At 65.9% G+C, this 84,217-nt stretch carries 90 protein-coding genes and 4 pseudogenes; 56 read left to right on the top strand and 38 right to left on the bottom strand.

Features of this window, described 5'->3' with window-relative positions; translation table 11 throughout:
* The first annotated feature begins 156 nt into the window (after positions 1 to 156).
* A complete protein-coding gene (locus BJF87_RS10010) occupies positions 157 to 1,119 on the top strand; it encodes an IS3 family transposase (RefSeq protein ID WP_158037485.1) in 963 nt (320 codons plus the stop codon).
* 786 nt (positions 1,120 to 1,905) lie between these two features.
* Here BJF87_RS10010 and BJF87_RS10000 read toward each other — a convergent pair.
* The 7 genes and pseudogenes from BJF87_RS10000 to BJF87_RS09970 all read right to left on the bottom strand — a co-directional run bounded on the left by BJF87_RS10000 (position 1,906) and on the right by BJF87_RS09970 (position 5,151).
* Positions 1,906 to 2,340 carry an ATP-binding protein gene (locus tag BJF87_RS10000; protein ID WP_075863061.1) on the bottom strand — a complete coding sequence of 145 codons (435 nt, stop codon included), beginning with the start codon at positions 2,338 to 2,340 and terminating at the stop codon, positions 1,906 to 1,908.
* Between the two features lie 10 nt (positions 2,341 to 2,350).
* Positions 2,351 to 2,794, bottom strand: a complete 444-nt coding sequence (locus BJF87_RS09995; RefSeq protein ID WP_262338935.1) for an STAS domain-containing protein — start codon at positions 2,792 to 2,794, stop codon at positions 2,351 to 2,353.
* A 636-nt stretch (positions 2,795 to 3,430) separates the two neighbouring features.
* Entirely contained in the window at positions 3,431 to 3,742 is a 312-nt protein-coding gene (locus BJF87_RS26395) for a hypothetical protein (protein WP_084813173.1), read from the bottom strand.
* 183 nt (positions 3,743 to 3,925) lie between these two features.
* Positions 3,926 to 4,207 (bottom strand): annotated as a pseudogene (locus BJF87_RS09985) (transposase); the annotation flags it as partial.
* Positions 4,208 to 4,267: 60 nt separating this feature from the next.
* Positions 4,268 to 4,546, bottom strand: a complete 279-nt coding sequence (locus tag BJF87_RS09980) for a hypothetical protein (RefSeq protein ID WP_007240633.1) — start codon at positions 4,544 to 4,546, stop codon at positions 4,268 to 4,270.
* 42 nt (positions 4,547 to 4,588) lie between these two features.
* The gene (locus tag BJF87_RS09975; protein WP_005203789.1) at positions 4,589 to 4,879 is read right to left on the bottom strand and encodes a type II toxin-antitoxin system RelE/ParE family toxin; all 291 of its coding nucleotides are present in this window, start codon (positions 4,877 to 4,879) and stop codon (positions 4,589 to 4,591) included.
* Positions 4,876 to 5,151 (bottom strand): type II toxin-antitoxin system Phd/YefM family antitoxin, encoded by a 276-nt coding sequence (locus BJF87_RS09970; RefSeq protein WP_075863059.1) that lies wholly within the window; start codon positions 5,149 to 5,151, stop codon positions 4,876 to 4,878. The genes BJF87_RS09975 and BJF87_RS09970 overlap by 4 nt, the downstream gene beginning before the upstream one ends.
* 134 nt (positions 5,152 to 5,285) lie before the next feature.
* On the opposite strand from BJF87_RS09970, the gene BJF87_RS26260 reads away from it, so the two are divergent.
* Positions 5,286 to 5,846 carry a hypothetical protein gene (locus tag BJF87_RS26260; protein WP_187346484.1) on the top strand — a complete coding sequence of 187 codons (561 nt, stop codon included), beginning with the start codon at positions 5,286 to 5,288 and terminating at the stop codon, positions 5,844 to 5,846.
* Between the two features lie 180 nt (positions 5,847 to 6,026).
* Here the strand turns inward: BJF87_RS26260 and BJF87_RS09960 are convergent, their stop codons facing one another.
* Positions 6,027 to 6,560, bottom strand: a complete 534-nt coding sequence (locus BJF87_RS09960) for a hypothetical protein (RefSeq protein ID WP_254661162.1) — start codon at positions 6,558 to 6,560, stop codon at positions 6,027 to 6,029.
* Positions 6,561 to 6,896: 336 nt separating this feature from the next.
* Here BJF87_RS09960 and BJF87_RS09955 point away from each other — a divergent pair, with 336 nt between their 5' ends.
* The 10 genes and pseudogenes from BJF87_RS09955 to BJF87_RS09915 all read left to right on the top strand — a co-directional run bounded on the left by BJF87_RS09955 (position 6,897) and on the right by BJF87_RS09915 (position 13,685).
* Positions 6,897 to 7,946 (top strand): hypothetical protein, encoded by a 1,050-nt coding sequence (locus BJF87_RS09955; RefSeq protein WP_065629399.1) that lies wholly within the window; start codon positions 6,897 to 6,899, stop codon positions 7,944 to 7,946.
* A gap of 215 nt (positions 7,947 to 8,161) precedes the next feature.
* Positions 8,162 to 8,590, top strand: a complete 429-nt coding sequence (locus BJF87_RS25725) for a hypothetical protein (RefSeq protein WP_075863058.1) — start codon at positions 8,162 to 8,164, stop codon at positions 8,588 to 8,590.
* Entirely contained in the window at positions 8,587 to 9,165 is a 579-nt protein-coding gene (locus tag BJF87_RS25720; RefSeq protein WP_139104531.1) for a hypothetical protein, read from the top strand. The genes BJF87_RS25725 and BJF87_RS25720 overlap by 4 nt, the downstream gene beginning before the upstream one ends.
* A gap of 400 nt (positions 9,166 to 9,565) precedes the next feature.
* Positions 9,566 to 10,000, top strand: a complete 435-nt coding sequence (locus BJF87_RS26660; RefSeq protein ID WP_262338934.1) for a hypothetical protein — start codon at positions 9,566 to 9,568, stop codon at positions 9,998 to 10,000.
* Between the two features lie 10 nt (positions 10,001 to 10,010).
* Entirely contained in the window at positions 10,011 to 10,568 is a 558-nt protein-coding gene (locus tag BJF87_RS09940; RefSeq protein ID WP_075863057.1) for a type 1 glutamine amidotransferase domain-containing protein, read from the top strand.
* Positions 10,569 to 10,576: 8 nt separating this feature from the next.
* Entirely contained in the window at positions 10,577 to 10,879 is a 303-nt protein-coding gene (locus BJF87_RS09935) for a putative quinol monooxygenase (protein WP_075863056.1), read from the top strand.
* Between the two features lie 141 nt (positions 10,880 to 11,020).
* Positions 11,021 to 12,151 (top strand): FAD-binding oxidoreductase, encoded by a 1,131-nt coding sequence (locus tag BJF87_RS09930; protein ID WP_173674802.1) that lies wholly within the window; start codon positions 11,021 to 11,023, stop codon positions 12,149 to 12,151.
* Positions 12,152 to 12,328: 177 nt separating this feature from the next.
* Positions 12,329 to 12,400, top strand: a pseudogene (locus tag BJF87_RS09925) (excalibur calcium-binding domain-containing protein); the annotation flags it as partial.
* Between the two features lie 127 nt (positions 12,401 to 12,527).
* Positions 12,528 to 12,734, top strand: coding sequence for a hypothetical protein (locus tag BJF87_RS09920; protein WP_044508856.1), 207 nt, complete (start codon positions 12,528 to 12,530; stop codon positions 12,732 to 12,734).
* A 315-nt stretch (positions 12,735 to 13,049) separates the two neighbouring features.
* On the top strand, positions 13,050 to 13,685 hold the full coding sequence (locus BJF87_RS09915) for a hypothetical protein (RefSeq protein ID WP_075863054.1): 636 nt from the start codon (positions 13,050 to 13,052) through the stop codon (positions 13,683 to 13,685).
* 248 nt (positions 13,686 to 13,933) lie between these two features.
* On the opposite strand, the gene BJF87_RS26655 is transcribed toward BJF87_RS09915, so the two are convergent.
* From BJF87_RS26655 to BJF87_RS09885, 6 genes are all read right to left on the bottom strand, one after another.
* The gene (locus tag BJF87_RS26655) at positions 13,934 to 14,122 is read right to left on the bottom strand and encodes a hypothetical protein (RefSeq protein WP_262338933.1); all 189 of its coding nucleotides are present in this window, start codon (positions 14,120 to 14,122) and stop codon (positions 13,934 to 13,936) included.
* A gap of 197 nt (positions 14,123 to 14,319) precedes the next feature.
* The gene (locus BJF87_RS25715) at positions 14,320 to 14,907 is read right to left on the bottom strand and encodes a hypothetical protein (protein WP_139319445.1); all 588 of its coding nucleotides are present in this window, start codon (positions 14,905 to 14,907) and stop codon (positions 14,320 to 14,322) included.
* Positions 14,904 to 15,617, bottom strand: coding sequence for a ParA family protein (locus tag BJF87_RS09900; protein ID WP_075863052.1), 714 nt, complete (start codon positions 15,615 to 15,617; stop codon positions 14,904 to 14,906). Before BJF87_RS09900 ends, BJF87_RS25715 begins: the two co-directional genes overlap by 4 nt.
* Before the next feature lie 439 nt (positions 15,618 to 16,056).
* A complete protein-coding gene (locus BJF87_RS26065) occupies positions 16,057 to 16,221 on the bottom strand; it encodes a hypothetical protein (protein ID WP_158037481.1) in 165 nt (54 codons plus the stop codon).
* Between the two features lie 1,206 nt (positions 16,222 to 17,427).
* A complete protein-coding gene (locus BJF87_RS09890) occupies positions 17,428 to 17,655 on the bottom strand; it encodes a hypothetical protein (RefSeq protein WP_139319444.1) in 228 nt (75 codons plus the stop codon).
* Positions 17,656 to 17,830: 175 nt separating this feature from the next.
* Entirely contained in the window at positions 17,831 to 18,667 is an 837-nt protein-coding gene (locus tag BJF87_RS09885) for an alpha/beta fold hydrolase (RefSeq protein WP_075863049.1), read from the bottom strand.
* Positions 18,668 to 18,753: 86 nt separating this feature from the next.
* Between BJF87_RS09885 and BJF87_RS09880 the strand changes: the two genes are divergently transcribed.
* Positions 18,754 to 19,299 carry an ImmA/IrrE family metallo-endopeptidase gene (locus BJF87_RS09880; protein ID WP_158037479.1) on the top strand — a complete coding sequence of 182 codons (546 nt, stop codon included), beginning with the start codon at positions 18,754 to 18,756 and terminating at the stop codon, positions 19,297 to 19,299.
* Positions 19,296 to 20,495, top strand: a complete 1,200-nt coding sequence (locus BJF87_RS09875) for a DUF6545 domain-containing protein (RefSeq protein ID WP_075863047.1) — start codon at positions 19,296 to 19,298, stop codon at positions 20,493 to 20,495. The genes BJF87_RS09880 and BJF87_RS09875 overlap by 4 nt, the downstream gene beginning before the upstream one ends.
* On the opposite strand, the gene BJF87_RS09870 is transcribed toward BJF87_RS09875, so the two are convergent.
* Entirely contained in the window at positions 20,470 to 20,895 is a 426-nt protein-coding gene (locus BJF87_RS09870) for a hypothetical protein (protein WP_075863046.1), read from the bottom strand. The two genes, BJF87_RS09875 and BJF87_RS09870, sit on opposite strands and share 26 nt — an antisense overlap.
* Positions 20,892 to 21,572: a helix-turn-helix domain-containing protein gene (locus BJF87_RS09865; protein ID WP_262338932.1), complete on the bottom strand. Its 681-nt coding sequence runs from the start codon at positions 21,570 to 21,572 to the stop codon at positions 20,892 to 20,894. The genes BJF87_RS09870 and BJF87_RS09865 overlap by 4 nt, the downstream gene beginning before the upstream one ends.
* Positions 21,573 to 22,213: 641 nt before the next feature.
* Between BJF87_RS09865 and BJF87_RS09860 the strand changes: the two genes are divergently transcribed.
* The 23 genes from BJF87_RS09860 to BJF87_RS26635 all read left to right on the top strand — a co-directional run bounded on the left by BJF87_RS09860 (position 22,214) and on the right by BJF87_RS26635 (position 43,606).
* Positions 22,214 to 23,875 carry a cutinase family protein gene (locus BJF87_RS09860; protein ID WP_075863044.1) on the top strand — a complete coding sequence of 554 codons (1,662 nt, stop codon included), beginning with the start codon at positions 22,214 to 22,216 and terminating at the stop codon, positions 23,873 to 23,875.
* Between the two features lie 52 nt (positions 23,876 to 23,927).
* Positions 23,928 to 24,821 (top strand): hypothetical protein, encoded by an 894-nt coding sequence (locus tag BJF87_RS25710; RefSeq protein ID WP_262338931.1) that lies wholly within the window; start codon positions 23,928 to 23,930, stop codon positions 24,819 to 24,821.
* 62 nt (positions 24,822 to 24,883) lie between these two features.
* Positions 24,884 to 26,146, top strand: a complete 1,263-nt coding sequence (locus tag BJF87_RS09850; RefSeq protein ID WP_075863042.1) for a hypothetical protein — start codon at positions 24,884 to 24,886, stop codon at positions 26,144 to 26,146.
* Positions 26,147 to 26,185: 39 nt separating this feature from the next.
* Positions 26,186 to 27,031 carry a hypothetical protein gene (locus BJF87_RS09845; protein ID WP_075863041.1) on the top strand — a complete coding sequence of 282 codons (846 nt, stop codon included), beginning with the start codon at positions 26,186 to 26,188 and terminating at the stop codon, positions 27,029 to 27,031.
* A 2-nt stretch (positions 27,032 to 27,033) separates the two neighbouring features.
* On the top strand, positions 27,034 to 27,630 hold the full coding sequence (locus BJF87_RS09840; RefSeq protein WP_262338939.1) for a DUF6668 family protein: 597 nt from the start codon (positions 27,034 to 27,036) through the stop codon (positions 27,628 to 27,630).
* Between the two features lie 18 nt (positions 27,631 to 27,648).
* A complete protein-coding gene (locus BJF87_RS09835; protein ID WP_075863039.1) occupies positions 27,649 to 27,990 on the top strand; it encodes a hypothetical protein in 342 nt (113 codons plus the stop codon).
* A gap of 15 nt (positions 27,991 to 28,005) precedes the next feature.
* The gene (locus tag BJF87_RS09830; RefSeq protein ID WP_075863038.1) at positions 28,006 to 28,254 is read left to right on the top strand and encodes a hypothetical protein; all 249 of its coding nucleotides are present in this window, start codon (positions 28,006 to 28,008) and stop codon (positions 28,252 to 28,254) included.
* Positions 28,255 to 28,298: 44 nt separating this feature from the next.
* Positions 28,299 to 28,877 carry a hypothetical protein gene (locus BJF87_RS09825; protein WP_262338938.1) on the top strand — a complete coding sequence of 193 codons (579 nt, stop codon included), beginning with the start codon at positions 28,299 to 28,301 and terminating at the stop codon, positions 28,875 to 28,877.
* A 38-nt stretch (positions 28,878 to 28,915) separates the two neighbouring features.
* The gene (locus BJF87_RS09820) at positions 28,916 to 29,353 is read left to right on the top strand and encodes a hypothetical protein (RefSeq protein ID WP_075863037.1); all 438 of its coding nucleotides are present in this window, start codon (positions 28,916 to 28,918) and stop codon (positions 29,351 to 29,353) included.
* A complete protein-coding gene (locus tag BJF87_RS09815) occupies positions 29,350 to 30,195 on the top strand; it encodes a hypothetical protein (protein ID WP_075863036.1) in 846 nt (281 codons plus the stop codon). Before BJF87_RS09820 ends, BJF87_RS09815 begins: the two co-directional genes overlap by 4 nt.
* Complete coding sequence (locus BJF87_RS09810) at positions 30,186 to 31,646, top strand: hypothetical protein (RefSeq protein ID WP_262338930.1); 1,461 nt, start codon at positions 30,186 to 30,188, stop codon at positions 31,644 to 31,646. Before BJF87_RS09815 ends, BJF87_RS09810 begins: the two co-directional genes overlap by 10 nt.
* 70 nt (positions 31,647 to 31,716) lie before the next feature.
* Positions 31,717 to 32,193, top strand: coding sequence for a hypothetical protein (locus BJF87_RS09805; RefSeq protein ID WP_075863035.1), 477 nt, complete (start codon positions 31,717 to 31,719; stop codon positions 32,191 to 32,193).
* The gene (locus tag BJF87_RS09800) at positions 32,190 to 33,680 is read left to right on the top strand and encodes an SCO6880 family protein (RefSeq protein WP_075863034.1); all 1,491 of its coding nucleotides are present in this window, start codon (positions 32,190 to 32,192) and stop codon (positions 33,678 to 33,680) included. The genes BJF87_RS09805 and BJF87_RS09800 overlap by 4 nt, the downstream gene beginning before the upstream one ends.
* Before the next feature lie 13 nt (positions 33,681 to 33,693).
* Complete coding sequence (locus BJF87_RS09795) at positions 33,694 to 35,562, top strand: hypothetical protein (RefSeq protein ID WP_075863033.1); 1,869 nt, start codon at positions 33,694 to 33,696, stop codon at positions 35,560 to 35,562.
* Entirely contained in the window at positions 35,559 to 35,870 is a 312-nt protein-coding gene (locus BJF87_RS09790) for a transposase (RefSeq protein WP_075863032.1), read from the top strand. Before BJF87_RS09795 ends, BJF87_RS09790 begins: the two co-directional genes overlap by 4 nt.
* Positions 35,867 to 37,891, top strand: coding sequence for a transglycosylase family protein (locus tag BJF87_RS27100; protein WP_075863031.1), 2,025 nt, complete (start codon positions 35,867 to 35,869; stop codon positions 37,889 to 37,891). Before BJF87_RS09790 ends, BJF87_RS27100 begins: the two co-directional genes overlap by 4 nt.
* Positions 37,892 to 37,901: 10 nt before the next feature.
* Positions 37,902 to 38,486 carry a hypothetical protein gene (locus tag BJF87_RS09780; RefSeq protein ID WP_075863030.1) on the top strand — a complete coding sequence of 195 codons (585 nt, stop codon included), beginning with the start codon at positions 37,902 to 37,904 and terminating at the stop codon, positions 38,484 to 38,486.
* Positions 38,483 to 39,238 carry a hypothetical protein gene (locus BJF87_RS09775; RefSeq protein WP_075863029.1) on the top strand — a complete coding sequence of 252 codons (756 nt, stop codon included), beginning with the start codon at positions 38,483 to 38,485 and terminating at the stop codon, positions 39,236 to 39,238. Before BJF87_RS09780 ends, BJF87_RS09775 begins: the two co-directional genes overlap by 4 nt.
* Positions 39,235 to 39,939, top strand: a complete 705-nt coding sequence (locus tag BJF87_RS09770; protein WP_075863028.1) for a hypothetical protein — start codon at positions 39,235 to 39,237, stop codon at positions 39,937 to 39,939. Before BJF87_RS09775 ends, BJF87_RS09770 begins: the two co-directional genes overlap by 4 nt.
* The gene (locus BJF87_RS09765; RefSeq protein ID WP_075863027.1) at positions 39,939 to 41,768 is read left to right on the top strand and encodes a type IV secretory system conjugative DNA transfer family protein; all 1,830 of its coding nucleotides are present in this window, start codon (positions 39,939 to 39,941) and stop codon (positions 41,766 to 41,768) included. The genes BJF87_RS09770 and BJF87_RS09765 overlap by 1 nt, the downstream gene beginning before the upstream one ends.
* The gene (locus BJF87_RS09760) at positions 41,765 to 42,226 is read left to right on the top strand and encodes a DUF4913 domain-containing protein (RefSeq protein WP_075863026.1); all 462 of its coding nucleotides are present in this window, start codon (positions 41,765 to 41,767) and stop codon (positions 42,224 to 42,226) included. The genes BJF87_RS09765 and BJF87_RS09760 overlap by 4 nt, the downstream gene beginning before the upstream one ends.
* Positions 42,219 to 43,145 carry a hypothetical protein gene (locus BJF87_RS09755; protein ID WP_075863025.1) on the top strand — a complete coding sequence of 309 codons (927 nt, stop codon included), beginning with the start codon at positions 42,219 to 42,221 and terminating at the stop codon, positions 43,143 to 43,145. Before BJF87_RS09760 ends, BJF87_RS09755 begins: the two co-directional genes overlap by 8 nt.
* Before the next feature lie 26 nt (positions 43,146 to 43,171).
* Entirely contained in the window at positions 43,172 to 43,606 is a 435-nt protein-coding gene (locus tag BJF87_RS26635) for a hypothetical protein (RefSeq protein WP_262338929.1), read from the top strand.
* A 159-nt stretch (positions 43,607 to 43,765) separates the two neighbouring features.
* Here BJF87_RS26635 and BJF87_RS09745 read toward each other — a convergent pair whose 3' ends face one another.
* The 10 genes from BJF87_RS09745 to BJF87_RS09705 all read right to left on the bottom strand — a co-directional run bounded on the left by BJF87_RS09745 (position 43,766) and on the right by BJF87_RS09705 (position 54,726).
* Positions 43,766 to 44,971, bottom strand: coding sequence for a diguanylate cyclase (locus BJF87_RS09745; protein WP_262338928.1), 1,206 nt, complete (start codon positions 44,969 to 44,971; stop codon positions 43,766 to 43,768).
* A 361-nt stretch (positions 44,972 to 45,332) separates the two neighbouring features.
* Positions 45,333 to 46,334, bottom strand: a complete 1,002-nt coding sequence (locus tag BJF87_RS09740; protein ID WP_075863067.1) for a GDP-L-fucose synthase — start codon at positions 46,332 to 46,334, stop codon at positions 45,333 to 45,335.
* Positions 46,331 to 47,359, bottom strand: a complete 1,029-nt coding sequence (gmd, locus tag BJF87_RS09735) for a GDP-mannose 4,6-dehydratase (RefSeq protein WP_075863023.1) — start codon at positions 47,357 to 47,359, stop codon at positions 46,331 to 46,333. The genes BJF87_RS09740 and gmd overlap by 4 nt, the downstream gene beginning before the upstream one ends.
* Positions 47,360 to 47,410: 51 nt before the next feature.
* The gene (locus BJF87_RS09730) at positions 47,411 to 47,569 is read right to left on the bottom strand and encodes a sugar transferase (protein WP_262338927.1); all 159 of its coding nucleotides are present in this window, start codon (positions 47,567 to 47,569) and stop codon (positions 47,411 to 47,413) included.
* On the bottom strand, positions 47,566 to 48,933 hold the full coding sequence (locus tag BJF87_RS09725; RefSeq protein ID WP_075863022.1) for a sugar transferase: 1,368 nt from the start codon (positions 48,931 to 48,933) through the stop codon (positions 47,566 to 47,568). Before BJF87_RS09725 ends, BJF87_RS09730 begins: the two co-directional genes overlap by 4 nt.
* 206 nt (positions 48,934 to 49,139) lie before the next feature.
* Entirely contained in the window at positions 49,140 to 50,492 is a 1,353-nt protein-coding gene (locus BJF87_RS09720) for an O-antigen ligase (RefSeq protein WP_158037477.1), read from the bottom strand.
* 44 nt (positions 50,493 to 50,536) lie between these two features.
* Positions 50,537 to 51,697, bottom strand: coding sequence for a hypothetical protein (locus tag BJF87_RS09715; protein WP_262338936.1), 1,161 nt, complete (start codon positions 51,695 to 51,697; stop codon positions 50,537 to 50,539).
* On the bottom strand, positions 51,597 to 53,024 hold the full coding sequence (locus BJF87_RS26630) for a lipopolysaccharide biosynthesis protein (RefSeq protein WP_262338926.1): 1,428 nt from the start codon (positions 53,022 to 53,024) through the stop codon (positions 51,597 to 51,599). The genes BJF87_RS09715 and BJF87_RS26630 overlap by 101 nt, the downstream gene beginning before the upstream one ends.
* A complete protein-coding gene (locus tag BJF87_RS09710; RefSeq protein WP_075863019.1) occupies positions 53,021 to 53,932 on the bottom strand; it encodes a glycosyltransferase in 912 nt (303 codons plus the stop codon). The genes BJF87_RS26630 and BJF87_RS09710 overlap by 4 nt, the downstream gene beginning before the upstream one ends.
* Positions 53,929 to 54,726: a WecB/TagA/CpsF family glycosyltransferase gene (locus BJF87_RS09705; RefSeq protein ID WP_084813166.1), complete on the bottom strand. Its 798-nt coding sequence runs from the start codon at positions 54,724 to 54,726 to the stop codon at positions 53,929 to 53,931. The genes BJF87_RS09710 and BJF87_RS09705 overlap by 4 nt, the downstream gene beginning before the upstream one ends.
* Positions 54,727 to 55,318: 592 nt before the next feature.
* Between BJF87_RS09705 and BJF87_RS26060 the strand changes: the two genes are divergently transcribed.
* The 6 genes and pseudogenes from BJF87_RS26060 to BJF87_RS09675 form a co-directional block, all read left to right on the top strand.
* The gene (locus BJF87_RS26060) at positions 55,319 to 56,077 is read left to right on the top strand and encodes a hypothetical protein (protein ID WP_158037473.1); all 759 of its coding nucleotides are present in this window, start codon (positions 55,319 to 55,321) and stop codon (positions 56,075 to 56,077) included.
* Entirely contained in the window at positions 56,005 to 56,634 is a 630-nt protein-coding gene (locus BJF87_RS09695) for an EAL domain-containing protein (protein WP_262338925.1), read from the top strand. Before BJF87_RS26060 ends, BJF87_RS09695 begins: the two co-directional genes overlap by 73 nt.
* Before the next feature lie 21 nt (positions 56,635 to 56,655).
* Positions 56,656 to 57,912, top strand: a complete 1,257-nt coding sequence (locus tag BJF87_RS09690; protein ID WP_075863016.1) for a class I SAM-dependent methyltransferase — start codon at positions 56,656 to 56,658, stop codon at positions 57,910 to 57,912.
* Positions 57,909 to 58,700 (top strand): glucose-1-phosphate cytidylyltransferase, encoded by a 792-nt coding sequence (locus BJF87_RS09685; RefSeq protein WP_075863015.1) that lies wholly within the window; start codon positions 57,909 to 57,911, stop codon positions 58,698 to 58,700. Before BJF87_RS09690 ends, BJF87_RS09685 begins: the two co-directional genes overlap by 4 nt.
* Positions 58,697 to 59,350, top strand: coding sequence for a PIG-L deacetylase family protein (locus BJF87_RS09680; protein ID WP_075863014.1), 654 nt, complete (start codon positions 58,697 to 58,699; stop codon positions 59,348 to 59,350). Before BJF87_RS09685 ends, BJF87_RS09680 begins: the two co-directional genes overlap by 4 nt.
* Positions 59,347 to 60,365, top strand: a pseudogene (locus tag BJF87_RS09675) (NAD-dependent epimerase/dehydratase family protein); the annotation flags it as partial. The gene BJF87_RS09680 and the pseudogene BJF87_RS09675, both read left to right, overlap by 4 nt.
* Before the next feature lie 8 nt (positions 60,366 to 60,373).
* Here the strand turns inward: BJF87_RS09675 and rfbC are convergent.
* A complete protein-coding gene (gene rfbC, locus BJF87_RS09670; protein ID WP_075863013.1) occupies positions 60,374 to 60,928 on the bottom strand; it encodes a dTDP-4-dehydrorhamnose 3,5-epimerase in 555 nt (184 codons plus the stop codon).
* Positions 60,929 to 60,942: 14 nt separating this feature from the next.
* Here rfbC and BJF87_RS09665 point away from each other — a divergent pair, with 14 nt between their 5' ends.
* Positions 60,943 to 62,070, top strand: a complete 1,128-nt coding sequence (locus BJF87_RS09665) for a class I SAM-dependent methyltransferase (protein WP_075863012.1) — start codon at positions 60,943 to 60,945, stop codon at positions 62,068 to 62,070.
* Positions 62,063 to 63,403, top strand: a complete 1,341-nt coding sequence (locus tag BJF87_RS09660) for a glutamate-1-semialdehyde 2,1-aminomutase (protein WP_075863011.1) — start codon at positions 62,063 to 62,065, stop codon at positions 63,401 to 63,403. The genes BJF87_RS09665 and BJF87_RS09660 overlap by 8 nt, the downstream gene beginning before the upstream one ends.
* A 12-nt stretch (positions 63,404 to 63,415) precedes the next feature.
* Here the strand turns inward: BJF87_RS09660 and BJF87_RS26055 are convergent, their stop codons facing one another.
* On the bottom strand, positions 63,416 to 63,952 hold the full coding sequence (locus BJF87_RS26055) for a YdcF family protein (protein ID WP_075863010.1): 537 nt from the start codon (positions 63,950 to 63,952) through the stop codon (positions 63,416 to 63,418).
* Positions 63,953 to 64,053: 101 nt separating this feature from the next.
* On the opposite strand from BJF87_RS26055, the gene BJF87_RS09650 reads away from it, so the two are divergent.
* A complete protein-coding gene (locus BJF87_RS09650; RefSeq protein WP_158037467.1) occupies positions 64,054 to 65,370 on the top strand; it encodes a hypothetical protein in 1,317 nt (438 codons plus the stop codon).
* Positions 65,371 to 65,373: 3 nt separating this feature from the next.
* Here BJF87_RS09650 and BJF87_RS09645 read toward each other — a convergent pair whose 3' ends face one another.
* Entirely contained in the window at positions 65,374 to 66,282 is a 909-nt protein-coding gene (locus BJF87_RS09645; RefSeq protein ID WP_262338924.1) for a glycosyltransferase, read from the bottom strand.
* Here BJF87_RS09645 and BJF87_RS09640 point away from each other — a divergent pair, their 5' ends adjacent.
* Complete coding sequence (locus tag BJF87_RS09640; RefSeq protein ID WP_084813162.1) at positions 66,283 to 67,299, top strand: LysR family transcriptional regulator; 1,017 nt, start codon at positions 66,283 to 66,285, stop codon at positions 67,297 to 67,299.
* A 48-nt stretch (positions 67,300 to 67,347) separates the two neighbouring features.
* On the opposite strand, the gene BJF87_RS09635 is transcribed toward BJF87_RS09640, so the two are convergent.
* Positions 67,348 to 69,387, bottom strand: coding sequence for a relaxase/mobilization nuclease domain-containing protein (locus BJF87_RS09635; protein WP_075863007.1), 2,040 nt, complete (start codon positions 69,385 to 69,387; stop codon positions 67,348 to 67,350).
* Positions 69,388 to 69,885, bottom strand: coding sequence for a plasmid mobilization protein (locus BJF87_RS09630; RefSeq protein WP_075863006.1), 498 nt, complete (start codon positions 69,883 to 69,885; stop codon positions 69,388 to 69,390). It lies immediately after the preceding gene.
* A gap of 395 nt (positions 69,886 to 70,280) precedes the next feature.
* Here BJF87_RS09630 and BJF87_RS09625 point away from each other — a divergent pair, with 395 nt between their 5' ends.
* The 4 genes from BJF87_RS09625 (at position 70,281) to BJF87_RS09610 (ending at position 73,490) form a co-directional block, all read left to right on the top strand.
* Positions 70,281 to 70,931 carry a hypothetical protein gene (locus tag BJF87_RS09625; protein WP_075863005.1) on the top strand — a complete coding sequence of 217 codons (651 nt, stop codon included), beginning with the start codon at positions 70,281 to 70,283 and terminating at the stop codon, positions 70,929 to 70,931.
* Entirely contained in the window at positions 70,912 to 71,355 is a 444-nt protein-coding gene (locus BJF87_RS09620) for a hypothetical protein (protein ID WP_075863004.1), read from the top strand. Before BJF87_RS09625 ends, BJF87_RS09620 begins: the two co-directional genes overlap by 20 nt.
* A gap of 42 nt (positions 71,356 to 71,397) precedes the next feature.
* Positions 71,398 to 72,489 carry an IS630 family transposase gene (locus BJF87_RS09615; protein WP_075863003.1) on the top strand — a complete coding sequence of 364 codons (1,092 nt, stop codon included), beginning with the start codon at positions 71,398 to 71,400 and terminating at the stop codon, positions 72,487 to 72,489.
* A gap of 164 nt (positions 72,490 to 72,653) precedes the next feature.
* Positions 72,654 to 73,490 (top strand): hypothetical protein, encoded by an 837-nt coding sequence (locus tag BJF87_RS09610; RefSeq protein WP_139319438.1) that lies wholly within the window; start codon positions 72,654 to 72,656, stop codon positions 73,488 to 73,490.
* A 35-nt stretch (positions 73,491 to 73,525) separates the two neighbouring features.
* Here the strand turns inward: BJF87_RS09610 and BJF87_RS09605 are convergent, their stop codons facing one another.
* From BJF87_RS09605 to BJF87_RS09580, 7 genes are all read right to left on the bottom strand, one after another.
* Positions 73,526 to 74,320 (bottom strand): Fic family protein, encoded by a 795-nt coding sequence (locus BJF87_RS09605; RefSeq protein WP_075863001.1) that lies wholly within the window; start codon positions 74,318 to 74,320, stop codon positions 73,526 to 73,528.
* An 82-nt stretch (positions 74,321 to 74,402) separates the two neighbouring features.
* Complete coding sequence (locus BJF87_RS09600; RefSeq protein ID WP_075863000.1) at positions 74,403 to 74,639, bottom strand: hypothetical protein; 237 nt, start codon at positions 74,637 to 74,639, stop codon at positions 74,403 to 74,405.
* A gap of 97 nt (positions 74,640 to 74,736) precedes the next feature.
* Positions 74,737 to 74,931 (bottom strand): hypothetical protein, encoded by a 195-nt coding sequence (locus BJF87_RS09595; RefSeq protein ID WP_075862999.1) that lies wholly within the window; start codon positions 74,929 to 74,931, stop codon positions 74,737 to 74,739.
* A gap of 22 nt (positions 74,932 to 74,953) precedes the next feature.
* Entirely contained in the window at positions 74,954 to 75,640 is a 687-nt protein-coding gene (locus tag BJF87_RS09590) for a hypothetical protein (RefSeq protein WP_075862998.1), read from the bottom strand.
* A gap of 32 nt (positions 75,641 to 75,672) precedes the next feature.
* Positions 75,673 to 75,840: a hypothetical protein gene (locus BJF87_RS26255; protein ID WP_187346483.1), complete on the bottom strand. Its 168-nt coding sequence runs from the start codon at positions 75,838 to 75,840 to the stop codon at positions 75,673 to 75,675.
* Positions 75,841 to 75,861: 21 nt separating this feature from the next.
* Complete coding sequence (locus tag BJF87_RS09585) at positions 75,862 to 76,107, bottom strand: redoxin NrdH (protein ID WP_075862997.1); 246 nt, start codon at positions 76,105 to 76,107, stop codon at positions 75,862 to 75,864.
* A 655-nt stretch (positions 76,108 to 76,762) separates the two neighbouring features.
* Complete coding sequence (locus BJF87_RS09580) at positions 76,763 to 77,404, bottom strand: DUF3560 domain-containing protein (protein ID WP_262338922.1); 642 nt, start codon at positions 77,402 to 77,404, stop codon at positions 76,763 to 76,765.
* Between the two features lie 249 nt (positions 77,405 to 77,653).
* On the opposite strand from BJF87_RS09580, the gene BJF87_RS09575 reads away from it, so the two are divergent.
* The 5 genes and pseudogenes from BJF87_RS09575 to BJF87_RS09555 form a co-directional block, all read left to right on the top strand.
* On the top strand, positions 77,654 to 78,682 hold the full coding sequence (locus BJF87_RS09575; RefSeq protein ID WP_075863065.1) for a tyrosine-type recombinase/integrase: 1,029 nt from the start codon (positions 77,654 to 77,656) through the stop codon (positions 78,680 to 78,682).
* Complete coding sequence (locus BJF87_RS09570) at positions 78,679 to 79,005, top strand: helix-turn-helix transcriptional regulator (RefSeq protein WP_075862996.1); 327 nt, start codon at positions 78,679 to 78,681, stop codon at positions 79,003 to 79,005. Before BJF87_RS09575 ends, BJF87_RS09570 begins: the two co-directional genes overlap by 4 nt.
* Before the next feature lie 1,034 nt (positions 79,006 to 80,039).
* The gene (locus BJF87_RS25435; RefSeq protein ID WP_139319437.1) at positions 80,040 to 81,296 is read left to right on the top strand and encodes a hypothetical protein; all 1,257 of its coding nucleotides are present in this window, start codon (positions 80,040 to 80,042) and stop codon (positions 81,294 to 81,296) included.
* 2 nt (positions 81,297 to 81,298) lie between these two features.
* Entirely contained in the window at positions 81,299 to 83,845 is a 2,547-nt protein-coding gene (locus BJF87_RS09560) for a TrlF family AAA-like ATPase (RefSeq protein WP_075862994.1), read from the top strand.
* Positions 83,803 to 84,099: pseudogene (locus BJF87_RS09555) on the top strand (transposase); the annotation flags it as partial. The gene BJF87_RS09560 and the pseudogene BJF87_RS09555, both read left to right, overlap by 43 nt.
* Positions 84,100 to 84,217: the final 118 nt, after the last annotated feature.

Raw genomic sequence — 84,217 nt, 5'->3', positions numbered from 1 at the left:
CGAGGCGCTACGACTGCTTCGTCGCCGCATCTCCGATCGCGTGTTCCAGGTCCTGCGTGCCGATGAATCCGAACTCGGGAATACCGCAAAAGGACCGTTCGCGGTGGCGGCTTGACATAGAAGCATCGCGGAGATCGACCGCCCACAGCGTTGATCGTGGAGTTCGTCGCCGCTTTCCGCGACGAACACGGAGTCGATCCGATCTGCGCGGCCCTGCGCGACACGGCCGCCCAGATCGCTCCGTCCACAGTCCGAGCCCATCTGAGCTCTCGACGAGTCGAGGCGCCACGGGTGGTCCGTGACCGCGAGATCCTCGGTGAGATCCGCACCGTGCATGCCGACAATCTCGGCGTCTACGGTGCCCGCAAAGTCCACGCCGAACTACGCAGGAAGGGTATCGGCGTGGCCCGGTGCACCGTCGAGCGATTGATGAAAGCTGATGGGCTACAGGGGATAACGAGGCTGAAGACACCCACGACCACGCACAGCGAGGGGGCCGAAACTCCGCAGCCGGCAGATCGTGTCGAACGGCAGTTCACCGCGGCGGCGCCGAATGCGCTGTGGGTGGCGGACCTGACCTACATCCGCACCCACTCGGGGTGGGTGTATGCCGCGTTCATCCTCGACGTCTTCTCAAGGATGGTCGTGGGCTGGCAGGTCTCGACCACCATGCACACCGACCTCGCCCTCGACGCCCTGGACATGGGGTTGTGGGCGCGGTCGCGTGCCGGCCAGGGCGTGGCCGGGCTGATTCACCACTCCGACCGCGGAGTGCAGTATCGAGCCATCCGCTACACCGAACGTCTCGCCGAAGCAGACGCAGTGACTTCTGTTGGCTCCAAGGGCGATTCGTACGACAATGCGATGGCCGAGGCGTTCAACTCGTTGTTCAAGGCCGAATGCATCCGCAACCCAATAATGCGCCCTCGCGGTGGCTGGGGCGGTGTCGGCGAGGTCGAGATCGCCGTCGCCGAGTACATCGACTGGTTCAACCACCGCCGCCTGCACGGCGAGATCGGACACGTCCCACCCGTCGAGTACGAGACCACCTACTGGTCGACCCACACAGTCACCAGCTACCGTGAAAACCCGGTCCCGGCAACCGCTGGAACCAACTAACCGAGCCTCCAACAAAGCCGGGGCGATTCAGATCGCCGGCCATATCGAGACCGTGGTGCCGGTGGGGACCACATCGTTCACTGTCTGCACGAAGGCCTCGACCCGTTGAGCAACTAGCCCCGGGGTCGGGTGCATAAGCGGGCTCTTCGGCCGCCCCCGCTTGCGTTTGAACTCTTCGATGACAGGAGGATTGACGTCTGGGCCGTACTTCACCCGGACCAGCGACCGGGAGCGATTGCGCGACATGCGGTCAGTCTTTACCAGAGGGCTCTGACGAATGCCCTCGTTTGTGCCTCCTTGCGCCCTAAGGCGCCGCCTGGGTGATCGGGGTACGCCAGCGGCTGCGAGCTGGGACAATCGAGATCATGGATGACGCCAGACCTGGCTCAGCGAGTCGAGATGCCCGGGCAAGGCTGGTGCGAGACTGGAGCAGTTGAAGCGACGGCGACAGCAGCTGGCCGCTGGCGAACCGGTCACGGCGGAAACCTCGGCCGCGGCTGCGGCACATGCCGAGGAGTCGATGACGCGCGACGGCGGTGCATGCCATGGCCGCCCAGCGTGCCTCCCCTGGACGGAGGCGTGCCCATCGCGAGGCCGCCGAACGACACCTCGCCGCCGCCCGGTGACGAGCACTCCGCATCCAACCGCGGCCGCGGTCGACAACCTGACCACCTAGACACAACAACGTCGCACACCTGACTCACGGCCACCGGGATCACCGACGCCGGGCGACAAAGTCCGAACCTCCCCTTGCCGCAACCTTTTTCGAATGCCGATAATATTGCGTTATGACGTCACGACAGGCATCGGTTGCCAGCACATGGTGACGGTGGTGCCGTCGGGTCCGGTGGTGAGTGCGTGGGTGTCGCTGAGCGCGGTGATGAGTGCTAGTCCGCGGCCGCGGAAGCGCTCTGAGGGGCTGGGGTCCCAGGTGCCGGTGTCGGTGACGGTGATTTCGAGGGCGCCGTTGGGTCGGTGTCGGCTGTGCACGGTGACCGTTGCGGGTTCGGCGGAGTTCTTGGAGGCGTGTTCGGTGGCGTTGGCGACTGCTTCGTAGACGGCCAGGATGATGTCGCCGCGGCGTTCGGTGTCGGCGTCGACAGTGGCAGTCACCCAGAGGGTGAACAGTTCGCGCAGTGTGTGGGCGGCTTCGGCGGTGGCCGCGACCGAGCGTTTGAAGTCACCGGTGGAGTCGCCATCGAGGTGCTGTGATGAGTCCACGCCGCCGTGTCTACCCAGTCGGGGTGCCGGTCATTCCGGTGGGGTCGGTCATGGCGGTGACGGCGTGGGCGAGGGAGGGGTAGAGGACGATCGTCTGGTCCAGGCCCATGAGTGTCAGGGGCCGGGACGTCGCGGGTGCGGCGGCGACGACTCCGAACAGTCCGGTCGGTGCGATGGCCTCGTGCGCGGCGACGAGTGCGGCCATGCCGGCCGAGGCCAGAAAGTCGGTGGTGGTCAGGTCGATGATCAGGCCGCGCGGTTGACCGGTCAACGCGTTCGTCACTGCTTCGGACAGTTGTGGTGCGGTGAGCACGTCGATGCTGCCTTGGACGGCCAGGATCACCAGTTCTTCGTGCTGGGCGGAGACGATGGTCAGCAACGCACGGCCGGCGTTGTCTCCGCTGTCGTCGACGACCACCGCGTCAGGGTTGACCACGGCGTCAGGGTTGACCACGGCGTCAGGGTTGTTTGGCTGCACTGGTGACTCTCGCTTCCATCGAAGGGGGCCACACAGTTGATGAGCGGCCACGGTCCCGACCCACGACATGACGACGGCTGCCTGCTGCACCGGCCTACCCATTTTGTCATGGTCGCCTGCCCGACATCGATGCGGTCGGGCGAGGACGTCAGGCGCCGCGGCCCTTCATCGGGTCTGTGCTGGAAGACCTCCCCTGACGGTCACACGACACCACGTTCGAGATTGCGCATTCGATTGCGCGATTCGCATTCGAGCTGGTGGATCGTCGATTCGTCAAATCAGATGTGGTTGGGGATGTCGGAAACTCTTGCACTGTGCTGTCCGGGGCATGCTCGGCTACTGGGTGGGCGAGGTCGGTCCGTCGTGGTGGCGGTGCGCTGGCGTGGTGACCTCGGGGGTGGCCGGTGGGCTGGGGGGGGTGGCCGGTGGGCTGGGGTGCGGTGAGGATGAGGTGATCGAAGTCTCGGCGCATGTCGTCGCCGGCGCGTAGTCGCGTGCTGGCGGCGACGAGCCCACGTCATCGTCGTGCCCCAACCAGGCCACCTGCGTGATCGGGGTACGCCAGCGGCAACGAGCTGGGAGAATCGATTCGTGGATGACGACAGACCTGACTCAGGGAGCCAAGATGCCCAGGGCAAGGCTGCTGCGAGACTGGAGCAGTTGAAACGACGTCGCCAGCGGCTGGCCGATGGCGAACCGGCCACGGCGGAAACCGCGGCAGCAGCTGCGGCACATGCCCGGGAGTCGATGACGCGCGCCGTCGCTGCACACGCGTCCGCAGCTCAACGACATGATGACGCTGTTCTGGCGCATGAACGCGCGGCGTCGATACATGCCATGGCCGCCGAACGCTCCGCCCCGGGGCGGGGCCTTGTCCACCGCGAGTCCGCCGAGCTCCACCTCAACGCCGCTGACGACGAGCACAACGCAGCGGTCGATGCCCGCGACCTAGCCGAGAATCCCGAACACTAGACATCCAACCGCGGCCGCGACTGACCCCGCATCCCGGGCGCGCACATTGAGGTGCGCACGTCTCGACAGCCAGCGTCTCAACTCAGTACCGGATCAGGTCTCGAGCGGCGAAGTCGAGCTCGTGGTCGCGCCATCCGCGGTGGCGGCGGGCTGGGCATACACGCTGTGCAGCATCGCTTTTACCGCCGGCCACATGGACTTGGGGCACACTGCCATGAGGTTGGCGGCGTAGTGGGTGCGGCAGCGCTGCCATACCGCGCCGGGCAGGTTCGCTGCGATCGCCTCGATGAGCCCGGCATGAGCATCGGAGGTCACCAAGCGCACCCCGCCCAGGCCGCGGGCCACCAGGTCGGCGAAGAAGGTGCTCCACGATGCCTTGGTCTCACTGGTGGCCACCTGCATGCCCAACACCTCGCGGTCGATGGCTTGCGGATGGAGGGCTTCGCACTAAATTGTGCCGGTGGCCTCTGACAGGTGTCAGTGGTCGATGTAGAGGCGTGCTGCATGCTGCTTGGCAGTGTCGCGGTGTCCTTCAGCGGCGCGGAGCGCATCGCGGAGAGATGCCAGTGCTTCGGTGATGCCGGCGATGGCTTCGGCGGGAGTGGTGGGCGCCCCAAGGGTGTCGGTGGCGAGGTCGTCGCGTTGGGCGAGGTCGCGGTAGCTGCGCTCGATGTCGAGGACCTGGCGTTGCAGGGCGTTGATGGGGTCGTAGAGCGCGTCGATGGCGTGGTCGAGTGTCCGGCCGGAGTCGTTCACGATGCTCCTCATGGTGTCAGGGACGTATTGTGGCGCTGTGGGTTAGGTGCGGTAGGCGTGGGCTCGGTGGTCGATCTTGACGATGACGATGGTGTGGTTGGGATCGTCGATGCGCAGCAGGATGCGGTAGTCGCCGCGGCGTGCGCTGTGAAGGCCTTCGAGGTCGTCGCGGAGCGGTTTGCTGAGGCGGTGCGGGTTGCCGGCGAGGGGCCCGGAGATGAACTCGATGACAGCGTGGACGATCCGGGATGGAAGGCGTTGCAGATCGCGGCGTGCGGGGGATGCGACCTCGACGCGGTACTCATCGGCCGAGTCCGTGGGATTGTCGCTCACTGGGGCGGCATGCCGTGTTCGGCGCGCAGGTCCTCGAGGGAAACGGTGTGGCCGGCGGCGTACTCGACGTCGGCAGCCGCGACAGCTTCGCGGATGCCGGCGCGTGAGAGCCAGTAGATCGTTTCGTGCAGCGATTCGAGGTCGTCAGCCGACATCAGCACCGCGGCAGGTTTGCCGTGCTTGGTGATCGTGATGATGTCGTGCGTGCTCTCGGCGCTGTCGATGAGCGCGGAGAGCTTGTCCTTGGCTTCACCGAGAGGCACTGTCGTCATGCATTCAGCCTAGCCGCTAGACTGGCCAGAAACTAGCCATATGTTTAGCCGATAATGTATCTTATGTCAGGTAAACCTGACGTTGAGAAAGCCGGCGTCTGGTTCTCCTGACATCACAGGGCTACCCTATCGGCATGGGTTGGATGCACGAGAGCGACACGCACTTGCACGAGGCGGCGTTGGTGCCGTTCTTCGAGAACGGGGCCGTGAGCCACGGGTCGACCATGATCGACGGCGTGGACTACGAGATCGTGGAGACCGGCCGGCACCCGTACGAGGATCGTCGGCGGCCGTCGGCCGAGATCGTCGGCTGGCTGTTGTCCTGCGATTGCGCCCGGCGAACCAGCTCTGATGTGTCGACCTGGACCGATTCCGTCCAGTGGATGCGGGTGCCCTCAGCGTCCCTCGAGGACCTGGCCCGCCGCCAGGTGTTCGCCCCCGACACCGACCTCGACGTCAACGTGCGGCCCGAGGTCGCGGAGGCCGCCCGAGCGGTGTGGCAGCGCGAACATCTCGACCCGATCGACGTTGATGGCGAGATCCGGGTAGCCGCGGCTGCCCGCAGGGACGCCGACGCACAACTCGACGCCGCGGTGGTTAAGGCTCGCCGGCTGGGTCGCTCGTGGGCCGATATCGGTGCGGCGGCCGGGATGACACGGCAGTCGGCCAACGAGCGCTGGAGGGACAGAGCGTGACAGGCCTGCATGGCAGGCGCTCCACGTGCACGGGCTTGGGTGGCGTGTAGCCACGTAGTGAGGCTACAATCGGAGCCGTAGCCAGCCCATTGCGGTGGGCTTGGAAGTGAGCCACAGGATTACTCGCCGGACGACGAGGCCTGTGGCTCGCGGTCTTTCAGGGGCCGATGGTGTGTATTTCTACACCAGACCCGAGTATGTCGAGGTAGTCCCCGCGGCCGCAGCGATGTTGCACCACGGCACCGCAGACGATGTCGGCGACCCAGAGCGCCGGTTCGTTGCGGCCGATAGCGTGGTCGATTCGCAGAGTTGGGCGACCGCATGTCGTGCGCGGAGCTTGTGCAGCATGTCCATATCGCTCGCGTCCTGTTGGCCTCGGGATTCCAGCGTGATCGTGACGCACGGCATGTCGGCCAGGTGCGGGAGTAAGAACTCCATGCATTTGCGTCGGTGCCGCCGATCCGAGGATTCCTTGTCGACGTGCACCACGACGAACCCTGTCAGGGGCAGTTCGGCGACCGCGGTGACGAGATCGGTTCGCCGTTGCTCGCTGCTGCCGTGCCAGTGCACCTTCGGCTCGGCCAGGCGCAGCACTTCCATGGCGTTGCGGAGGGTGTCGACGTCGTCTTCGTCGCAGAGTGCCGCGGACATCAGGTACGCGCCGGGATCCATATCCGGTCGCGACCCGCTTTCGTCTGCCCACGCCGTCGACATGATGAAACACCCTATTGGTGGGCTACGCCTCGACAGGGCTCAGGGGACACACGGGGGCGGCTTTCTGCGTTGCCCCACTCCGCTCGCGCCTCGACTTGCACGAATGTTATTCACAACCCGTTGTGGTGGACAGAAATGTCACCCACTAGGTGTAGGGTTCTGAATCAGAGGCAAGACATGACAAATCCCCAGAGCGGGGATCGTCACCCGGCCTGGGGATCGTCTGTTCGCATGGGGATGCAATTCAGACGCTACACCGGGCGTTGGTGCTGCGCCAACATCACAGGAGAAGCCTGGCAAAAGGGTGTCGACATCGTCTGCCGGAAACGGTGAGCTATGGCCGCCCCCGACCTGACCACGAGCCGACGCCTCGCTGACGTCCTCCGCGAAGCACGTCAGCGCATCCAGGTCAGCGACGACGAACTCGCTGAAGCCCGTCGCCGACGCGATCTTCTAGCCAGCACTTTGCGGAGGGAGTTCGGCCGAACCAGCCGTACCTACTTGAACGGGTCGGTAGCGCATGGTGACGCCCTCACCCCACTAACCGACATCGACCTCGGTGTCGTCGTGCCTGATCCGGAGAGCACGTATGGCCCGCACGGTCAGGGCCCGGAGGTCCTCCAGCTCCGAGCTGCCGATGCGATCCGCAGTGCTCACAAGACCGAATTTCCCAACCTTCGGGTCATAGTTGGCGGCCGTAAACGATCGGTGTACGTCTCATTTGGAAGCCCTGTCGATCCGAGTCAGGATGACTTCAGCGCGGACGTGATCGTCGCACTCGATTACCCGACGGGCGCCGGCCTATGGATCCCCAACTACGACTCGTGGGACCGGTCCGACCCCGAAACGCACACCACCTTGGTGCGGAGCGCGGCGAAATCCAGCGCCTACAACTACTCCCGGACCGTCCGGTTGCTCAAACACTGGGCTCGCACTCACTCGAAACCCTTGTGTAGCTGGAACATCAAGGCCCTAGCGCTGGCATGCTTGGCCGTCGAGCTCGACCAGCTCGATGGCATGGTTGCTTGGTTCGACCATGCCATCGACGACCTCAGTTGGCGTGACACACCAGATCCTGCCGGAGTCGCGGGAGCCATCGCCTTGCCAGGCGACCGCACAGAACTCGTAGCCAAGCTCCAGAAGGCCCGCGCGAAGCTCGCCGAGGCCATCCAATACGACGCTGAGGGCTACGATGTGCTAGCCATTGAGGCGCTTGCAATCTTCTTCAATGACGAACAGATGCTTTCACGTCCACCGGCCGCAGCCATAGCCGAGCAGCATCTCCAGCGGACTGCGCAGAACCGTCGCCAGCGATCTGTACCGACCGCTCCAGCACTTTCGCCGCAAGTACGTGATCGGACCCCAGTCAGGTCGTGGGCTCGGTGAGCTCACATCGCGCCCGCCGTGTTCCACGCAAGTCCTCGAAACGGCGACCAGTTCGTCCGGCGCCTACACACCGTGGCCCCTTCCCAGGTTCTCGCGCGCCCAATTCGGCCCCTCTCGACCATCTGCCGGCCCCATGGGCCACGTTCTTTCAAAACACTCCCAACCAGCAGTTTCCAGCCACTTGGTACGGATCGCTACCAGCGTGGCGAGTGGCAATGGAAGCTCACGCCCGCAGGCTTCATGGAGACAATCTGCGCATCATCGAAGGTCCGTATGCGCTGGGATACCAGGTTGACCTCGACGTGCGCGGCCCGAACGACCTCGTCTTGGTCACTGTTGTCTTCTACGCCCGACCGGCATACGACACGTACGGACTACACGCTGAGGACTATCCGCGCGTTTGGGCAGAGCTAGGAATGCCATCTAAGCACCGCATGTCTGAGGATGATGCCCTCTGCCTCTACTATCCGCTCGACCCACCATCACGTCGATGGACCGCGACGAAGGGCTTGAATGATCTGCTCGACGTCACCGTCGATCACCTGGGTTACGAAGCGTATTGGCGCGCCACCGGCGGTCATGCCGGTGGAGAATGGCTCGGCGATGAAGCCGAGCATGGATTCCCAACGGTAGACGCAGCGTGACCAGCGCAGGTCCTCAACCACCCGGTGGGCAAACTAGCTCGTCCAGCGGATTCTTCGAAGGTTTCGGATGGTCAGATGGTGCGCCGATAATTGCGGCGGCGGTCGCCGCGCTGATCGCCGCCGTCATAGCTGTGATCGGGTACAGCATTCAGCGTAAGATCACGCGTCGAAGTGAACGAGCCGACCTCTACGGCAACGCCATTGGCGCGGTTGAGGAGTACCTGGAGGGGCCGTACCGTATACGGCGAAAGATAGCGGACCCAGCTAACTGGTTTACAATTTCCAGTGCACTTTCAGACGCGAAAACGGCAATTTCACATCATCAAGCGTTGATCGAACTGCACGCGCCTCCGTCTGTAAGCCGTTCATATAGAGCCTTCGCTAACGCAGCTACCGCGGAGGTCGGCCCCGATATGACGAGCGCTTGGCAAGCACCGCCACTAAATCGACCAGAAGACGTACCGCTGGGTAGCGGCTACGCCCGGTCGAAATCAGATCTAGCACGTTCGGAGCTCATCGAAGTTATGGCTGATGATCTCGACGCCATCGGAAAATGGTGGCGGTTCACGAAGTGACTTTGGCCGTAGACCCGAGCTGCCTGCGACTGGGAGAACCTCATAGCTTATGTCAAAGGCAATCCAAACCTATTCTCCCTCAGCAATTTACGAGTGCCGATAACTTGTATTATGTCAGTGGAACCACTGCATACTGCATCAGATGCATCAACTCGCCACTCCTCCTGATCCTGACCGCGGTCACGAACACCATTGTTTCGCAGCGGCATTCGAGTAAGCGACACAACTTGACGCGAGGCCGAGCGCTTGAGGCCGGGCCGCGTTGCCACGGAATTCAGCCCGATGACCTGCGGAGTGGCGTCGATGATGCATTGGATGAATCAATGATGCATCAGATGAGACGCCCGGGCGTTCTGTAAATGGATGTCCGCGGCAACCCGGTCCGGCGCATAGTCGTGGCATGCTGCGTTTCTGTGCTGATGTCTCGCCCGCGGACTGGATCACGCGAAGTCGTGACGCGACCGACGACGTCGCGTCGGGCCAGGCATGGAAGGCACTAGCACTGTTCGGCCCTCCTGAGTTCGAGGCCTACGCGCGAGTCCGCTTCATACCGGATCCAGGTGCCGAGGACGACTTGGCCAAGCAGGGCAAGGCGGCCATCGACTTCGGCACCCACTGGTTCAAGGGGCAGACCATGGGCAACGGTCAAGCCCCGGTCAAGAAGTACAACCGCCGGCTCCGGGACCTGATCGCGGCTGACAAGGCGAAGCCGTCCTGGATCGTCTCCCACGAGATCTCGCTGGAAGAGGCCGCCGACGCCTACAGGAACTTCGACGCCAGGTCCGAGGGCTGGACCAAGGTCGTGATCAAGCCGGGTATGTCCAGCGGAAAGTAGGCGAACTGACATGGCAGCAGATCTGCAGGGCTGGAGAGTCGCGATCCTCGCCGCGGACGGGGTCGAACGCGTCGAGCTCGAGCAACCCCGCGAGGCACTGGACCGGGCCGGCGCCCGGACAGAGGTCCTGTCGATCCACGACGGCGAGATCAAGGCCCGTAAGAACGACCTGGATGAAGCGGGCACGTTCACCGTCGACGGGCTGGTCGCCGAGGCCTCGATGGGCGACTACGACGCCCTGCTGCTTCCCGGCGGCACGGTGAACCCCGACCAGCTCCGGGTCGACGAGGACGCTGTCGCGTTCGTCCGCGACTTCGTCGAGAGTGGCAAGCCCGTGGCGGCGATCTGTCACGGGCCTTGGACGTTGATCGAGGCCGGTGTGGTCACTGGTCGCACCCTGACGTCCTTCCCGAGCATCCGCACGGACCTGCGCAACGCCGGCGCGAACGTCGTCGACCAGGAGGTCGTGGTCGACAAGAATCTCATCACCAGCCGCTCGCCCGACGATCTGTCGGCGTTCTGCGACGCGCTCGTGTCCCAACTCGCCGGCACCACGACAAAGGAATAGGAGACATCATGAGTGTGACCAAGGGATTGCTGGTCAGGTTCGACGCGTTGCCCGGCAAGGAGGACGAGGTGAAGGACTTCCTCGACAGCGGCCGTGGGCTTGTCGAGGGAGAGCAGGCCACCACCGCGTGGTTCGCGATCCGCCTCGGGCCGACCTCGTTCGGTATCTTCGACGTCTTTCCGGACGACGCCGGACGTGATGCCCACCTGTCCGGACCCGTGGCGGTAGCGCTCGGCGAGAACGCCGGCACGTTGTTCTCCGAACCCACGATCGAGAAGCTCGACGTCCTGGCTTCCAAGCTCCCCGCCTGACACCACAGACCGGGAGTACTGACCGCGACATGAGGGGTCGCTGCGCGCGGTGACTTCGGGCTGACACAGCCCGTTGACGTCGTGGCAGCGGCCCCTTCTCTTGCGGCCTATCGCCCATCCCTAACGGATCGAGGAACCGCGATGACAGGAACTGACGACGACGTTGCCCCGACGCGTTCACCCGAGGTAGCAGTGATCGGGGGCGGGATCGTCGGTCTGTCGACGGCGTACGCGCTGCGGGAGCAGGGCGTGCCGGTGCGCTTGTACGAGGCCGGTCTGCCCGGAACGGGTCAGTCCGCGGGCGAGTCGCGGATCTTCCGGCATGCCCATGACGACCCGCGACTCGTCGCTTTCGCGCGCGAAAGCCGCGGCGTATGGGATGAGTGGGCCGAACACTTCGACGTCGAGCTGGTCTCATCAGACGGTGTCGTGGCGATCGGCGAGAGCGCCCTGGCGCGGCTGCGGGTGCTCGACCAGGTCGGCGGCGTGGAAGCGCACGAGATCGATGCAGCCGAGCTCGCCCAGCGAATGCCGCTGCTCGCTGGGTACTCGGGGCCAGCGGTGCTCGACGAGTCGGGCGGCGCGATCCGCACCCGCACCGCGATCACGGCACTCGCGGGTGCCCTCGCAGATGCCGTCACCACCGCAGAGGTCATCTCCATCGATCCCCGTGCCGATGGGACGGTCGAGGTGCGCAGCGTCACCGACCGGGCTGTCTACTCCAAGGTGGTCGTGTGCGCCGGCCGCGAAACCGCCCGCCTGGCCCGCAGCGTCGGCCTGTCGCTGCCGGTTCGCCTTGCCGCACACGTCCGGCTGACCTTCGACGTGAAAGCCGCCGCCCCGGCACGAGTCGCGTGCCTGCAGGACAGCAGCGGCGTCTTCGGCGAAGTCGGCGTGTACGCGACGCCGCTACCGGGCAACAGCAGTTATTCGGTCGGACTCAGCGAAACCGTCGGCGTCCGCGACGACGGAACGTTCATCGACCCTGCGGCGATTCGATCGCTGGACGAACGCGCGCGCGAATACGTGACACGGGCGCTGCCCGGTCTCCACCCAGAGCCGCGCGACTTTCTTCACTGCTGGGTGACCGACCTCCCATGGAGCGAGGACGGGGTGGCCGTGTGGGAGGCAGGCTCTGTCATTTTTGTGGCCGGTCACAATCTGTTCAAGCAGGCACCTGCGCTGGGTCGCGCTCTTGCCCGGGCTGCGACCGGCGGCGGTCTCGCCGCTGACCTCACGCCCGCCGCTCGCCTCGGCGAAGCCCTGCGATAGTTCGCCTGACCCCAGTACGGACGCACTCAATGGGTAAACGTCTCCTCGTCGAGGACAACGGCAGCCCGCCCTGGGTCAACCCAAGAGTCGCGGCTGGACAGCAGTCACAGTCTCATCCACCTTGTCATGGGGTGTCTTCATCGTGAGGATTGGTACGCGGAAGTGCCGCAGCGGGATCCGATCTACGCCGGCCAACCCGGATACAGCCGCAAGCTCGACCGCGACGGCGACGGCGTCGCCTGCGAATAGACACCCCGCCATCCCACACGCCGTCACGACGGTCCTTTCGGAACGTCGTGACGGCGGTCTAGGCTGCGGTCGCGGCACCCTCCCGGGTGTTGCGAACCCTGTCGTCGAGAACTCTCAAGGAGTGGTCATGGCTGGAATCGCAGACAAGTTCGACAAGGCATACGAAGACAAGTCGTTGGCCGAACTGGCCGATGCGCCGGTCGCAGCGCTGCAAGGCGTCAGCGACGGCGACGCCGAAAAGCTCCAGGCGGCGTTCAACATCAAGACCGTGCGCGACCTGGGCACCAACAAGTTCTTCCTCTGGGCCCAGGCGGTCGCCAAACTCGCCGAATAGGGCGGTCAGCCCGCGCGGAATACCGCGGGCGGGGCCGCCGTTGAGGGGTGTGACGGTGGCGGGCTCATTGCCCCGGGCCTCACCCCTTTCCGCCGCTGCGTGCGGCCACTCGCCGAGAGGCGCACTGACCGGCACCGTCCCTCAACAGGCTGAAGCCGTCGACCCCGATGCGGGTCGGCGGCTTCAGTCGTCACACGGGGAACAAACGACCAGAAGGAGCAGACGGCCGCAATGGCGCCGCTGCTCGTGAAGTCGGACAGTCGGATGGGCGAGTATGAAGACGTATCTACCGTCGACAAGGACTGACCGGACATCGTGACTGCGCACCTCCCCCGACTCAACCCTCAGTTGACGTTGCGGTGGATCGACACCGCAGACGTTCGCGCCCAGCAGTGGGGCTTCCTCACCATTGGCCAGTGCGCTCGATTCGAGATGACGGCGACTGACCTGAAAAGGTTGCGGCAGAACAAGTATCTGGTGCCAGTCGCGCATCGAGTCATGCGCGAACCCCGCCGTGTCGGCGAGGGTGTCCTCGAGTCAGCTCGGCTGGCGTGGGTCGCGGCAGGCACGTTCCTGTTTGCCGGCGAACGGCTGGCGGCCACCTGGCCTGACCACGTCGTCACCGGAACGACCGCGTTGGCCATCCACGGGCTCGCCGATGCCATCGGCCGGCTCCCCCAGCTCGCGGTGATCAGGACCAATTCCATCCGTCGCTACAGCGTGAGCACCGCAGAACTGCTGGCGGTCGACGGCCCACTTTCGTGGGACGAGGTGACCCTGATCGACGGGCTTCCCGTTGCGACTCCCGCGGCCGCGATCGGGGCGCTCGCCACCACCGATCCGGCTCGGGTCGCCGACCTCGCCGCATACCTCAGCGGCGTCGCACATGCTTCCGCAGACCGACCTGATCACGACCTGATTGTTCAAGCGGTCGCGCAGGCGACGAGCTGAACGAAAGGTCAAGCCGCAACTGCGGTGCATGCCACGACGAGACCCGCGGCCACGCGTAGGCGCGACGCGATTGGTGGGGCCTGCCCCGGGCGTCGTTGTTCTCGGTCATTGCGGTGCGGGGTCCTCTCGCGGTTGTAGTGCCTCGGGCGGCACCCACATGGTGATCGTGACTGAGGAAACGTGATTGGTGCTCTCGACCGGCATCTGACATATCCCGCGCCAGAGGCCGTTTGAGAGTTGGAGCCACGCTAAAAGAAGAGCAGGGCGGGCATGGCCGGCTCGATCCGGGCGCCGGAGGCACGGACTCGCAGTGACACTCCCCTGCCGGCCGCATAAGACCGCCCGCAGGAGGGGTCCGCGATCGCCATGTCGACCACAACGGGCTTCGGCGGGTCGAACACGCGCAGCGCTCGGGTGTCGGGCCAGTGGTCAAACATGCACAGAGTCTAACCCCGGTGCTCGAATGGGTGTTCGATGCGCATGTAGTCTGTTCGAGTGGCGGGGGTGTGCCTGGCGCCGCAATCGCCACCAGGACCGCCACCTTGCTTCTCCTATTCGTGCTGCCGCACTGCACTCGCACGGATTCGACGGCGCGCAAGCAGTTGTAACGTTGTACCGTTACAACTGTCTAACTTCAGTAGCGTCGCGGGCGGCCTGGCTTGTTCTGGCTCGGTCCGGCGGCTTCTATCTCCGCCCGAATGGCGGCGATTACTTCCTCAGGTGACATCTCGTTCATCAGTCTGCGCATCGCGAACCTCGCGATCGCGCTTCGCGAGTCGATCCTGGGCTTGGTTCGGCGGCCAGCGATGCTCACTTCCTCAAGGAAGTCGTCAGTCTCTTCATCGAAGTAGATCGTGCTCGGGCCCACGGTGCGACCAGTCGAACCGCCAGCGGCGTCAGTGGATGGCGCTGGCGCGGGGTTCTTCTTCGGCTTCGGTGTTGTGGGGCGAGGTTTCGCGGCCACCGTGACCGAGGGCTTAGTTGATTCTGGTGGAGTGGGCGCGGCCTGCACCGCTTCGGGCGTTGCCGTGGTTCTGGCTGGCTCGGTGTTGGTCGTTGCAGACGGTGACTCGTTGGACTCCCCCGACACTTCGCCAGGTCCGCTAGCGGTTTCGGTCGCGGATACCGGCGGCGCCGTGTGGCGCGGCGGTGGCATAGGCCGGGATTTGGCCCGCTTCTCACGTTGTTTGGCCATTGCGTCAAGGCCGCTCATTGCACTCATCGGACATACTCCTGGACGAACTTCGCGGTTTCTTCGTATGCCTCGGCGACAGGTTGCAGTGCCTTCGCCGGCGGGTTCTCGGATGTAATCGCGATGCGTTTGGTGCGGCGCTCGACGGCAACCGCTCTTGGGACGGGCGGACCCACCTGAACGGGGGTGCCCTCAACCGCCTTAGCTAGCCTTCTGAGCTCTGCCTCCGGTGGAACAGGCGGGATCATCGTCGGCGAGATGATGAGTGGGTAGTCCGGCATGTCATTGATGAGCTCTTCGGTGGCGGTCAGATCGAGGTTGCGCAGTGGCGTCGGCACGATCACCGCGTGAGCAACACTGAGTGCACCGAACGCGGCGGGAGAGATCCCGGGGTGTGTGTCGACAACAACCCATTCGGTGTCCCAATCCTTCGCCCATCGCTCGAGCGCATCGGCTACGACCTCATGTTGGGGCATCTGGTCGTAAAGGTCAGGATGTCCGGGCACCAGCCGAGGCTTGCCGTGCCCCTTCAACGGGCGAGGTGTTCTACCGCTCTCAAATGCATCCAGGATCGGAATCCGCAGCCGTTCCAGCGGCCGATACCCCCACTTTCCAGTCACTCCCCCACCGTCGTGCTCGAAGTCGACCAGGACAGCGTCCAGCAGGTAGGCCAGCTCGTACGCACCCGTACTCTTGCCCACCCCTCCCTTTCGAGAGTGATGCACGACGATCTTCGCCATTGTGACCTTCCACTATTGAAACGTTGTAGCGGCATAACGCTGGCGCGATCTGCCATCAGTCGTTCGGTTGCAACGTTGCACCTTTGTAGCGTTCAAACCTTGTAATACCCTGCGGTTGAGCCGTTATGGGCACTAAAGCCTGTAACCGTGTAACCCCGAAACCGTATAACGGTGGAACCCTCAAACGTTGGAACGACACAACGTTGAAAGTGCAGAACCTTTCAACGTTGTAGTGTTGCCTATCTGAAACTTTTGAACGTTGGCTAGTTACAACGTTGCAATGGTCGAACACTGCAACGTTTGAGTGTTGTAGCTATCTAAGCCTACAACGATGTAATTTACCAACCCTACAACGTTGTCCGCGCATAACACCTAACCGCACACCGTTATAACTGGCCAACGTTGTAGCGTTACAACACTGCCCAATGACTGGTGGCGGTCATCCGGCGATGTGGTGGTCACATCGCGCCACGACATCGCCCAGGTCTCGGTAGCCGTCCTCGCCGCATAGGGAGCAGTTGGCGATTGCTCGTCGGCGAGCGGCGGCTGCTCGGCGGAACTCGGCCTCGCGCGCTTCTTCGGCGGCCGCGGGACGGTCTTCCATGTCGCCGTGCTTCTTGAGCAGCCCTCCGAGGAGTCGTACCGGGTCGCTGGGGTCGGTGGCGATCCAACCTCCGAGGCTGACGTGGTCACGTAAGAGCTGGTCGAGGTCCGCCGGAGTCCACCCGAATGCAGCAGGTTTCGCGAGAACTGCGGCGAGCCGACCAGGGGAACATTTTGCTGCCCACAGCGGTGCTGTAGCGCTGTGGCGCCATTTGTGGCCCAGCAGTAGGCCCTTCTGATTATGCCGTGGGCGAGCTTTGAGCGCTGGCCGGCCACTTCCTGCGGTCCTGGAGTCGCGCGAAGCGCGGCTTTGGTTCTCTCCGGCTTTGCCGGTTGCTGATAGTGAGTTTTGACCAAGGTGAGAAGGGGTCCTAAAGGACCCCTGTCGGGGGTGGGGTGTCGCGAGAGGGTCAGTAGCGAGTTTGATGCGCCTGACCTGTGCATTGTTCGGCGGATGCAGGGCATAGACACTCGCCCAGCCGCGCCCCTTATCTCCCTTGCGCCAGGACGCCATTCGTTCGCGGAGCGTGCGTTGCCGGCCACGAAGAACTTCAGTGGCCGCTCCAATGAGGCGGAGGAACGCAGAGGCTCGCTGGACGGTGCGTTCTCCAAGTCCAGTGCGGGCCATGATGGTTGCGACCGACAGTCGAGAGTTGCGGCCGGTTTCCCAATCGGCGGCAGCTGCGCGCGCTGCGGCGACTTTGACCACGGCCTGTTTGCTGACTCCACCCCGTCCCTGCTTGTCCGCCAAGGCGGGTCGCAGGGCCGGGTAGTGGAGGTCGTAGGCGATCTGGATCTGCATGAGGTAGTCGATGTCGCTGTACCAAGCGGCGACGCCGGCGTGGGCCAGACGTGGGAGATCGAGCCGGACACGAGCGGGTGGCTCGATGTGAACGACACCATTCACGCCCTGGCCGATACGGATGCGCACAGGTGCTGTGGTGCGGATGACGCCTCGCCGGCGTCGAGCACGGGAGGAGCCGGGATAGAGCCGCGTTCCGCAGGCGCGAGCGAGCGCCTGTGCAGATCGAAGATCACGATTCGACACGCTGGATATAGCAGGGATTGCGGACACCAAAGGGTGCGCGCTACCCTGAGACCTGTCACGCAAGACAGTCCCTTCGGGGAATCAAGGAACGAGATTGCCGCCTCGTCCCTCAAACTTCACGAACGCCCTCGGTTGCCGCCGGGGGCGTTCGTCATTTAGTTAGGCGCCAAGCTGGAGCTGGATCACCTCCTGGCGAAGCTTTGCGGGAACCAAGTCTGGTCGTCCTGCCTTCTCCGCGATTGCGGCAGCAACCCACTCGGACATGGAAATAGCCACGCCGTACTTCTCCTTGAGCTTCTCGGCCTCGCTCTTGGCGAGCGCCTTGATCTCAGCGGTCTGACGCATGTTCATGTGCTCGGTGTGGGTTTTGAATCGGGGGTCAGGCATCGCGGCCTCCTTCATTCGGACGGTTCCCCGTCGCCGTCCACTTTGCGTCACAAGTGCGGACAATCTTGGGAGCGACACGCCGAATCCGCAGACTTACCGAATCTAACATGACGGAGATCGGCACACGTTCGGTAATGTGCGCCGATCCCTGTCGGTCAGATGCGGTTTGTGCTGGTTAGGAGCGTTTCATGTGTTGCGTGATGCTGTCTGCAAGTTCCTGGGGGTGCGTTTCGGGTAGCCAGTGGCTTCCACCCTTGATCTCTTGGAACTCCAGATCGCGCACAACTTCGGGGGTCTTTCGTGCGACGGCCCGATTGAAGAAGGCGTCGTTGGTACCCCACAGATACAGAGTGGGCGGGGGAGGGGAGGGGTTGGCAACCTTGGCTGCGGCGGTCGGCTTGACGAGGTCGCGCAGCATCTGTCGGTACCAGTTGAGGGCTCCGGTGGCTACGCCCGGCCGGTTCATCAGGTCTTGGTAGTACGAGGCTCGGTCTGCTGGTAGGTCTGAGGCTTTAAGCAGGGGAGCGAGCCGTCTTTTGATGACGACCTCGGGCAGGACGGGCAGGGCGACTGCGCCCATGTACCAGCTGCGCACGAGCTGGCCCGTGTGCGTCCAGGCCCAGGACAGCGCAGCCGGATGCGGTGTGGACACCACGGTGGCGGTCTTCATCCGGTGGGCGTGGGTCTTTCGCATGGTCCAGACCAGCGATCCGCCCCAGTCATGTCCGATCACGTGCGCAGACTCCACGCCGCGCGCATCGAGCAGAGCGACAACGTCACCAACAAGAGCCGCCACGGTGTACTCGGCCAGTCTTGCGGGTTGGGCCTGTGGTGAGTAGCCCCGCAGATCGGGAATCAGAACGTGATAGCCGGCCTCGGCGAGGATCGATCCGACCTGAGCCCAGGAGGTGGAGTCCTGCGGGAATCCATGCAGGAGAACCGCAGTCTCGCCATCAGTCGGCCCCAGCTCGGTGTATTGCAGCGTCAGTGTGCCCGAACTGAATGTTTGCACGGTGGGGATTCCTCTCCTGGCATTCTTCGGCTGGGCGGGTATGTTGCACCCCAGGTTGTCAGACCGCAGTCGGGAGGTCGATACGGGTGGTGAAATTCGCAATGCCGGGGCTTGGCTCCTGGAAGTGGCGACGCGAGTCCAGGCCGGGACTCGTAGAGCAGGTCCTGTCGGAGATTCCGGTCGTTCCGCCGTGGACCGTAGATGAGTTCTGCAGCTGGATCGAGAACCGCTACGACCGCAAGGTGGTTCTCTCTCCCTGGCAGACCGAGGCACCTAACGCCGGAGAGCCGGGATCGTGCGGCCTGCTGTGGGTGACCCAAGATGCGTTCATCATCAACTACGACGACACCAGAAGTGAACGCCACCAGAGGCAACAGATCTTTCACGAGATCGGACATATTCTCTGCGATCACCAGGGCGGGCAATGGAATCCGACCGCGATGGCGGCTGTGGCCGATGGCCTTGACCTGAATATGGTTGAGCGTGTGTTGCATCGCAGCGTGTTCGACAGCGAAGAGGAGAACGCTGCGGAGCTCGTCGGTACTCGGTTGGCGGTTCTAAGCCGGGGACAGCGCGGCGACGGTCGGTTTGATCGGATCGCGAGCGCGTTTTTCGAACCGCTGAAGCAGTGACACCGAGCGACGTTCTCGTTCAGCAGACCACAACCGCTGTCCCGACCTGGATTTGCGGTCCGGTAATTGCGATTGCGTTGGCGCTGATCGGTTATCGGATGCTGATCCTTCGGGATCGTCGACCTACCACGACCGCAGCGCACTGGTACGCCTTGTTCATCGTGGTCTATGCCGGGTTACGGGTGCCCGTCGTCCAGGACTGGCTGAGGGGACACACGCCTCTCACCTTGGCAGATCTACGGGTGGCAGGAGCGATCCTGCAGGTGGCTGCGGCCGCAGCATTGCTCCTGCTTGGGCTACGGTGGCGATCTCGTAGTGGCACAACGTCATCCGCGATGTGGTGGGCGTTGACTACAGGTGTGCTTGCGGCTGGCGTCTTGCTGGTGTGGGTCCACGCACCGTTGCGGGCCAACCAGATGGCGATCGAGGAGCTCGACGGTTCGTGGCGCACGGGACTGTATCTGACGTTGCACAGCATTTTGTTCATCCCTGCCGAGCTGATTGTTGTGGCCACGCTGTGGCAGATGGCAAAGACCGGTACGCTCAGCCGTCGCGTTCTGGTCCTGGCGCTATCCGCTGCCATCGCTTTCAGCGTCATCAACCTAGCGTGGGTGATGGGTGCGGGGTGGCTCATGACCGCTGGTGTCGACGGGGCGTGGACCCAGCCTCGCTCATCAGCTCGAAACGACTTCGCCCTCTACCCGACGTTGCTGCCTTGGCTCCCCGTTGGTATCCCGGCCGTCGTTGTAGATGTTCGCCGTCGTCTCGGTCTCGATCGCGTCCGCGAGCAGCGAATGGCCGAGCTACGCCCGATGTGGGAATCCCTGACGGCAGTTCTGCCTGCCTACCGACTCGCGGAACTGGGTCCGGCCGACGGGTTTCCGAGTGAGGCTGAGCGGGAGCATCGGATGCGTATCGAACTCGAGGACACTATCTATGCCCTGTCGCGGAACCTGCCCGAAGGTACGGCGTGGCCAGAGTCAGCAGCCGGCCGCGCACAGTTACTGCGGGAGGCATTGCACGCATGGGAGTCGGGCGGGCGAACGGCGGTGTCGTCGGCCGCGGGCATCGAGACGCGGCCGCTATGGGCTAGTTCCGAGGCCGATCTCGATGCGGTGGCACGTGAATGGGAAACCGCCTCGGCACGCCAGCAGACGTCGGCAGGGCTGACTACTGCGTCTGTGAGGGGGCTTTGATCATCGCGCCGAGTGCGGCGCGCAGTTTGCGAACGAGATTCGGGTCCTGGTCCACGTCGCGGGTCGCGATGTGTTGAACTCCGAGGTCCCGGGCTTCAGCGATGAGAGCCAACCGGTCGTGCATGAGCAGGATCTGATTGTTTTCTGCCACGGACCGCGGGGCTGTCAGATAGCCGAGGTCTTGGAGGCCGAATACCTGTCCCAGCGCCTGCCGCAGGTCGTCAGTCAGCACGGTGACCGAACCATTCCGTAATGCGGCGATCAGGGCTTCGTCAACTGGTGCATCGAGGATGGTTGAGGCTCTGTCAGCGATCTCCCGGTTGGTCAGTGGCGGCTGGTTCCTGGGGTGGGCGAAGGAAACCAGTCGGTTCAGCCGCTCGTGCAACGGTGGAGTGGTCATGAATCTCCTGACTCGACGGCATTGGAGAAGCGGGTCTCGTAGCGGTGCGCGTCGCCGGGGTTCGGTGTCTCGTAGCCTGCTAGCCACCGAAGATACCGAAGGTCATCCTGATCCTGCTCGGTACCGGCTTTTGATGGCGGTGCTCGCAGATGATCGTCGAGTACGAGGATGAGGTCGTTCAGCGAGTCCGTATGTCGGGCGATTTCGGCCTGACGCACGATCCACGCGCGGGTGAGCCGATCGATGGCATGACGCAGTTCTGTCACCCCCACAGCCTGTTCCTCGGACAGATCTGGTAGGTCGTCGAGCGCGCGCCCTTTCTTTGTCAGATCGGCGAGCGCGTCTGTGCGGAGGAAGACACCGTGCTCCGTAGCAGTGATGGGTGTGGGCGGTCGTGCGGTCCCTATTGTGGCGGCACTGTCATTGCCTTGGTGTGGGTCAGGAAGGGGTGTGGGGTCGCCGCCTTCGAACGCACGTCCTGCGCTGCCGGGCGTCCACCGCAGCGCATCATCGAGCTTGGCCAGTGTGACGTAATCGGGCCGCGTAGTCGTACCGCGTTCGATCTTGCGCAGGGTGAGATCGCTGGGACCGCCGGCGAGGCGAACGTCAGATTGTGACATCCCGAGCTCCTGGCGGCGCCTTTGAACTAAGCGCCCAAAGCGCGATGTATCGGCCACCCGTCGCACTTTAGGTGCTTGCGGTCGCCGAGTGCGTGATCGCCCGGCACGTACGCCTTCCCTTCGCCTTACTTTCGGTGTACCTTGTGTTTTGAGAGCATGCACAACCGCGCAAAACACGCGTTATAGCGATAGTCTTCCGATAGTACGGCGAAGGTTTCGATTCGGTTACGTCACGTATGCCTCGTCTACGTCTCAACCCGGCCTCATGACCAAGGAGAGCTGCGAGCACTAACCGAACCCATTCAGCATCTCGAGGACCGAGCTGAAGGACCAGATTGCCGTCTTCCCCTCGGGCTCGGTCCACGAGTGCATGTGAACAGCCCGACCCCGATGCGGCAGCCAGGCACTTCGCAGTTTACGCGTGGCGCGATGGCGTGCTGTTTCGAATTGATCGACTCGAAGCGAGGACTCGTGAACGGCGTAAACACCGATCAGCGGCAGACTTTGATGGTCCCGACCGCTCAGAGCGTTAGCGCTGCTGCCGCAATGTACGGCCGCACAACCACATTCCGATGCAGCTGCCGCCGGCCGGGATTCCTGTGCGTCATCGGAGTTCCATTCGAGGTCGGGTTGACTGTTGCGCATTGCAACTTGGGCCACCCATTGCTGCCGACGTGGCTGGCGGAAAGTGTGTCGCAGTGAGCGGCACGTGGCGACGACGCGCCGCCGTGGTGTCGGTGGCCTTCACCCTGGCCGTCGGAGGGCTGACGACGACAGTCGCCGCTCCCGCGGAGGCCGCCGGGTCGTGCCCCAGCCTCTACGTCCTAGGAGTTCAGGGCACAGGCCAGTCAGCGGCCAACGCCAGCCCGACCACGGACTCCGGGTTCCTGTCTTCGGTGATGAAACCGCTGATGACGATGGCCGGCTCCCTGGTTCAGCGCGCTTACGTCCCATATCCGGCGGGCTTTGGTGGCGCCACCGGGGGATCGTCGATGACCTTCGACAAGTCCGTCTCACATGCGATCACTCGCACCACCTCGATGATTAAGCAGGTCGCTGATCGATGCGACGACACCCAGTTTGCGTTGACTGGTTATTCGCAGGGGGCGTTTGCTGCGGCTCGTGTCGCCCGTGACATCGGCCAGGGACGAGGCCCGGTGCCGGCGGACCGGGTCGCTGGGGTGTCGCTGTTCGGCGACCCCACCCGGCCTGCGGGTGCTCCGCTGTTTCCCGGCCTCGATGGTGCTAGCCGTCCTGATCCGGCGCCTGGTACATCGGGCGAGTCGCTGATGACGGTGCCGGTGCTGGACCAGCAGATGCCGGCGGGCGGTGGCATCGGTCCGACCACAGATACAGTCAGCGACTACGGCGAGCTGACCGGACGCGTCGCATCCCATTGCCAGAGTGGCGATCTGGCGTGTGACGCACCTGCTGACGCGCCGGTTGTCCATCTGGTGACCAATATCGTGGGCCAGAGCAAGCTCGACCAGGACGATCCGGTGCAAATACTGACGTCGTTGGCCGAAGCGCTGGCACTGACTACGGTCAAGACCGCCGTTCCGGTGATCAATGAGGACGTCCAGGGCGAAAGCCTGGAGGAGTTGTCGTATCAGCCGAGCCAGTCGATTTCGCAGCGGTTGGCGGTGGCGTCTGATCCGCGGACCCCGTTGCCATCGGCTGGCGATGCGCTCAGCGCGTTAGTGAAGGTCGGCACGATCGGCCTGAATGCGGTCGTCACAGTCGCCAAGGAAGTCCTGACCCCCGCGACGATCACCGCTCTGGCGACCACTGGTTTGGCGAATCCTCCTGCGGCGCTGGCGATGCTCGGCGCGAAGGCACTGGAATCGACGGTGAAGCTGGTTCCGCCCACAACGGTGAACCGGTGGGCCAATGAGGCGTTCACTGCGGTCAAACAGAACATCTCCGACAACTCGGAACTACTCGACGTGTCGAACCTGGTGCGCTACTGGCAGACCGCGCAGCAGCACGGCAGCTACACCAGCAACGGCTCGACCGCGGCAGGGCTATCGGCAACGGCCTACACCGCCACCTGGTTTGCTGCCCTGGCCGCAGACCTGGCGGGTAAGACGCTGACCCCGTCCGGGAGTGGGGATGGGTTCTTCGCCCCAGACACCAGCACCCCGCAGTCGGCGGCGGTGGTACCGACGCTGCCCGATGTCACGACGGTGACCGCAGGTTCGTCGTCGAGTTCGTCGACCACCCCTTCAGCGTCGCCGTCGACACCGTCGATAGCGCCGAGCAGTGAAGCGGCGGTGCCTAGCTCGGCTATCCCGGAGTCAGGTCAGTTCTCAACCGAGAGCCCCACTTCGTCGTCGGCGCCTGTGCCGGCCGCGGGCTGACCCTCCTCCTCCTATCAACATCCGAATCCCGAAAGGGGTTAGGGGAATTTTGTTGACAACCAACAACTCTGACGAAACAGACAACACCGACAGCGAGCGATGGTTCGACACTGTGCGCGCGTGGGCATCGACCGGTGGCACACCGGCGCGCGAGCTGGCCGCGGACCTGACCGCAGCAGGGTTTGTGCAGCCGGCACCGCCAGCCGAGGTGGCCGATGAGTGGGGGTGGCTGGCCGCCGACACGCACGATGCGGCCGACGATCCCGCACCGACCACGGCGGGGGAGGCGATGGTCGACGCCGAGCCTGTTGCCCATGCCCCGACTGGTCCGGTGGTCGAGACCGCCAGCGCTCTCCTATCCGCCGCCGGAGATGTGACCGAGCCTCGGCGGCGCGTGACGGTGTCAGGGAGAAGGGTGAGGGTGCTTGTGGCGGTCGCGGCCGCGGTGGTGGTGGTGGCCGGGGTCCTGGCCGCTGTCGTGGGCAGTGTGCTGAGCGGGGCGAGCGAGGACCCACGACCGCGTGATCCGGTCGCGGTGCTGGGCGCCACGTCATCGGCGCCGCCACCACCTGCCGATGAGTGCCCCGAACAGGTCGACGGGCCGGTGACAGTCGGTAACGACGAGGGCGACCAAACCTCAGGTCCCGGGGTTATCAAAGCGTTCGACTACGCCTACTACGTCCGCCGATCCGGTGAGGCCGCCCGCGCGGTGGCCACCCCGAACGGGGTGGGAGCTACCGCCGATCTGCAGAAGAGCATCGACACACGCCCGGCCGGGACGAGCCACTGCCTGCGGATCACCGACCGCGGCACCGGCCTGTACGCGGTGACGCTCACCGAAACCCAACCAGGCCAGGCCCAACCAACGGTGTATCGCCAACTCATCCAGACAGTGCAGGCCAACAGCAAGATCTGGATCGCATCCATTTCCAAAGACGAATCCTGACCGCGTACGTCGACAACCCTGTTGGCGCACAGCTCATTTCAATCGAGAGGAACTGAACACCTATGACCGCCAAACATCACCCACGTGAGGGGCACACCTTCACCAGCCACCGCATGATCGCCGCGGCCGTCGTGGCCGGCACCGTGGCTACCGGATTCGCCGCTGGGCCAGCGTTGGCTGAGCCCGAGCAGGGCGGAACCGGGCAGAGCACACCAGAGCAGGGCGGCACCACCTCGACCCCGCAAGCCCCAGAACAGGGCGGCACCTCCACACCCGCGCCGACTCCGCCTGTCACTGAGCCCGGGCCGGGCTTCATCCCGTCACCGCCGCAAGAGGCGCCGTACCAGCCCTACGTTGCGCCGCAGACCTACAGCGAGCGGCCGTACACCCCGGCACCGTCGCGGCCCTTCACAGCGCCCCGCCCGACGGCGCCGGTGAAGCCGATCGCCCCGCCGCCCGAGATGATGCGCGTGGGCAACTACGTGGTTCCCGTCACCGACGTCAAGAAGCAGGTCCCCGGTATCACCCAGGCGCAAATCAACTCGATCAACGAGTGGAGCGCCTACGGCGAAGCGAAGATCGCCCAAGGCCTGATCAGCGTGGGCGTGCCCGAGGACGAGGCCTCGCGCCAGGCCGCGGCGACGATCATCGGCGTGATGGGCGGCGGCACCGCCGGTGCGCTCGCCCTCGGCGTTCCCGCCGCGGTCACCGGCGCGGTCGGGGGCGGCCTGATCGGCGCTGGCGTCGGCGCGGCGATCGGCTCGACCCTGGTGGTGCCGTTCCCCGGTGCGAACACCGGCCCCGGCGCGCTCATCGGTGCGGCATCGGGCGCAGCGATTGGTGCTGCGGCACTGGGCATCCCGGCCGCCGTCGTTGGCGGCGTCGCGGGCGGCACCGTCGGCGGTCTGCTCGCGCATGCTCTCGGCGCCGGGGACCCGGGCGCGAACCCGGCCCAGCCGCGGCTTCCCGGCCAGCCCGCACCGCAACCCCGCACCGCCCCGCAGCCGGCGCCGACCGGTCCCAATCAGTTCGAGGTGCGCCTGGCCGCGCCCGAAGCCGCACGGGCGGGATTGCCGGCGGTGGACTACCAGGTCAGCGTGCGCGGCGATGTGTCGGCGTCGGTGGACGTGGCCGGTCAGACGGTGCGCGCCGGGTGGTCCGGGGAGCAGGCCCGCGCACCCTACAACACGCTCGGCGCCGGCGGCGCCAAGGCGCAGGAGACGGTGCGGCAGTGCACCGAACAGGCCACCGACCAGCTGAGCAAAGCAGTGCCCGGCCTGCACGTCGCCTGGCCTGGCCAGCAGAAGACGCCCGCTCACCGCTGAGCCGCGGCGCTTCCCTCTTGAGAGAAAGGAACACCCACCATGAGCGAACCAACGGCATCGGCGTCGTGGTTGACCGAAACCGGACACCGGCCCCTGATCGGTGTCGGCGGCCGCGCACCCGGACCCGCGCGGGACGTCGTGCGCGAACGGCCGGTCATCGTGTGCGGGACCAGCGGAGGCGTGGGCACCTCGGTGGTGTCAGCGTTGCTGGCCGACTACCGGGCCGCCGAGCTGGGGGAGTGCTCGTGGTGGGTTGACCTGTCGCACACCGACAGCGACATGGTCGAGCGGTTGGGCGCCGACGAGCTCGGCGACCCGGGCTGGTGGCAATCGGGGCGGGGGACCACCCTGTGGTCCCCGACCGAGGGGTCCTCGATTCCCACCGCCTTCTACGCGTCGCCGCCAGAGGGGGCCTCACTTCCCAGGGCCCTGTACGAGGCATCGACCACCGGGGCCGCGGTCCCGGTGGTCGATGCCGGCACCCGCGCACACGCCGCGGCCGCCACCATCCGCGATCACCATCAGACCGGTGCAGCCACACCGGTTCTGGTCCTCGGGCCGCGCCCTGATCTGATCAACCGCGCACGGCGGGTGCTCTCCCTCTGGGAGGCCGCAGGCGTCCTGGAACACACGGTGCTGGTGGTGTGCTGCCAGGTCCCGACGCTCAATCACGCCGTGCTGACCGACATGCTCCACGACGCGGTGACCGGCCACGTGGCCGCGGTCGTCGCGCTCGACTACGACCCCGTGCTGGGGGCGGGCACCGCCCTTGACCGCGACGCCCAAGAACGGCTGTCGCCGCGCACCTGGGACGCCATCGGGGCGCTCGCGGAATTGACCCGCGACGGCCAGGCAGGCACCGGCCGGCAGGTGGTGTCGCGGTGAGCATGCTGACCCACACACCCGCCCGATTGGCGGTGCGTACCGAACCGCTCCCGGTCACCGGCGAATTCCCGCCGCTGTTCGCGCTCATGGGCGCGCACGGCGGAGCCGGGGTGAGCACCCTAGCGACGATGTGGGCGCCGGCCGCCGACACCGGCCGCTGCTGGCCGACCTCACCGGCCACCACCCGCCGCGTGCTGGTGGTGGCGCGCGAACACATGAGTGGTATCGCCGCGGCCGCCGACGTGCTGCGCGCCGCCCACGAGGGCACCGCACCACTCGGGGTGGCTGTGTGCGGACTGATCACTGTGGCCGCCGAACCGGGCCGGGGGAGCAAAGACGTCCTGCGGTACGCCCGCACCGTCGCCGAGCTGGCCCCGCACTCCTACCGCATCCCGTGGGTCAAATCGCTGATCCCGTTGCTGCACCGACAGTTACCGACCTGGCGGCCAGCCGACGGGGTCAAAGCCACCCGCGCCAGCTCCGACGGCGTGCTGGCCACCGTGCCCAGCCCGATCGCCGCAGTCGGGCAGCAGATTTGCGACGACTTGGCAGCCGCCCGCGCTGCCGCACACAGCGAACCGTCATCCACGGTCGCCTAACACAAAGGAAGAATCACCATGGGAATCGTCCACACCACGTACGGCCAGGTGCAGCTCCTCGCCACCGAGGCCCACCTGCTCGCCACCCCCGCCAGCTCCGTGGAATACAACGCGGAGGGATACGACATCCCGCCGCAAGCCCCGCCGGGGTCGGAGAAGTTCATGACGCTGGTGTCGTGGATCGGGTGGGGTGCGTGCCTGGCCGCGGTCGCCGCGCTGCTGATCGCAGGCGGCAAGTTCGGCTTCGATCGCCACCAGGGCACCGCCGACAGCGAAGCGGCCACCAAGGTCGCCAAGACCTGCGTGGGCTGCGTCATCATCGCGATCGCCGGCGGTCTCGTCGGGGCTCTCACAGCCTGATGAAGGAGACCACGCATGCTGGTGATGCAGCTGGCCGCCGACCTGCCCGATGCGGTCACCCAGCCGTTCGAACAGCTCTTGGGCTGGATGTTCTGGTTGATCTGCCTGGCCGGGGTCGGTCGGTTGTTTTGGATCGGCGGGCAGATAGGTCACGCCCATCACAACCCTCACGCCGAGCCACCCGACACTCCGCTCGGGGTGATCGTTGGGCTGATCATCGGGTCGTCAGCGGCGGGGATCGCCGGGGCACTCGTGTCCTTCTAGCTCGGGTCCTGGCAACGCTGGCCCCGCTGGTTGTCGTGGTGAGCATGCTCACCGGCTGCGGCGGCGACGCCGACCCGGGCGCGCACTCGTCGACGACCCAGCCGCCGACCGCACCGCCCACCGACGTGAGCTGGACGACGTTCAGTGGCGTGCAGGTGCCGTGCGCCGACCAAGGTCCGAAGGACTGCTACGGGTCGGCCCCGACCGGCTATGAGCACACCGGCGCCGGGGCGGCGCTGGCCGCGATCTCGGCGACCATCCGCATGTCGATCGCCGATGACGTGGTGTGGCCGAAAGTCGTGGGAGCACTCGTCTCACCGTCTCCGGCGCGGGATCAGTGGTCGATCAACCGGGTGCGCATCTCGATCGTGCACCCGGTCGAGAAAGACCAGGCGCCAGTGGTCGAGGGCTACACCATCGACTCCTACACCCCGCAGAAGGCGACGGTCGGCATCATCACCCGCCAACCCGATAAGTCGCTGACCCGCACCACCGCCACGGTCGTGTGGTCGGTGACCGGTGACTGGCTCCTTGAGCTACCCGCCACCGACAACACCACCCCACGGGTGCAAGCCATTACTACCGCACCTGCGGACATGATCGACCTCCCGGAACCCTCCTAACCGTGTCAAACACGCTGCACCGCAGAAGGAGTCAGCACATGCGTTATCCCCTCGGGCTCAGGCTCGACGACATGCCTCACGAGTTGGGTGTGTTCCTGATGGCCAGCGCTGGTCACGGTGTGGCCGGCGCCCTGCTCAGTCAACTCGCCTTGTGGACCGGCAGCGACACCGTCGGCGCAATCGCTGTCATCGCTCTCGGTGTCGGTTTCCTGCTCACCGCGGCCGCGGCGTTTCTCGTGCGCGGTGAACCGACGTCGCCGCCCTGGTCGCCGAGCATGGTCGGAGCGCGGCTGCAAGTCATCGGGATGATCGGTGCGGGCCTCGGCGCAGTGATGCTGGCGATGTCGGGCGGACTGCCGATGATCACGTGGTTCGCCATCCCCATCGGTATCGGCGTCCTTTTGACCTGTGCGTTCGTCCTCAGCTTCTACGCGACAACCGACGAACCGGTCGGGCATGGCGGTGAGCGGGCATGAGCACCAACGACACCGAGGCCACCACGCCGAAGCGGCGGTGGAACCGGCCCATCGTGTGGATCGCCCTGGCCGTGGTGGGCGTGGCGATCGTGGCCGCGGTCGGCTACGCCGGCTCACGTCTGGACAACTCTGACGAGACAGCACCGCCGCCGCCACCGCCGATCAGCACTCCGAGCGTGCCGAGCGGCGATCCGGGCCGGGACTACCTCGGTAACGACGTCGACGTCCTCGGCCGCGGTATGCGCATCCCGGCCGATCCGAACGGCCATGTCCTCGACCAGGGCGCGAAAACCTCACCGGCGCAGCTGACAAGCCCGTTGCGTGCACCGCAGGGCTTGGAGTGGCAGAAGGTCTACGGGGTGCCGATGCCGTTCAGCACCAGCGACGGCCCGACCGCCATCAGTCCCGACGGTGTGCCGTCGGGTTTCAGTCGCACCCCCCAAGGTGCGGCGCTGGCCAGCCTGCAAATCTTGCTACGCGCCACCTTCGGCCCGCAGAACGTGCGGCAGGCGGTCGTGGACAGCTCTGTGGTCGGACCCGACGACCTCAAACAGCAGATGCTCGCGGTCACCAATGACCCGCAGTACCAGACGATGCCGGCCGCAGTGCAGATCACCCCGGACCGCTACACCGAGAACGCCGCCTCCATCCGGTGGGCATTCGGGCCGTTCCCCGCGCCCGAGGAGTTCCCGACCACCAACGGCACCGTCTACGGCGGCGGCTACATGCCGGTCGTGTGGGACGACGGCCGGTGGAAACTGCGGATCACCGAGCAGATGCTTTCCACCGACCAGGGCCTCATGGAGTACATCGACAACCCGGCGTGGGCGACATGGTTCTGACTCACACCCGCTGGCCCCGCCGGTTGCTCATCGCGGTCGTCCTCGCGGCTGTGCTCGTGCTGCGGGTGCCGTTCGGCGGCGCGGCTGAGGACCCTGACGCGCAGATGGTTCCGGTCGCGGCGGCGGCTCCGAGCATAGGCGACAACATCAAGGAGTGCGCGTCGAGCCCGTATGGGCTGCTCACCGGCGTGCTGGGGTGCGCGGCAGTCAAGTCCGCTGGCGGGGCGGTCAAAGACGCTGCCGGGGAGGGCTTCAAATCGATGGTCAAGTCGATGGCCCAGGGCTGGGTGAAGATTCTCCAGCTCACCCTTGCGTGGTTCATCAAGCTCCCCACCCCGCAGTACGCCTCGGACTCTGTCATCCAGGACATCCAGAAAGCCACCGTGCAGATCCAGCTCTACGGGCTGATCGCGTCGATTTTGATCGGGTCGTGGCGGCTGGTCATGGCACGCCGCCAAGCGGTGATGAACGAAGCGCAGGAATCGTTCATGGGCTTGGCGAAAACAGTGTTCGGCGCGTGGATGTTCGGCGGTGTGCTCACCGCGTGCACCGCCAGCAGCGACGCCTTGTCGAACTGGCTGCTTGAGCAGGGCACAAAGGACAACGAGAACCTGATCACCAATCTCGCCGCGGCGAACCTGCTCACCCTCGGATCGGGATTGATCCTGATCGTCGCGGTGTGCGGCATCCTCGGCGGCATCTTGCAGGCGGTGCTGCTCATCGGCCGCCAGGCCATGCTCGCCGTGGTGGTCGCGATGATCCCGCTGGTGGGTAGCTTTGGCGGCACCACTATCGGCAAGATGGCGTTCTCCCGTCTCATCCAGTGGACGATCGCGCTGCTGCTGTGGAAACCCGTAGCGGCCCTGGTGTATTGGGTTGCGTTCAAACTCGCCGGCCACGACGTCGGGTCTCTCAAAGACGCCCAGATGGCGCTCATGGGGTTGATCCTGCTGTCCCTGACAGTGCTGGTCCTGCCGATGCTCACCAAGTTGATTTCGGCCGGTGCGGCGATGTCGGGCGGTTCGGGGTTGCAGGCCGGGATGATGGCCGCGGGCGCGGTCGCCGCGGCGGGGACCATGGTCGCCACCGGTGGCGCATCCGGTGCGGCCAGCGCAGGGTCGGCCGCGGGCGGGTCGACCGCGTCGATGTCCGGGGCCTCCATGGGTCCCATGGGCGGGCCCACCGGCCCCAGTTCCGGCGGACTGTCCGGGGGCACCGGATCATCCGGCGGACCCTCAGGATCGTCTGGTGGCGGGGGATCGGGCAGCGGCCGCGGCGGCACCGGCTCGTCCGGACACGTCGCGGCACCGGCTCAGGTAACCCCGGAGACGCCGGCACCGCCGCAGGCGCGGGCACCGGCCCGCAATCCTCCGCATCGCCCGGTGCGGGCAGCAGCGGCACCGGATCAGTCGGGGTCGGCGACGTCAGTCAGGCCGCGTCCTCAGTCATGAGCGCATCGGAACAACTCTTCGACGACAACTACGAGTCGTCGTCTCTGGTCAGCGAAGGAGGCCAATACCGATGACCGACAGCACTATTGCTGATACCGAGTCGAACCGGCGCAGCACCGGCCCTCTCGTCTGCATGGGGGCGAGCGCAGTCGTGGCTATCGTCGCCGCGCTGGCAGGGCACGCGATCCAGTGGCGGTGGCTGACGCTCACCGCGCTGCTGGTGCTGCTGGTCGGGTCGTCGGCAGCAGCCGTGTGGGCGTGGCGCGACACCCGCGGGGGGCGGTTCGGTACCGCGGTGATGAGCGGCATCGCGGCCGTAGCGGGGTGGATCGTCACGGTGTGGCTGGTGGAGTTCCCGCCAGTGATGGTGACCGTGGCGCTCGGCGTTGCTGGTTTCACCGCGATCGCAGCGATAGGCACGGGGGTTACCCGCCGACTGGATTCCGGCTGCTTCGGCTACTGCGTCGGCACTCTCGGCCAACCAGCGGCGGCCGCCGCCATTGTGCACGAGGACAGGGCCCCCGCCACCGAGGGTGAGCAGCGGTGAGCGCATCGGAGGTGAACGACGTTCTGCTGTATGGGCGGTGGGAGAAGCCGCAATCACCGGGCTTGTTCGGGATGTCCTGGGGCGCCACGTTGTTCGCCGGTGGCGTGTTGATCGTCGGGGTGTTGCAGTTCATGGTTTTCCGGTCGCTGCTGGTGACCGGCGTCGTGCTGTTGTTCGGCGCAGTCGTGTTGGTGCCGCTGGTGCAGAAACGCCGCGGCCGTACTGGTTGGGAGTTGATGATCGTGAGGTTCGCGTTCTGGAACGCCAAGCGCAAGGGACACACCACGTTCCGCGGTGGCGTGTTCGGGGTGGTGCCCGGGCGATGCCAGATGCCCGGTATCGCCGGGGATACCCGGTTGTATGAGTACGAGTTGAGTTCGGGTCATCGGTTTGGGCTGATCCACGCCCGCGCGAAGGACCACTACACGGTGGTGCTCTCGACCCAGCCCCAAGGCCAGGAACTCGTCGAGCAATCCCAGATCAACAACTGGGTACGCGGCTGGGACGACTTCCTGTCCGGTCTGGGCAAGACCCACAACGTGGCCGGGGCCATGGCCGTGGTGGAGACGCTGCCGGACAACGGCACTCGGATTGCCGCCGAGGTCCGCTCGATCACGTCCAAGCACGGTCCGGAATTCTCCCGTGAGGTGATGGCGCAGACGGCGTTGCACCGGATGTCGGCGAAAGTCCGCAACGAGGTGCGGGTGTCGATCACCTTCCGCCGCCAGCGCGAAGCCGACAGCACCGAGGTCGCCGATCAGGGTGCGGCGATCGGGCGTCTGCTCTCGACGATCGTGGGCCGCGCGGCGACAGCGGGCCTGGATGCCACGCCGATGACCGCGGGCGAGTTGTGCGCGGTGGCCACCCGCGCGTTCCGCCCGGAGCTCGACCGCGAGTTGGAGGTGATGCTCTCCCGCGATGAGCAGGACCAGTTGCGGTGGGACCAGACCGGGTGTGCCGGTGCGAAGGCCGAGTGGGACCACTACGTGCATAACGGGTTCCGGTCGGTGACCTGGGAGATGACCGACGCCCCGGCGGGCACGGTCACCCACGAGGCGTTGCGGCCACTGCTGGTGCCGCGCATGGATGTGCCGCGTAAGCGGGTGGCGATCGTGTACCGCATCCACAACGAGGCCGAAGCGGTGAAGCTCGTCGACACCGACTTCAAGAACGCCCTGTCGGCCGAGCAGGCCAAGACCGGTATCGGCTCGGCCGAGGCGTCGATCCGCGTGGACAACACCCGCGCGGCTCGGATCGAACAGGCCCGCGGCGCCGGGTTGACCCGGTTCGGCATGTTGATCACGCTGACCGCTCCGCGCGACGCCGATCATCCGCAGCTGGCCGCGGAACTCGAAGGCATGACGTCGGCGGCCCGGATCGGGGTGCAGCGGGTCTACGGCGGGCAGGACTCGGCGTTCGCCGGGTCGCTGGGCTTGGGCATTCTGCTGCCTGAGTACGCCACCGTCAACAAGCGTCTGAGCGCGTGAGGGGACCGGTGCAATGACGCTACTGAGCACTCGTCCCGGCCAGCGCGGAACGGCCACCGACGACACAGCTTCCCCCGAGCAGATCCCCGACACCGTGCGCATCGGCGGGGTGCTGGTGATGACCGCCATGCGCTACGAAGCGCTCAAGATGGCGGCCGCCGATAACACCGGCGGGCGGTGGGCGACCCGCCGCGCTCAACGCAGGCTGGCGGCCGAGAACCGTCGGCGCGAGCGCGCGATCACCCGGGCGGTCGAGCAGGGCGGGTTCGATATCGAGAGTCCCGACCCCGGGCATCGGGGGACGGCGAAGCCGGGTGGCGGGCGTACGTCGATCGTGGTGCGGATGCTGGAGTGGCGCACCACGACCGCGCAGGTGGCCGGCGGGTTCTGGCCGTTCTCGATCGGTGCGTCGTCGCCGCTGCTGGGCACCCCGCTCGGGGCGCATTTGCAGACCGGTCAGGACTTCGGTTGCGATCCGCTGACCTGGTTCCTGGCCGGTTTGATCACCGCCCCGATCGCGTTCGTGCTTGCGCTCAACGGGTTCGGCAAATCGTCGCTGGTGCGGCGGCTGGCGGAGGGCAACATGGCCCAAGGCCACACCTCGTTGTTCCTCGGCGACATCAAACCCGACTACGCCGACCTGACCCGCGCCAACGACGGCCAGGTCATCACCGGCGGCTACGGGCATCAGAAGATCAACCCGCTCGCCGCGGGCGCGCTCGGCGAGGTCCTGGACCAACTGCGCGAGCGGGCCGCAGCGATGGAGGCCGACCCGCAGGCCAGTCGGCGTGGCCTGGACAAGCTGCGTGAGCAGATCATCCAGGTGAGCGCGGACCTGCGGTCCCGCCAGGTCGCCACCGTGGCCGGTCTGGTGGAGATCAACCGCGGCCGCGCGGTCGAGGACTACGAAGACACCCTGCTCGGTTCGGCCCTGGACATCCTGTACCAGCCGGTTGCCGAGGGCGGTAAGGGGTTCACCGGTGCGCACCCGCCGATCCTGGAAGACCTCTACGACGTGGTCAAGGCCGGATCGGCGAGCTTGTTCGAGGACGCCGCGGTTGAGACACCAGAGGCGTACGTGGCGGCGACGGCCAACCTGTTGCGGTCGTTGCGGGCGTTGGTGCGCGGCCGTTTGGGCCGGGTCCTCAACGGCCAGACCACCGAGCCCATCGACGTCAACGCCCCGGCGGTGTGTGTCGATGTGTCCCGGGTTCCCAAGGGCGACAAGAAGCTCAAGGCGGCCCTGCTGCTGGTGTGCTGGTCGGACGGGTTCGGTGCGGTCGAGGCCGCGCACGTCCTCGCTGATGCCGGGTTGGGTCCGCGACGCACCTTCCAGGTCATCATCGACGAGCTGTGGCAGGTCATCGGTTCCGGTGCCGGGATCGTCGACCGCGTCGATGCACTCGTGCGGTTGAACCGGTCGGATGCGGTGTCGCTGATCATGATCACCCACTCGGTGGCCGACCTGTCGGCGTTCGAGTCGCAAGCGGATGCGAACAAAGCGATCGGGTTCCTTGAGAAGGCGCGACTGAAGTTCATCGGACCGGTCGGCACCGAAGAACTCGACCGGCTCTCCACGGTGACCCACTTCAACCGCGCCGAGCGGGCGCTGGTCACCTCTGCGGCATCCACGCCACCGCCGTCGGAGTCGGTGCTGCGCAAATTGCGTGCTCGGATGCGTGCCGGGGATGACGCTTCGACGACCTCAGCTGATCGGCCGCGCCCGCACGGGCAGGGGGTGTTCCTGCTCAAGAGCGGTGAGGACGAGCGGCCCGGAACTCCGTTCCGGCTGAACTTCACCCCGATCGAAGCCGACGGCGGCGTGCACAACACCAGCGGACGGTTCACCGGCGTCAGCACCCGATCCGGTGATGCGGCATGAGCACCCCGGACTTCGATCGCCGCTACGGCTGGATCGACCCCGAGATTCGGGAACTGGCCGTGGCCGCAGTGCGGGAAGTCCTGCCGCATGTGCGGTCGCTGTGGGCGGCGTGCACCGAAGTGTCACAACAGTTCTCGGTACACCCGAACACCATCAAGAACTGGTATCAGAAGGCGATCGCCGACGAGGACACCGCACCGCAGGCCGGCAGCAACCTGGAGCTGGCCGCTACCCGGGAGAAGCTGCGCGCCTTGCAGCAACTCAACGCCGATCTCGTCGCGGCACTCAAGGACCGGGCGCGGCCGTGAATGACGGGGCCAAGGGGGGTCTGGCCGCAGCGTTGGCGCTGGTCGTGGCGATTCCGTTGATTGTCGTGACGATGCTGAGCACCGTGGTGACCGACTGCGAGACTCCCGGTGCGGGGGCCGGGTCCAGCGGTGGTGGTAATCCCGGGCAGCGGACCTTTCCGATGAAGAAGGGCACCTACAGCCTGACCTCGGGGTTCGGTCCGCGTGGCGGTGCGATGCATCAGGGCGTGGACTTCGGTTCCCAGCCCGGTGTGCCGATCTATGCCGCGTTCGACGGCACCGTCTCCAAGTCGGGGCCGGCTAGTGGGTTCGGGCAGTGGATTGTGCTGTCGCACAACATCGACGGCAAACGCGTGGACACCGTCTACGGGCATGTGTTCCCCCAGGACCTCATGGTCAGCGCCGGCCAGAAAGTGACCGCGGGGCAGCAGATCTCCCGTGCCGGGTACAACGGCGAGGTCTCCCCACCTGGGCCGGGTGGGACGCACCTGCATTTCGAGGTGTGGGAAGGCGGCTGGGGGCAGCGGGCGATCGACCCGATGCCGTGGTTGACAGGTGCCCGCGAACCGGGTAGCGCCCCACCACCGACGGCCCCGGCCCCCGGTGGGGGAGCCGACGCGGATGTGGTGACGGTGGCGGACTGGAACAAGGTCGCCGAGCACGAATCTGGCGGCAACTGGTCGATCAACACCGGTAACGGCTACTACGGCGGGTTGCAGTTCTCGGCGAGCACCTGGACCTGGTTCGGGGGCGCGAAGTACGCCCCGACCGCCGACAAGGCGACCCCGGGTCAGCAGATGGAGATCGCCAACACGACGTTGCAGGGTCAGGGCTGGGACGCGTGGCCAGTGACCTCCCGCAAGGCCGGGGTCCGCAGCAAGAAACCGGCCCCGGAGGGCATGTTCGTCGACAGCGCACCCGCCCGCGCACCACCACCCGCGCCACCGGCAGCAGGTGCACCGCGTGCGGAGACACTGGGCGCGGTCACCGATAGCAGCGGCGAACTCGACGTGTCCAGGCCGATGGCCTCGCGGCTGGGCTCGGAAGCGCATTTCCAGACCAACACCGTGCGACTGGTTCGCGCTGTCGCTCAACGGTTCCCGCAGCTGAAAACGATCGGCGGATGGCGCGCCGACGGCGGCGGATTCAGCGACCACCCCGATGGTCGCGCCGCCGACATCATGATTCCGGGCGGCGGCCGCGACCCGGCGAACGTCGAGCTGGGCAACCGCATCCAGCGCTACGTGATGGCCAACAGAGACGTCTTTCACGTCGAGTACACCATCTGGCGGCAGTACTACCAGCCCGCCCGCGGGCCCGGCAACACCATGCCCGACCGTGGCGGTTGGACGGCCAACCACTTCGACCACGTGCACGTCACCGTCGAGCGGTCCCCGCTCTACAACGGAGAAGACCTCGGCCGGATCCGCGACCGCGGCGGCGACGCCGGCGGCAGCAGCGGAACCGACGACTGCGCACCCGAAGGCACCCCCGGCGGCGGGGGCGGGATCGTCAAGGTCGGGACAGTGCCGGCCGACTGGGCGCGCTGGTACAACGAGGCCGGGACGATCTGCCCGCAGATCACCTCGTCGCTGTTGGCCTCGCAGGGCAAGCAGGAGACAGGGTTTCGTGCGACCGCCGTGTCGCCGGACGCGGCGATGGGACCGGGTCAGTTCATCCCCTCGACGTGGGCCACCTACGGCAAGGACTACGACCGCGACGGCCGGGTCGACCCGTACTCCCTCGGCGACGGAATCATGGCCCAGGGCCACTTCATGTGCGACATCGCCAAACAGGTCGACGGATGGATCGCCTCGGGTGCCGTCGACGAGCGCAGCGGCCCGAACAAGGACCGCCGCGACCTCTACCTGGCCGCCTACAACGCCGGCCCCGGTTCGGTGCAGTCCTCGGGCGGATTCCCCAACCAGCATCCGCGGCACTTCTCCGAGACCCGGCCCTACGCCGAAATCATCATCCGCAACGAGCCCGCATTCCGCGACTCGCTGCCCGTAGAACGATAGGAGTCCCGCCATGCACCGATACCTGCACACCGGCGGTCTGGCCGTACTCGGCGCCGTAGCGCTGGTCGTGGCGCTGGCGCTCAACGCGTGCGGCGTCGACAGCCCCGACCCGCACAGCGACGACCATGTCGGCGGCCACGACCTACCAGTGGGGGACGGCCCGCAACCTGACGCCAGTCCGGATGAGTCGGCGACCGAAGCGCTGCACCGCATCTACAGCTGGGAACCGGCCACCGACGCCGATTCCGGCGACGGGATGCGCCGCGCGGTGCCGTGGCTGTCCGGGGCGCTGCGCACCGTGGCCACCCGCGCCCACGACGACACCGTGCGGGCGCTACCGGAGTGGCAGCAGTGGCGGACCAACCACGACATCGTCACCGCGGCGGTGAAAGTCACCGCCCGCGCCGATCGGCCCGGCGATCTCGACGTCGGGCGCCGCGCCCTGGTCACCCAGGACGTCATGCACGCCGACGGCACCTCGACGCCGTGGCGGCTGATGACCTTCGACATCACGCTCTCCCGAGATGACGACCGGTGCTGGCGGATGTGGCGCATGGACCTGATCGACACCACGACGTTAGGAGCAGCACAGTGAGCGTCCCCTACGACCCGAACAACCCCTACGCCGACGGGTACGACGCCTACGGCTACGACCCCACAGGATTCGACACAGGCGGATTCGACCGCGACGGCTACGACGCCTCGGGCTATGACCGCTACGGGTTCGACCGGTACGGGCGTGACCATCTCGGCCGTGACAGCGACGGGTTCTACCTGGACGGATACAACGAGGCCGGCTACGACATCGACGGCTACGACCGAGCCGGGTTCAACCGCTACGGCTATGACCGCACCGGCCACGACCGCACCGGACACCGCTCACCGGCACCCCCGGCGCCACCGACCGTCCGCGAGGGCGTCAACGGCCTAGTCGGCGGAACGCTGGTCACCGTGGCCGTCACGGCCACCGTCACCGCGATGGTGGTGTGGATGCTGCGGTACCTGGCCGACCGCACCCCGGCCGCGGTATGGGAACACCTCGCCAGCACACCACCGGTGACGCCGAGCCCGGCCACCGCCGCGATCACCGCTGCGGCGCTCGCGGTCGCCGGGATCGCCGCGATGGTCGTCATGACCGTCTACACCCCGGGCGGGGCCGGCATGTTCCGGCTGCTGGTGGTCCTGGTCGGGGCGTGTCTGGTCATCGCGATGGCCAGCAACCACGACGCCGCGACCTGGCTGGCCTCAACGGTCATCGTCGCCGTGGCCGGCGCCGCGATCACCACGCTGGCACCCAGAATCGGCCCCCGAACATCAACCGCACCAACTGGAAAGGAACTGCGATGAGCACCACCACGAAGAAGAAGAACAACGCCTCCGACGCCAAGGACTGGGACACCGCCCGAGACTCCGTGCGCGACAACGCCGACACCTTGAGGGCGATGACCAGCCATTCGGAGCTGTTCAGCTGGGCCAAAGAGCACGGCATCGACACCGGCTCGCTGTTCCGCAAGTGGAAGACCGAGCTGCGTAAACAACTCCACATCGACTACGACGACCTGCGGCAGAAGGCGTTCGACGCCCGTCTGGCCGAGATGGACGCCGAGGCCGAGGCCGCACCGCAGGTGACGCTGTACGCCGCCGGAGACGTCGAGGTCAACTCGTTCGCGGTGTGCTCCGAGCATGGTGAAGACCCGTGGTACGGGGAGTTCCACGACAACGACCGGGTCGATGATCAGGACAGCGCCGACCGCGAAGCGGCCCGTAAGGCGGTCTATCTCGCCGGCCAGGCCCGCGACTACCAAGAGCTCGACCTGATCGGGTTGCGGCTGGTGGTGTCCAACCACCGGGTGACCACCCGAGCATTGCAGCGAGACATCCTCAAGCACAGCGTGTTCGTCACCGTCGAGGTCGTCGACAACGGTGAGGACAACCCGGCGCTGGAGGTGTGCCGGATGCCCGGCTTCCGCACCTGGCGTGAGGTGTCGCTGACCGACCTCCTCGCCGCCGAGCCCGCGACGGCCCAGGATGAGGGGGAGGTCGTCTGATGGCCGCCACACCGGGCACCTCCACCGAACCCACCCGCAACCACTCCGACAAACTCCTGTTCGCCGGCGTCGGGGTGGTCGTGGTGGTGTCGCTGTTGAGCTGGGCGGCATTGCATCTGGCCGGCGGGCAGACGGTGCCGGCCAACCCGTTCGCGGCGCCGATCGCGCTCGTCACCGGCGACCTGCGCTGGCCGACCGCGGCCACGGTGTGGCTGATCGTCATCCTGGCGCCGGTCGCCGCGGCCGCCGGATATGCGGTGCTGCGCTGGCGGCGCCGCCCGAAGCGTTCGCGCGTCGACACCGCCCAACAACACCTGGGCAGCGGCGCCGACATCGCATCGGTGACCGAAAAGTCGGTCGCCGCCAAGGCCCGCGACCTCGGCGTCGACCAGGACGCGGCACCGGCGGGGTTCTCCAGCACCATCGGTGTGCCACTGGGAAAGACCCTGTCTGGCACCCCGATCTACGGATCGTTTGAGGACATGCACCTCGACATCTGGGGACCCCGACAGGGCAAGTCCACCTCGAGGATCATTCCGGCGATCTGCGAGGCCCCCGGAGCGGTGCTGGCCACCGAGAACAAGCGCGGCAACCTCGACCACACCCGCCTGGTCCGGGAGTTCCGCGACGCCACGGGCGCCCCAACCCGCCAGGTGTGGGTGTTCGACCCCCAATCGGTTGCCAACGAGGAACCGTGGTGGTTCTGGGACCCGCTGAGCTACGTCACCGACGAGACCCGCGCCGAAGAACTCGCCCAACTCTTCGCCGCCGGAGACGACGGCCAGGACGCCAAGAAGGACCCCTACTTCGAGCCCGAGGGCGAAGATCTCCTGGCCAACCTCATCCTGGCCTCCGCCCTGGCCGGCGAACCGATCACCACCGTGTTCGAGCGGCTGGTGGTGCGAGCCGACGGCCACGACGCGGTCGCGATCCTGCGCGAGCACGACTACCCGATGGTCGCCCACGCCCTCAACGCCCGCCTGAACCTCACCGACAAGCAGGCCGACGGCATCTGGGGCACCGCGATCAAGATGGCGAAATGCCTCCGCGGGCGCAATGTGCGAGCGTGGGTCTCGCGCACCGGCCCCGACGACCAGCGCCCTCACCTCGACCTCGCCAGCTACATCCGACGCGGGGAAACGCTGTACTGCCTCTCGCGTGAAGGTGTGGGGTCGGTCGGCCCGCTGGTCGCCGCGTTGACCATGGCCACCACCAAAACCGCCGAGGCGATCGCCACCGCCTCCCCAGGTGGGCGGCTACCGGTGCCGCTGCTGTGCGCCCTCGATGAGGCCGCCAACGTCGTGCGCTGGCCCGATCTGCCGAAGCTGTACTCGCACTACGGGTCCCGCGGAATCATCATCATGACGATCCTGCAATCGTGGTCCCAAGGGATCGGGGTGTTCGGGGAACGGCCGATGAAACTGCTCGAATCGTCGTCGAACATCTACATCTACGGCGGCAACGTCCGCGAGACCACCTACCTGGAAAGCCTGTCCAAGCTCGCCGGCCAGTACGAACGCCGCGCGCTCAACGTGTCGCGGTCCAGCGGATCAGGCAACAGCCGAGGATCACAGTCGGTGTCGGAGCACACCACCCGCGAAAACATCTTCACCATCCGCGATCTCGCCTCCTGGCCCCGCGGCCGGATGCTGCTGTTCTCTGCCGGTAACCCGCCCACGATCCTGCAACCGATCCCGTGGATGGACAAACCCTATGCACCACTGATCCGGCAATCCCTGGCCGAATACGGGCCACAGAAACAGGACGACGACGGCGCGCCCACACCCGCCGCGACAATCGACACCGCCGACGAAGGAGACGCGGCATGACCGACCTGCTGATTGATGATGGCTTCGACGACTTCGCCGAGTCCGACGACGACGTATACGAGGCACCCGCGACCCCGGAGACGGAGTTTGAGTCGGTCTATGAGTTCGTCGACGACCACCTCGTGCTGCTCTACGCCCGTCACGTCAAGACCAAACCCGGGCGGCTGTGGTGCCCGCGCTGGTTCGAACACGCCGAAGCCGTCTCACGACTGGAAGCGCTGTGGCGCGCCTACGAATCGCTGCGCCTGGACCCCGCCACCGGAATGAGTGTGTGGTGGCGCGATCACGCCGACCATCACATGGCGGTCCTCATGTCGGCCGACGGCCCGTTCGAGGGGTGCAGCGCCGACCGAGGCCACAACCGGCCACCGCCACCACTTCCCACCGACAAACTGACCGACCGCGCGCTACGCGAGGCGATGAGCGTCACCGACGAGGAGGACACCACCGATGAATGAGCACGAGCAGGAAACCCGCGAACTCGAACAAGGTATGGAACGGGCGCTGGCCGTGGCCATCGCCCACACCTCGTCGCTGATCGAAGCGTGGGCGCGGCGCGCGGCGCACAAGGCCCGCGAGAACGCCCCCGACACCGACTCGCAGGCGCCGAACGCGGTGTACATCGCCCTTGCCGCCGACGCTGCCGACACCCAACGGCAGGTGCGCGCCGAACTCGCTGTCGCACAACCCAATGCCGACTACTGGAAACACGCCAGCCCTGACGAACTCGCCCGCAAAATCCGTGAGGACTACGGCATCGAACCCGCCCGGCTGGGGGAGCGCACCCACGACCGGCACTGGGCAGAACGCGCCGACGGCCGCAACGTCGTCGACCTCTACGCCATGGCCGACCGTTACGCCGAGCAGAGCGCGACCGCGGCCGCGGTCCGCGACAACATCGGTGACCTGATCCGCGACTACGGCCTCGACCCCGACGAGCTGATGCGCAGCTCGCCTCACGAGGCCGCCGAACGCTACACCCAGTCCCGGGCCGAACACTGGGCGCCCGGGCAGCCGCCGGCACTGAGCGCCGATGGCCGCGACGCCACCGACCGCGACGGCGTGCACGTCGCCGCGCTGCTGACCCAGGCCCAAGCCGCCGACCTCGACGCCGACCAGGCCGCCGAGCTGTTGGACCTGGCCACCGAACGCGCCGACGCCGCCACGACGACCGAGGTTGGCGAACAGGCCGGGCAGTCCCGGGCAGACCGCGTGGCCGCGGTGAGCACATCCGAGAGCGGCAAAGCCGCCGTGACCGCGGCACGCGACCACCCCACCAACCCGCGCAGGGCCGCCGCGAGCACCGGTCAGAAACAGCCGACCGCGCGCCGATCGAGCACCCTCACCGCCGACCGCACGCGCGGCCGCGGCCTCTGACCCCGTCCGACGAAAGGAATAGTGCAATGACTCAGTTCGATCCCAGTAACTTGCTCGCCGAGATCGAGGCCGATGACGCCGCCGAAGCGCAAGCGTTGGCCGAGCGGCAGCGTCGCCGGCGCGAAGCGCTCGAACCGGCGGCGCGGCTGGCCGCCGAGATTGCGACCACCCGCGAGCACTTCCTCGCCGAGGACCGCCAACGGCTGACCCGGCTGGCCGAGTTGGTGAAGGAAGCCAGGAAGAACGGCGCACCCGCGGCCAAGCTCGACCAGCTCGACTTCGCGCCGCTCACCGCTCAAACCCAAGGGATGCGGGCACGGTCGAGGACGGCAAAGAGCCGGCCGCGTCGCAACCCGCAGGCGACCGCAGCGGTCGGCTCCAAGACAGTGGAGTCGGCCGTTCACCAGCTGACCACCAGGAAAGAGGGGACCAGCTCACCGCAGAGCAACCACCCCAGCTGACTGCACCCACCTGCCAAGGTGAAGGCAGCAGCATGAATCAACACGACATCTAAGCGCAGCGCTGGCGCCGGACACACAGCGTTAGTTGCAGTAGTTGCTGCCCTTATGCCTGTCGGACTCGATTTGAGAGCGCCGAGACAGCGCGCAAGCGGTGACGACTCAACGTCCGCTGGTGCGGCTGTCGATGTCCACGAAGTCGGCCGGCCGCCGATAGAAGACCTCGTACAGGCTCGCCGACGGCGGTGACACCGTCCGCTCGGCGTCGGCGGCATGCGCGCTCGGTGCGCCGACGTTCCAGATCACCGCGTCGATGGACTTGATGACGGTGGTGTCCCGGCCGTTCTCCTTTGCCTGGTAGACGCAGTCGTCGGCCTGTCCCAGGAGGTTGCCGATCACGTCGTCGGTGGAATAGGCGGTCTCGAACCGGCCGGAGACCGGATTGTCGCCCGCGACGCGCAGCGGCGCGCAGACACCGCCGACGCTTATCGTGACCGGTGCGGCGGCCGCCACCGCGGCCCGCAGGCGTTCGGCACTGAGCCAGAGCTCGTCCGCGTCGTGGACGACGTGGAACATGAGGAACTCCTCGCCGCCGTAACGGCACACCTCCGAACCGACCGGGGCGTGCTCACGGATCGCGGCCGACGCCGCCAGCAGTACGCCGTCGCCGGCGAGGTGACCGTACTGGTCGTTGATCCGCTTGAAGTGGTCGACGTCGAGCAACAGGATGCCGATCCACCCGGTGGACGAGCGTGCGGCCGAGAGGAGCTGGGAGGCGCGGATCAGGAAGCCGCGGCGGTTGAGCAGTCCGGTCAGTGGATCGATCCCGACCAGGCGTGTCTGCTGGTCGAGCACGGCTTCCATCGACTTACGCAGCGCGACGACCAGGAACACCGGCACCACGATCAGACCGAGCATCGCGCCGAAGCTGATGAGATATGCGGGCAGTGACGGGGTGGTCACCGCGAGGACGACCGCCGCGCAGACGATCGCCAGCGCCAGATGGGACAGGATGAGCCGGGTCGTCGCGGAGATCGCGTCGATCGCCGGGATGACCGCGACGATGGCGAGGACCAGCGTCGACGACCGTGGCGAGGCGAGGATCATCGACGTGCCGCAGATCCCGACGATGCCCAGCCCGCCGAGGAACGCGAACTCGAGGTCGGTCAGCCGGGCACGGATGGCCGTGACCGCGAACACCACGGCGATGAACAACCAGATGGTCAGCAGGATCGGCATCCCGCCCGGGTAGAGGGTCTCGGGCGCGAGCACGCTGATGACCGGTAGCGGGATGACACCACCGGTGCTGATCAGTGTCGCCATCGATCGGGCGTCGTAGCGACGAAGCACCCCTCTGATCAACCCCATCAACCACGACCACCTTGCATTAGCGCTGTCGCCTCAACCGCTTGCCGGCCGAACCTCACATCACTCCCACCTCTTGAAGCTCCTGACTACCTCGACAAACAAATGCGGCCACCACATCTGCTGCCACTCCACAGCGGGGATAAGGCCATCCGGTTGTACATTCACAAGCAGCCCTTGTAAGCGGCCGCGGCTCTTAGCGAGGAGCTGCACTCGCCCTCGTGGTCCAGGAGGGCGAGCGGACTGGGCGGGCTTTTGAGCGCGCAATTCGATCCAGAACTGCGCTCCGGCAAGTGCGGATCGCTACCATCGCATCGCCTCGAGGGTCCGAACAGATTTGCCGTCTGGGGTCGTCACCGGCGGGTCAGCGCCGCAGTCGATGCGTCTCAACGTGCAGGGGATCTGCCTTCGACTGCTGGTACCACTCGACCGTGTCGAGGACCCCGTTCGACAGCGGGATAGTTGCTTGCCAGCCCAGTTCGGCCAGTCGGCTCACATTGAGTACCTTGCGCGGGGTTCCGTCCGGACGCAAAGTGTCCCAGTCTGTTTCGCCGGTAAAGCCGACAGCGTCGGCAACAGTTCGGGCGATCTCCTCGATGGTGTGATCGATCCCGGTTCCCACGTTGATGTGCGTGTCACCGTTGTAGTTCTCAAGGAGGAACAGCACGGCGGCGGCCAGATCGTCGACATGCAGCAGTTCACGCCGGGGCGTGCCACTGCCCCAGTTGACCACCCGGGGCTTACCAGCTTCAACGGCGCTGCTGTATCGGCGGATCAGCGCGGGCAACAGATGTGACGAATCAGGGTCGAAGTTGTCTCCAGGGCCGTAGAGGTTGGCCGGCATCGCCGAGATCCACGGCAACCCGTGCTGCCGGCGAACCGATTGGACAGCAACTATTCCCGCTATCTTCGCGATGGCATACGCGTCGTTCGTCGGCTCCAAGGCGCCGGTCAGCAGCGCCGACTCGGTGATCGGTTGCTCGGCGAACTTCGGATAGATACACGACGACCCGAGAAACAACAGCCGTTGGACCCGCTGCTCCAGAGCAGCGTCGAGCACGTTCGTCTGAATCCTCAGATTGTCGGACAGGAAGCCGACCGGATTCGCGTGGTTCGCCCCGATGCCGCCGACCTTCGCGGCGGCTAGCACCACGACGTCGGGCTTTTCGGCAGCGAAGAAGTCGAACACCGCCTCGCGGTTACGGAGATCGAGTTCGGAACTGCTACGGCCAACGACCTCGGTGACCCCGGCCCCATGCAGCCGACGGGTGACCGCGGAGCCGACGAGTCCCCGATGCCCCGCCACGTACACCTTGGTGTCGTCGGCCAGCGGCGTGTTCCATGTAGCGGTGGATACGGCGGTCATGACCACCCCTCGACGGTCGGGACGTCGACGTACGGTGACTCTCTGGTCTGCAGTGCGGCGATGTCGGCATCCACCATGATCCGCGCCAGCTCGGGAGCGTGTACCTGCGCTTTCCAACCGAGATCGCCCGCGGCCAGCGAGGCGTCGCCGATCAACGCGTCGACCTCCGTCGGACGCAGATATCGATTGTCGAAGCGAACGTACTCTTCCCAGTCGAGGCCGACGTGGTCGAAGGCTGTCCGCACGAAGTCCCGGACCGTGTAGTCGGCACCCGTTGCCAGGACGTAGTCCTTGGGTGTGTCGGCTTGCAGCATGCGCCACATGCCTTCTACGTATTCGGGCGCGTATCCCCAGTCGCGGGTCGCGTCGAGGTTGCCCAGGTACAGATCGTTCTGCAGCCCGACACGGATGCGGGCGACGGCGCGGGTGATCTTGCGGGTGACGAAGGTTTCGCCACGTCGCGGCGACTCGTGATTGAACAGGATTCCGTTCACCGCGAACATCCCGTAGGCCTCCCGGTAGTTGCGGGTGATCCAGTAGGAGTAGACCTTGGCGGCTCCATACGGCGAGCGCGGGTAGAACGCGGTGTCCTCGTTCTGCGGAGGCGGCGAGGCACCGAACATCTCCGAGGTGGACGCCTGGTAGTAGCGGCAGGCGATCTCCGACATTCGAACCGCTTCGAGCAGTCGCGTCGAGCCGACACCGGTCGTGTCCGCGGTGTGCTCGGGTTCGTCGAAACTCACCCGCACATGCGACTGGGCGGCCAGGTTGTAGACCTCGTGCGGGTCGATGGTCCGCAGCAGTGTCACCAGGCGAGCGCCATCGGACAGGTCGCCATAGTGGAGGTACAGGCGGGCGTCTGCCTCGTGTGGGTCGGTGTAGATGTGGTCGATCCGGGCGGTGTTGAAGGTCGACGCTCGGCGGATGAGGCCATGGACCTCATAGCCTTTGGCGAGCAACAGTTCGGCGAGGTAGGAGCCGTCCTGTCCGGTGATACCGGTGATGAGGGCGCGTTTGGTAGTCATCGATGGCTTTCTTGATCGAATCGGATTGTGCGGGTACGCGGGTTTTGCGGGTCAATAGGCCCCGTCGGCGGTGATGACTGCGGGAATGGTCCGGAGCAGGATCGCGATGTCGCGTGTCAGGGACCAGTTCTCGATGTAGGCGAGATCGAGGTGAACGGACTCGTTCCATTCGAGGTTGCTCCGACCGGAGACCTGCCAGAGTCCGGTCATGCCGGGACGCACCAGCATTCGGTTGCTGACCAGATCGTCGTAGGCGCGACCTCCTCGGCGAGGGGAGGTCGCGGTCCGACGAGGCTCATGGAACCGCCGAGGACATTGAACACCTGAGGCAGTTCGTCGAGGCTTGTGCGACGCAGGAATCTGCCCACCCGGGTGACTCGCGGATCGTCGCGCATCTTGAACAGGACACCGTTGCCGTCGGTCTGGGTGGCAAGGTCATCGCGCATCGCGTCAGCGCCGACCCGCATCGTGCGGAACTTCCACATGCGGAACGTCTCGTTGTTCAAGCCGATCCTTTCAGCGCGGTAGAACACGGGGCCGCCGTCACCCAGTTTCACCGCGGCGGCGCACGCCAGCAGTACGGAGAGGGCCAGCACGGTGATGCACCCAGCCCCGAGCAGGTCGAAGGCACGTTTAGCCCATGACGTGGCGTATTCGTGCCGCGGCGGCTCGATACGCAGCAACCCGTCGTGCGGGTTGATCGCGATTCGATCGGAGAGGCCGGCGAACAGGGGCGGCGCGACGATCACCACCATGCCCACCGCGGCGGACCGCCAGCTCAGCTCCCGCAACTGCGTACGATCAAACATGTCGACCGAGGTGAGGACCACGGCATCGGCATCGGCGATCCGGGTGTCGGGCGCGGTGATCCCGACCTCGTTCGAGACGGCGTCGGTCAGATCGCCCAGCACGGCCAGTTCCCGATCCTCGACCACGAGAGTTCGGCCACCACCGGGGGATGATCCGGCGAGGAAGACGCCGACCGGCTCGTAACCGAGCTCGGGATTGGCGTCGGCGTAGCCGACGAACTCGGCAACACTCGACGTCGTTCCCACCACCAGGACCGACATCGGTGCGCGACCGGTACGACGCTCCAGATGGTTGCCGCACATCCGCGACACCACGAGCGCCGGCACACCGACCACCGCCAGCCCGATCCAGAACGGGGCGGACAACACCTCGGACGTCAATGTGTCTGCGGCACCGGCGATCGCAAACGCCACGATCGATGCGATCACCACCCCGATGTACTCGGTGTCACCCGAACCGACGACTGCGGGCCGATCGGTTCTCCCCAGACGCAAGGCGATGAGCCAGACGGCCAGGACGACACCGAGAGCCAAGCCGGCTGACGGCAGACCGCGGACGGACGGTTCCCACATCGAGGTATGGAGGTACGAGCCGACGACGGTCGCACCCAGCACGAGAGTGTCGACGACGTGGACCCGACGGATGCGGCGTCGGCGGTTCGCCCGGCGGCGACGCACGGTCGGTTCGCCCGCCCTCGGCACGGCAGGAGGCCCCTGCCGGCCTGCGTCGGCCGATTCGGTGGTGCGTTCCGGCGCGATGGTCATGGCTCGAAACAACTCCCTGAGAACTAAATTGTCCGAATCCGATCGACCGCCACCCGCATACTTCACATGCGCACTCACGGCTTTGGACACTGAATTAGAATTACCGGACGAACGCACTGTCGGGTACGCCGAAGGCGCCAGTCCTACTACTTTTTCTGAAGGCATCTATAAATCCGATGATCGAGTGGTTCAGATCACTGTAATGATCAGGCGTCAACTTGCGATTGGCTACGAGTCGGCCGGGTCTCCACGCCGTGCTCGGCGTGGTTCGCCACTGGACCGGTGCCACGCGCACATGTTCCCAGCAGGCCCAGGAGAATCATTGTCGTGACACTGAATTGCGGCGCCGACAATGTGTTGTCGATAAAACTGTAGAAAACAATACTGATCCCAAACGCCACAACGACTGCGCGACCGGTTTCGATCTGAGAGGCCGCTGCCCACCACACCGCTGCGGCAAGCGCCCCGAAAAGTCCGACAGCAAGAAAGAAACCTCCATCCACAAACAGATGGAGATACTGATTATGGGGCGCGATGAATGCGCTCTGTACGTTTCGCGGATTCAATGTTTCCACTGCAATCGACGAGAATCCCAGTCCGCGCCCGGTGACCGGGTTCGCCATTGCGGCGTCGAAGAAGAACTGCCATGCTTGATCGCGGCCTGAGGTGTTGAACGAACCCTCGTAGGAATTCCCCCGATTGCGGAGCATGATCTGCCCGCCCGCGGCGACGCCACCCACCGCGACCGCCGCCAGCAATAGCCAGGCGGCCCTCCGCCCCGGGCCGGTCGAGCTCCGCGACCTCAGTGCGCTGATCACGAAGGTCACGACCACCACAGCGGCGGCGGTGATCGCACCGCGGGTTGCGGTGCCCAACAGGATCATCATGTTGAGCGCGGGTATCGCATACGCCCACCACCGAGGGACGCCGGTCGTCGTCACGAGTGCCACGAGCCCGGCGACGAGCCCCACGAATGCGAGCATCGCCAGGTGGGCGGGTACCGCCGAGCCCTGCAATCGCAGCGCGCCGCCCCATTCGCGCACGATGACCGGCGAGATCCCGGCAGCGGTCAGAACAAGGCCGGCGATCAGGCACAGCGTGGGGAGCGCGGCGAGGAATTTCAGACCGCGCGCCAGTCCTAGGGTGCTCCAGTCGACGAAGAGAAATAGCCACGGGAGCGCGAATCCGACCGCTGACCGTGCAATTCCTCCCCCTCCTATGGCTATCTCTCCGCCGGCGTTGAGCACTGCGGCCAGACCGCTGAGCGCGATCACAGCAAGTGCCATCGAGCCGATCACCGAGAACCGGAAGCCCAGGGTCAGCAGCAAACCGAGGAGAGCCAGGATCAGTACACCCTTTTGTGCGGCATCGGCATTCGGGATCGGGGTGGCGGGGTCACCACTCAGGACTTGAGGGGTCACCACGAGTGCGGTCGCCGGCACCAGGTTCCACCACGACGACGGAAACACACAGGCAAGCACCAGAACGAGCATCCCGGCCAGCCCGGCCAGCACCAGCGGGGTCTGGGCGGCACCGATCGCGGCCGCTACCGTGAGCACTGCCGCTCCGGCGGCGACTGGCGAGGCCCGCATGCTGAGCGGTCTCATGACAGTCGCTCGGTCGCGTAAATCAGTCCGCCGACAGAGGCACCGATGCGTGGCAGACGGGCCAGGACGGTGCCGAGATCGGTTGTGCGGGTGCGTTCGCGCAGCACGGTCAGCACGGTGACGTCGGCGTCGGCGGCAAAGATCTCGGTCATGTCGTTGGTGTCGGCGTCGCGGCTGTCGATCACGATGTAGTCGAACTGTTCGCGCAGACGTCCGATCAGCGAATGGACACTCGCCGACGACGCGTACGGGTGGTCGGCGACGGCGAGACCGGACGTGACCCGGCGGTATGGTTCGACTGCCGCGAGATCACTGACACCGTTGATGTCGCTGAGCAACGAGGCCAGGTCGGCCTCGGCGCCGGCTGGTGACGAGTCGTCGTTGGCGTCGATGAGCACCACGCGGTGGTCGTCGTCGCCGAACGATCGTGCGAGGGCGGTGGCGACGGCCGAACTCGACCCCTCGTCGCCGACGCCGGTGACGACGACGACGGACGACTGCCCGCCCGGCAGGCGTGGGACGAGCGCAGCTCGCAGTTGGTGGCCGACGCGCGCGGGATTCGATCCGGGAGCCGCGAGAGTCGGTAGATCAGTGGTCTGCTCGAGGTCTTCTTGGGACGAGAGTTCGCGCGCGGTACTCGAGCGGATGACTGCGACGATTAGACCCACGAGGAGTCCGGCGAGTAGACCGACCAGACCGACGGCGACCGGGGAGCGTCCGTCCCGCGTCGGCGCGGACGGCTCGCCGACCCGATTGACTCCGATCAGCGGCTGGGGATCGGAGCCGGGTCGGTCTACCTCCACGACCAACCGATCTGCCTGCTCTGCAGCCGATTTGGCGATTCGCACGGCCGTGTCCGCGTCGGTGTCGGTGACGGTGATGTCGAACAGCGCCGACTGCTGTTCGGCCACCACCGTGAGGCGACCGGCCAGGTCGGCGGCGGTGACCTCGAGGTCGAGATCATCGATGACCGCCGCGGCCAAGGCCGGGCCGTTCAGCAACGCCAAGTACGTGCTGCTGCGATTGTCGGCGAACATGCTGCACGCATAGGCCTGATCAACCGAGCCCTCGCCGCAGGTTCCGACCACCATCTGGACCGTCGACTTGTAGGGAGAGGGCGCCGCGGCGGCGACGAGTGCGCCGGTCACCGTGCCGATGACGGCGCATACGACGATGACCACCCAGCGTCGGCGGAGGATGCGAATGAGTTGTCGGGAGTTCACTGGACGGGTCTCCTACTGTGAGAAAAGAATCGAGGGCTCGCTGCCGAGACCAAAGGTGGGCTCGGTGCTTGGGCCGGGTGGCCCAGAAGGTCAGGGGGAGGCATTTGGCGGCGACGGCCACCAAGCCACCCGCCGCGGCGCCGATCGCACCGTGGAGCCACGCACCGACCCCGACAGCGAGGATGAATCCGGCGGCTCCGATGAGCCCCACGCGGGCAACCCGTACCTGGTCGCCGCGAGCTTGGAGCGCCGCGGACAGCGCAGCTGCGATCAAGGCGAACGGGAATGTCATCAGCAGCAGGGTCAGCGGCGCCGCTGCCGCCGCGTACTCGGTGCCAAACAGCAGCACACAGACCGGCTCGGCGAGCAGGGAGCCGCCTGCCGCCGCCATGATCACCATCAACGGCACCGCCAAGGTCAACCGTCGGGCGACCGACCGCGCTTCGTATGGGGTGGCCCGGGCGGCGGCAGGTAGGACAGCAGCCGCGAGCGTGCCCGGGATCAGCAGCAGCGGAGACGTCACCCGCATTGCCGCCGAGTACATTCCGCCTCGGTACGCCCCGGCGAGCGTGGTCACCAGGAAGGTGTCCAGCAACTGGATGTGCACCGACACGTTGTTCACCAGATAGGGAAACGACTGAACGACGATCGCGCGGATCGGGACGGCGGCGGGCACCGTCGAGTCCATGTAGCGGGGCAAGAACCGTACCGAGTGGACATAGCCGACGAGCGCACCGAGGAGCTGGGACAACGAGTATGCGGCGACCGCCCCGGTGTCCAACCGCCACATCAGCAGGAACCCGCCGAACTGGACCGAACGGCGAAGGATGATCGACACGGCGGGTACCGCCGTGGATGTCGCTGCGATGGGGACCGCGAGTCGGTACTCGACGAGGCGATCCACGGCCACCGACGCGACGAGCGGCAGCATCGCGATCGGCAGGCCCAGCGGTCCGTGCACCGCGAACGCCAACCCCGTCGCACCGACGCAGGAAAGCCACCCGCTCAGGTTGATCAGGCGCAGACCCGACCGCGCGGCGACCATGTCCCCTTCGGCATACGCCTTCATCACATAGGTCGACGCACCGAGGTCGGTGACCGTGAACACCACCATGCCCAGCCCGATCACCGCTGAGGCGACACCGACCAGGTCCGGGGTCACCGCACGCGCGAGAATGATCACGTTGACCGCCTGGAGCGCGTTCGCCGAGATCCGGGCCGCCAACATGCCGGTGAACTGGGCTCCGGTCCGTCGGCTCACCGATCACGCTGATGGCGGTTCGATAGGAGTCGACGCACCGCGAACTGCGGACCCATCATCGACGCAATCGACAGCCACATCAGGCGTCGGGGACCCGCGGTGCGCAGACCACGACGGTATGCGGTCAGGCTGTGTGTCTCCGACTCGATCCGGATGCGCAGCGCGAGCGGCGTGCTCGCCCTGAACTCGGTGGTGTTCAGCTCTGGACGATCAGAGACCCGGCGGCGGTGGTTCTCGGTGGCCAGCGCGATGTTGGTCCGTACCCAGCGCATGCTCTCGGCGTTGATACCGGCGTCGTGGAACCGGTAGTCGAGCACGACATCGGGGAGATTGGCGACCCGACCGTCCTCCGCCATCTTCAGAAAAAAGTCCCAGTCCTCGGCGACCCCGTGGGTCCAGTAGCCGCCGACCCGGCGGGCCGCCTCGGTACGGAACGCGATGGTTGGATGTGACAGCGCGTGGCCGCCGACTCGCAACAGCGCCACGATGTCGTCGTGATCGAGGGGGAAGCTCGACCGTGAGTCGATCGCGCCGTCGACCATTCGATTGATCTGCCCGCCGACCAGCGTGACCTCCGGATGGGCGTTCAGGTAGACGACCTGTGCGCGAAGGCGGCCGGGACGAGCGACGTCGTCGGCATCCATCCGAGCGACGACGACCGCCCGCGCGAGGTCGATCCCGACATTGAGCGTCGCGGCCAGTCCCATGTTCGCGTGGGAGTGCGCGACGACGCGCGGATCATCGTGGTAGCGACGCGCCACCTCGGGTGAGCAGTCCGTACTCCCGTCGTCGATCAGGATCAGCTCGAGGTCCACCCCCCGCTGCGCCAGTACGCTCTCGATCGCGTCGGCCAGCGTCGCCTCCGCGTTGTAGAAAGGCAGCAGGACCGATACTTCCGGAATCGTCATCGGTTCGTCCGGAGACTGCGGGCAGCGATGTAGGCGAAGTGCGAGTTGCCGACCAGGTAGCGACGCCACAGTCTGCGCGGCTCGGCGGCCAAGCGGTACAACCATTCGAACCCCGAGCGCTGGATCCAGCTGGGTGCCTCTCGGACGGTGCCTGCGACGAAGTCGAATGCTGCACCGACGCCCACCACCGCGAGACCGGTGCGGTGCGCGAGCTCGGCGGCTGCGACATCCTGCTTGGGAGTGCCCATCCCGACCCAGACGATGTCTGCGCCGGCCGAGTCGATACGACAGACGGCGTCGGCGTAGAAGTCCTCGGTGAGCGGACCGAAGGGCGGCGCATGCCGGCCTGCGATCCGCACCCCGGGGAATCGTCGGGACGCCTCGTCGGCGAGGGCATCCAGCGTGTCGTCGGTGGCGCCGAGGAAGAAGTGGCGGAGGTCTGCTTCCCGGCCCTGATCGAGGACGGCGGTGAACAGGCTTGGCCCGCGCACGCGTTGGGCTTGCGGGTTGCCGAGCCGACGCAGGCACCAGGCGACCGGCGCGCCGTCGGGGTAGGTGACTCCGTCGCCGCGCAGGATCGCCGCGTACTCGGGCTCGCGGCTCGCCAGCGACACGCAGTACGCGTTCGAGAGGCGGATGGGAATACCCGTGTGGGATCGCCCGGCGTTCACAACCGTGTCCACCGCATCGTCGAACGAGGTGACCGCGAAGTCGAAATCGCCGACCCGGTCGGTGATGTGCGGATCGGCCTTGAGGCCGTGACGGCCGCCGTCGGAACCAAGGGCGCGAGTCATGTTGCTCCTATCGAATCGCGGCATTCGCGAGAGTGAGAAAGAGATGGGCGGTAATAATCAATCCGGCCCGCAGACTCCGAAACTATCAGTCCCAGATCATTCGAATACAAACGGAAAAACTGTCGCCTAGGACACATGGAAAAGCCCTTGATGGACGCTATCGGCGAATTTATGGGACGTATGAGCCTGGCGCTGCGGGGCGGGTTAAGGTTCCGAGGCACAGCAGGAATCTATTCACGAAGGACCCGGTGAACGCATGCGACGCAAGAGCTTGGGACGTGTTGAACTCCCAGTTCGCAGCGCCTCGTCAGAGGATTGGTGGCGGCAGCGAGTGCTGGACTCGAGCTTGGAGGCCACTGCGGTCTGCATCGACGGTCTCATCGTCTACGCCAACGCATTGTGGCGGGATCTGATCGGTTCAGACGATTTCGACACAATCATCGGAAGACCATTGATCGAATTCGTTCATCCCGATTCCAGGACTATCGCGCGCACGAGATTCGCCGACGCCCCTTACAGTGGAGAGCCGACCAACCCATTCGTGCTCCAAATGATGGGCCGGGACCGAACCTGGCAGAATTTCCAGATCCGCGTGACGCGAATCGTGTGGTCGGGCACGTCGGGATTCCACGTGACGATCGACGCCGATCCGAACGCTCGCCGCGAACCCATCGCCGTGCTCACCGACCTCCTGAACAGATCCGACGGGCCGGTGGCGGTGTTGAGCGTCGACCTCGGCAGCTCCGCCGGTTCGACCGATTTCCATGGCCTGGTCGCCGATGCCGAGGCACGAGCCAGTGCGCTGGAACGCCTTTCGGGTGCAGTGCCCGACGACGGGATCGCCGTCTGGTCGCAGAACGACGAGTACATCGTCGCCGCCCACTGTGCGCGCGACACCGAGATCGACGAGCTGGTGCGCACGGTCCGCGAAGCCATGTCAGCCCCTGTCCCCACCACGGGCGGAATTGACTTGCAATGGACACCGAGCATCGGCGTGTGGTGGGGTCCGGCCGGAGGCGACGCCGCCCAGATCGTCGCCGACGCATCGATCGCCCGGCGAGCAGCTGCACGATCATCCGCCCTACGGGTCACACACTTTCATCCGCAACTGCGCACCGACCTGAGGTACCGCCAGTCGATCGCCACCGATCTGCGTCGTGTACTCGCCACCTCTCCGAGCCGGCTTCGTGTCTTCCATCATCCACTCGTGAACATCGCGACCGGAATACCCTGGGCCTTCGAAGCCCTCGCCCGCTGGGACCATCCAGAACGAGGTTGGTGTTGCCGGGCGAGTTCGTGCCGATCGCCGAAGAGGCCGGATGGATCGGGGATGTCGACCACCATGTCATGATGACCGCAGTCGCCGAGTTCGTCGGTGCTGCGTGGACACAGGATCTGACCCTGTCGGTCAACATCTCCGGGCAGCAACTCCTCGATCCCGATCTGTCCGAACGCGTCTCGGCGTTACTCGACGAGTTGGGCATGCCCGCCGAGCGATTGATGCTGGAGATCACCGAATCCAGCCTGGGTGTCGACGACGACGCCGCCGTGAGCGCCGTGGATCGTCTACGTCAGATCGGGGTGCCGATCGCGCTCGACGACTTCGGCGTCGGGGCGTCCTCGCTGAGTCGGCTCGGCACCATCCCGATCTCGGTGATCAAGACACCCAAACAGTTCGTCGACGCGCTCCAGCAGCCGAACGGGCCCGAGATGTTGTCGGGGATAATCGCTCTCGCGCACGGTCGGGGCGTCGAAGTCATCGTGGAAGGCATCGAGACCGCCGAGCAGGAACGTGCCGTCCTCGACTGCGGCGCCACGCTCGGCCAGGGCTTCCGCTACGGCCGACCGGCCACACTGGAGAGCTTCGCGCCCGAGACCGGGCGCAGCCGACCGCAGGCAACCAGGTAACTAACAGAAGATCGGAAAGCGATGATTTGCCGCTTGTGCAGTTCGCCTGAACTGCGGAGTGTCGTCGACCTCGGGGCGACGCCACCGTGCGAGAAATTCCTGACCGAAACCGAGCTCGACCGGCCGGAGACGACATTCCCGCTGCATCTACGGGTCTGCGAGGAGTGCCTGTTGCTGCAGATCCCGGCGTTGATCACACCCGAGGAGACGTTCACCGACTACGCGTACTCGTCATCGTTCTCCACCAGTTGGGTCGAGCACGCCCGACGCTTCGTCGACACTGCGATCGAACGAACAGGATTCGGTGACAACGGGTTCATCGTCGAGGTCGCCAGCAATGACGGATATCTGCTCCAGCACGCCGTCGACCGGGGCATCAACTGCCTGGGCATCGAGCCCTCGGTCAATGTGGGTGAGCAGGCGCGCGAGCGCGGGGTCCCGACCCTGACCGCGTTCCTCGACGAACAGACGGCAGCCGAAGTTGTGGACGTGTATGGACCTGCGGACCTCGTCGTCGCGAACAACGTTTACGCCCACATCCCGGACCTGCTCGGTTTCACCAGGGCGCTGCGTCTGCTCGTCGCCGACGACGGCTGGGTATCCATCGAGGTCCACCATGCGCTCAACCTCATCCGATACGCGCAGTTCGACACCATCTACCACGAGCACTTCCAGTACTACACGGTCCTGACAGCCCAGAGAGCCTTGGCGACAGCGGGTCTCGAAGTCATGGACGTCGAGCTCCTGAAAACCCATGGCGGCTCGATGCGGTTGTGGGCGCGCCCCACCGAAGCCGACACCGGACAACCGGCCGACAGCGTCGCGCAGGTCCTCCGGATCGAGGCAGACGCCGGCCTGCACGAGCTCGGGGGCTACGTCCGACTGCAAGAACGCGTCGACCAGATCAAGAACGAGCTCCTGCAGTTTCTGTTGGACGCCAAGCGGAACGGGCGTCGCGTCGTCGGATACGGCGCCCCCGGCAAGGGCAACACCCTGCTCAACTACTGCGGCATCCGTACCGACCTGTTGGCCTACACCGTCGACAAGAACCCCTACAAACACGGTCGTCACACACCGGGGACCCGGATCCCCGTCCACCCCATCGACCGAATCGATGCCGATCGACCTGACGTGGTCGTCGTCCTCCCCTGGAATCTCGAAGCCGAGCTCACCCAGCAGCTGCGCCATGTCACGACGTGGGGCGGCGAACTGGTCTATCCCCTCCCCGAACTCCGCTCGGTCACCGGCGCGGACCTGATGACTGGAAGTGAACCATGAAAGTAGTTCTGTTCTGCGGTGGTTACGGCATGCGGATGCGCAACAGCGCTGACGACGACATCCCCAAGCCGATGCAGATGGTCGGCCCGCGACCGCTCATCTGGCACGTGATGCGTTACTACGCGTACTTCGGGCACACCGATTTCGTGCTGTGTCTGGGCTACGGTGCCGATCACATCAAGGAGTACTTCCTCAACTACCGGGAGACCTCATCGAACGACTTCGTCATCAACGCAGGCAAAGTCGAGATGATCTCCACCGACGTCAGCGACTGGACGATCACCTTCGTCGACACCGGCCTCGAGTCGCCCATCGGGGAACGCCTGCGTCGTGTGCGCCCCTACCTGGAGGGCGAGGAGTACTTCCTGGCCAACTACGCCGACGTGCTGTCGAACGCGCCGATGAACCACATTATCGACGAGGTCCGGCGCGCCGGTGCGGCCGCATCGATGCTCCTCGTTCCGCCGCAGTCCTCGTTCCACTGCGTCGACGTCGACAGTTCCGGCGCCGTCACTGCGATCACCCCGGTCTCGTCGATGCCGCTTCGCGAGAACGGCGGATTCTTCGTCCTGTCGCAGGCCGTCTTCGATCATCTGCCCGAGAACGGTGACCTCGTCGAGGACTCGTGCCGTGCCCTCGCCGCACGGGGCCGGCTCCTCGGCTATCGGTTCGACGGCTACTGGAAGCCCGCCGACACCTTCAAAGAGCGCGCCGAGATGGACGCGGCATACGCTCGTGGTGACCGTCCGTGGATGCTGTGGGAGCATCGGGAGAAGGTCGCTTCGTGATCGACCTGCACCCCGCCGGTGTCGACGAGATCGCCGTCATCGGGGCGCATTGCGACGACATCGCGATCGGCATGGGCGGCACGCTGTTGACGATGGCGCGGGCCCGTCCGGGGCTGCGGGTGCACGCTTTCGTGGCCTCGGGTGCGGGGACTGTCCGCGAAGGCGAGGAACGGGCCGCGCTCACCGCGTTCACCCCCGGTGCCGACCTCGAGCTCACCGTCGCCGCCGTCCCCGACGGCCGTGCCCCCGCCCACTGGGACACGGTGAAAGAAGCCCTGGCCGGCTTCGCACGGTCATGCCGACCGGATGTGGTGTTCGCACCTCATCGACGCGACGCCCACCAGGATCATCGGCTGCTCGCCGAACTGGTGCCCACCGAGTTCCGCGATCACCTCATCCTGGGCTACGAGATCGTGAAGTGGGAGACCGACACCCCGCAGCCGACGATGTTCCAGCCCATCACCGCGCCGATCGTCGCCGAGAAGGTCGGCCTGCTCGCCTCCTGTTACCCGTCTCAGGTCGGCCACGACTGGTTCACCGACGAGACCTTCGAAAGCCTCGCTCGGCTTCGCGGCATCCAATGCCGCGCCACCCACGCCGAGGCTTTCATCCTGGAAAAGGCCCGCATCTCGCTGAGAGGTTTGCTGTGAAAGTACTCGTCACCGGACACCAAGGTTATCTGGGCACGATCATGGTCCCGGTCCTGCAGGCCGGCGGCCATGAGGTCGTCGGTCTCGACACCGGCCTGTTCGCAGACTGCGTTCTCGGGACGCGGCCGCCGGAACCGGAGGCGCTCGCGGTCGACCTCCGCGACGTGACGCCCGATCACCTCGGTGGTGTCGACGCAGTCATCCACCTTGCCGCCTTGTCCAACGACCCACTCGGATCACTCGCCCCGGGTATCACCCACGACATCAACCATCACGCATCGACACGCCTGGCGCAGCTGGCGAAACAAGCCGGCGTCTCGCGGTTCCTGTACGCATCGACATGTTCGGTCTACGGCGCAGCGGCGATGTCCTCGTGACCGAGGACGCACCGCTGAAACCCCTCACCCCCTACGCCGAGAGCAAGGTCCGGGTCGAGGACGACGTGGCTTCGCTCGCCGACGACGGATTCACCCCGGTGTTCCTGCGTAACGCAACGGCTTTCGGGTTCTCACCGCGCCTGCGCGCCGACATCGTCCTGAACAACCTCGTCGGCTATGCGGTGCTGCGCGGGGAGGTGACCGTACTGTCCGACGGGACGCCGTGGCGGCCACTGGTGCACGCCCGCGACATCGCCGATGCGTTCCTCGCCTGCCTGACTGCACCTGCCGAGGTGGTGTCGGGTCGCGCCTACAACGTCGGTTCGGAGGCCAACAACGTCACCGTCGCCGAGATCGCGGGCGCCGTCGTGGACACCGTCCCCGGTTCGACGCTGAACATCACGGGCGCACATGGCTCGGACCCGCGCTCATATCGAGTCGACTTCTCCCGCGCCCGAGCGGAATTGGGCTTCGAGGCCCGCTGGTCGGTTGCCGCTGGCGCCGCGGAACTGCACCGTGAGTACACCGCGCGAGATCTCACCGAGGAGGCGTTCTTCCAACGGTTCACCCGGCTCGCACACCTGAAGCGCCAGCAGGACGCCGGGAACCTCGACGAATTCATGCGCCCTCGCCGGACCGAGGGAGCTCACCTCAGGCTCGCCTCGAGGTCGGCCCACGACGACGCGCTGCGATCACGGGCCGACACCGCGGTCACCTCCAGTGGCCAATCGATCGCCAGGTCGGCGTCATCGAATGCGGTGGACAGGTCCTCGGTCGGGTCATGAGGTCGATCTATCCGGTAGCAGACGTCGGCGATCGTCGTCAAAGCCTGGAAGCCGTGCAGGAACCCCGGCGGGATGAACAGATGCCGGAACGTCGAGTCGTCCAGGCGGAACTCGGCGCGCGAACCGAATGTCGGCGAATCGGGCCGGATGTCAACCACCACGTCGTGCACCGCACCGTGCGCGCATCGGACCAGCTTCGCCTCACCCCGCCCGGAACGGCCATGCATCCCTCGCACCACTCCGAGATGCGACCGGGACTGCGAGTCCTGGACGAAGCCCGCGGAGTATCCCGGCCGTCCCAGGAACGCGTCGAACAGCTCGGCGTCGAAAGTCCTGGTGAACAAACCCCGTTCGTCGTGAAACGGGTCAGGCGTCAGAACGAGCAGATCGGCGAGCTCGGTGGTCTCGATACGCATGAGGTAATGCTCGCATGACACACGCCTGTCGTGGATGTCGGTCCGGCGGTCTGACAACCGTTCTCGACCTCGGCCGCCAACCGGCCGGCGACCGCTTTCCGCTCGTCGACGAGCCGATCACCAGCGCCGAGTCCGGGCACCCGCTGGCGATGAATCTGTGCCCACGGTGCGGTCTCGCGCAGCTCGCCGCGGACGACACGAACGTCCAGGAACCGCGGGGAGTGGAACCACAGGCCCTCCGGGAGCAGGCTGCCGACGCGGTCGCCCGTATCGCCACCGCCGGGCTGCTGCCCGCGGGCGGTACCGTCCGGGAATTCCCCAGCCCACACGGCGGATCGTGGCTTCCGTTGCTGACCCAGCGCGGATACGAGGTCACCGAGGGACCCGCGGACGTCGTCGTCGACTCGATGGGCATCATGCACGAACCCGATCAGCGCGCCGCGTTCACCGAGCGCGCCCGCGCACTCCGACCCGACGGACTGCTCCTGGTCCAGTTCCACTCGCTTGCCACCATACTTCGACATCGACAGTGGAATGCACTGCGGCACGGCCACTTTGCCTACTACTCGTTGACGTCGCTGACCAATCTGCTGTCGCACGCTGGGCTCGTCGCGGTCGGCGGCTGGGAATTCGATCTTTACGGCGGGTCGGTGCTCGTCGCGGCACGCCATGCCGGCGGCGCGCTGCCGACCGGCCGGCCGTTCGCGACCCTGGCCGCGATCGCGGACGCCGAACGTGCCGCGGGTGTCACCGACGTCGAAAGCCTTCGTGCGCTAGACGACGCGAGCGAACGAGGCACACGCATCCTCTCGCGATGGGCACGCCGACAGGCGGCCCAGGGCAACGCCGTCTACGCCTATGGGGCCTCGTCGCGGGCAGTCTCGCTGTTCGCGCGGGCCGGATTGACACGCGAGGTGTTGCGCGGCGTCGCCGACGCGGCACCGGCGAAACACGGCCGCCGCATGCCCGGCACCGACATCCCGATCATCGCACCCGAGGTACTCGTGCGCGTTGATCCCGACGCTGTCCTGCTCACTGTCCCCGATCTGTACGACGAAGTGTGTCGCAGCTACCCACAGCTGGCCACCGCGCTCAAGTCGGCGGCCCGCGACCTCACCCGAATGGAGACCGCCGATGCGTGACTTCACCGAATCCACCCGTCTGCAGCGACGCCTGCACGCACTAGTTCCCGGTGGTGCCCACACCTACGCCCGTGGCTGCGACCAGTACCCCGAATCGATGGCCCCGATCCTCACCCGCGGTCACGGAGCGAGGGTGTGGGACGTGGACGGCAACGAGTTCGTCGAGTACGGGATGGGACTGCGCTCGGTCACCCTCGGGCACGGGTACCAGCCGCTGGTCGACGCCGTGTCAGCTGTGATCGGACAGGGTGTCAACTTCTCCCGTCCGACGGTCCACGAGATCGCGGCCGCCGAGGACTTTCTCGCGATGGTGCCGACCGCCGAGATGGTCAAGTTCGCCAAGAACGGCTCCGACGCGACCAATGCCGCGGTCCGGCTGGCCCGCGCCCACACCGGCCGCGAACGCATCGTCGTATGTCGGCAACCGTTCTTCTCCACCGCCGACTGGTTCATCGGAACCACCGACATGTCAGCGGGCGTACCGGCGACGACCGTCGACCAGGTCTCGCGGTTCGACTTCAACGACCTCGAGTCGCTCGCCACGGTGTTCGGCAACCACCCCGGCGACGTCGCCGCAGTCGTGATGGAACCGGCGACCGCCTTGGCCGAGCCCGCGCCCGGATTCCTCGAAGGCGTCCGCGCATTATGCGACAGCGAAGGCGCCCTGCTCGTCTTCGACGAGATGATCACCGGCCTTCGATGGTCGGCGCACGGCGCACAGTCGGTGTACGGCGTGACTCCCGACTTGTCGTGCTGGGGCAAAGCCCTGGGCAACGGTTTCCCGATCTCGGCCCTGGCCGGTCGCCGCGCGGTCATGGAGGCCGGTGGTCTAGCCACCGACTGCGATCGCGTGTTCCTGCTCTCCACCACCCACGGACCGGAAACCTCCTCGCTGGCGGCCTTCCGCGCCGTGGCAGCGGCGTACGCCGACTCGGCGCCCGTCGAACGGATGACCGCGACGACGGGCACTCGGCTGGCCGACGGAGTGAACGCGGCCGCTGCGGCCGCGGGCATTGCCGACCATCTGCAGGTGGTCGGGCGGCCGGCGTGCCAGGTGTTCATCACCCGCGACCACGACGGTGTCCCGTCGCAGCAATACCGGACACTGTTCCTGCAGGAGCTGCTCGACCGGGGAGTCCTCGGCCAGTCGTTCGTCGTCTCCGCCGCCCACACCGACGACGACATCGACGCGACGATCACGGCGGCAACCGAGGCCATGGACGTCTACAAGCGGGCGATCGACGCCGGCGGGGTCGACGGACTCCTCCGCGGCCGGCCGGTTGCGCCCGCCGTCCGCCGGCTCGCCCAACCCCGGCAACTCGTCGACGTATGACCGGCGACCGGATCAGCAGCCCCGCTGCACGAACGAACGAACGAAACCCACTGTCTGGTACACGTACTGCCACGCGGTCTGACCGATACCGACCCGCTCTGGGCTGGCCAGGACCGACACATGGCCGCGGTGGTAGCACCGGTCGAACAGATATCGGGTCCGCGCCACGTGCGGCCGGAAGGTGACGACCATGATCGACTGCCAGCCGCGCCGCTCGGCCAACCGGTTGATCTCGACGATCTCGCCCTTGGTCGTCGCCGGGGCAGGGGTGAAGCAGGTGACCGTGTACCGCGCGTGTCCGGAACCGTTTTCACACAACAACTCCGGACTTCGTTCACGCTGATGCGGATCGGAGAAGACCAGCTCCCGCGCCAAGCCTCGATCGGCGAGGTCGATGCCGTAGTCATATCGCCCCTCACCGGGACCGCCGAGCACCACGATCGCGTCGGCCGGTGCCGGTTCGGCGGTCGGCGGTGCGACATACACCGGGTATCCGGCCACGCCGACAACGATGAACAGTGCGAGCACGCCGATGCAGACTCGCACCATCCGACGTCTCGCGGCGACTTCCCTCATCCCAGACCTCGCCACACTGCCACCCCCACAGACAAGCACACATCCTTCCATCCGCACGAAGCAAGGAGTCGACGGTGACCGATGAGAGTAGACGGCGGCTGCTGCGTACCGCCGGAATGGGCTTGGGACTCGGTGCCACGGCATCGGTGCTCGCCTCGTGCAGTACCGACACCGCACCCGTGGCCGTCGAATCCTCGACCCGCACCGTCGTGGCGACAGTGTCCACGGAAGCATCCGGATCGCAGAACTCGGCACGCATCGACGCGGCGATCGCCGAAGCTCATCGCACTGGGGCCGACGTGTTGATCCCGGGCGGCACATACGATTTCACCGGCTTCTCGTTCCCGAACGACGGCCGGGTGTCGATCCGCGGAGCAGGCCGCGGTGCGACCGTGCTGCGAAACATCGCGCAGGGCGCTTCTGTCACCGCCCACGGCGATACCGGCGGACCGTACAGTCCCTCGTGGACGCTGTCCCACCTGACCCTGGACGCGTCCACCCGAGACGAGACAGCAGGCCTGGACGTGCTGTTGAGCACCGGCTTCACCGTGAACGACATCGACATCATCAATCATCGGATCGGAGTGCTGCACAAATCGGCGTGGGCGTGCCAGTACACCGACATCCGGGTGTCCAACTGCGACATCGGGTGGCGCTTCCCGACATCCCAGTTCACTCCGTCGGCGCCGGTCACACTGAGCAACTGCCACGCGATCGAGTCAGGGACCGCGGTGGAGATCGAGGACGCCATCGAATGCCTTCTCTGGAGCGGCGGCGACTGGTCCGGCTGCGGCACAGGGATGGTGGTGACCGGGAACGAGGTCCGGGCGGTACGGCTCCAGGCGATCAACTTCGAACGCATCGTGAACGAGGACGTCATCGTCGGCGGTGACGCGACCGGACCGGCCGGCCTGTCCTTGGTGTCCTGCCGATTCTTCCGGACGTCACGTGGTCCGGTATCGATCAGATACCGGCGGGGCCAATCCCTCGCGGTTTCGGACTGCAGTTGGACCGACTACCGCACCGCAATCGCACAAGAAGGCACTGCCGGCAGCCTGGTGGCGACGGCGAACGCCGCCTCGCTCGTGGAGAACTTCATCGACCGGACCGGGACGATCGTTCCCAACGAGCCGTTCGTGGCAACCGCGGGCACCGACACCGCACGGGTGTCCTTCACCGGGACATCGGTCCTGCACTCGGTCTCGGCCCCGGAAGGTGTCCAGACAAAGTTCGTCTCCGGCGAGGGCAAACGCACCATCTCCGACGCCGACTTCCCCAGTCTCCGGCCCGCTCCGGGATGGACAGCGGTCGTGGAAGACACCCGTACGGGCGCGGTGCGTCACGCGGTGCGCGGAACCGACGACTGGCGGGTGTCGGCACCGTACCTGTAACGGTCAACGATGAGCGGTGGCGCGTGCGCGCAGCTGTAAAGCTGTGCGGCGCACCTGCATCGTGCGCGAATTGATACTCGCGACGGCGAGGTCACCGCGCGGGATCCGCCAGTGGCGGTTCGCGGCGAGTCGTTGCACGAACTCATGGTGCTCGCTCATCTGCGTTCGCATGCCCAACGTGCTGGTGATCGACGTACTGCTGACGCGAAATGAGGCGAGAGTCGCGGGATCGCCGACGAATGAACCGGTTCGGAGGAGTCGGGTCCACAGCTCCAGCTCCATCGGAAAGGTGAAGTCACCATCGAACCCGCCGACCGCATCGAAGTCTCGCCGGCGAAACATCACCGCGGCCGGTGGGCCGAGCGGATTCCCGCCGCTGCGCACGACCTTGCGGATGACCTCGCGCGACGGACGTCTGCCGGTGAGACCTCGCAGACCGCGGTCACGTCGCACCGCCCGCCCGGCATCATCGATCATGTCGACCCGGCACGCGACCAGCGCCACGTCGGAGTCGTCACTCAGGATCGAGGCCTGCCGTTCGATGCAGTCGGGCGAGATCAGATCGTCGGCGCAGAGCAGCTTGATCAGGTCGCCTCGCGCCGATTCGACTGCAGCGTTCCAGTTGTCGGCGAGCGGGAGAGTCGTCTTGTTCCGTTCGACGCGAATCCGCCCATCGCGCGCCTTCCCTAGAATCTCCGCCGTCCCGTCGGTGCTGTTGTTGTCGAGAACCACAATTTCCATCTCATCCAGCCGCTGTGCAGTCACGCTCGCGAGTGTGGCCCGCAGATGATCAGCGGCTGGTACGCAGGGATCACGATCGAGACGGGGGGGCGAGCAATCACACCGTAATCGTAGGCGAGTACGTCTGTCATGACGGACTGAGGCACGAGCTCTTCGGCACTGCTGCTGCACGTGCAGGACCAGTTATTGTCTGTCGACCAATCAGTTGAAATATGGCCGCCACGACAACACAACGCCAGTTGTCTCCGATATAAGTACTTGGTGTCAAGACAGAGGCCGCCGTTGAACCTACTCGCAACTTTCCTCGCGGTGTACAAGTCCGGCACCTTGAGTGCAGCGGCCCGCACGCTGGAAGTATCTCAGCCTACAGTCACTAATCATCTTCGTTTGCTCGAAGAATGGTATGGAACAGACCTTTTCACTAGAGAGTCCAACGGTGTGCGGCCGACGCCGCTCGCTACAGAGATCGCCAGCACGATCTCGATCCATATCGAGAGCCTCGACCGTTCACTGGGCCAGGGTGAACACATCGCGCAAGGCCAGCGGCGGGTCGTCATCGGCGGACCGCTGGAATTGATCTCTGGCATCCTCGTTCCCGCACTGAAACATAGTACGGTCAACTTACCGCGCATCGACTTCACCATCGGGCGATCACAGAGCCTGCTTGAGGGGCTCATGGACGGCTCCATCGACCTGGTGGTGTCCAGCGTCAGGCCGCGTGAACAGGCCCTTGTATCGCGCCCTATCGCCGACGAGGAGTTCTGGCTGGTGGCCGCCCCCTCTCTCTCGATCACCGAATCTTCGGTGTCAGCGCTATCTGCTCTTCCGTACGTGACGCTCGATGAGAGCTTCCCCATAATCAGGCGCTACTGGAACAGCGTGTATGCCGCAGAACCGCACTTCAACCCGGCCGTAGTGCTGCCCGACCTCACCGCGATCCACGCTGCAGTCGTCGCGGGCGTCGGGGTGTCAGTGCTGCCGGACTACTTGGTTGCCGAGGATGTACGGCAAGGGCGCCTCGTCCGCATAGATCCCCCCGAAGAGCCCCCGCTGAACACCGTGTTCATGGTGATGCGCAAATCGCTTCTTCAGATGCAGAGTGGAGTAGTCAATGGTCTGGCCCGCTACATCGTTACTCAGCTGCGCAAACAAGTGAGCGACGGAGGGGCCACGACGTCGCAAAGCTAGCGTACGACACCTGCTAGCTTCCAAAACGTGCCACCCGCACATTGATTCTCAGCGCCCGCGTTTGGCGTCTTCGCGCGTCGGTGTCGGGGATGTGCGCGGCGCCGTTATGCTCGCGGTGCTCTCACGCACCGGCGTGTAGATGCGGCCGGCATAGTGGCGTTCGGTCGCACCGATCGCGGCCCGGATCTGCGCGGCCTGACGGACATGGCCTTGGGCGGCCATGGCGTCGCTGATCGCCGCGCTGGTCGCCAGGACTTGCTTCATCACGGCGAGCCACAACAGGGTGGTGTCCTCACGGCTGACGCCCAGCATGGTCGCCGCGACCCGACGCGCGGAGCTGCGGCTGCGCGCCGCGGGTGCACGGGTCGGGCGACGGTGCCCCGACACCGAACTCAGCGAGTCCGCGAGCCGGTTGAGGTGCGCGGCATCAGCAGGGTTGGCGGTGCGTGCAGCAGCGCCGACCGCGGCCGCGGTGTCGGCGGCGGCGGAGTGCCAGCCCCGTGAGGTCTTGACACTGACACCGGTGACGGTGCGTTCCCACCGACGCGCATCCTCGTGCGCGCCGCGCGCAGCATCCGGGTTGGCCTGCCGCGTGTGCGCGGTGCCGCTACGGGTGCGCGCCCAGGCCGCGGCCGCCAACTTTCGATGACTCTCGCTATCGGGCCACCGGCCGCGCAAGTCTTTCAGGGCGAGGCCGTCACCGAGGTAGCTGGCGTTGCGCCAGATCGGTTTCCCGTCGGCGTCAGCGGCGATGCTCGGGCGCAGCGCAACGACGTACCCAGCGACCTCGGTGGTGGAGCCTTTGGCGAACCGTGGCCGCGCCAGCAGCTCGGGGTGGGCGCGCAGCGCGCCCGCGTAGTCGGCCTCGGTCGCCGCCGTGCGTGCGATCGGGGAGAGGAGGTCGCGCAGCCGCTCCGACAGATCGACGTCGTCGCCGGGAACGGTGGTGTCGCGGCCGGTGCTTGACGTGGTGGCGGTGCGCTCCTGCCCACTCGCGCGGGTGTCGGAGTCGCGGCGGGTGCGTGCACCGGGGGCGCGTTCGTCGGCGTGATCCCACGCCGACCGCGCATCCGCGCGGGACTTGTCGTCGTCGATCCAACCCTCCCGCAGACGGGGGAGCGAGAGGTCTTCGGCGAGCTTCTTGCCGCCGTGCATGACCGGCTGGCCGTGTTTGTTGGCGTACTCCGATGCGGGCAGCCCGACGCTGAATCCGGTGACCGCGTTCGGATCGCTCTTGTCGTAGCGGGCCGAGCGGATCACCAGTCCGTCGGCGCGCACCAGGCGCACGAACTCGGCTTCGCTCTCCGCGGCCGCGGCGGCGACCCGAACCCGGCGCGCGAGGATCACCGACGGCGCCTCAGCGATACGCGGCTCGGCGCCGTCGACACCACGGGTGGCGGCGTCTTGAGCGTGCGAGCGGCCGCGGGCCGCCATGTTCTTGGTGTAGCTCGACAGCACTTCCATGCCGTACTTGGCTTCCAGATCCCGGGCCACGCGTTGCGCGCGGGCGTAGTCGCCCTCGTTGCCGCCGCGGGTCGGGTGCGGCCGCCACTTGGCGACCACGCTGCCGTCATCACGCACCCGCGAGGCGGCGATGTGAATGTGGTCGCCGCCGTTCTTGGTCACCCCGTGACGGATCGCTACCCAGCGCGCATCGGCGGCGTCCGGGTCGTCGAAACCCATGCCTTCCATGAAGTCATGGGCGATCGCCGACCAGGTCGCGTCGTCGAGCGCCGCAGCGTCCGGCGGCAACGACAGCGAGCAGTGCCACACGTTCTCGTCGCGGGTCGCTTCGGCGATCGCGGCTTTGCCTTTCACGCCGCGCTCCTGGGCGGCTTTGAGTGCGGCGGTGTCGCGTCGGGTGACCTCGGTACCGAACACCACCCGCGCCTCATCGAGTGCATGACCCAGCTCGTAGGCATCGGCGCGGCCCATCTCGGCACCGGCACCGCCGGCGGCGAACACTGCACCCGAGGACGCGGCCACCACGTGCGGGTTGGTGTGCTCGTTCGCCTTGCCCGGACCGGCCAGATACATCACCAAGCCCTGCATCCGTGCACCCGAGGAGATAGCCGGAATCATCGGCATCTACACCGACCACCCTTCGCCCTCGGCGGCGGTGATCGGACCGCTCGGTGTGTCACGCTCACCGTCGACGTCGGTCTTCTTGGTTGCGGGAAACGACACCGCGAACACCTCACCGAACGCATCACGCACCCGATCCGACGCCCGGTGTACCGCGTCGACGGCGGCCTCGAAATCGGCCGGCACCGCACGCTCACTGTTGGCGTGCCGCGCAATCTGGTTCATGTTCACCGCGATCCCCGACAGCAGATTGCGGATCTCGGTGGCTTCCTTCCACGCCGCGACCTTCTCGGCGTGATTGACAGGCATGCCGCCGGCGGGGGACAGGGCGCCGGTGACCAACAGACGTTGCACCGTCATGCCGGCGTCCTCGGCACGAGTACGCAGCTCCGCGTCCTCGGCCGGGCTCACTTTGAGCACGATCCGCTCATCCCGGCCGCCCGGATGGTTGCGGCGACGTCGACGACCGAACGCGCGATGAGTGTTCTCCGACTCCGTCATCGCTGCGTCCTTTCGGTGCGTCGTTCCCGGCCCTGGCCGCCTCAGCCCAGCGCAGCGACCCACCTGTGGGGACTACCGCGCAGACCTGGGGTCTGTGCCCCTCACCGTACCGACGACAAGGACGGTGAGCAAGGTTTAGGGCACCTAAACGATAACTTGCTCCCGTGAGTCGGGTGCTTTTGGTGTGAGCGCGCGTGCGCGCGGGGTTACCGAGTCCACGCGCAGCGTGGTCGTTTTCCGCCGCTGTCCCAGCGGCCCACCGGGCGGAGACTGGTGGCGAAACGTCTGCTGGGGACAGCGGAGGAGTGGGCGGTTGGTCGCCTCCGGTGTCCGGCCGACGGCACGCCAGGACTCACCGAAGATGTGGTGTCGGTGCTGGCTCGTAGAGTGCTGCCATGACCGACTCCGCAGGTGCCGGGACCGACGATCCGTACCTCCCGCTGGCGTTCTCAATGCACTCCACCCCGGGCGCGTACGCGGTCCTTGCCGGCGCCGGTGTGTCGTTCGGCGCGGTACCGACAGCGTGGGAGATCGTGGTCGACCTCGCGCAGCGGGTCTGCCGCGTCCGGGGTGACGAGGCGACTGCCGTGACCTTGAACGGTGACACCGTCGAGGACTGGTTCGCGGCGACCTTCAATAGGCCGCTGACATACGGCGGCATCCTCGCCGAAGTCGCGCCGGCACCGCACGAACGCGGAGCAGTGCTCCGCGAGTTCTTCGAACCCACCGACGTCAGCGAAGCGGCGGCGCTACCCGAACCGACCGACGCGCACCGGGCGATCGCCAGGCTGGCCGCCGACGGCACCGTGCGGGTGATCGTAGCCGCGCTCCGCGAGGTCGGGGTCGAACCTCGAAGAGGTGGTCGAAATTCATCGTCACCAGTCGTCGTGGCCACCGACAGCGCCGCCGAAGGACTGCCGCCACTGCACACCGTGGAGTGCTGCGTGGTGCACCTGCACGGCAGCTACCGCGACGCCAGCTCCATGCTTCAACACCGACGACGAACTCGGCAACTACAAGCCGCACATGCATGCGCTGCTGCGTGACATCGTGGGCTCCCACGGACTCCTGATCGCCGGATGGTCCGCGCAATGGGACCACGCCCTGCGCGACACTCTGCCCGGCAACTACCGACCCTTCTACACCTCCGCGTGGATCAACCCGAGCCCATTGAAAGGTGATGCACGCGAGGTTGCGGCCGCGCTCGGTGCGCGCGCTTTCGAGGCGACCGCCGACGAAGCATTCACCCGGCTGGCCGACGCGGTGACGGCCATGCGCATCCGGCGGGCGCGCCACCCACTGACCGCAGCGGTGATCGTCGACCGGATCAAACGCGACCTGGCCGGCGCACAGCCGGCCATCACCGCCCACGACACCTTCGCTGCAGAGACCGGGCGCGCCTGGAAGGACTCGACGCGCTCAACCTCACCCAGTTCCACCTCAAGGACCGCGGCGCGTACGACGCACTAGTGTCCTGAGTCATTAATTTCCGTTCGGTTGTTAGGCTAGGGAATGGCAACCCGGGGTCCGCGAGCAGTGGATATTGTTCTGACCGATGACGAGCGCCGTGAGCTCGAAGGGTGGGCGCGTCGGCGAACGACGGCCTCGGGTTTGGCGATGCGCTCACGAATCGTTCTCGCCGCCGCTGATGGCGGTTCGAATACTGAAGTGGCACAACGACTCGGCCTCAACCGCAGTACCGTGCGGCGCTGGCGAGGCCGGTTCGTCGAGCACCGCTGCGAGGGGTTGCTCGACGAACCCCGGCCCGGGCGACCTCGCACCGTCGACGACGAGCAGATCAAAAACTTGATCACCGCAACTCTCGAGACCACTCCGAAGAATGCGACACACTGGTCGACTCGGTCGATGGCCGAGCATCTCGACATGTCACAGTCAACCGTGTCGCGTGTGTGGCGGGCGTTCGGATTGGCTCCGCACAAACAGGATTCGTGGAAGCTGTCGAAAGATCCCCTGTTCACCGAGAAGGTCCGCGACGTCGTCGGGCTCTACATGAACCCACCCGAACGTGCCCTGGTGCTTTGCGTTGACGAGAAGACCCAGATCCAAGCTCTCGATCGCACCCAGCCGATCTTTCCCATGCTCCCGGGCACCCCGCAACGGGCCAGCCACGACTACGTGCGCAACGGCACCTCCAGTCTGTACGCGGCGTTGGACATCGCGTCGGGAAAAGTGATCGGTTCGCTTCACTCACGGCATCGGGCAACAGAATTCATCGGATTTCTCCGCAAGATCGACGCCGAGGTGCCCGACGAGCTCGACGTCCACCTGGTCATGGACAACGCCTCTACCCACAAGACGCCCGCGGTCAAACGATGGCTGACCTCGCACCCACGATTCGTTGTCCACTTCACCCCGACGAGCTCATCCTGGATGAACCTCGTCGAACGCTGGTTCGCCGAACTGACCACCAAGAAGCTCCAACGCTCCACCCACCGCACCGTGAGAGCGCTCAACGCCGACATCAGAGCATGGATCGAGACCTGGAACGACAACCCCCGCCCCTACGTGTGGGTCAAGACCGCTGACCAGATCCTCGACTCCATCGCCCACTACTGCACACGAATTAATGACTCAGGACACTAGTAGCCCAGATCGACGAGGGCTGCACCGTGCCGGTGGCCGCGACAGCAACCCTGGCGCGATGGGGCACCGCCGACACCGACCGGTGGTGGCTGCCCGTCATCGAGCAGTGGGCACACGTCACCCGTGCCAGCGGCCACACCATGGCTCTCGAATTGCCCACCCTCGTGGCCACCCGCCTCGTCTACGCCGCCGGCCTCGGCGCTATCGCCGCCAATCGCTACGACACCCTCGCTCGGATCTTCACGGTGCCAACCGTGGACGACCGACTCGACAGATCGCTACTCGCCCTCACCGACTGGGCGCGACAACATGGTGAGACCAGCGAGAGCGTGCGCGGCCCGATGCGCGAGCGATTCGCCGAGACCGTGCGTGATGCACTCGGACTGAGCCAGGCGCGCTTTGACGCCGTGTGGCAGGAATTCGAAGTGCTCCGCATGACCGCACAGATCATGACCGACCCCGAGTTCCGCACCTACCAAACTCGGGCCACAGAACCAATGAGTGCCGAACGCACTGCCCGCCCTGCCGCGCGATCACACAACGCTGATAGCGACCACCACCGCCAGACCATCCACGAACTCGATGAAGCACTACGCCCACTGGCCCGCATGGTCAGCAGCTACCGGCCGCACATCGAAATGCTCGACACCATGACCCGGACCGGCGGAAGGGAACGATGGATCAACCCTGTCGCGCAACGCCTCATCGAGCGCCCCGACCGCAATCTCCTCGAGGCCTTTGGCGCCCTGCCCCGCAGCGATGATCCGGCGGCCCAAGCATTCGCTTTCAGCGAGGGAACAGCTGCCGCGAGCCCATCGGAGGCGTCCGCGGCCGCACGCCTGGTTCACCGCACAGCGGCAGTCTCGGTCGCACTACGCGCAGCGGCGGCGTGCCTGAACGAACTCGCCGATCAGGCTTGCCACCACACGCTCAACCGCTCACCGGGCGTCGCAATGTTCCTACCGAATGAAGTGTGGCTGGACGACGAGACGCGAACCTGACTCCCGCCTCACCGCACCGGGGCGCGGCGAGCCCGTCAGCGCTCGCGTCCCCCCGGACCCCGCTCACGCCCGGTCCCGCGGCGACGGGGATCGCTGGACGGCACCCCCGACCCGGAGGTCGGCGAGCGTCGGGAGGTGCCGCGGCTGGCGATCCGTGCCGCGCGCTGAGCATCGGTCTCTCGTGCGGCGGCGCGCTCGGCCGCAGTGGAGTGTTGGGGTGTGAGGGGTTCGGCGATCCGCGCGAACACCGGAACCATGGTGTCGGGGACGGGCTCGAACGCACCGCGATCGGGGTGGGAGAGCATGGCGGCGTTGACCCACTGTTGCGGTGTGACGCGGCCGTAGTCGAGTCGGTAGCCGGCATCGGCGGCGAGCTGGGACATGAACACCTTCGCCGCGCGGCCGTTGCCTTCGCGGTAGGGGTGGCTCATGTTGATCGAGGCGTAGACGGTGGCGGCCTCGACAGCGAACCCGCCGTGGTCCAGGTCTGTCCAGTCGACGGAGGCGATGTGGTCGCGGGCGTGGTCGAGGTAGCGGCCGATCTGGTTCGGCTCAGCGAACGGCAGGCCGTCCTTGCTCAACGGGTAGGTGCGCGGTACGCCGGCCCACTCATAGATCGGGGAGAACAACGCGGCGTGGATGGTGTGTAAATGCTCGGCGGCGTAGGTGCGGGCGATCGGGATCTGCCCGTCGACGATCATCGCTTCGCGGTGCGCGGTGATCGTGTATTCGGCCGCGGCGAGCGCGTCAGGATCGGTGATGCCGAGTTTGTTGGCCAACACGGTGGTGCCGGGGATGAACGTGGCGTCCCAGTCATCCTGTGCGGTCACTCACCCTCACCTTCCAGACACGACGACGGCACCACCTCGACGAGGCGGTGCCGTCGTGAACAACTACACGGATTGTGGGCGGTCAGCCGAGGGCGTGTGCCGCTCGTGAGCCGGTCGCCATGGCGACGGCTTCGGCGATCACTTCGGCATCGGTCAGTTCGCCGCGCGCCGACCGGGTCAGCAGGTCGACGTCGGCGCGTTGCGGGTCCCAACCCTCGAGGACGTTGTTGTCGATTGCCTGCACGACACCACGGATCTGGGTATCGGTGAGACCGGCGAACAACTCCGGCCAGCGGGTGATCCATCGTGACTCGATCATCGCCGCACCTGCCTTTCCTGAATGTCGCGTCGTACTCAGTTTACCGATCATCGGCTCTCCCACGGTGGAGACTCTTCTCCGACCTCGGGGGGTGTGATCAGAACAGAGCGATTTGGTCGCGCGCGGCGAGTTCGCCGGCACGCTGGTGGGCTTGGTCAACGGCAAGCTTTGCCGTGGCGACGGGGATCGCGAGTTCGAGGGCGATGTCGGCCCAGCTGCGGCCACGCTGGCGCATGTCGGCGGCGAGATCCTGGATCTCGCGGTCCTGGGCGTCGGGGTCGTCGTCAGTCATCACGATGGCCGTGCCTTTCCGTTCAGATGCGGGCGAGGGTGTCGCGGATGGCCAGCCACCGGGTTTCGGCGGCCTGCTGGTGTGCGGTGAGGGCTGTCCAGTGGCCGGCGAGTTCGGCGGTGGGGCGTTCGGCGGTCACTTGGGTCATGCGGGCCAGTAGTGCGCGGTAGCCGCGGCGGTACCAGCCGTCGATGAGGGCGGCGGCCAGGTGGGGCAGGTCGGCGCTGTCGGCGACGGGGCGGCCGTGCCGCGGGGAGGCGATCTCGAGCATGACGCTGCGGGTGCGGGTGGTCAGTCCTCGATCGGCAAACCGCGCATTGACCAGAACCGGTGTGGCGGGGCTACCTTCGTCGAGCAGCGCAACGGCGGTGTCGAACACGTCCTGATGCACAGCACTGAGGAACACCACACTGCCAGCGGAAAGAACCATACTGGTGGTGCCGGCCTCGCGGTCGGCACGGGACCCGATCAACGCGTCGACGACCTGGCGGGCCCGGGCCGGTGGCGCCCACAACAGTGCGGTGAGCATGTCCAGCTCCAGGGCGAGGGTGTTGTCGACCTCGGCGGTGTCGTCCCCGATGGTGCCGGTGAGGGTGAGGTCGTCTGCGGCGGTGACGGTTTCCAGTTCGGGCAGCGGTTCGATCGCGGTGGCCGGCGGCTGCGGCACATCAGAGGGTGCGACCTCGGGGTTGTCGGCCATGACGATCACCTGCTGTCTCCTTGTTCGTGTCGGTCGGTGGTTTAGGCGACGTCGCTGCGGACGCCGGTGAGGTCTTCGTACGCCCACTGTTCGCATTGTTCTGCCAGTTCGGCGAGCTCGTCGCCGTAGCGGGGATCACCCTCGGCGTAGGCGCGTTCGGACTTCGCCCAGTAGGCCACGGCACGCTGTGCGTAGTCGGTGGAAGGCATGTGTCTCGGTTCCTTTCCCTGTCACGCGGCCGTAGAGGCGAGTGCTTTGATGCGGTCGGGGCGGAATCCTGACCAGTGGTCGTCGCCGGCGACCACGACGGGGGCTTGCAGGTAGCCCAGGGCCATCACGTAGTCACGCGCGGTGTCGTCGGTGCTGATGTCGATCACCTGGTAGTCGAGGCCCTGCTTGTCGAGGGCTTTGTAGGTGGCGTGGCACTGGACGCAGGCGGGCTTGGTGTAGACGGTGATCGTGGTGTTCTCGCTCATGGTGTCGGCCCTTCTCTGGTGTCGTCGCGAGTGCTTGGATGTTGCGTCTAGTGTATCGCGTATTACGTTGCCGTGCAACTGTTTTCGCTGTCCACAGACTCTTTTCGGGGTGTCTGGTGGTGGTGCTTTTCCTGATATCTGCCGCCCATTCGCCCAGGCGGGGCGTGTCAATGGAGTGCAGGGAAGAAGTCGCCGCGAAATAAGCGTCGCCGAGCGTCAGCGAGGCAGAGCGCGTGGCGAGTTGTTGCCGAAGCAGAATTGACGCGGTCCGGTTGGGCGCCATGACAATTCGGCAGGCCAGGCAAAGCCCCGGAAGGCGAGCGCGGCGAGATGGTTGGTGCGAGGGATCTTCGGCGGTCGCCGCCTATGACCCTGGGGGAGGAGAGACGGTGCGGAAGTCTGGGGGAGTCCTCGCGTCTCCCCTCCCAGGGAGCTTCATCTCGGTTGTGTGGCAACGTGAGAATGAATGCTCGGCCACGATAGCAAACCGCCGGTTCACAGACGCTGTAGTCGGCGTGCGCGGACGTGACTCGCGGCTGCTTCGCTGCGGGAGTACTGGCGGGCGGTGGGCGCGTAGCGCCCTGCGGCGCTTGGCGGCTCGATGCCCGAAGCACCGGACCCGCCCCGCCGTCGCGGGGTGGGTCCGGCTGCTTGGTCACGCCGTCGCCGCGCCCTCGGAGCTCTCGGCAGCGTCGGCGGGACGGTGGCCCTGGATTTCGGCATACGGCACGGTGTGGCGGATCATGCGGCCGCCGAACGGTGCCGGCGTCTCGACGCTGACGGTCTTCTTGTTGGTGCGCAGCACGGGCGTCCAGCCGTGGTGGCGGATCTTGACCAGGTCGCCGGCGGTGATGGTGTCGGCGCTGTAGTCGCCGGCGGCGCCGTCGGCAATCTGGGCGGTGCGGATTCCCTGCCAGTAGGTGATGGTGGCGGCGCGCTCAGCCATGCGGGCGATGAGGCGTTCGCGGTACTCACCGGTCGCCGCTGTGGTCTTCTCGGTGTGCTTGACGCCTCGGCCGTCGGTGAACAGGGTTCGGGTGTGTCCATCGAGGGCGCGTTGATCGGCGCGCTGCTCCGCTTCGAGCTTATCGATGCGGTTGGCGACGGTGACCGGGCTGTTGCGTAGTTCGGTCGTGCGGGCGGCGGATTCGGCGCGGCTGGCGGCGCGATCGGCTTCGCGGTCGGCGGCCACGGCTTTACCGAGGGCGTTGTGGGCGCGGTCGATCGCGCGGCGGTGCCGGCCTTCGCTGTGGTGGCCGACCTTGATCGGCTCGCCGCCCGGGGGGAGCGCGGCCAACCGAGCGGAACTGCAGCTGATGCAGCATTCCACAATCCGGCGGAAACCTGTCTATCCTCGTCGAACCGACGCGGCAACCGAGCATCAGGCTATCGGATAGCAGCGCTGACCAGACAAAAGTTCCCCTTGTGGCATCAATGTTGCGTCTGATACAACAGCTAGGTGAGTTCCGACGCACCGGGTTCTGCGCATCTGGTCCTGGCCGACAACGTGGTTCATCTCGAGCCTGCTCCAGCGGTCCTGGAGGCGATGCTGCAGGGATGGCGTCGCCAGCAGTCGGCGCGGTTTCTGAAAGAGTCGACGGTTGCGCCGCGACTGCGATTGATCCGCAGGTTGGTCGAGTTCACCGGCTCGTATCCGTGGCAGTGGAATCCCGCCGATGGCGAGGCCTTCATCGATCACCTGCGCAACGGCGAGCAGCCCAGGTCGGTATCGACCGCCCGCGGTTACGAGGTCGCGATCGACATGTTCACCGACTTCCTGCTCGATTCCCGGTACGGATGGGCAGCGGTGTGCGAAGAGCGATTCGGACAGACCCCGCAGCAGATCTTCCACGAGGGCAACTCGATCGCGCATCGCGTGGACTACGAGGGTGACCCTCGACGCCGGGCGTTGACCTTCGACGAGGTACAGGCACTGTTCGACGCCGCTGACGCCCGACCGCAACAGATCGCCGCACGTGGGGTGAAAGGGGCCTTGAGCGCGGCTCGAGATTCCGCGGTACTCAAGATGATCTACGCCTTCGGGCTGCGACGCACCGAGACAACACGACTTGAACTTCCCGACCTGCGACGCAACCCGAAAGCGCCGCAGTTCCGAGACTTCGGAGTGACGATGGTGCGGTACGGCAAGTCGTCAAAGGGCGCGCCGCCAAAACGGCGATCGGTACTGCTGGTGCCGGAAATGGACTGGATTGTCGACACCCTCGATCACTGGCTGACGGATCTGCGGCCACGGTTCGCCCCCGGGAAGCATCCGGCCTTGTGGGTGACCGAGCGAGTCGGGCGACTCTCTCCGCGGTCTGTCAACGAGGCCTTCGTCGCAGTCCGGGAGGTCGCCGGACTGGACCAGTGCCTTGACGTGCACTCGCTCCGGCACTCCTATGTCAGTCACCTCCTCGAATTCGGCTATCCGGCAAGGTTTTTGCAGGAGCAAGTGGGACATTCCCATGCGGCGACCACCGCGATCTACACTCACGTATCGCCGGAGTACCGCAACAAGCTGCTCGAGTCGGCGCTGCGAGGCAAGCTCGGCGCGGACTGGGATGTGACAGCGTGATCAAGAAAATGGGCTACCAGTGGCGGCTGCGGCACCTGATGGCCGAGCGCGACCTGTTTCATACCTCGGATCTTGTTCCGCTGCTGGCCGAACACGGAATCCGGCTGTCGCGGGAACAGGTGTACCGGCTAGTCACCCAACCCCCGCAACGGTTGAACATGGACGTACTCGTCGCCCTCTGCGACATCCTCGACTGCACACCCAACGATCTGATCCTGCCCGAGGTGGTGCACCAGCAGGTGCGCAAGACCGTCGGCGGTGTCACCGCATCCTCCGAAATCACAGCGCGTCGGTCGGTCATCCGCCGCCCCGGACAACAGTGACCACTCGCGACCGACACCGCTCGGAACGCGTGACCGAGGAACTCGCTCAGATCAGAGTGCGGATCGTTGAAGCGGCGTGCGCGGCGGTGCCATCGCTGCGAACCGCCGACGTCGATTCGGCGTTGGCCACCGCCAAGGCGGGCAGGCCGCAGCAAATCCGCGGAATTGAGCGCCACATAACCGAATTCCCCGACGCTTTCACCTCGCAATCCAGCCAGTGCCCCGCCGCGTTCGACCGGCTGCTACGCGCGCTCGCGACCGCAGGTCATGCCGTCGCAGTTCCGACCTGCACCGGGTGCGGCCGTACCGACGTTCCGCTGCGGCACCGCACACCGGACGGCCGTCGGTGCCAGCACTGCTCATGGAAGGCCAGAACCGCACAATGCCGGCGCTGCGGCCATCAGCGGCCGGTTGCGCGCAGAAACGATGAAGGGCCCCTCTGCCGCGCATGCTACCGAGCCGACCCAACCACCCACCGCCTTTGCGCTCGGTGCGGCCAGCGCCGACCCCCGGACCGGCGCCGTGAGGACGGCACTCACCTATGCGGACCATGCGCCCACGTGATCACTTGCACCCGCTGTGGGCAGACCGGACGCATCGCCGTCCACACCGTCGACGGCCCGCTCTGTCGCTCCTGCCACTCGCCCTCCGCACGAAGCTGCGGATATTGCGGGCGGGAGGGGGAGATCGTCGTGCGCGGCAGGGACAGCGCCCCGGACCGATGCCGCAGGTGCTACACGCACCGCAAGGCTGGCACCTGCGTCGTGTGCGGTCGGGTCCGTAAAGGAAGCCGCTACCAGCGCTCAGCCTTCCACTGCCACAGCTGTTGGCCCCGCCGCCCACGCCAGTGCACCGACTGCGGCCAGATAACCCGACCGCACGCGACCTGGCCCCTGGGCACGATTTGCCGCCCGTGCTACCTCCGCCGCACGCGAGACCCTCAGCCGTGCGACCAATGCCACACCCTGCGCGTACTCGTCGGACGGTCCAGCGCCGGGACGAACCTTTGCGGACCATGTAGCGGCGCACCACACTTGGACTTCTCCTGCAGGCGCTGCGCGAATCCCGGCGATATCTACGCCGACGGTCTGTGCTCGCGCTGCGTGGGCTACGATCGCGCTCTCACCCTGCTCACCGCCCCAGACGCCGGGACCGTGCCGCAGCAACTGATCCCTCTGCTGGATGCCCTCGCCACCGTGCCCGGTCCGTCCCTGGTGAAATGGGTCAATCGCAGTGCCACCGCGAGAATGATCGGCACGTGGGTTGCCGACAAGGAGAACATCTCCCACGAATCCTTGGATCGTCTACCGCAAAACAACATTACCCGCGAAATCCGCCAGACTCTGGTAACCATCAGGGTCCTCGCCGAACGCCACGAACCATTATCTCAACAGCAACTGTGGGTCGCGGCCCTTCTCGACGGCCTGCCCGCACAGCAACAGCGAATCCTTCGGCCGTATGCCGAATGGCACATCCTACGCAGAGCCCGATTCAAGGCAAGACGGGGACGTTACGTTCACGGCTCAACTCGGCACGACCGCCGCAAGCTCCGCGCTGCAGCGCACTTCCTAGACTGGCTGGACACCATCGGGGTCGAACTCGCAAGGGCAACCCAGGCTCACCTGGACCACTGGGTCACCGAGCACACCAGCAGAGCCGCTGCGCTCGCCCCCTTCATAACCTGGACCTCCCAGCGCCGGCTGACCTCTGCCCTCACGATTGCAACCCCGCCACACGCCCGACCGTCACAGTTCCTCACCAGCCACGACTACCACCAGCAGCTACAACGATGTTTGAGCGACAACACAATCCCCCTCGAGGCCCGGGTCGTCGCCGCGCTGGTCCGCCTCTACGGTCTGCCTGTATCTCGGATCCTTGTGCTCACCGTCGACCTATTTCACCGCGACGGCAACCACGCCTACTTGACCCTCAACGAACATCCCGTTCTGCTTCCGCCGACGCTTGCCTCGCTAATCCAAGAACTCATCGGTGCTCGCGTGCCCTCGATGTTCCAAGAACGTGACGGCCCGGGCTACTTGCTGCCCGGACGGCCCCCGAGTCAGCCTCGCAGCCAGAATGCGATCAGCCAGACGCTGACCCGGTACGGACTTTCGACGCTGGCCGCCCGCAATACCGCGATGATCGAAAACGCCGGTCAGCTACCCGCCGTCGTCATCAGCGAGCTGTTCGGCATCCATATCACGACAGCACACCAGTGGACCGAACTCGCGGCGACAAGCTGGACGGAGTACCTTGCCGCCGACAGCGACACATCGACGGAGCAGGGGTAGCAGTGACGGTTCCAGACGCCAACAGACCGGGTGCCGACTGGGTGCGCGCAGCCCTACAGGTCAATCCTTTCGGCTATGTCGGCCATCCGGCGCCGAGCGATTCGTTCGCAGACGAAACGACTTACAACGCTGCACTCTTGGACGCGTGTGAATCACTGGGCATAACGCTGCTCGCCGTTACAGATCACTGGAAGGCCTCGACCGCGAAGGGTCTGATCAAAGACGCAGCTGCACGGGGCATCGTCGCTCTCCCCGGCTTTGAGGCCAACTGTCACGAGGCCTTCCACCTCCTGGTCCTTTTCGAAGCCGGGACAGACCTGGACTCGATCACGGGATGCATCGGTGCGTGTGGTGCTCCCGACGACGATCCGCACGGGCCGGGGGAGAAGACTTTCGCGGAGATTGTGGTGGCCATGGGAAGTAGAGGTGCCGTCGTTATCCCTGCGCACGTTAACGTCGCGACATCCGGGCTCTTGTCACGCGTACAGGGGAAACCGCTGCAGAAGGTCGTTAAACACGACGGGATTCTCGCTCTAGCCACATGTCCAGCGCAACCATTGTTGGCAGATCAGTCAGCTATCCTTCGCAACGCAAAACCCTACGAGCGTGCGCATCCCCTGGTCGAGATCTACGCGGACGACATCTCACATCCGGATGCGCTGCACGAGATCGGTGCTACAACTTGGTTCAAGATGGCGACCCCGTCGCTCGAGGGCCTTCGGCACGCATTGCGCACACCTGAAACTCGTGTCCGCACCACGCGGCCGTCAGAGCCACGCGGAACGCGGATCACAGGAATGAACTGGACGGGTGGCTTCCTCAATGAGGTGTCAATCCCGATCGGATCGGACCTCACGGCCCTCATCGGTGGCCGCGGAACTGGGAAGTCCACGGTCATTGAGAGTCTGCGGTTCGCTCTGGATCAACCCCCAGTCGGACAAGAATCAAAGCGTGACCACGAGAACGTCGTGAAGAAGGTGCTGGGGCCCGGCACCGTGGTCCGTGTCGAGGTAAGCACCTTTCACCCTGCGCCGGAGCGGTACATCGTTCAGCGAACGGTCGGCGATCCGCCCCTTGTGATCGATGCAAGCGGCACTGTGACACAGCAGTCTCCAAAAGACGTTGTTGGCGACATTGAAATATTCGGACAGCACGAACTCGCCGAGCTCGCAGGCGACAAGGCAATGCTAGCCAAGTTAGTTCGACGCCTAGGTGGCGACGCTGTCGCCGAGCAGGCCCGACCTGCGCTCGTAGAACAGCTGCGGAAGAACCGGCTCGACCTGGCTGAGATCGAGCGCCAGCAAGGAGACCTTGAAACTGCGCTCGCTGACATACCCCGACTCGAAGAACAGATGGGGCGCTATGTGGCGACCGATCTCGAAACAAAGTTGGCCGCGGAGAGGGTCATCGCTGATGAGCGCGCGACCTTTAGCGAGTACCGTCGTCGAGTGGACGCGGTAGAGAACCGAATAGCAGATTTTAATGTCTCGGCACTCGTAGATCAGATCCGTGGAGACATCACAGAGTCGACAGCAGGACCGCGAGCAACCGAGTTGAACCGCGCTCGGACAGCCCTGGAGGATCTCGCGACGACAATCGAAGAAGCTTTCGCCACGATTCAAGAGGCTAAAACTACGAGTAAGACTTCCGTCGAAGCAGCGGCCTCAGCGTGGTCAGCAATAGTTCAGCCAGAACTCGATGAGCACGCGGCGACAAGACGCGAGCTCGTTGAGGAAGGACACGATCCGGACAGCTACCTCAAGACGGCGGAAGCGCTTAAGCGCTTACGGATTCGTGCTGAAGAACGCACCGTCCTAGCAGGGCGACATGCCGCTCTCGCTAGAGAACGATCCGAGCTACTTGGCAAACTTGCGATCTGTGACGCCGACATCGCCACCGAGCTCAATGCGGCCATCGGAGCCACTAATGCTGTTACGAAAGGAAAGGTCGTTGTTAAGCCGGTCGCCAATCCCGACCGCGAGGCGATCAAGCAGGTGATCAATGACCGCTTCAGTACTGCACGGACACAGATCATGGCAGCCATTGATGACAGGGACTTCTCAGTCCGCAGCTTCGTCGACGCCGCACGACAAGGCGCGGAGCAGCTTGCCAGATTCGGCGTCATCGGCGCCCAAGCGACGACGTTAGTAAGCCACGGCGAGGCACTACTGCGCGAACTTGAAGAATTCAACGTCGGGTTCGCAGTTGACGTCTGCCTCAATGTCGCTGAAAGCGGTACAGACTTAAGGCGACTCGAAGACCTATCGAAGGGTCAGCGAGCGACTACCCTGCTGTTGATGCTTCTGAGCGTAACCACTTCACCCATCGTCATCGACCAACCAGAAGACGACCTCGACAACCGATTCGTCTACCGGGGCGTGGTGCCACACTTGCGGTCACTCAAGGGCGAACGCCAAATCCTGGTAAGCACGCACAATGCCAACGTGCCGGTCTTGGGAGATGTGAAACGCCCCGGGTTTGTCGGAGGCTCTCGAATCTGTGAAGGATGGAGAGCATGGCAGCACCACGGAAGTACAGCGTTGAGCTGAAGGAGCGGGCGACGCGGATGGCGGTGGAGGCCCGCAAGGACCCAGCCACGCGACCAGGGGCGCTCAAACGGATCGGCGATCAACTCGGTGTGCACCCGGAGGCGCTTCGCACCTGGGTCAAGCAGGCCGAGATCGATGGCGGGGACCGCCCGGGGACCACGACCAGCGAGGCTGAGCGGATCGCGCAGCTGGAACGGGAGAACCGGGAGTTGCGGCGGGCGAACACCATCTTGAAGCAGGCATCAGCTTTCTTTGCGTCAATGCCATCCTGAGTAGGCCCGGCGGGATTCGCTCGTTTCTTTGCTGCCCCAGCTTCTGTTGGTGGCTTATCCCGATGTGCGGTCCTGCCGGGTCCCGGACGATCGTCCGCGT

The sequence above is a fragment of the Gordonia sp. CNJ-863 genome, from assembly GCF_001942325.1.
GTDB classification, from domain to species: Bacteria; Actinomycetota; Actinomycetes; order Mycobacteriales; family Mycobacteriaceae; genus Gordonia; species Gordonia alkanivorans.
The sequence above is the reverse complement of the archived record's forward strand: the minus strand, read 5'-3'. Positions and strand labels throughout refer to the sequence as shown.

Excerpts from the sequence above, each read along its gene's own strand:
- BJF87_RS09970 (WP_075863059.1), bottom strand. The coding sequence starts at position 5,151 with ATGACGACAGTGCCTCTCGGTGAAGCCAAGGACAAGCTCTCCGCGCTC.
- BJF87_RS26260 (WP_187346484.1), top strand. The coding sequence starts at position 5,286 with ATGGGTTGGATGCACGAGAGCGACACGCACTTGCACGAGGCGGCGTTG.
- BJF87_RS09960 (WP_254661162.1), bottom strand. The coding sequence starts at position 6,560 with ATGTCGACGGCGTGGGCAGACGAAAGCGGGTCGCGACCGGATATGGAT.
- BJF87_RS09955 (WP_065629399.1), top strand. The coding sequence starts at position 6,897 with ATGGCCGCCCCCGACCTGACCACGAGCCGACGCCTCGCTGACGTCCTC.
- BJF87_RS25725 (WP_075863058.1), top strand. The coding sequence starts at position 8,162 with ATGGAAGCTCACGCCCGCAGGCTTCATGGAGACAATCTGCGCATCATC.
- BJF87_RS26660 (WP_262338934.1), top strand. The coding sequence starts at position 9,566 with ATGCTGCGTTTCTGTGCTGATGTCTCGCCCGCGGACTGGATCACGCGA.
- BJF87_RS09940 (WP_075863057.1), top strand. The coding sequence starts at position 10,011 with ATGGCAGCAGATCTGCAGGGCTGGAGAGTCGCGATCCTCGCCGCGGAC.
- BJF87_RS09935 (WP_075863056.1), top strand. The coding sequence starts at position 10,577 with ATGAGTGTGACCAAGGGATTGCTGGTCAGGTTCGACGCGTTGCCCGGC.
- BJF87_RS09930 (WP_173674802.1), top strand. The coding sequence starts at position 11,021 with ATGACAGGAACTGACGACGACGTTGCCCCGACGCGTTCACCCGAGGTA.
- BJF87_RS09920 (WP_044508856.1), top strand. The coding sequence starts at position 12,528 with ATGGCTGGAATCGCAGACAAGTTCGACAAGGCATACGAAGACAAGTCG.
- BJF87_RS26655 (WP_262338933.1), bottom strand. The coding sequence starts at position 14,122 with ATGTTTGACCACTGGCCCGACACCCGAGCGCTGCGCGTGTTCGACCCG.
- BJF87_RS25715 (WP_139319445.1), bottom strand. The coding sequence starts at position 14,907 with ATGAGTGCAATGAGCGGCCTTGACGCAATGGCCAAACAACGTGAGAAG.
- BJF87_RS09900 (WP_075863052.1), bottom strand. The coding sequence starts at position 15,617 with ATGGCGAAGATCGTCGTGCATCACTCTCGAAAGGGAGGGGTGGGCAAG.
- BJF87_RS26065 (WP_158037481.1), bottom strand. The coding sequence starts at position 16,221 with ATGGAAGACCGTCCCGCGGCCGCCGAAGAAGCGCGCGAGGCCGAGTTC.
- BJF87_RS09890 (WP_139319444.1), bottom strand. The coding sequence starts at position 17,655 with ATGCCTGACCCCCGATTCAAAACCCACACCGAGCACATGAACATGCGT.
- BJF87_RS09870 (WP_075863046.1), bottom strand. The coding sequence starts at position 20,895 with ATGACCACTCCACCGTTGCACGAGCGGCTGAACCGACTGGTTTCCTTC.
- BJF87_RS09850 (WP_075863042.1), top strand. The coding sequence starts at position 24,884 with ATGACCGCCAAACATCACCCACGTGAGGGGCACACCTTCACCAGCCAC.
- BJF87_RS09845 (WP_075863041.1), top strand. The coding sequence starts at position 26,186 with ATGAGCGAACCAACGGCATCGGCGTCGTGGTTGACCGAAACCGGACAC.
- BJF87_RS09840 (WP_262338939.1), top strand. The coding sequence starts at position 27,034 with ATGCTGACCCACACACCCGCCCGATTGGCGGTGCGTACCGAACCGCTC.
- BJF87_RS09835 (WP_075863039.1), top strand. The coding sequence starts at position 27,649 with ATGGGAATCGTCCACACCACGTACGGCCAGGTGCAGCTCCTCGCCACC.
- BJF87_RS09830 (WP_075863038.1), top strand. The coding sequence starts at position 28,006 with ATGCTGGTGATGCAGCTGGCCGCCGACCTGCCCGATGCGGTCACCCAG.
- BJF87_RS09825 (WP_262338938.1), top strand. The coding sequence starts at position 28,299 with ATGCTCACCGGCTGCGGCGGCGACGCCGACCCGGGCGCGCACTCGTCG.
- BJF87_RS09820 (WP_075863037.1), top strand. The coding sequence starts at position 28,916 with ATGCGTTATCCCCTCGGGCTCAGGCTCGACGACATGCCTCACGAGTTG.
- BJF87_RS09815 (WP_075863036.1), top strand. The coding sequence starts at position 29,350 with ATGAGCACCAACGACACCGAGGCCACCACGCCGAAGCGGCGGTGGAAC.
- BJF87_RS09810 (WP_262338930.1), top strand. The coding sequence starts at position 30,186 with ATGGTTCTGACTCACACCCGCTGGCCCCGCCGGTTGCTCATCGCGGTC.
- BJF87_RS09805 (WP_075863035.1), top strand. The coding sequence starts at position 31,717 with ATGACCGACAGCACTATTGCTGATACCGAGTCGAACCGGCGCAGCACC.
- BJF87_RS09795 (WP_075863033.1), top strand. The coding sequence starts at position 33,694 with ATGACGCTACTGAGCACTCGTCCCGGCCAGCGCGGAACGGCCACCGAC.
- BJF87_RS09790 (WP_075863032.1), top strand. The coding sequence starts at position 35,559 with ATGAGCACCCCGGACTTCGATCGCCGCTACGGCTGGATCGACCCCGAG.
- BJF87_RS09780 (WP_075863030.1), top strand. The coding sequence starts at position 37,902 with ATGCACCGATACCTGCACACCGGCGGTCTGGCCGTACTCGGCGCCGTA.
- BJF87_RS09770 (WP_075863028.1), top strand. The coding sequence starts at position 39,235 with ATGAGCACCACCACGAAGAAGAAGAACAACGCCTCCGACGCCAAGGAC.
- BJF87_RS09765 (WP_075863027.1), top strand. The coding sequence starts at position 39,939 with ATGGCCGCCACACCGGGCACCTCCACCGAACCCACCCGCAACCACTCC.
- BJF87_RS09760 (WP_075863026.1), top strand. The coding sequence starts at position 41,765 with ATGACCGACCTGCTGATTGATGATGGCTTCGACGACTTCGCCGAGTCC.
- BJF87_RS09755 (WP_075863025.1), top strand. The coding sequence starts at position 42,219 with ATGAATGAGCACGAGCAGGAAACCCGCGAACTCGAACAAGGTATGGAA.
- BJF87_RS26635 (WP_262338929.1), top strand. The coding sequence starts at position 43,172 with ATGACTCAGTTCGATCCCAGTAACTTGCTCGCCGAGATCGAGGCCGAT.
- BJF87_RS09745 (WP_262338928.1), bottom strand. The coding sequence starts at position 44,971 with ATGGGGTTGATCAGAGGGGTGCTTCGTCGCTACGACGCCCGATCGATG.
- BJF87_RS09740 (WP_075863067.1), bottom strand. The coding sequence starts at position 46,334 with ATGACCGCCGTATCCACCGCTACATGGAACACGCCGCTGGCCGACGAC.
- gmd (WP_075863023.1), bottom strand. The coding sequence starts at position 47,359 with ATGACTACCAAACGCGCCCTCATCACCGGTATCACCGGACAGGACGGC.
- BJF87_RS09730 (WP_262338927.1), bottom strand. The coding sequence starts at position 47,569 with ATGACCGGACTCTGGCAGGTCTCCGGTCGGAGCAACCTCGAATGGAAC.
- BJF87_RS09725 (WP_075863022.1), bottom strand. The coding sequence starts at position 48,933 with ATGACCATCGCGCCGGAACGCACCACCGAATCGGCCGACGCAGGCCGG.
- BJF87_RS09710 (WP_075863019.1), bottom strand. The coding sequence starts at position 53,932 with ATGACGATTCCGGAAGTATCGGTCCTGCTGCCTTTCTACAACGCGGAG.
- BJF87_RS09705 (WP_084813166.1), bottom strand. The coding sequence starts at position 54,726 with ATGACTCGCGCCCTTGGTTCCGACGGCGGCCGTCACGGCCTCAAGGCC.
- BJF87_RS09690 (WP_075863016.1), top strand. The coding sequence starts at position 56,656 with ATGATTTGCCGCTTGTGCAGTTCGCCTGAACTGCGGAGTGTCGTCGAC.
- BJF87_RS09685 (WP_075863015.1), top strand. The coding sequence starts at position 57,909 with ATGAAAGTAGTTCTGTTCTGCGGTGGTTACGGCATGCGGATGCGCAAC.
- rfbC (WP_075863013.1), bottom strand. The coding sequence starts at position 60,928 with ATGCGTATCGAGACCACCGAGCTCGCCGATCTGCTCGTTCTGACGCCT.
- BJF87_RS09665 (WP_075863012.1), top strand. The coding sequence starts at position 60,943 with ATGACACACGCCTGTCGTGGATGTCGGTCCGGCGGTCTGACAACCGTT.
- BJF87_RS09660 (WP_075863011.1), top strand. The coding sequence starts at position 62,063 with ATGCGTGACTTCACCGAATCCACCCGTCTGCAGCGACGCCTGCACGCA.
- BJF87_RS26055 (WP_075863010.1), bottom strand. The coding sequence starts at position 63,952 with ATGGTGCGAGTCTGCATCGGCGTGCTCGCACTGTTCATCGTTGTCGGC.
- BJF87_RS09635 (WP_075863007.1), bottom strand. The coding sequence starts at position 69,387 with ATGCCGATGATTCCGGCTATCTCCTCGGGTGCACGGATGCAGGGCTTG.
- BJF87_RS09630 (WP_075863006.1), bottom strand. The coding sequence starts at position 69,885 with ATGACGGAGTCGGAGAACACTCATCGCGCGTTCGGTCGTCGACGTCGC.
- BJF87_RS09625 (WP_075863005.1), top strand. The coding sequence starts at position 70,281 with ATGACCGACTCCGCAGGTGCCGGGACCGACGATCCGTACCTCCCGCTG.
- BJF87_RS09620 (WP_075863004.1), top strand. The coding sequence starts at position 70,912 with ATGCATGCGCTGCTGCGTGACATCGTGGGCTCCCACGGACTCCTGATC.
- BJF87_RS09615 (WP_075863003.1), top strand. The coding sequence starts at position 71,398 with ATGGCAACCCGGGGTCCGCGAGCAGTGGATATTGTTCTGACCGATGAC.
- BJF87_RS09600 (WP_075863000.1), bottom strand. The coding sequence starts at position 74,639 with ATGATCGAGTCACGATGGATCACCCGCTGGCCGGAGTTGTTCGCCGGT.
- BJF87_RS09595 (WP_075862999.1), bottom strand. The coding sequence starts at position 74,931 with ATGACTGACGACGACCCCGACGCCCAGGACCGCGAGATCCAGGATCTC.
- BJF87_RS26255 (WP_187346483.1), bottom strand. The coding sequence starts at position 75,840 with ATGCCTTCCACCGACTACGCACAGCGTGCCGTGGCCTACTGGGCGAAG.
- BJF87_RS09585 (WP_075862997.1), bottom strand. The coding sequence starts at position 76,107 with ATGAGCGAGAACACCACGATCACCGTCTACACCAAGCCCGCCTGCGTC.
- BJF87_RS09575 (WP_075863065.1), top strand. The coding sequence starts at position 77,654 with ATGCTGCAGGGATGGCGTCGCCAGCAGTCGGCGCGGTTTCTGAAAGAG.